The sequence below is a fragment of the Thalassospira tepidiphila MCCC 1A03514 genome, assembly GCF_001662875.1.
Classification (GTDB): domain Bacteria; phylum Pseudomonadota; class Alphaproteobacteria; order Rhodospirillales; family Thalassospiraceae; genus Thalassospira; species Thalassospira tepidiphila.
Genome location: NZ_JPVZ01000002.1, coordinates 287,040 through 401,107, shown reverse-complemented (window position 1 = coordinate 401,107; position 114,068 = coordinate 287,040). Strand labels below are relative to the sequence as shown.

General features: G+C 55.5%; 122 protein-coding genes (2 of these 122 cut by a window edge). 59 read left to right on the top strand and 63 right to left on the bottom strand.

The features are described 5' to 3' along the window. The 3 genes from TH4_RS05910 to TH4_RS05900 form a co-directional block, all read left to right on the top strand. On the top strand, window positions 1-577 hold the final stretch of the coding sequence (locus TH4_RS05910) for an alpha/beta fold hydrolase (RefSeq protein WP_064780288.1). The gene continues 1,775 nt to the left of window position 1, outside the view; the window shows 577 of its 2,352 coding nt (coding positions 1,776-2,352); the start codon falls outside the window, past its left edge; its stop codon occupies window positions 575-577. 66 nt (window positions 578-643) lie between these two features. Further along, window positions 644-1,252, top strand: coding sequence for a GntR family transcriptional regulator (locus tag TH4_RS05905; protein ID WP_245227753.1), 609 nt, complete (start codon window positions 644-646; stop codon window positions 1,250-1,252). A 17-nt stretch (window positions 1,253-1,269) separates the two neighbouring features. Next, entirely contained in the window at window positions 1,270-1,746 is a 477-nt protein-coding gene (locus tag TH4_RS05900; RefSeq protein WP_064780286.1) for an OsmC family protein, read from the top strand. A 5-nt stretch (window positions 1,747-1,751) separates the two neighbouring features. Here TH4_RS05900 and TH4_RS05895 read toward each other — a convergent pair whose 3' ends face one another. Then, a complete protein-coding gene (locus tag TH4_RS05895) occupies window positions 1,752-2,546 on the bottom strand; it encodes a class I SAM-dependent methyltransferase (RefSeq protein WP_064780285.1) in 795 nt (264 codons plus the stop codon). Window positions 2,547-2,724: 178 nt separating this feature from the next. Here TH4_RS05895 and TH4_RS05890 point away from each other — a divergent pair, with 178 nt between their 5' ends. The 5 genes from TH4_RS05890 to eutC all read left to right on the top strand — a co-directional run bounded on the left by TH4_RS05890 (window position 2,725) and on the right by eutC (window position 8,068). Beyond that, on the top strand, window positions 2,725-3,855 hold the full coding sequence (locus tag TH4_RS05890; protein WP_008888885.1) for an ABC transporter substrate-binding protein: 1,131 nt from the start codon (window positions 2,725-2,727) through the stop codon (window positions 3,853-3,855). Continuing rightward, on the top strand, window positions 3,855-4,916 hold the full coding sequence (locus TH4_RS05885; RefSeq protein ID WP_064780284.1) for a FecCD family ABC transporter permease: 1,062 nt from the start codon (window positions 3,855-3,857) through the stop codon (window positions 4,914-4,916). The genes TH4_RS05890 and TH4_RS05885 overlap by 1 nt, the downstream gene beginning before the upstream one ends. Beyond that, a complete protein-coding gene (locus TH4_RS05880) occupies window positions 4,910-5,734 on the top strand; it encodes an ABC transporter ATP-binding protein (RefSeq protein ID WP_008888883.1) in 825 nt (274 codons plus the stop codon). The genes TH4_RS05885 and TH4_RS05880 overlap by 7 nt, the downstream gene beginning before the upstream one ends. Before the next feature lie 168 nt (window positions 5,735-5,902). Then, on the top strand, window positions 5,903-7,294 hold the full coding sequence (locus TH4_RS05875) for an ethanolamine ammonia-lyase subunit EutB (protein WP_064780283.1): 1,392 nt from the start codon (window positions 5,903-5,905) through the stop codon (window positions 7,292-7,294). Next, complete coding sequence (eutC, locus tag TH4_RS05870) at window positions 7,295-8,068, top strand: ethanolamine ammonia-lyase subunit EutC (protein ID WP_064780282.1); 774 nt, start codon at window positions 7,295-7,297, stop codon at window positions 8,066-8,068. A 38-nt stretch (window positions 8,069-8,106) separates the two neighbouring features. On the opposite strand, the gene TH4_RS05865 is transcribed toward eutC, so the two are convergent. The 23 genes from TH4_RS05865 to TH4_RS05750 all read right to left on the bottom strand — a co-directional run bounded on the left by TH4_RS05865 (window position 8,107) and on the right by TH4_RS05750 (window position 32,220). Then, window positions 8,107-8,391, bottom strand: coding sequence for a YciI family protein (locus TH4_RS05865; RefSeq protein WP_062957147.1), 285 nt, complete (start codon window positions 8,389-8,391; stop codon window positions 8,107-8,109). Between the two features lie 95 nt (window positions 8,392-8,486). Further along, a complete protein-coding gene (locus tag TH4_RS05860) occupies window positions 8,487-8,921 on the bottom strand; it encodes a rubrerythrin family protein (protein WP_064780281.1) in 435 nt (144 codons plus the stop codon). A gap of 217 nt (window positions 8,922-9,138) precedes the next feature. Next, a complete protein-coding gene (gene irrA, locus TH4_RS05855; RefSeq protein WP_063086087.1) occupies window positions 9,139-9,579 on the bottom strand; it encodes an iron response transcriptional regulator IrrA in 441 nt (146 codons plus the stop codon). Between the two features lie 189 nt (window positions 9,580-9,768). Then, complete coding sequence (locus tag TH4_RS05850) at window positions 9,769-11,163, bottom strand: NAD(P)H-dependent flavin oxidoreductase (RefSeq protein WP_008888877.1); 1,395 nt, start codon at window positions 11,161-11,163, stop codon at window positions 9,769-9,771. Between the two features lie 99 nt (window positions 11,164-11,262). Then, entirely contained in the window at window positions 11,263-13,386 is a 2,124-nt protein-coding gene (gene pnp / locus TH4_RS05845; protein ID WP_064780280.1) for a polyribonucleotide nucleotidyltransferase, read from the bottom strand. Window positions 13,387-13,596: 210 nt separating this feature from the next. Then, entirely contained in the window at window positions 13,597-13,866 is a 270-nt protein-coding gene (gene rpsO, locus TH4_RS05840; protein ID WP_008888875.1) for a 30S ribosomal protein S15, read from the bottom strand. 17 nt (window positions 13,867-13,883) lie between these two features. Next, window positions 13,884-14,810, bottom strand: a complete 927-nt coding sequence (gene truB / locus TH4_RS05835) for a tRNA pseudouridine(55) synthase TruB (protein ID WP_064780279.1) — start codon at window positions 14,808-14,810, stop codon at window positions 13,884-13,886. After that, a complete protein-coding gene (gene rbfA / locus TH4_RS05830; protein WP_064780278.1) occupies window positions 14,810-15,229 on the bottom strand; it encodes a 30S ribosome-binding factor RbfA in 420 nt (139 codons plus the stop codon). Before rbfA ends, truB begins: the two co-directional genes overlap by 1 nt. A gap of 17 nt (window positions 15,230-15,246) precedes the next feature. Continuing rightward, on the bottom strand, window positions 15,247-17,913 hold the full coding sequence (gene infB, locus TH4_RS05825; protein ID WP_064780277.1) for a translation initiation factor IF-2: 2,667 nt from the start codon (window positions 17,911-17,913) through the stop codon (window positions 15,247-15,249). 80 nt (window positions 17,914-17,993) lie between these two features. Further along, window positions 17,994-18,584, bottom strand: a complete 591-nt coding sequence (locus tag TH4_RS05820) for an RNA-binding protein (RefSeq protein ID WP_064780276.1) — start codon at window positions 18,582-18,584, stop codon at window positions 17,994-17,996. Window positions 18,585-18,602: 18 nt separating this feature from the next. Further along, the gene (gene nusA, locus TH4_RS05815; RefSeq protein WP_063086093.1) at window positions 18,603-20,159 is read right to left on the bottom strand and encodes a transcription termination factor NusA; all 1,557 of its coding nucleotides are present in this window, start codon (window positions 20,157-20,159) and stop codon (window positions 18,603-18,605) included. A gap of 9 nt (window positions 20,160-20,168) precedes the next feature. Further along, window positions 20,169-20,708, bottom strand: coding sequence for a ribosome maturation factor RimP (gene rimP, locus TH4_RS05810; RefSeq protein ID WP_120223817.1), 540 nt, complete (start codon window positions 20,706-20,708; stop codon window positions 20,169-20,171). A gap of 444 nt (window positions 20,709-21,152) precedes the next feature. Beyond that, entirely contained in the window at window positions 21,153-21,899 is a 747-nt protein-coding gene (gene trmB, locus TH4_RS05800; protein WP_064780274.1) for a tRNA (guanine(46)-N(7))-methyltransferase TrmB, read from the bottom strand. A 144-nt stretch (window positions 21,900-22,043) separates the two neighbouring features. Further along, window positions 22,044-23,216, bottom strand: coding sequence for a methionine adenosyltransferase (gene metK, locus TH4_RS05795; protein WP_064780273.1), 1,173 nt, complete (start codon window positions 23,214-23,216; stop codon window positions 22,044-22,046). 306 nt (window positions 23,217-23,522) lie between these two features. Beyond that, on the bottom strand, window positions 23,523-23,993 hold the full coding sequence (locus TH4_RS05790) for a helix-turn-helix domain-containing protein (RefSeq protein WP_008888859.1): 471 nt from the start codon (window positions 23,991-23,993) through the stop codon (window positions 23,523-23,525). Between the two features lie 111 nt (window positions 23,994-24,104). Next, window positions 24,105-25,682, bottom strand: a complete 1,578-nt coding sequence (gene lnt, locus TH4_RS05785) for an apolipoprotein N-acyltransferase (protein ID WP_064780272.1) — start codon at window positions 25,680-25,682, stop codon at window positions 24,105-24,107. Next, on the bottom strand, window positions 25,675-26,616 hold the full coding sequence (locus tag TH4_RS05780; protein WP_063086104.1) for a hemolysin family protein: 942 nt from the start codon (window positions 26,614-26,616) through the stop codon (window positions 25,675-25,677). The genes lnt and TH4_RS05780 overlap by 8 nt, the downstream gene beginning before the upstream one ends. An 87-nt stretch (window positions 26,617-26,703) precedes the next feature. Then, window positions 26,704-27,294 carry an rRNA maturation RNase YbeY gene (gene ybeY / locus TH4_RS05775; protein WP_064780271.1) on the bottom strand — a complete coding sequence of 197 codons (591 nt, stop codon included), beginning with the start codon at window positions 27,292-27,294 and terminating at the stop codon, window positions 26,704-26,706. After that, window positions 27,278-28,381, bottom strand: a complete 1,104-nt coding sequence (locus TH4_RS05770; RefSeq protein WP_083996988.1) for a PhoH family protein — start codon at window positions 28,379-28,381, stop codon at window positions 27,278-27,280. The genes ybeY and TH4_RS05770 overlap by 17 nt, the downstream gene beginning before the upstream one ends. Next, window positions 28,378-29,769 carry a tRNA (N6-isopentenyl adenosine(37)-C2)-methylthiotransferase MiaB gene (miaB, locus tag TH4_RS05765; protein WP_083996987.1) on the bottom strand — a complete coding sequence of 464 codons (1,392 nt, stop codon included), beginning with the start codon at window positions 29,767-29,769 and terminating at the stop codon, window positions 28,378-28,380. Before miaB ends, TH4_RS05770 begins: the two co-directional genes overlap by 4 nt. A 169-nt stretch (window positions 29,770-29,938) precedes the next feature. Then, window positions 29,939-30,844: a lysophospholipid acyltransferase family protein gene (locus TH4_RS05760; RefSeq protein WP_064780270.1), complete on the bottom strand. Its 906-nt coding sequence runs from the start codon at window positions 30,842-30,844 to the stop codon at window positions 29,939-29,941. After that, entirely contained in the window at window positions 30,841-31,635 is a 795-nt protein-coding gene (gene olsB, locus TH4_RS05755) for a l-ornithine N(alpha)-acyltransferase (RefSeq protein ID WP_040822534.1), read from the bottom strand. Before olsB ends, TH4_RS05760 begins: the two co-directional genes overlap by 4 nt. Window positions 31,636-31,797: 162 nt before the next feature. Next, window positions 31,798-32,220 carry a Fur family transcriptional regulator gene (locus TH4_RS05750; protein WP_063086109.1) on the bottom strand — a complete coding sequence of 141 codons (423 nt, stop codon included), beginning with the start codon at window positions 32,218-32,220 and terminating at the stop codon, window positions 31,798-31,800. A gap of 253 nt (window positions 32,221-32,473) precedes the next feature. Between TH4_RS05750 and TH4_RS05745 the strand changes: the two genes are divergently transcribed. Then, the gene (locus TH4_RS05745; RefSeq protein WP_063086111.1) at window positions 32,474-32,722 is read left to right on the top strand and encodes a sulfurtransferase TusA family protein; all 249 of its coding nucleotides are present in this window, start codon (window positions 32,474-32,476) and stop codon (window positions 32,720-32,722) included. A gap of 166 nt (window positions 32,723-32,888) precedes the next feature. Here the strand turns inward: TH4_RS05745 and rimI are convergent, their stop codons facing one another. Both rimI and tsaB read right to left on the bottom strand, forming a co-directional pair. After that, window positions 32,889-33,407, bottom strand: a complete 519-nt coding sequence (gene rimI / locus TH4_RS05740) for a ribosomal protein S18-alanine N-acetyltransferase (protein ID WP_064780269.1) — start codon at window positions 33,405-33,407, stop codon at window positions 32,889-32,891. Next, window positions 33,404-34,177, bottom strand: coding sequence for a tRNA (adenosine(37)-N6)-threonylcarbamoyltransferase complex dimerization subunit type 1 TsaB (gene tsaB / locus TH4_RS05735; RefSeq protein WP_245227751.1), 774 nt, complete (start codon window positions 34,175-34,177; stop codon window positions 33,404-33,406). Before tsaB ends, rimI begins: the two co-directional genes overlap by 4 nt. 46 nt (window positions 34,178-34,223) lie before the next feature. On the opposite strand from tsaB, the gene ddpX reads away from it, so the two are divergent. Next, window positions 34,224-34,784, top strand: coding sequence for a D-alanyl-D-alanine dipeptidase (gene ddpX / locus TH4_RS05730; protein WP_063086120.1), 561 nt, complete (start codon window positions 34,224-34,226; stop codon window positions 34,782-34,784). A 63-nt stretch (window positions 34,785-34,847) separates the two neighbouring features. Here the strand turns inward: ddpX and TH4_RS05725 are convergent, their stop codons facing one another. From TH4_RS05725 to TH4_RS05710, 4 genes are all read right to left on the bottom strand, one after another. Further along, a complete protein-coding gene (locus TH4_RS05725) occupies window positions 34,848-35,927 on the bottom strand; it encodes an ABC transporter ATP-binding protein (RefSeq protein WP_064780268.1) in 1,080 nt (359 codons plus the stop codon). Between the two features lie 5 nt (window positions 35,928-35,932). Next, window positions 35,933-36,730, bottom strand: a complete 798-nt coding sequence (locus TH4_RS05720; protein WP_245227749.1) for a carbohydrate ABC transporter permease — start codon at window positions 36,728-36,730, stop codon at window positions 35,933-35,935. A 59-nt stretch (window positions 36,731-36,789) separates the two neighbouring features. Continuing rightward, window positions 36,790-37,641: a carbohydrate ABC transporter permease gene (locus TH4_RS05715; protein WP_040822274.1), complete on the bottom strand. Its 852-nt coding sequence runs from the start codon at window positions 37,639-37,641 to the stop codon at window positions 36,790-36,792. A gap of 189 nt (window positions 37,642-37,830) precedes the next feature. Next, window positions 37,831-39,075 carry an ABC transporter substrate-binding protein gene (locus TH4_RS05710; RefSeq protein ID WP_064780267.1) on the bottom strand — a complete coding sequence of 415 codons (1,245 nt, stop codon included), beginning with the start codon at window positions 39,073-39,075 and terminating at the stop codon, window positions 37,831-37,833. 242 nt (window positions 39,076-39,317) lie between these two features. Between TH4_RS05710 and TH4_RS05705 the strand changes: the two genes are divergently transcribed. Both TH4_RS05705 and TH4_RS05700 read left to right on the top strand, forming a co-directional pair. Further along, window positions 39,318-40,649, top strand: a complete 1,332-nt coding sequence (locus TH4_RS05705; RefSeq protein WP_064780266.1) for a GH1 family beta-glucosidase — start codon at window positions 39,318-39,320, stop codon at window positions 40,647-40,649. A gap of 50 nt (window positions 40,650-40,699) precedes the next feature. After that, the gene (locus TH4_RS05700; protein WP_063086132.1) at window positions 40,700-41,740 is read left to right on the top strand and encodes a LacI family DNA-binding transcriptional regulator; all 1,041 of its coding nucleotides are present in this window, start codon (window positions 40,700-40,702) and stop codon (window positions 41,738-41,740) included. A gap of 37 nt (window positions 41,741-41,777) precedes the next feature. Here TH4_RS05700 and TH4_RS05695 read toward each other — a convergent pair whose 3' ends face one another. Next, window positions 41,778-42,323 (bottom strand): MgtC/SapB family protein, encoded by a 546-nt coding sequence (locus tag TH4_RS05695; protein ID WP_008888840.1) that lies wholly within the window; start codon window positions 42,321-42,323, stop codon window positions 41,778-41,780. 76 nt (window positions 42,324-42,399) lie between these two features. Continuing rightward, entirely contained in the window at window positions 42,400-43,314 is a 915-nt protein-coding gene (locus TH4_RS05690; RefSeq protein ID WP_064780479.1) for a LysR substrate-binding domain-containing protein, read from the bottom strand. Between the two features lie 100 nt (window positions 43,315-43,414). Between TH4_RS05690 and TH4_RS05685 the strand changes: the two genes are divergently transcribed. Then, a complete protein-coding gene (locus TH4_RS05685; RefSeq protein ID WP_064780478.1) occupies window positions 43,415-44,104 on the top strand; it encodes a LysE family translocator in 690 nt (229 codons plus the stop codon). Window positions 44,105-44,125: 21 nt separating this feature from the next. Here TH4_RS05685 and TH4_RS05680 read toward each other — a convergent pair whose 3' ends face one another. From TH4_RS05680 to TH4_RS05650, 7 genes are all read right to left on the bottom strand, one after another. Further along, a complete protein-coding gene (locus TH4_RS05680) occupies window positions 44,126-44,557 on the bottom strand; it encodes a DsrE family protein (RefSeq protein ID WP_008888837.1) in 432 nt (143 codons plus the stop codon). Beyond that, window positions 44,547-45,350, bottom strand: a complete 804-nt coding sequence (locus TH4_RS05675) for a HesA/MoeB/ThiF family protein (RefSeq protein ID WP_064780265.1) — start codon at window positions 45,348-45,350, stop codon at window positions 44,547-44,549. The genes TH4_RS05680 and TH4_RS05675 overlap by 11 nt, the downstream gene beginning before the upstream one ends. Before the next feature lie 226 nt (window positions 45,351-45,576). Then, on the bottom strand, window positions 45,577-46,527 hold the full coding sequence (gene cysK / locus TH4_RS05670) for a cysteine synthase A (RefSeq protein WP_064780477.1): 951 nt from the start codon (window positions 46,525-46,527) through the stop codon (window positions 45,577-45,579). Between the two features lie 203 nt (window positions 46,528-46,730). Further along, window positions 46,731-47,186: an RrF2 family transcriptional regulator gene (locus tag TH4_RS05665; RefSeq protein WP_008888834.1), complete on the bottom strand. Its 456-nt coding sequence runs from the start codon at window positions 47,184-47,186 to the stop codon at window positions 46,731-46,733. A gap of 93 nt (window positions 47,187-47,279) precedes the next feature. After that, window positions 47,280-47,744: a dUTP diphosphatase gene (dut, locus tag TH4_RS05660; RefSeq protein WP_064780264.1), complete on the bottom strand. Its 465-nt coding sequence runs from the start codon at window positions 47,742-47,744 to the stop codon at window positions 47,280-47,282. Window positions 47,745-47,818: 74 nt separating this feature from the next. Continuing rightward, on the bottom strand, window positions 47,819-49,045 hold the full coding sequence (gene coaBC / locus TH4_RS05655; protein WP_064780263.1) for a bifunctional phosphopantothenoylcysteine decarboxylase/phosphopantothenate--cysteine ligase CoaBC: 1,227 nt from the start codon (window positions 49,043-49,045) through the stop codon (window positions 47,819-47,821). 203 nt (window positions 49,046-49,248) lie between these two features. Beyond that, the gene (locus TH4_RS05650) at window positions 49,249-50,514 is read right to left on the bottom strand and encodes a polysaccharide deacetylase family protein (RefSeq protein ID WP_064780476.1); all 1,266 of its coding nucleotides are present in this window, start codon (window positions 50,512-50,514) and stop codon (window positions 49,249-49,251) included. Window positions 50,515-50,767: 253 nt separating this feature from the next. On the opposite strand from TH4_RS05650, the gene TH4_RS05645 reads away from it, so the two are divergent. Both TH4_RS05645 and TH4_RS05640 read left to right on the top strand, forming a co-directional pair. Next, a complete protein-coding gene (locus TH4_RS05645; RefSeq protein WP_064780262.1) occupies window positions 50,768-51,349 on the top strand; it encodes a malonic semialdehyde reductase in 582 nt (193 codons plus the stop codon). A 284-nt stretch (window positions 51,350-51,633) separates the two neighbouring features. Further along, window positions 51,634-53,043 carry an ATP-binding protein gene (locus tag TH4_RS05640; RefSeq protein WP_008888829.1) on the top strand — a complete coding sequence of 470 codons (1,410 nt, stop codon included), beginning with the start codon at window positions 51,634-51,636 and terminating at the stop codon, window positions 53,041-53,043. A gap of 82 nt (window positions 53,044-53,125) precedes the next feature. On the opposite strand, the gene hslU is transcribed toward TH4_RS05640, so the two are convergent. Both hslU and hslV read right to left on the bottom strand, forming a co-directional pair. After that, window positions 53,126-54,436, bottom strand: coding sequence for an ATP-dependent protease ATPase subunit HslU (gene hslU, locus TH4_RS05635; protein ID WP_064780261.1), 1,311 nt, complete (start codon window positions 54,434-54,436; stop codon window positions 53,126-53,128). A gap of 180 nt (window positions 54,437-54,616) precedes the next feature. Further along, a complete protein-coding gene (hslV, locus tag TH4_RS05630) occupies window positions 54,617-55,177 on the bottom strand; it encodes an ATP-dependent protease subunit HslV (RefSeq protein ID WP_064780260.1) in 561 nt (186 codons plus the stop codon). Window positions 55,178-55,423: 246 nt separating this feature from the next. Between hslV and ade the strand changes: the two genes are divergently transcribed. The 11 genes from ade to TH4_RS20450 all read left to right on the top strand — a co-directional run bounded on the left by ade (window position 55,424) and on the right by TH4_RS20450 (window position 65,559). Continuing rightward, the gene (gene ade / locus TH4_RS05625; RefSeq protein ID WP_064780259.1) at window positions 55,424-57,151 is read left to right on the top strand and encodes an adenine deaminase; all 1,728 of its coding nucleotides are present in this window, start codon (window positions 55,424-55,426) and stop codon (window positions 57,149-57,151) included. A gap of 143 nt (window positions 57,152-57,294) precedes the next feature. Beyond that, window positions 57,295-59,430 (top strand): adenylate/guanylate cyclase domain-containing protein, encoded by a 2,136-nt coding sequence (locus TH4_RS05620; protein WP_064780258.1) that lies wholly within the window; start codon window positions 57,295-57,297, stop codon window positions 59,428-59,430. A 157-nt stretch (window positions 59,431-59,587) separates the two neighbouring features. Further along, on the top strand, window positions 59,588-60,187 hold the full coding sequence (gene hisB, locus TH4_RS05615; RefSeq protein WP_008888824.1) for an imidazoleglycerol-phosphate dehydratase HisB: 600 nt from the start codon (window positions 59,588-59,590) through the stop codon (window positions 60,185-60,187). A gap of 82 nt (window positions 60,188-60,269) precedes the next feature. Then, window positions 60,270-60,713, top strand: a complete 444-nt coding sequence (locus tag TH4_RS05610; protein ID WP_064780257.1) for a DUF2628 domain-containing protein — start codon at window positions 60,270-60,272, stop codon at window positions 60,711-60,713. Further along, the gene (hisH, locus tag TH4_RS05605) at window positions 60,710-61,360 is read left to right on the top strand and encodes an imidazole glycerol phosphate synthase subunit HisH (protein WP_064780256.1); all 651 of its coding nucleotides are present in this window, start codon (window positions 60,710-60,712) and stop codon (window positions 61,358-61,360) included. Before TH4_RS05610 ends, hisH begins: the two co-directional genes overlap by 4 nt. Then, a complete protein-coding gene (locus TH4_RS05600; RefSeq protein ID WP_040822270.1) occupies window positions 61,357-61,911 on the top strand; it encodes a GNAT family N-acetyltransferase in 555 nt (184 codons plus the stop codon). The genes hisH and TH4_RS05600 overlap by 4 nt, the downstream gene beginning before the upstream one ends. Then, entirely contained in the window at window positions 61,908-62,636 is a 729-nt protein-coding gene (gene hisA, locus TH4_RS05595) for a 1-(5-phosphoribosyl)-5-[(5-phosphoribosylamino)methylideneamino]imidazole-4-carboxamide isomerase (protein ID WP_064780255.1), read from the top strand. Before TH4_RS05600 ends, hisA begins: the two co-directional genes overlap by 4 nt. A gap of 22 nt (window positions 62,637-62,658) precedes the next feature. Further along, the gene (gene hisF / locus TH4_RS05590; protein ID WP_064780254.1) at window positions 62,659-63,420 is read left to right on the top strand and encodes an imidazole glycerol phosphate synthase subunit HisF; all 762 of its coding nucleotides are present in this window, start codon (window positions 62,659-62,661) and stop codon (window positions 63,418-63,420) included. Between the two features lie 4 nt (window positions 63,421-63,424). Continuing rightward, complete coding sequence (locus tag TH4_RS05585; RefSeq protein WP_064780253.1) at window positions 63,425-63,763, top strand: phosphoribosyl-ATP diphosphatase; 339 nt, start codon at window positions 63,425-63,427, stop codon at window positions 63,761-63,763. A 56-nt stretch (window positions 63,764-63,819) separates the two neighbouring features. Further along, the gene (locus tag TH4_RS05580; RefSeq protein WP_044830002.1) at window positions 63,820-64,191 is read left to right on the top strand and encodes a histidine triad nucleotide-binding protein; all 372 of its coding nucleotides are present in this window, start codon (window positions 63,820-63,822) and stop codon (window positions 64,189-64,191) included. Window positions 64,192-64,332: 141 nt separating this feature from the next. After that, window positions 64,333-65,559 carry a DUF6314 family protein gene (locus tag TH4_RS20450; RefSeq protein WP_083996983.1) on the top strand — a complete coding sequence of 409 codons (1,227 nt, stop codon included), beginning with the start codon at window positions 64,333-64,335 and terminating at the stop codon, window positions 65,557-65,559. Window positions 65,560-65,607: 48 nt separating this feature from the next. Here the strand turns inward: TH4_RS20450 and TH4_RS05570 are convergent, their stop codons facing one another. Further along, a complete protein-coding gene (locus TH4_RS05570; protein WP_083996982.1) occupies window positions 65,608-66,555 on the bottom strand; it encodes a LysR substrate-binding domain-containing protein in 948 nt (315 codons plus the stop codon). A 109-nt stretch (window positions 66,556-66,664) separates the two neighbouring features. Between TH4_RS05570 and TH4_RS05565 the strand changes: the two genes are divergently transcribed. From TH4_RS05565 to TH4_RS05555, 3 genes are all read left to right on the top strand, one after another. After that, window positions 66,665-67,084, top strand: a complete 420-nt coding sequence (locus tag TH4_RS05565; protein ID WP_064780252.1) for a VOC family protein — start codon at window positions 66,665-66,667, stop codon at window positions 67,082-67,084. 169 nt (window positions 67,085-67,253) lie between these two features. Continuing rightward, on the top strand, window positions 67,254-68,201 hold the full coding sequence (locus tag TH4_RS05560) for a 2-hydroxyacid dehydrogenase (RefSeq protein WP_064780251.1): 948 nt from the start codon (window positions 67,254-67,256) through the stop codon (window positions 68,199-68,201). Between the two features lie 150 nt (window positions 68,202-68,351). After that, window positions 68,352-68,858, top strand: coding sequence for an SRPBCC domain-containing protein (locus TH4_RS05555; RefSeq protein WP_064780250.1), 507 nt, complete (start codon window positions 68,352-68,354; stop codon window positions 68,856-68,858). Here the strand turns inward: TH4_RS05555 and TH4_RS05550 are convergent. Further along, a complete protein-coding gene (locus tag TH4_RS05550) occupies window positions 68,844-69,761 on the bottom strand; it encodes a LysR family transcriptional regulator (protein ID WP_064780249.1) in 918 nt (305 codons plus the stop codon). The two genes, TH4_RS05555 and TH4_RS05550, sit on opposite strands and share 15 nt — an antisense overlap. A 126-nt stretch (window positions 69,762-69,887) precedes the next feature. Between TH4_RS05550 and TH4_RS05545 the strand changes: the two genes are divergently transcribed. From TH4_RS05545 to TH4_RS05525, 5 genes are all read left to right on the top strand, one after another. Continuing rightward, window positions 69,888-70,628: an SDR family oxidoreductase gene (locus tag TH4_RS05545; protein ID WP_064780248.1), complete on the top strand. Its 741-nt coding sequence runs from the start codon at window positions 69,888-69,890 to the stop codon at window positions 70,626-70,628. 198 nt (window positions 70,629-70,826) lie between these two features. Next, window positions 70,827-71,333 (top strand): GNAT family N-acetyltransferase, encoded by a 507-nt coding sequence (locus TH4_RS05540; protein WP_083997002.1) that lies wholly within the window; start codon window positions 70,827-70,829, stop codon window positions 71,331-71,333. A gap of 109 nt (window positions 71,334-71,442) precedes the next feature. Further along, the gene (locus tag TH4_RS05535; RefSeq protein WP_064780472.1) at window positions 71,443-71,736 is read left to right on the top strand and encodes a hypothetical protein; all 294 of its coding nucleotides are present in this window, start codon (window positions 71,443-71,445) and stop codon (window positions 71,734-71,736) included. Window positions 71,737-71,804: 68 nt separating this feature from the next. Further along, window positions 71,805-72,101 (top strand): hypothetical protein, encoded by a 297-nt coding sequence (locus TH4_RS05530; protein WP_008888804.1) that lies wholly within the window; start codon window positions 71,805-71,807, stop codon window positions 72,099-72,101. Window positions 72,102-72,259: 158 nt separating this feature from the next. Beyond that, window positions 72,260-72,859 carry a class I SAM-dependent methyltransferase gene (locus TH4_RS05525; protein ID WP_064780247.1) on the top strand — a complete coding sequence of 200 codons (600 nt, stop codon included), beginning with the start codon at window positions 72,260-72,262 and terminating at the stop codon, window positions 72,857-72,859. An 80-nt stretch (window positions 72,860-72,939) separates the two neighbouring features. Here TH4_RS05525 and TH4_RS05520 read toward each other — a convergent pair whose 3' ends face one another. Next, a complete protein-coding gene (locus TH4_RS05520) occupies window positions 72,940-73,926 on the bottom strand; it encodes an aldo/keto reductase (RefSeq protein ID WP_063086190.1) in 987 nt (328 codons plus the stop codon). A 12-nt stretch (window positions 73,927-73,938) separates the two neighbouring features. Then, a complete protein-coding gene (locus tag TH4_RS05515) occupies window positions 73,939-74,715 on the bottom strand; it encodes an SDR family NAD(P)-dependent oxidoreductase (RefSeq protein WP_064780246.1) in 777 nt (258 codons plus the stop codon). Between the two features lie 112 nt (window positions 74,716-74,827). Between TH4_RS05515 and TH4_RS05510 the strand changes: the two genes are divergently transcribed. After that, a complete protein-coding gene (locus TH4_RS05510; protein ID WP_064780245.1) occupies window positions 74,828-75,742 on the top strand; it encodes a LysR family transcriptional regulator in 915 nt (304 codons plus the stop codon). Window positions 75,743-75,771: 29 nt separating this feature from the next. Here TH4_RS05510 and TH4_RS05505 read toward each other — a convergent pair whose 3' ends face one another. Beyond that, the gene (locus TH4_RS05505; protein WP_064780244.1) at window positions 75,772-77,283 is read right to left on the bottom strand and encodes a YifB family Mg chelatase-like AAA ATPase; all 1,512 of its coding nucleotides are present in this window, start codon (window positions 77,281-77,283) and stop codon (window positions 75,772-75,774) included. A gap of 218 nt (window positions 77,284-77,501) precedes the next feature. Next, window positions 77,502-78,416 (bottom strand): AraC family transcriptional regulator, encoded by a 915-nt coding sequence (locus TH4_RS05500; RefSeq protein ID WP_245227748.1) that lies wholly within the window; start codon window positions 78,414-78,416, stop codon window positions 77,502-77,504. A gap of 169 nt (window positions 78,417-78,585) precedes the next feature. Here TH4_RS05500 and TH4_RS05495 point away from each other — a divergent pair, with 169 nt between their 5' ends. Next, on the top strand, window positions 78,586-79,341 hold the full coding sequence (locus tag TH4_RS05495; RefSeq protein ID WP_064780243.1) for an SDR family NAD(P)-dependent oxidoreductase: 756 nt from the start codon (window positions 78,586-78,588) through the stop codon (window positions 79,339-79,341). A gap of 138 nt (window positions 79,342-79,479) precedes the next feature. Here the strand turns inward: TH4_RS05495 and TH4_RS05490 are convergent, their stop codons facing one another. The 3 genes from TH4_RS05490 to TH4_RS05480 form a co-directional block, all read right to left on the bottom strand. Then, window positions 79,480-79,962 (bottom strand): GNAT family N-acetyltransferase, encoded by a 483-nt coding sequence (locus TH4_RS05490; protein WP_064780242.1) that lies wholly within the window; start codon window positions 79,960-79,962, stop codon window positions 79,480-79,482. A gap of 120 nt (window positions 79,963-80,082) precedes the next feature. Then, window positions 80,083-80,319, bottom strand: a complete 237-nt coding sequence (locus tag TH4_RS05485; protein ID WP_008888791.1) for a hypothetical protein — start codon at window positions 80,317-80,319, stop codon at window positions 80,083-80,085. Window positions 80,320-80,401: 82 nt separating this feature from the next. Continuing rightward, complete coding sequence (locus TH4_RS05480) at window positions 80,402-81,028, bottom strand: glutathione S-transferase (RefSeq protein WP_064780241.1); 627 nt, start codon at window positions 81,026-81,028, stop codon at window positions 80,402-80,404. Window positions 81,029-81,042: 14 nt separating this feature from the next. Here TH4_RS05480 and TH4_RS20760 point away from each other — a divergent pair, with 14 nt between their 5' ends. Both TH4_RS20760 and TH4_RS05475 read left to right on the top strand, forming a co-directional pair. Further along, window positions 81,043-81,537, top strand: coding sequence for a hypothetical protein (locus TH4_RS20760; protein WP_167351195.1), 495 nt, complete (start codon window positions 81,043-81,045; stop codon window positions 81,535-81,537). After that, window positions 81,509-82,414, top strand: a complete 906-nt coding sequence (locus TH4_RS05475; RefSeq protein WP_064780240.1) for an SDH family Clp fold serine proteinase — start codon at window positions 81,509-81,511, stop codon at window positions 82,412-82,414. The genes TH4_RS20760 and TH4_RS05475 overlap by 29 nt, the downstream gene beginning before the upstream one ends. A 19-nt stretch (window positions 82,415-82,433) precedes the next feature. On the opposite strand, the gene TH4_RS05470 is transcribed toward TH4_RS05475, so the two are convergent. Next, window positions 82,434-83,891, bottom strand: coding sequence for an alkaline phosphatase D family protein (locus TH4_RS05470; RefSeq protein ID WP_064780239.1), 1,458 nt, complete (start codon window positions 83,889-83,891; stop codon window positions 82,434-82,436). 199 nt (window positions 83,892-84,090) lie between these two features. Between TH4_RS05470 and TH4_RS05465 the strand changes: the two genes are divergently transcribed. Next, a complete protein-coding gene (locus TH4_RS05465) occupies window positions 84,091-84,390 on the top strand; it encodes a cupin domain-containing protein (RefSeq protein WP_008888786.1) in 300 nt (99 codons plus the stop codon). A gap of 104 nt (window positions 84,391-84,494) precedes the next feature. Here TH4_RS05465 and gshB read toward each other — a convergent pair whose 3' ends face one another. Next, window positions 84,495-85,439 (bottom strand): glutathione synthase, encoded by a 945-nt coding sequence (gene gshB, locus TH4_RS05460; RefSeq protein ID WP_008888785.1) that lies wholly within the window; start codon window positions 85,437-85,439, stop codon window positions 84,495-84,497. Between the two features lie 234 nt (window positions 85,440-85,673). Here gshB and TH4_RS05455 point away from each other — a divergent pair, with 234 nt between their 5' ends. The 6 genes from TH4_RS05455 to rlmN all read left to right on the top strand — a co-directional run bounded on the left by TH4_RS05455 (window position 85,674) and on the right by rlmN (window position 91,208). Further along, the gene (locus TH4_RS05455; protein ID WP_064780238.1) at window positions 85,674-86,372 is read left to right on the top strand and encodes a LolA family protein; all 699 of its coding nucleotides are present in this window, start codon (window positions 85,674-85,676) and stop codon (window positions 86,370-86,372) included. A 512-nt stretch (window positions 86,373-86,884) separates the two neighbouring features. Further along, window positions 86,885-87,562 (top strand): EI24 domain-containing protein, encoded by a 678-nt coding sequence (locus TH4_RS05450; protein WP_064780237.1) that lies wholly within the window; start codon window positions 86,885-86,887, stop codon window positions 87,560-87,562. Between the two features lie 284 nt (window positions 87,563-87,846). Further along, window positions 87,847-88,347 carry a bactofilin family protein gene (locus tag TH4_RS05445; protein ID WP_231959646.1) on the top strand — a complete coding sequence of 167 codons (501 nt, stop codon included), beginning with the start codon at window positions 87,847-87,849 and terminating at the stop codon, window positions 88,345-88,347. 12 nt (window positions 88,348-88,359) lie between these two features. Continuing rightward, window positions 88,360-88,878 (top strand): hypothetical protein, encoded by a 519-nt coding sequence (locus TH4_RS05440; protein WP_008888781.1) that lies wholly within the window; start codon window positions 88,360-88,362, stop codon window positions 88,876-88,878. 279 nt (window positions 88,879-89,157) lie between these two features. Beyond that, the gene (locus TH4_RS05435; protein ID WP_008888780.1) at window positions 89,158-89,721 is read left to right on the top strand and encodes an invasion associated locus B family protein; all 564 of its coding nucleotides are present in this window, start codon (window positions 89,158-89,160) and stop codon (window positions 89,719-89,721) included. A 230-nt stretch (window positions 89,722-89,951) separates the two neighbouring features. Continuing rightward, window positions 89,952-91,208: a dual-specificity RNA methyltransferase RlmN gene (gene rlmN, locus TH4_RS05430; protein ID WP_064780235.1), complete on the top strand. Its 1,257-nt coding sequence runs from the start codon at window positions 89,952-89,954 to the stop codon at window positions 91,206-91,208. Between the two features lie 155 nt (window positions 91,209-91,363). Here rlmN and TH4_RS05425 read toward each other — a convergent pair whose 3' ends face one another. From TH4_RS05425 to TH4_RS05415, 3 genes are all read right to left on the bottom strand, one after another. Then, window positions 91,364-91,729 (bottom strand): Dabb family protein, encoded by a 366-nt coding sequence (locus TH4_RS05425; RefSeq protein WP_008888778.1) that lies wholly within the window; start codon window positions 91,727-91,729, stop codon window positions 91,364-91,366. Then, the gene (gene mltA / locus TH4_RS05420) at window positions 91,726-93,006 is read right to left on the bottom strand and encodes a murein transglycosylase A (protein WP_064780234.1); all 1,281 of its coding nucleotides are present in this window, start codon (window positions 93,004-93,006) and stop codon (window positions 91,726-91,728) included. Before mltA ends, TH4_RS05425 begins: the two co-directional genes overlap by 4 nt. Before the next feature lie 187 nt (window positions 93,007-93,193). Continuing rightward, on the bottom strand, window positions 93,194-93,889 hold the full coding sequence (locus TH4_RS05415) for a Tim44/TimA family putative adaptor protein (RefSeq protein WP_008888776.1): 696 nt from the start codon (window positions 93,887-93,889) through the stop codon (window positions 93,194-93,196). A 380-nt stretch (window positions 93,890-94,269) separates the two neighbouring features. Between TH4_RS05415 and TH4_RS05410 the strand changes: the two genes are divergently transcribed. Together TH4_RS05410 and secB are read left to right on the top strand one after the other, a co-directional pair. Next, entirely contained in the window at window positions 94,270-94,890 is a 621-nt protein-coding gene (locus TH4_RS05410) for an FxsA family protein (RefSeq protein WP_064780233.1), read from the top strand. Between the two features lie 300 nt (window positions 94,891-95,190). Continuing rightward, window positions 95,191-95,688, top strand: a complete 498-nt coding sequence (secB, locus tag TH4_RS05405; RefSeq protein WP_008888774.1) for a protein-export chaperone SecB — start codon at window positions 95,191-95,193, stop codon at window positions 95,686-95,688. A 124-nt stretch (window positions 95,689-95,812) separates the two neighbouring features. Here the strand turns inward: secB and hemJ are convergent, their stop codons facing one another. The 3 genes from hemJ to hemE all read right to left on the bottom strand — a co-directional run bounded on the left by hemJ (window position 95,813) and on the right by hemE (window position 98,764). Further along, window positions 95,813-96,241, bottom strand: a complete 429-nt coding sequence (gene hemJ, locus TH4_RS05400) for a protoporphyrinogen oxidase HemJ (protein WP_008888773.1) — start codon at window positions 96,239-96,241, stop codon at window positions 95,813-95,815. 167 nt (window positions 96,242-96,408) lie between these two features. Then, a complete protein-coding gene (gene hemH, locus TH4_RS05395) occupies window positions 96,409-97,524 on the bottom strand; it encodes a ferrochelatase (RefSeq protein ID WP_064780470.1) in 1,116 nt (371 codons plus the stop codon). Between the two features lie 199 nt (window positions 97,525-97,723). After that, window positions 97,724-98,764: a uroporphyrinogen decarboxylase gene (hemE, locus tag TH4_RS05390; protein ID WP_064780232.1), complete on the bottom strand. Its 1,041-nt coding sequence runs from the start codon at window positions 98,762-98,764 to the stop codon at window positions 97,724-97,726. A 688-nt stretch (window positions 98,765-99,452) separates the two neighbouring features. On the opposite strand from hemE, the gene TH4_RS05385 reads away from it, so the two are divergent. The 10 genes from TH4_RS05385 (at window position 99,453) to rho (ending at window position 109,251) form a co-directional block, all read left to right on the top strand. Continuing rightward, on the top strand, window positions 99,453-100,277 hold the full coding sequence (locus TH4_RS05385) for a pyruvate, water dikinase regulatory protein (RefSeq protein ID WP_008888770.1): 825 nt from the start codon (window positions 99,453-99,455) through the stop codon (window positions 100,275-100,277). Between the two features lie 22 nt (window positions 100,278-100,299). Next, window positions 100,300-100,905: a Maf family protein gene (locus TH4_RS05380; protein WP_063086279.1), complete on the top strand. Its 606-nt coding sequence runs from the start codon at window positions 100,300-100,302 to the stop codon at window positions 100,903-100,905. Window positions 100,906-100,950: 45 nt separating this feature from the next. Further along, a complete protein-coding gene (locus tag TH4_RS05375; RefSeq protein WP_064780231.1) occupies window positions 100,951-101,817 on the top strand; it encodes a shikimate dehydrogenase in 867 nt (288 codons plus the stop codon). Window positions 101,818-101,838: 21 nt separating this feature from the next. Next, entirely contained in the window at window positions 101,839-102,423 is a 585-nt protein-coding gene (coaE, locus tag TH4_RS05370) for a dephospho-CoA kinase (protein WP_064780230.1), read from the top strand. Between the two features lie 18 nt (window positions 102,424-102,441). Further along, window positions 102,442-103,155: a DNA polymerase III subunit epsilon gene (dnaQ, locus tag TH4_RS05365; RefSeq protein WP_064780229.1), complete on the top strand. Its 714-nt coding sequence runs from the start codon at window positions 102,442-102,444 to the stop codon at window positions 103,153-103,155. Window position 103,156: 1 nt separating this feature from the next. Next, the gene (locus tag TH4_RS05360; protein WP_064780228.1) at window positions 103,157-104,098 is read left to right on the top strand and encodes a substrate-binding periplasmic protein; all 942 of its coding nucleotides are present in this window, start codon (window positions 103,157-103,159) and stop codon (window positions 104,096-104,098) included. Between the two features lie 228 nt (window positions 104,099-104,326). Further along, on the top strand, window positions 104,327-104,974 hold the full coding sequence (locus TH4_RS05355; RefSeq protein ID WP_064780227.1) for a Smr/MutS family protein: 648 nt from the start codon (window positions 104,327-104,329) through the stop codon (window positions 104,972-104,974). After that, the gene (locus tag TH4_RS05350; RefSeq protein ID WP_008888763.1) at window positions 104,971-105,336 is read left to right on the top strand and encodes a helix-turn-helix domain-containing protein; all 366 of its coding nucleotides are present in this window, start codon (window positions 104,971-104,973) and stop codon (window positions 105,334-105,336) included. Before TH4_RS05355 ends, TH4_RS05350 begins: the two co-directional genes overlap by 4 nt. Before the next feature lie 238 nt (window positions 105,337-105,574). Further along, window positions 105,575-107,632 carry a methyl-accepting chemotaxis protein gene (locus TH4_RS05345; protein ID WP_064780226.1) on the top strand — a complete coding sequence of 686 codons (2,058 nt, stop codon included), beginning with the start codon at window positions 105,575-105,577 and terminating at the stop codon, window positions 107,630-107,632. A 353-nt stretch (window positions 107,633-107,985) separates the two neighbouring features. Beyond that, window positions 107,986-109,251, top strand: a complete 1,266-nt coding sequence (rho, locus tag TH4_RS05335; RefSeq protein WP_008888761.1) for a transcription termination factor Rho — start codon at window positions 107,986-107,988, stop codon at window positions 109,249-109,251. 106 nt (window positions 109,252-109,357) lie between these two features. Here rho and TH4_RS05330 read toward each other — a convergent pair whose 3' ends face one another. Beyond that, window positions 109,358-109,663: a hypothetical protein gene (locus tag TH4_RS05330; RefSeq protein WP_064780224.1), complete on the bottom strand. Its 306-nt coding sequence runs from the start codon at window positions 109,661-109,663 to the stop codon at window positions 109,358-109,360. Window positions 109,664-109,824: 161 nt separating this feature from the next. On the opposite strand from TH4_RS05330, the gene TH4_RS05325 reads away from it, so the two are divergent. Beyond that, complete coding sequence (locus TH4_RS05325; protein ID WP_064780223.1) at window positions 109,825-110,358, top strand: HD domain-containing protein; 534 nt, start codon at window positions 109,825-109,827, stop codon at window positions 110,356-110,358. 59 nt (window positions 110,359-110,417) lie between these two features. On the opposite strand, the gene TH4_RS05320 is transcribed toward TH4_RS05325, so the two are convergent. Both TH4_RS05320 and TH4_RS05315 read right to left on the bottom strand, forming a co-directional pair. After that, a complete protein-coding gene (locus tag TH4_RS05320) occupies window positions 110,418-111,074 on the bottom strand; it encodes a 2OG-Fe(II) oxygenase (RefSeq protein WP_064780222.1) in 657 nt (218 codons plus the stop codon). 104 nt (window positions 111,075-111,178) lie between these two features. Then, on the bottom strand, window positions 111,179-112,153 hold the full coding sequence (locus TH4_RS05315; RefSeq protein WP_064780221.1) for a quinone oxidoreductase family protein: 975 nt from the start codon (window positions 112,151-112,153) through the stop codon (window positions 111,179-111,181). A 219-nt stretch (window positions 112,154-112,372) separates the two neighbouring features. Between TH4_RS05315 and TH4_RS05310 the strand changes: the two genes are divergently transcribed. After that, on the top strand, window positions 112,373-112,765 hold the full coding sequence (locus tag TH4_RS05310) for a VOC family protein (RefSeq protein ID WP_064780469.1): 393 nt from the start codon (window positions 112,373-112,375) through the stop codon (window positions 112,763-112,765). Between the two features lie 23 nt (window positions 112,766-112,788). Here the strand turns inward: TH4_RS05310 and TH4_RS05305 are convergent, their stop codons facing one another. Together TH4_RS05305 and TH4_RS05300 are read right to left on the bottom strand one after the other, a co-directional pair. Beyond that, on the bottom strand, window positions 112,789-113,277 hold the full coding sequence (locus TH4_RS05305) for a methylated-DNA--[protein]-cysteine S-methyltransferase (protein ID WP_064780220.1): 489 nt from the start codon (window positions 113,275-113,277) through the stop codon (window positions 112,789-112,791). Between the two features lie 5 nt (window positions 113,278-113,282). Beyond that, window positions 113,283-114,068, bottom strand: the final stretch of a protein-coding gene (locus tag TH4_RS05300) for a thioredoxin domain-containing protein (RefSeq protein WP_064780468.1). Its footprint extends 1,254 nt past the window's final position; the window shows 786 of its 2,040 coding nt (coding positions 1,255-2,040); its start codon lies beyond the right edge, outside the window; the stop codon is at window positions 113,283-113,285.

Here is a 114,068-nt window from a genome sequence, read left to right as displayed (position 1 = left end):
CTATGAAATCCTGGCCCCGTTTTGCGATCAGGTGATCATTGTCGGATTTTCAACCGGCGGGGCGCTATCAGTCATTCATGCCGCTGATCATCCTGAAAAATTGCGGGCACTTGTCCTTGCCGGAACGCCTCTTAAATTCCGCAATCGCAATTTGATGTTTGTGCCACTGCTTTATGGTGCGAACAAACTGATGGGATGGATGCCATCCGCGCAGGAACTGCTCAGTTTCCGGCCCAACGAGTCCGAGCATCCCGAGATCAATTATCGCAACATTCCGATCGGCGGACTGCATCAATTGCGCCAAACCGTGGCCGAGATGCAGCGGCGCCTGCCGGACCTCGATTGCCCAACACTGATCCTGCAAGGTGACGGCGACAAGGTCGTCGATCCGGCCAGTGCGACCATGATCCGGCGTCTGGCAACCAATGCCGGCGACATTGATGTCCAGATGCTGAAATCTGATCGTCACGGCATTGTTAACGAAGACATCGACGGCGCGCATGACCGGATTATCGCCTTTGTGCAAAGCCACTGCGATCTGCAGGACACTCAAACAGAAGCCATCCCCGCAGAGTGATACTGCGCTCTAGTTTTTCTTGACGAAAAATCTGACGCATCATAGTTTGGATCCATGGATACAAACTTGATCACAACGACACTTCGCGAAGAGATCGAAGCTGGCAGCTTGCCCCCCGGTACGGTGCTTAAGCAGGAAAATCTCGCCGCGCGCTTTGGCGTAAGTCGCCAGCCGATTCGCCACGCCCTTGAACGGCTTCACGAATCCGGTTTGCTCGAAAAACGCCCGGATAGAAGTCTTGCCGTCACTGGCCTGCGCAGCAAAGACGTGCAGGAGCTTTGTCAGATTCGCATTTCGCTTGAGGTCAGTGCACTTGAGCTGTCTGCACCTAACCTGAGCCCATCAGCACTGCGTAAGGCGCGTCGCCTGAACGAAGATCTGTTTGAAGAAGAAGATCCCGACATGCTGGCAGCGCTTGATCAGGAATTCCACGCGACCCTGTATGGCGCATGCGGCAATCAAAGGTTGCTGTCGATGATCGATGGATTTCGTCGAGAGGCCAAACGTGCCTACGCCCTGCAGCCCAAGGGGTCACGACCGCGAAGCGCGTTCTATGAAGAACATCAAAATATCCTCGCCGCGCTTGAGACCGGGGAGATTGCGACCGCGCGCAAGGTTTTGACCACCCATATCGGCGTCACCGCCGGAACCCTGATCCCGATTGATAGGTCCTGAAGACCAAGGAGCCCACCATGAGCAGTTTTGGCGCAGAAGTGATCTGGAAGCGCAAGGAAAGCGAGGTTTTCACCGATCGCCGATACTCGCGTGGTCATGTCTGGCGCTTTGATGGCGGGGTCGAAGTCCCTGCATCCTCATCCCCTCATGTGGTGCCCGTGCCATATTCGTTAGCAGAAAATGTCGACCCGGAAGAAGCCTTTGTCGCAGCCCTTTCAAGCTGCCACATGCTGTTTTTCCTGCATTTCGCATCCGATGCAGGGCTTTTGATTGATGCCTATTTCGATGACGCCACCGGCATCATGGAAACGGTCGATGGCAAGACCATGATCACCAAGGTCACCTTGAAGCCGAAGGTCACCTATGGTGGCACCGCACCAGATGTTGCGCTTGAGGATGAGCTGCATCACCGCGCCCACGAAGCTTGTTTTTTGGCCAATTCGGTCAAGACCGAAGTCGTGACCGAGCCGGTCCGCCAAACCCAAGTTTTGTAAACAGCCTAAGCTTCCAACGGTTTCTGCGCGCAGATGGCATAGCGATGCTGTGCACCGCGCTCCAAGCCCTTGGCGAAGCTGATGTGTTTTTTCTGCGCGCTGTGAATGCGTTTCAGATCGAAATCCACCGCAATCGGATCGAACCCGGTTTGGCGCAGCATTGCCTCAACTGCATCTGCCCGTGCCCCGTTTGAAAAATGCACGCGGGCCAGAATATCTTGATGGGTCTGCATCTGTGGAATTGTCTCGACCGGTTTTCTCAAACCAAGGGTTTCAAGGAACCCCGCCATCGCCTTGTTGAATTTCGTCGCCCAGGTCGGGGAGACAAAATCACCATCAACCACCAAAAGCTTCCCACCGGGTTTAAGAACCCTAAACCATTCAGCAAACGCCGCAGCCGGATCAACAAGCGTCCAGACAAGATGACGAGTGACGATCACGTCGTAGCTGTTGTCTGCTTCAAGCGTGTTTTCCGCATCACCAAGCAGAAAAGTGATTTTTGATCCGCGCTGCCTTGATTTGGCGCGCGCCTTTTCAAGCATCGCTTCGGACCAGTCCATGCCGGTCACGTTAAATCCAAGATCATGCATCAGATGGCTGATAACCCCGGTGCCACTTGCCAGATCAAGCGCCTTGCGCCCGTCGCCCTTGCCGAAATGACGTTCAAACAAGGTATGCCACGCGCTGCGTTCGGCTTCTGAGAAAATCTCGTGGCCGGGCTGCTCGTCAAATGTGGCTGCACGCATTGACCAATATTCCTTGATCTCTTCGCGCAGGTTGAAGTTGCTGGCCTGATTCATGGTCTTGATGCTCTCTTGGCGGAATACCCGGATTTATGCGGGCTAGTTAAATCTCACAGCGATAATTGCGCAATCACTAAAAACAAATGATTTGCATTATCATTGCGAAAAAGATTGATTTTCATTCTTAATAACTGATAAATCGCTCGACAGGCAATCCTAATCTGAGGGAACGGGAATGAAATTTTTGGGTGTATTTGCTGCTCTGACCATGCTGGTCACGGGCACCGCACAGGCAGCAGAATCGGTCACGGTGACCGACGTTACCGGACGTGAAGTTACAGTCGAAGTACCAGTTCAGAAGGTCATTCTGGGTGAAGGCCGCCTGATCTATGGTCTGGCGACGCTCGACAGTGAAGACCCGTTCCAGCGTGTTGTTGGCTGGCGCGATGATCTGAAAAAGGCTGATCCGCAGACCTACGACATCTACGCTGCGAAATACCCGCGCATTGACGACATTCCGACCTTCGGCGGCATTAAGGACGGCACGTTCGACATCGAACAGGCCATTTCGGTTAATCCGGACGTCGTTATCATGAACCTTGAAGCCAAGGCTGCGACCGAAGACGGCGGTTTTGACGAAAAACTGGCTGCTGTTGGCATTCCGCTGGTTTATATCGACTTCCGCGAAGCGCCGATGAAAAACACCGACACCAGCATGAAGATCCTTGGCCAACTGACCGGCAAGGAAGATCGTGCGGCCGAATTCATCAAATTCCGTTCTGACAGCATCAAGAACGTGACCGATCGCATTGCCAAGGCAAATCCGGAAAAACCGCAGGTCTTCATTGAACGTGCTGCTGGTTATTCCGATGAATGCTGCATGTCGTTTGGCAATGAGAACTTCGGCACGATGGTCGAAATGGCTGGCGGCGTGAACATCGCAGCATCCATCATTCCGGGCACCTTTGGCACGATCAACCCGGAACAGGTTGTGGCCTCCAACCCCGATCAGTTCGTTGGTACCGGTGCCAGCTGGGAAGCCTATTCTCCGGGCGGTGCATGGGTCGGTCTTGGCCCGGATGCCGATATGGTTGAAGCACGCCGCAAACTGGTTGGCTTGATGGAACGCCCGGCCTTCACCGGCATCAAGGCGGTCGAAAACGGCGAAATTCACGCTGTCTGGCACCAGTTCTATAACAGTCCGTACCAGTTCGTAGTGATCGAACAGATGGCAAAATGGTTCCACCCGGACCTGTTTGCCGATATCGATCCGGAAGCAACCTTCAAGGAACTGCACGAACGCTTCCTGCCGCTGGATTACCAGCCGGGCTACTTCATCTCGATCAGCGATACAGCCACAAACTAATGACGACCAACCAACTCAGTATCGAAGCCGGGAGCGTGCATTACAAGGCACGCTCCCTGCGTCGTTTCATGCTCCTGCTTGCAATGGCGGGCGCATTGTTTCTTTCATTTGCCATCGATCTGGCAACGGGCCCGGCGAACTATCCTTTATCCGACGTGATCGCCACCCTGCTTGATCCTTCGTCGGCGACTGATCAGTTGCGCGTGGTGATCTGGGATATCCGCATGCCGGTCGCCCTCATGGCGTTGACCGTGGGCGCGGCGCTGTCGACCGCTGGCGCACAGATGCAGACCATCCTTGCCAATCCGCTGGCAAGCCCGTTTACGTTGGGCATCTCGGCGGCGGCCGGGTTTGGCGCGGCACTGGCGCTTGTACTGGGGGTCGCCCTTCTACCGGCCTTTGTGGAATTCATCATTCCGCTCAATGCTTTCATCATGGCGATGGGCACGGCCCTGATCATTCATTTCTTCAGCCGCATGCGTGGCGTAACGGTTGAAACCATCGTGTTGCTTGGCATTGCGCTGGTCTTTACCTTCAATGCGCTTCTGGCCCTTTTGCAGTATCTGGCAAGTGAACAGGCCCTTGCGGCTGTTGTCTTCTGGACCATGGGGTCACTGGTCAAGGCGACCTGGACCAAGGTGGCTGTGACCGCCATTGCCGTCGTTGTCGCCATTCCGCTGTTTGCCCGTCAGGCATGGGCACTGACCGCCCTTCGTCTGGGCGATTCCAAGGCGGAAAGCTTTGGGGTGAATGTGCAGGGGCTTCGCCTGCGCACCATGCTGATTGTCAGCCTTCTGGCTGCCATTCCGGTTTCCTTTGTCGGCACCATCGGCTTCATCGGACTTGTCGGGCCACATATTGCCCGCATGCTGGTGGGTGAAGATCAACGCTTCTTCCTGCCGGCATCGATCCTGTGCGGTGCCCTGATCCTGTCGGCAACGTCCGTGTTGTCAAAGCTGCTGATCCCGGGCGCCATCCTGCCCATCGGGGTGATTACCGCCCTTGTCGGTGTACCCTTCTTCTTCTCGCTGATTTTCGCAAGTCGGAGGAAATCATGGTAACGCTGCGTCTCGAAAATATCGGAACCCGTTATGGCAAGGTGCAGGTGGTATCTGATGTTACCACCCCGACCATCCAGCCAGGCACCGTAACTGCCGTCATCGGCCCGAATGCAGCCGGCAAATCCAGCCTGTTTCGCCGCGTGGCCGGCCTTGCAAAGGGCGATGGTATTGTTGACCTCGGATCACACCGCAAGGAACGCAATACGATTTGTTATATGCCCCAGGATACCGGCTCAACCGCGGTGTTGTCGGTCTATGAATCGATCATTCTGGCTGCCAAGCAGGGATCTAGCCTGCGCGTGCGGGCAGATGAATTGGCACGGATTGACGATATTCTGGCCGCCCTTCGTATTGGCGATCTCGCGGCGCGTAACTTGGGCGAGCTAAGCGGCGGGCAACGCCAGTTAGTCGCGATTGCCCAAACGTTGGTGCGTGATCCGAAAATCCTTTTGATGGATGAACCGACATCAGCCCTTGATCTGCATCGCCAGATGGAAGTCCTGTCCTTTATGCGCGATGTCGCCAAGGGCCAGAACATCATCGTCCTGATCGCCATTCACGACCTCAACCACGCCCTGCAATATTGTGATCAGGCCATGGCCATCCGCAATGGCAAGATGGTCGCATTCGGTCCGTGTTCTGATGTCATCGATAGCGACCTTCTGCGCGATGTGTATCAGGTTGATGGGCATGTCGAACTCAATTCGCTTGGCCATCCGCATATCGTCCTGCGCGGGCCAAGCGATGAAACCAACAGTCGGCACAATACGGCCACGGCGCGCAAGACCCTGACGGAGGTCGCACAGGCTGCACAATAGAAAGGCGCACCTTTCCCTGTGATTAAAAACTTTGCATTTGAAGCATTTTCTGGTTCCATGGACAAATGATGATCATGCATCGCAACAGCGTCATGTTTGGCGCTGTTTTCCTTTGCGGACAGGGGCAAAAACTCCTGGCGATGTCTTTCATGCTTCAGGAGGCAGAACTTGCAGACCGGCGCGCCATTCAGTTTTGAACGCTTTACCTTTTCCGACCTGAAAACCCTGTTGGCAAAGGCAAGCCCGCTTCGGTCAGGCGATTTGCTGGCGGGGCTGGCGGCAAGCTCGGATGAAGAACGGGTGGCGGCGCGCTTTGCGCTGGCCGATGTACCGCTCAAACGGTTTCTGAGCGAGGCACTGGTCCCCTACGAGGATGACGACGTCACGCGCATGATCATTGATGATCATGATCCAGATGCCTTTACACCGGTTTCCTCGATGACGGTCGGTGATTTTCGTAACTGGCTTCTGACCGATGAAGCCACCCCCGAAGCACTTAAACATCTGGCCCCCGGCCTGACGCCCGAAATGGTCGCGGCGGTATCAAAACTGATGCGCAATCAGGATCTGATCGCGGTTGCCAAAAAATGCCATGTGGTGACGGCCTTTCGCAATACGATCGGGCTGCCCGGTCATCTTTCGGTACGCCTGCAGCCCAACCATCCCACTGATGATCCTGCCGGTGTTGCGGCCTCGATCCTTGATGGTTTGATGCATGGCAGCGGCGATGCGGTGATTGGCATCAACCCGGCGACTGACAGCCCCGAAGCCATGATTGAGCTTCTAAAACTCATCGACGAGGTCCGCGAACGTATTGATATCCCGACCCAGTCGTGCGTTTTGGCCCATGTCACCACGGCAATTGATGTGATGGCGCGCAATGCCCCGGTCGATCTGGTGTTCCAGTCGATTGCCGGAACACAAAAGGCCAATGAAAGCTTTGGCATAAATTTGGCCATGCTGGCCGAGGCCGAAGACGCCGCCAAGGGGCTTAAGCGCGGCACGGTCGGCCACAATGTGATGTATTTTGAAACCGGGCAGGGTGCTGCGCTTTCGGCCGATGCCCATGAATGCATTGATCAGCAAACTGTCGAGGCGCGTGCCTATGCAGTGGCGCGCAAATATTCTCCGCTTCTGGTCAATACGGTGGTCGGCTTTATCGGCCCGGAATATCTGTTTGATGGCAAACAGATCACGCGTGCCGGACTTGAGGACCATTTTTGTGGCAAGTTGCTTGGCGTGCCGATGGGTTGTGATGTTTGCTATACCAACCATGCCGAGGCCGATCAGGATGACATGGACAATCTGCTGACCCTGCTCGGCGTTGCTGGTTGTAACTTCGTCATCGGCGTCCCCGGTGCGGATGACATCATGCTCAATTACCAAAGCACAAGCTTCCATGATGCGATGTATCTGCGCTCGGTGCTGGGTCTGCAACCGGCCCCGGAATTCGCCGCCTGGCTGCGCAAGATGGAAATCCTTGATCAGCATGGCCGTACCCGCCCGCAACTTGACGGGCAGGCAGCGCAAAACCTTTTGGCATGGTCGGGGGCCGCTTAAATGAGCAATCTGACCAACAAGAAAATCCCGAGCGGCCTTGATCCCTGGAATACGCTTCGTGCCCATACAGATGCCCGCATCGGCCTTGGCCGGGTCGGTGACGGGTTGCCGACCGAACGGCTGCTTGAATTCCAGATGGCGCATGCACGCGCCCGGGATTCGGTGCATATGGCGTTTGAACCCAACTCCGTGCGCAATCAGCTTGATGGGCTGGATCACGCAATCCTTGATGTCCATTCCGCCGCACCGGATCGCCCGACCTATTTGCAGCGACCCGATCTTGGCCGATCACTGGACGAAGACTCTGTTGCAGCACTTGGCAAGCATGCCGGGGACTATGACGTTGCCTTCATTCTGGCCGATGGTCTTTCAGCCCGCGCCACTCATGACCATGCAGCCAATACATTAAAGCTGATCCTTGATCACTTGGGGGAAAGCTGGACGGTCGCCCCGATCACACTGGCCACCCAGTCACGTGTTGGACTGGGTGATGAAATCGGTGCAGCACTGGGGGCGAAGCTGACCGTGATGCTGATCGGCGAACGCCCGGGGCTTTCGAGCGCGGATTCGCTTGGCTGCTATCTGACCTGGGGGCCAAGGCGCGGGCGCTCAAACGCCGATCGCAATTGCGTTTCCAACATCCGTCCGGCGGGACTAAACCCGGAAAAGGCTGCGAAAAAGATCGCTTATCTGATGGTTGAATCGCGCAAGATGGGTCTGTCGGGTGTGGCGCTTAAGGACAACTCATCCAACCCGGAACTGATTGAAGGCTAGGCACGCGGGGCGCGCAGGCAGCCCTTTGTTTGCCCTCATCAGCCCTGAAGGGCCTCAAGACCGTCTGCCACCATCACCGGATCAAATTCGGTGATATGGTAATCGGCCAGATCATGTTGATGGAACGGATCGCGGGTCAGTTCATCTTCCAGTGCGGCCCGATCCCCCTTGGCAAGGATAACCCCGCCATCGCGCGGCACCTTGCGCCCGGATGCCAGAAACATACCCTTGGCATAGGCCTGCTTTAGCCACGCGATATGGTCTTCGATATGCGCATCGACCTGTTCAAGCGGAACCTTGTAGTTCAGCGAGACAACAAACATTGCTGATTTTCCCTGTTAGATTCGAAGGGTTGGGGTTGCGCACAATCCGGCGTTTCGTCGCTGATCACAAATCACATTTTGGCGATCAAGCAGCTTTATACACCGTCCGTTTTGCTCCCCATCCGGGTAAGAAGACGTTCGATACGATCTGCATGGGCGGCTTCCACGCGGGCCAGGCTTTCAAACCATGCAGCGATATCTTCCAAGCCCTCTTCGCGCGCGATGCGGGCCATTTCGGGATAAGCCGTTTCAGCCTCGTCCTTTTCCTGCGCGACAGCCGCTTCAAGGTTCAGGCGGGTGGTGCCCAGTTCTTTGCCAGTCAACGGATCGCCCGCCGTTTCAAGAAATTCCAGATGGCCGAATGCATGGCCGGTTTCGGCCTCGGCCGCGGTGCGAAACAGCTCGGCTGCATCGGTGTAGCCTTCGATGTCGGCCTGCTGGGCAAAGTAAAGATAACGACGATTGGTTTGTGCCTCGGCGGCAAAGGCCGCGCGCAGGTTTGCCTCGGTACGTGTTCCCTTAAGCGCCATGTGCGCTGTTCCTTGTTATTGTTCGCCCAATACAGCGTTGTTGTATGAGCCAAAGTCGCAAAAATTAAGGCGGCAAAACCAAGTGGTCTTGCCGCCCTTTATGTGTCGTGAAATCCGCCACCGTCAAGCAGAGCAGGGGCAATTGCACTGATCAGGTGTCAGATTTCATCTGCCTGTCACCTGCGCAAGACTGCGCAAATAACGGCTGCGCGATGTCTTAGGCTGCGTCCTTCGCCGCCTGGTTGCGACGCAGTCGGAATACCAGATCAACCGATGCCAGTTCCGTGCCGTTGGGCATGTTCGGAATGTTGGCGATCTTGACGTCACCTGCCGGAATGTCAGACAGCATGCCGTCTTCTTCACAATAGAAATGGTAATGCGGTTCGGTGTTGGTGTCGAAATAGGACCGACCCGAATCAATCACGATTTCATTGAGAAGGCGCGCATCGGTGAACTGGTGCAGCGTGTTGTAAACCGTTGCCAGCGATACCTTGATATTGTTGCTCATGGCTTCGGAATGCAGCTGTTCTGCTGTGACATGACGGTGGCCGTCATCAAACAGCAAACGTGCCAGTGCCAGACGCTGGCGCGTCGGACGCAGATTGGCATCCTTGAGCCGGTTAAGCGCGTTGGTATATGGACGCGATGTATGTCCCATAGCTTTGCCCCTTTGTCGTGGTCGGGCCAAAATCATAATGGCCCTAATGAATGCTGGGGACAGACTAAAGAACCCGGACGCGTTGTTCTTTGATTTTGATCAACTATAATCGCGTGATGAAATACTGTGAAAAACAAACAAAAAGGGCCGGTAAAAACCGGCCCTTTTTTATTTGGTCTGATGTCAGGATCAGTCGCCCGTCATGATGCGGTCGACCAGTTCCTTCACAGTCGGAATATTGCCGTTGGCGTAGAACGGGTCTTCGCCAAACTTGTAGGCATTGTGACCGGCAAACATCAGTTCATTTTCAACTTTGGCGCCGTGGGCAATGCTCTGGAGCGTCTTCTGGATACAGAAGGAACGCGGGTCAGCACGTTTGCCAGTGGTGCCTTCATGCTGTTCCCAGTTGGAGAACTGGCACTGTGACAGGCAACCCATGCAGTCGATCTGGTCTTTCTTGATCGTCAGTGCGCTTTCCGGGGTAACAAACACCATGGTGTCATCCGGGGTCGGCATGCCTTCGGTATAACCAGCTTCAAGCCAAGCCTTGACCTTGTCGGCATCGTCTTCACGCACATAGATCGGGCGGCCGCGACGGCCCAGCGGAATACCGACATGCAGATCCGCCTCGGCGGTACGCGAATAGCGTACCTGACGGTCAGAACGTTGATGCAGATCTTCGAGGAACGCATTGCGCACAGCCGAGCTATAGAAACCAGTCGGGCTGAATTTATGCAGCGATACGTCACCATTCTTAAGACTGGTCAGGCGCTGTTTCCATTCGTCGGAAATCTCGCTTTCCTGTGTCAGAAGCGGACGAGTCCCGAACTGGAAGGCCACCGGGGCCACTTCGGGGTTGTCGATCCAGTCTTCGAAATCACGCAGGAACCAGACACCGCCTGCCATGATGATCGGAACATCATTCAGGCCAACGGAATTCATGAATTCACGAAGGGCAGCAACACGCGGGAACGGATCCTCGGGCACCAGCGGATCTTCGGAATTCGACAGACCATTATGGCCGCCAGCGCGCCACGGATCTTCGTAAACCACGCCACCCAGCCATTCCGGGGTCTTTTTATAGGCCCGCAGCCACAATGCACGGAAAGCACGGGCTGACGAGACAATCGGATAATAGTGAACGCCGTATTGCGCAGAAATCTGAGCAATCTTGTAGGGCATACCGGCACCACAGGTTACCCCGTGGATCAGGCCTTTGGCTCCTTCAAGAACGCCGTGAAGGATCGGTTCGGCACCGCCCATTTCCCACAATACGTTCATGTGCAGACGGCCTTCGCCGTTCCGCATTTCATGTGCGATCTGTGCTTGTGCAATACCACCACGAATGCCGTAGGCAATCAGTTCCTGATGGCGGTCACTGCGGGTTTTTCCTGCATATTCGATCGGGACCAGATTGCCATTCTCATCATAAGAATCGGCATTCACAGCGGAAAAAGTCCCGATACCACCGGCAGCAGCCCATGCGCCGGAACTTTTACCCGTCGATACAGCAACGCCTTTGCCACCTTCGATAACTGGCAAGACTTCTTTACCCGACATGACGAGCGGTTTAAGGGCTTTCAAATTCGTCTCTCCCATTCGGCCTTTGCCCGCGATGCTATGGCATCGCGCAGAGTGCCGGACGACGTCGCGTTTTTATCGTCGTCCGGCATCCCGTTTGCTTTATTCGGCGTCGCCTGCGTCGAGGTCGGCACCGGTTTCCTGGTCAACACGTTTCATCGACAGTTTGATTTTGCCGCGATCATCGAAACCGATGACTTTGACCTTAACCTGGTCGCCTTCTTTCACGATGTCCGAAACCTGTTTGACACGCTCAGGTGCCAGTTCGGAAATGTGAACCAGACCGTCACGCGCACCAAAGAAGTTCACGAATGCGCCGAAATCGACAGCCTTAACGACCTTACCATCATAGATATGATTCAATTCAGGTTCCGCAACGATGGATTTGATCCAATCCACGGCCTGCTTGCCTTTTGCACCGTCGGTATGTGCGACAGTGATCGAACCATCATCTTCAATATCAACCTTTGCACCGGTCTCTTCGCAGATTTCGCGAATGACCTTACCGCCCGAACCGATGACATCACGAATTTTGTCTTTCGGGATCGAGAACTGGGTGATGGTCGGGGCGTTACCCGAAACTTCACCACGTGCTTCCGGAAGGGCTTTGGCCATTTCACCGAGAATGTGCAGACGACCATCGCGGGCCTGCTTCAGGGCGATCTGCATGATGTCCGGGGTTACCGAGGTGATCTTGATGTCCATCTGCAGCGAGGTAATGCCGTTTTCGGTACCAGCAACCTTGAAGTCCATGTCACCAAGGTGATCTTCATCACCCATGATGTCGGACAGAACTGCGAAATCTTCGGCTTCCTTGATCAGGCCCATGGCGATACCCGCAACCGGGCGTGCCAACGGAACACCGGCATCCATCATCGCAAGCGAGCTTGCGCAAACGGTTGCCATCGAAGAAGAACCGTTTGATTCGGTCACTTCGGAAACGATACGGGTGGTGTACGGGAAGGCATCCTTGCCCGGCATCAGCGGGTGCAGGGCACGCCATGCCAGTTTACCGTGACCAATCTCACGACGACCCGGCGAACCCATGCGGCCAGCTTCACCAACCGAGTAGGGCGGGAAGTTGTAATGCAGCATGAAGCTTTCACGGTATTCGCCGTCCAGCGCGTCAACGATCTGCTCGTCCTGACCGGTACCAAGGGTAACAACAGCAAGTGCCTGGGTTTCACCACGGGTGAAGATCGAGGAGCCGTGCGAGCGCGGCAGAACCGAAACTTCGCCCATGATCGGACGAACGTCAGCACCGGTACGACCATCGATACGCTTGCCGGTTTTCAGGATCGCACCGCGAACGATGTCTTTTTCCAGATCTTTGATGATCGAGGAAACTTTGCCTTTCAGCGCATCCGGAACTTCATCGCCAAGTTTCTCGACGATGTCTGCCTTAGCAGCAGAAACAGCAGCCGAACGCTCCTGTTTGACAACATGTGCATAAGCAGCGGTCAGTCTTTCGGTGCCAAGCGCAGCGATCTTTTCGACCAGTGCGTCGTAGCCTTCCGGAAGTTCTGCAACGTCACGCGGCTCTTTGGCTGCTTCTTCGGCCAGATCAATGATCAGGTCGAGAACGCCCTGGAACTGTTCGTGACCGAACTTCACGGCGCCAAGCATGATTTCTTCGGACAGCTCGGATGCTTCGGATTCAACCATCATCACGCCATCACGGGTACCGGCAACAACCAGATCCAGATCGCTTTCCTTGACCGCTTCGGTCGACGGGTTGAGAAGGTATTCACCATCCTTGTAACCAACGCGGGCAGCACCAATCGGGCCAAGGAACGGCAGACCGGAAATGGTCAGGGCCGCCGAGGTACCGATCATGGCAACCACGTCTGGATCGTTTTCCATGTCGTGCGACAGAACGGTACACACGATCTGGGTGTCGTTCCGGTACTGCGGGTGGAACAACGGACGGATCGGACGGTCGATCAGACGCGAAACAAGGGTTTCTTTTTCAGACGGGCGGCCTTCACGTTTGAAGAAGCCACCCGGGATTTTGCCAGCGGCAAATGCTTTTTCCTGGTAGTTAACCGTCAGCGGGAAAAAGTCGACATCCGGGCGCGGCTGTTTGGCGCCAACAGCAGTACACAGGACAACGGTTTCACCGTAGGTAACCTTGACGGCACCATCTGCCTGACGGGCGATTTTACCGGTTTCGAGAACCAGTTTGGCATTGCCCCACTGCATTTCCTTACGGACGACATTAAACATTATTTTCTCTTCCTCTTACAAACCTCTGGCGGACCCGAAAGTGTACACGAGTTCCGAACACATTACTCATGAGGCTTACATGACAGCGCCATGAGTAATGGGTCCGGCGTAAGCATCGGGTCGGCCCATCCGACCCTGCTTCTCGTGTTCCGATCCGCCGGAACAATAAAAAAAACGACGGCGGAGGTCACCCTCCGCCGCAGTTCGATATCAGCGGCGAATACCGAGGCGCTCAATGACGCTCTCGTAACGCGACTGGTCTTTGCGCTGCAGATACTTCAGCAGACGACGACGCTGACCAACCATCATGAGAAGACCACGACGGCTGTGGAAGTCGTGGTTATGTTCTTTCATGTGCTCGGTGAGGTTCTTGATCCGTTCAGTCAGGATAGCAACCTGGACTTCGGGGGAACCGGTGTCACCGTCTTTCTGACCGTATTCCTTGATCAGCTCAGCTTTGCGTTCAGCAGTAATCGACATCAGGCATCCTTTCGCCTTTAGAGATTAAAAACACGCACAGGTCGAATTTCGCCACCAGTGATCTCAGCCAACGCAACAGCGCGGTCATGGAGCATGGCACAGACGATTTCGTCCTGCACGACGGGGTTTTCAAGGGCATTGCGCTTTGCCACCGGCAACAGCCCGACAGGCTGGCCAGAGGAAAGGCGTTGCGCCTCGACTTCGGTCAGGGCCAGCGCCGGGATGTCGTCCAGCGCGGTCTCAACCGGAAGCAGTTTCTTCATCACCTCGTCCGGGTCCATATCCAGCAGTTCCTGCAGGGGAATGGCGTTCCCTTCCGAAAACGGCCCCGCCGAAGTCCGGCGAAGCGCGGCGATGTAGCCGACGGTACCAAGGCGCAGCGCGATATCGCGCGCCAAAGATCGCATATACGCACCTTTGCCTGACACAACGTCAAACACGGCGTGATCGCGATCTGGCATGTCGACCAGTCGAAGATCCTTGATCAGAATCGGACGTGGCTGCAACACCACATCTTCATCGCGGCGCGCAAGGTCATAGGCACGCTTGCCATTGACCTTGATCGCCGAAAACTTTGGCGGCACCTGCTGGATTTCACCGATGAATTCACCCAGCACAGCCTTGATTTCGTCTTCCGTCGGACGATGGTCGGAGGTTTCGATAACCTCGCCTTCGGCATCGTCCGTACTGCGCGCTTCGCCGAATTTCAACGTCACGCGATAACTTTTGCTGCCATCCATGACATAAGCAACCGTTTTGGTTGCTTCGCCAAAGGCAATTGGCAGAACGCCAGACGCGAGTGGATCAAGTGTCCCGCCATGTCCGGCCTTGTTGGCATCAAGCAGACGGCGCACCTGATTGACCACGGTTGATGACGTGATCTCCAGGGGCTTGTCCACCGCCAGCCAGCCATTAATGCTTTTACCGCGACGGCGACGCGCCATCAGTCGTCCTCATCTTCCGGGTCGCCCGACCGGTCATCCACAAGATCCTGCGCAACATGCGGGTCGCGCAGCAGGGCACCAATATGGTCAGCGACATCAAAACTCTTGTCTTCGACAAATCGCAATGCAGGCACGTATTTCATGTGCACCGTGTTGGCCACATGACTGCGCAGGTGACCTTTCTGACGCATCAACGCCTTCATCGACGTTTCTGCCTCTCCGCCGCCAAGCGGGGTGAAAGATACCATGGCATTGCGCATATCCGGTGAAAGATTGACACCCGTAATGGTTACCGGGCGCCGTGTCAGATCCGGATCGTAAATGTCTCCACGCTCCAATGCCTGCGACAGCGCCTGACGGATTTCTTCCGCCACGCGGAGCTGTCGCTGACTTGGTGCTTTGGCTGGTTGCTTCGCCATTTCAGTTCCTCACCGTCTTACAGTTCGACGGCAATTTCCTCGTTTTCGAAGCACTCGATCACATCGCCCGACTGGATATCGTTATATTTGGCGAACGACATGCCGCATTCATAGCCCTCGCGGACTTCCTTGACTTCGTCCTTGAAGCGACGGAGCGTCGAAAGTTCGCCAGAGTGAATGACAACGTTGTCGCGCAGCAGGCGGACGCCTGCGCCACGTTTGACGATACCCTCGGTGACCATGCAACCGGCGATCTTGTTGCCGGAAATCGTAAAGACGTCGCGGATTTCCGCATAGCCCAGGAACTTCTCGCGAACTTCCGGAGACAGCATGCCCGACAGCATCTTTTTGATGTCATCTGCAACATCGTAAATGATTGAATAGTAACGAATATCAACGTTGTCACGGCGCGACTGTTCACGGGCCTGCTGGTTTGCACGCACGTTAAAGCCGATGATCAGTGCATTGGATGCACGCGCCAGTGTGACGTCGGATTCGTTGATGCCACCAACACCGCTATGCAGAACGCGGACCGAGACTTCCTCGTTACCAAGTTTCTGCAAGGTGCCGATAAGTGCTTCGACAGAACCCTGCACGTCACCCTTGATGACGATCGGCAGTTCTTTGAGGTCACCGCTCTGCGAGAACATGTTCTCAAGCGCGGATTTCTTCATTGCAGCGGCCTGGGTTTCACGAATACGGCGCTGGCGGAAGTCAGAAACTTCACGTGCCTTGGCTTCGTTTTCAACAACCACAAAGTCGTCACCGGCAGACGGTACACCGTTCAGACCGTTCACCTCGACCGGCATACCCGGAATGGCTTCTGCGACACGGTTGCCGTGATCATCGATCAGGGCACGAACGCGACCCCATTCCGGACCCGTGACAAAGATGTCACCGGTACGCAGGGTGCCGCGCTGGACCAGAACGGTCGCAACCGGACCGCGGCCTTTTTCCATACGGGCTTCAACAACAACACCATCTGCAACGCGTTCCGGGTTGGCTTTAAGGTCAAGGACCTCGGACTGCAGCAGAATGGCTTCTTCAAGTTCGGTCAGACCGGTGCGCTGTTTGGCCGATACTTCAACGGCCTGAACGTCACCACCCATTTCCTCGACCACAACTTCGTGCTGAAGAAGTTCAGTTTTCACCTTGCTCGGATTTGCACCCGGCTTGTCGATTTTGTTGATGGCAACAATCATCGGAACGCCAGCCGCTTTCGCGTGGCTGATTGCCTCGATGGTCTGCGGCATGACCGAGTCATCGGCCGCAACAACCAGAACCACGATATCGGTAACTTTCGCACCGCGCGAACGCATTTCGGTAAATGCGGCGTGGCCCGGAGTATCGATGAAGGTGATCTTGGAGCCGGTTGCCATGGTGACCTGATAGGCACCGATATGCTGGGTAATACCGCCAGCCTCGCCACCGGCAACATCGGTGGAGCGCAGGGCATCAAGCAACGAGGTTTTACCATGGTCAACGTGACCCATGACGGTCACGACCGGCGGACGACCCACGAGCTTCGCGTCATTGTCATCTACACTGACCAGCGACTCTTCAACGTCGGCATCAGATACACGTTTGACGTTGTGACCGAATTCTTCGACCACGAGCTGTGCGGTATCGGGATCAAGCGACTGGTTAATCGTTGCCATGACGCCAAGACTCATCAGGGTCTTGATCACGTCTGCAGCACGTTCAGCCATACGGTTGGCCAGTTCCTGGACAGTAATAACGTCCGGGATTACCACATCACGCACGACTTTTTCCTTCGGTTTTTGCGGGCCCTGGGCACGCGCTTTGGCTTTGGCCTGCTGGCGTTTGATCGATGCCATGGAACGACGGCGACCACCTTCGTCACCGCTCATTGCATTATTGATCGAAAGTTTGCCACGACGACGGCCTTCGTCACCCTTGGTGCGCGCTGCACGGCCGGCTTCTTCTTCGGCACGTTTGCGGGCTGCCACACGGGCATTTTCCTCGTCAATTTCCTTGCGGCTTTTGGATTTGCCATCTGCCGGTGCGGAACGACGACGCTCTTCTGGGACCAGCGGCTCTGCCGGTTCGCCCTGAATAACGGTTTCTTCGGCCTTCGGTTTGGCAGCCGGTTTCGGCTTGGAAGTCTTGCCTTTTGCCGTCGAAGCGGCAAGGCGCTGTTCGACTTCTTCCACAGACGGAGAGTCGTTTTCAGACGCAGCAGGTGCTTCTTCCTGTTTGGCTTCGGCAGCAGCCTTGGCTTCTTCTGCCTTGCGTGCTTCTTCCTCGGCCTTGCGCGCAGCTTCTTCGCGGGCGCGGATTTCCGCATCCGCCTCGTCCTGCTTGCGGCGCTCTTCAGCAGCCTTCAAAGCAGCCATACGGGCAGCGCGTTCGCTGTCGGTCAGATTGCCATGATCATCAACCGCCGGACGCGGTTTCGGCTCTTCAACCGGCTCTTTTTTTGCTTCCGGTGCCGGCTTTTCTGCTGCCGGGGACTGTTCTTCAACGAGATCCTTCTTCACCTCACGGAAGCGACCGGATTCGTTCTTTTCGAATGTACGCTTCTTGCGCACTTCGACGGTCACAGATTTTGACCGTCCATGCGAGAAGTTTTGACGAACCTGCCCTGCCTCGACCGTCTTGCTCAATTCAAGCTTCGATCTGTTGAGGCTCAGCGGTTTCTTCTCCTGATCGCGATCACTCATAATCCGTTCAACTTCCTCATTTCCTGCGGGATCGGGCACATACGCCGATCCTGTCCTGTCCGTCTGGCGCTCGTCTGATCTCAGACAGCGCGAAATCCTTCAAGCCGTTTGCACGAACGCCCCAACCGATTGGCAAGGCCTCCTGGCGCAACGGCCACATGTACTGCTTTTTCGCGACCAAAGGCCGCGCCGATTTCAGCAGCATCCAGAACGGAATAAATCGGCAGATCCCGGGCCTTGGCCTCGATCTTTGATTTTCCGTCTGCGGCACCATCGCGTGCCGCCAATACTAAGGCTGCGCCCTCGGCAATCTGGGCACGGGCCTTTTCAAATCCTGCAACAGCCTGTCCTGCACGCCGCGCCAGCGACAACAGATCGATGCATTTGCGCGTCAGCAGCTCTTCGATCCGGTCTGCAAGTGCGGTGTCGACCACGACTTTTTGTCGGGCCGCCCGGGCAAAGGCGTTCTTTGCACAGGCGGTATTTACCACATCCCGCGACGGGCACAACCATAATCCCCGTCCCGGCAGCCGTTCCTCAAGGTCGGGAACAACCGAACCATCTGGCCCGATCACAACCCTGAGAAGATCTTCCTTGTGCCGGACTTCGCCGGTGACAACGCACCGGCGTTCCGGAACCTCGGCTACCTTGCCGCCTTTACGATGCGACATGGCATCCTCCGATCGGCCTTAGGCCTCTTCGCTTTCCGCGGATTCTTCGGTCTCTTCTTCAAGACCTTCGAACCAGCCAAGCTTGCGACGGGCTTCCATGATCATGTCGTTGGCCTGATCCATGGTAATGGAATCGGCATCCCCGACATATTCGATCAGCTCGTCACTGGCGAGATCCGCGAAATCTTCAAGGTTTTTGACGTCGTTTTCACCAAGGCGAACAACAACAGCCAGCGACAGACCCGGGAATTCAACCAGATCATCGGCAACCTTAAGCTCTTCGCGACGTTTCTGAAGACGCTCGGCCTCTTCGGCAAGGAAGGTGCGTGCGCGGTTGCGCAGCTCTTCGGCGATTTCTTCTTCGAAACCTTCGATCTCGGCCAGTTCTGCCAGCGGCACGTAACCGACTTCCTCGATCGAGGTAAAGCCTTCGGCGACCAGGAGATGGGCGATAACTTCGTCAACATCAAGCGCCTTGATGAACATTTCCGCGCGCTTGCGTGCTTCTTCCTGACGACGTTCGCTTTCGTCTTCCTCGGTCAGAATATCGATATCCCAACCGGTCAGCTGGGACGCCAGACGCACATTCTGACCACGACGGCCAATGGCAAGGCTCAGTTGATCGTCCGGAACGACGACTTCGATACGGTTGGTTTCTTCATCAATCACAACCTTGGTGACTTCGGCCGGGGCCAAAGCATTCACAACAAAGGTCGCCGGGTCTTCCGACCACTGGATGATGTCGATTTTTTCGCCCTGAAGTTCGGCAACAACCGCCTGGACGCGCGAACCGCGCATACCGACGCAGGCACCGACCGGGTCAATCGAGCTGTCCGAAGACAGAACCGAAATTTTCGCGCGCGAACCCGGGTCACGGGCAACCGATTTGATTTCGATGATGCCGTCGTAGATTTCCGGTACTTCCTGGGCAAACAGTTTTGCCATGAAGGTCGGGTGCGTACGCGACAGGAAGATCTGCGGGCCACGCTGTTCACGACGGACATCAAGGATCAGGGCACGTACCCGATCACCCTGACGAACTGTCTCACGCGGGATCAGTTCTTCACGGCGCAGGATGGCTTCGGCACGACCGATATCGACAAGAACGTTGCCAAACTCGACACGCTTGACGACGCCGTTGATAACTTCGTCGGCACGGTCCTTGTATTCCTCGTACTGGCGTTCGCGTTCCGCGTCGCGCACTTTCTGCACGATGACCTGTTTCGCGGTCTGGGCAGCAATACGACCAAAATCAATCGGCGGCAGCGGATCAATCAGGAATTCACCAAGATTGATGTTCTCGTCACGAATACGTGCCTGTTCGAGCGACATCTGGGTGAAATCGTTTTCGATTTCATCGGTGACTTCGATGTAACGAGCGAGTTTGATCTCGCCGGTTTTGCGGTCGATATGGGCACGAATGTCATGCTCGTGACCATATCTGGAACGGCCTGCCTTCTGGATGGCCTGCTCCATAGCACCGAGAACCTCGTCACGATCAATGCCCTTTTCACGGGCAACGGCATCTGCGACCTGCAAAAGTTCCGGCCGCGGCATTCCCGAAGTTGCTTCCATATCCAACCTCTATTCTGCGTTATCGTCATTCCGGCGGTCGCCGGTGACGTGCGCGATCAATTCATCTGTCAGGACCAATTTCGCTTTTGCGATATCGGCCAACGGCAACAAGACACGTTCGCCATCTACAATCAGGGCGACCGCATTATCTTCAATCCCATCCAGCACACCGCTGAAACGGCGACGACCATCCTTGGCCATCACCAGTTCGACCTTTGCCTCAAATCCCTTCCACACGTCAAAATGCGCGGCACGGGTCAGCGGGCGGTCGATACCCGGGGAACTGACTTCAAGGTGATAGGCACCTGAAATCGGGTCCTCGACATCCATCAGGGCAGAAACCGTACGGCTGATTTGGGCGCAATCTTCAACGTTGATGCTGCCTTTCGCACCCGGGCGATCTGCCATGATCTGCAGGATGTTATGGTCCTGACCTGTCATCGAAACCCGAACCAGCTCAAAGCCCAGCGCGTTGATTGACGGCTCGATAATCTCAACGATTTTCGCCATCAACGGGTCTTTTAACTGTTGTCCAATCAGCTCAGCCATAAAGCGATGCCATACCCCAAAAAGCACAAAAGAGCGGGCGCAGGGCCCACTCTTTGTCAGAATTTACAAAAAGCTTGGCGGCCTTATACAGCCGGTTTACGCAAAAATCAAGTCAGGATACCGGCTGCCGATGCCATTCAACCTAAGGATTCCGCCCGTGACAGCAAACCGCGGACATGCATCACAGACGACATCAAAGCACCCGCCCCCGATAGCCCGGCGAACACTGTGCGCTGCCAACCCGGCAAACGCCTGCACAGCCTGACTTTTGTCTCATTCGAGGACGCCGGAAAAGACATGTTTGGGGCAAATAGATACCTCATCCACATCCAAACCGTCGGGACGAACATGCTTTGCCTATCTTCATGAAACAGTAAAGTCAGGACGCCGTGATCACCCCGTCATGCCGGAATCGCAGCGCTGCCCTGAACCTGCCGACTCCCGTCAGACAGAATCCAACGGAAGCAATGATCGGGACTGACGTGGCTTGCGGCGGAACCGGAGATAGTTGCACTTCTTGCCCTGACGCAGCGCCTTTTGCTCATAGCGGGTTTTGACCCAATCGCTTGGCGGCGTGCGCCAATCATCCGGGCCTTCGGCCAGCCATTCGAAATCCGGATGGTTATGCATGTGCTGCAACGTCCAGGAAATATACTGCATATCGTCACTGGCGACCCGGAACTCCGCGCCGTCTTTCAGAAGACGGGCAAGCAGCGCCAGATTCTTGGGTCCGATAAAGCGGCGCTCGGCATGGCGCTTCTTTGGCCAGGGATCGGGAAACAGCAAAAAGGCCCGATCAAAGCAGGCATCAATCAGCTTATAAAGCAGCGGGCGCGAATCATCGGCCACCACGCGCACATTGGCCAGATTACGCTCATCAAGATGGCGCAGAAGGCTGCCCACCCCGTCCATAAACGGCTCAGCACCAATAATCCCCACCGTCGGATTGGCCTCGGCCTGACCGGCCAGATGCTCCCCGCCGCCAAAGCCGATTTCAAGCCACAGCTGTTCGGGCGTGCCATCGAAATAGCTGTTGGGATCGACCCCGGCTGCGTCGGGATAGGTAATCCCGATCTTTGGCAGCATGGCATCCACAAGAGCCTTGCGAGAATCCTTAAGAGGCCGGCTGCCGCGACGGCCATAGAAATTCGGGCGATCAGGGGTCGGAAGCGGACGGTCTTTGTTGCGCATGGTCGTTTCTGTCGATCAGGGTCGGAATTTGTGGATCAGGCGGACTGAAAATCAAAACGGACGGCCCGAAATATCCGGGCCGCCCGCCTCTTATCACGTCATGCGATTTTGGCAAATCGCACTTTTTAACGCGCTTTCTGTCAATCAGGCACCAAATGCCGATTTCAGGTCGCTGACCAGATCGGTGCGCTCCCAGGAGAAGCCACCATCTTCGGTCGGCTGACGGCCAAAGTGACCATAAGCAGAAGACGGCGTGTAGATCGGACGGCACAGCGACAGATGCTCGCGAATGCCACGCGGGCTGAGATCCATAAGCTGACGCAGAACATCACCAAGCTTCAATTCGTCAACATTGCCGGTGTCATGGTTGTTAACGTACAGCGCCAGCGGCTTGGAAACGCCAATTGCATAGGCGAGCTGAATGGTGCATTTCTCGGCCAGACCAGCCGCAACGACGTTTTTCGCAAGATAACGCGCAGCATAGGCAGCCGAACGGTCAACCTTGGTCGGATCCTTACCCGAAAACGCGCCGCCGCCATGCGGGGCCGCACCACCATAGGTATCGACGATGATCTTACGACCGGTAAGGCCGGCATCACCATCAGGACCACCAATCACGAAACGGCCTGTCGGGTTGATGTAGATTTCATCAGCCGGCGGCATCCAACCTTGCGGAAGGGCTGCTTCGATATACGGCAGAACCAGCTCATGAACATCGCGCTGCGAAAGGCCGTCGGCATGCTGGGTTGATACAACAACCGATGTTGCCGCAACCGGCTTGCCCGCAGCATAGCGCAGGGTTACCTGGCTTTTGGCATCCGGACCGAACTGCGGCACCTTACCGGAGTGGCGGTCAGCGGCCATGGCGCGCAGGATACGATGCGAAAACTGGATCGGGGCCGGCATCAGTTCATCGGTTTCGTTACAAGCGTAACCAAACATGATGCCCTGGTCACCAGCGCCAAGGTCTTTTTCACCAGCGGAGTCAACGCCCTGCGCGATATCAGAAGACTGTTCATGCACATGGCATTCGATCTCGGCCGTCTTCCAATGGAAGCCATCCTGCTCGTAACCGATTTCACGGATTGCCTGACGGGCCTTTTCGATCATGACCTCTTTGGTCACGCTTTCAGGACCGCGAACTTCGCCTGCCAGAACCACACGGTTGGTGGTGGCAAGGGTTTCGACGGCAACACGCGAATCTTCATCCGCGGCAAGAAAAGCATCAACGATGGAATCGGAAATGCGGTCACAGACTTTGTCCGGATGACCTTCCGAGACGGACTCACTGGTAAATAGATAATCGGAAAGAGACATATAAGACCTTCTCCGGTAATGGGTTTCCAAAACTGGACCGGAGGGCTCCCGATACGAGGCCGTATCGATAGCGCCCACTTAGCCTTTTTTTGTGTGGTGGCAAGCGGTCCAAATCCGTCCACAATGGTCAGTCCGGGTCGAACTGTTTCGTCGGTTGTGCCCGATCCCTATTTGAAGGTCAAGCATCATTGACGCAAAACCGCAATCCCGATGGCAGTGCATCCGGGGCTGCCGTGCTCAAAAGACAAAGACGTAATTCACGGTCTGTGAAATACGTCTTTTGCCCAAAACCATCGGTCGAACCGACTATTTCTGATCGGAATCAGTGCCCTGCAATGCACCCATCGATTTGACGAGTTCAAAGATTTTCTTGCGCTGGTTCGGATCGGTAATCCGGTAGTAGGCACGCACCAGTTCAAGCGTCTCGCGACGGTTCATCGGATCGTTGTCAAACGGGTCCGGACTTTCCGACATTTCCCGACGTTCATGCACCGATTTCGACGAAATCTCGTCGGGCATGTCGTCAAAGAAGAATGATACAGGCACTTCAAGAACCCGCGACAGATCGTACAGACGCGATGCACCAACGCGGTTGGCACCACGCTCATACTTCTGTACTTGCTGGAATGTCAGGCCGATCGCTTCACCAAGCTTCTCCTGGCTCATGCCAAGAAGAGTCCTGCGCAAGCGAACACGCGCACCAACGTGAATATCGACAGGATTTGGAGCACCACTTGCGGTCCGGCCACGGCCCCGACCGCGTGTGTTCTTTACCATCTTAGTTTCATCCTTAGGCGACATTTTATGGCAGTTCCTTCTCTCACTCCGGCCTATCCGTCCTTGTTTTGAGGGACAATTTCTGGACGGTTTGGCAAAATTTTCAGCCGCCTAGAGGGATTTTGCGTTGCGTTTATATCCCATAGCGAGAACGGCAAAGAAGGTAACAATACCGTAAAATAGCAAGTCACGCCACAAATAATATACTGTTGTATGGTTTTTGTTACTCGAAAGGGGGTGCACCAAGCTTCCCCTCTCTCCTAAACCCAACTCTGTAAGCTTGCGCCCGTAGGCATCAAAGACAACCGATACCCCGGTATAGGCTGCCCTTACGAGGGGGCGACCCTCCTCGATGGTGCGAAAACGGGCTGCGGCCATATGTTGATATGGGCCTGCGCTGCGCCCAAACCACCCGTCATTGGTGACATTTAAGAGCCAGTCGGGCTGGTTACCGTCGTCAATCACTGCTCCCGGGAAAATAACCTCATAGCAAATCAGCGGAGAGAAACTCGGCATCCCGTCGACAGACAAGGTCTGCGGCCCCGGTCCGGCAGAGAAATCTGTTCGCCCTGCTGTCAGTTTCGGGAATGGCAGGATGGATCGGAACGGTACATATTCACCAAACGGCACCAGATGAAACTTGTCAAAGCTGGCGACAATATGACCAGTGGCATCAATCACCTGAATGGCATTCCAGACCTTGTATTCAGCCGTGTCACGCGGATAGGTCCTTGGTGCCCCGGTAATCAGGATGTCATCACGCCCCAACACACCGGCCATTTGCATGCGGGCCTCTGTCTGGGTCTCAACAAAAAAGGTCGCGGCCGTTTCCGGCCAGATCACGATGCGTTTTTGATCCGGACGCAGGGTTTCCGGTCGGCGCGACATATCAAGCAGCAGTGAGAAATGCTGGCTTTGCAGTTCGGGCAGCCATTTTTCCCGCTGTGGGATATTGGGCTGAACAATTTGCACAATCGGCACGTCGGCAGGCAGCTCTGAAAGGGCAACCTCTGCCTCTGCGGGCCCGACCATCATCAGGCGCACCGCACCGCCACCCCATAGGGTCACCGCAATCATGACCCCGCTAAGGGCTGCTATCTTGCCGGATTTTCCGGCGACAAAGGCCGCAGGCAAGGTTGCAAAAAGGGCCGTGACAAAGGAAAGGCCATAAACCCCGACAACCGAGGCAAATTGCATGGGTGCCGCATCAATGGCCCAAACATGGCCCAAAAGGTTCCATGGAAAACCGGTCAGGATATGACCACGCAGATATTCCACCACCACCCAGAAAACGGCCAGCAAAACTGCGCGCCTAATCAGGCCATTGCCCAAACGCCAGCTCGCCCAAACGGCCAGCATCGGAAAGATCGCCAATCCGCCGCCAAGCCCCAAAAGGGCAAACGGAATCATCCAGCCATAGATTTCGGGCTGTACCAGAAAGGCATGACTGACCCAGTAAAAGCCTGCGGCAAAATGGCCGGTGCCAAACCACCAGCCAGCAGAAAGCGCCCCCTTGTTGCAACGGACCCCCTCAAGGCTCCAGAGCAAAACCGCAAAGCAGATCGGCAAAACAGGAATGATAAAGAAAGGCGGCAGCGCCAAAACCGCCACCGCACCGGACAACAACCACACAAAACGCCTGCGCCAGCCTGAAAGACCGGCAAGTCGGCGCGCCATGGCCTCAATCATCCGCTTTTTCCTGCTTTTCGATGGCAGCGGCGGGATCCTCATCCTCCCGGCGTATCATATGAATACGCAGGCGACGGATGCGCCTTGGATCGGCATCAAGGACTTCGAACTGAATACCGCTTGGATGTTCAATCAATTCCCCGCGCGCCGGAACGCGCCCGGCCAACGAGAAGACAAGCCCGCCAAGCGTGTCGATGTCTTCGTCTTCATCCTCGTCAAGCAATCCGAAGGACAGCTTTTCTTCAAGGTCTTCGACCTCGAACCGGGCATCAGCGATGTAACAACCATCCGAGAGGCGGATCAGTTTGGGAGTCTGGTCGATATCGTGCTCGTCATCAATCTCGCCGACGATTTCTTCCACCAGATCCTCGATGGTAATCAGACCATCAATCCCGCCAAATTCATCAACGACAAGCGCCATGTGCGTACGCGACAGCCGCATTTCCGACAGAAGATCAAGAACGCGAATGGCAGGGGATACGAACAAAACCCGACGCAGCAGTGACTGCAGACTGAATTCCCGACCAGCAGCAACACAGCCAAGCACGTCCTTGATGTGCACCATGCCGGCAATGTCATCAAGGGTATCGCCATACACCGGAAGCCGTGAATGGGCCTTCTTGACCATCACCTCGACCAGTTCTTCAAGTGCGATGGTCTTGGCAACCGCCACAATATCGGCGCGCGGGATCATGACGTCTTCTGCCGTCATGTCGCGAAGTGCAATGATGTTTTCAAACAGGGAACGTTCGTGAAGCGAGACCGGCTCTTCATCCTGTTCGGTCCGCTCGGCGAGTTCTTCAAGCGTATCGCTCAGCGAAGCTTCGCCGTTGCGGGATTTGCCACGCTTGAACCCCAGGGCCGAGGCCACGTTATCCCATAAGGAGCCGTTTTCAGCGTCCTGAATTGTATCCTCGCCTGTGCGAGGGCGCATACTCTCGTGGTCGTCGTCGCGTTGACTAGAGTCGTTCATGGGTCGGTTTCGACATCCTATAATTCAAACAAACCGTGTGCAGGCCTACTAAACCGGTTCATCTTCGATCGGTTCGTAGGGATCATCAATCCCAAGTCCGGCAAGAATTTGACGTTCAAGTTCTTCCATCTCTTCAGCTTCATCATCAACCATATGATCGTAGCCGACAAGATGTAGCGTGCCATGAACGGCAAGATGAACAAGATGATTTTTCAATGGCTTTTGCTGTTCGATGGCCTCGCGGTCACATGTTTCGCGCGCAATCACGATATCACCCAGCATCAAGGGCATATCTGGCGCCATCATAAATGCATCGGCATCCTCGGCACTTTCAAGAGCGGCAAAGGACAACACATTGGTTGGTTTGTCCTTGTCGCGATAATCACGGTTGAGGATCTGAACCGATGCATCATCTGACAAACGCACCCCGATCTCGATCACAGGGGCAACCGACAAAAGCGATGCACCATCGCCTTCATCTTCGGTCCCGTCGGTCGGCACCGCGTTGTCATCCCAAAGGGCACCATCGCTAAGCGCACCATCAAGGGCCGCGATCACGGCGGCTTCGATGGCCGCGATCTCGTCCTGATGCCAGTCGCCCGCTTCGACCTCAAGGTCCAGTTCAAGCGGTGCCGTCATCACCCGTATCCTTGGCTGCGCTGTCCTTGTCACCGCGATAGCCCTTTTTCAGGCGATCACGCAGGGCATCCGCCGCGTCATAGGCCTGGACAATCTTGGTCACAAGGTGATGGCGCACAACATCGCGCTGATCGAACTTGATCGTGGCAACGCCTTTGACATCGCCAATGGTTTCAAGTGCATCGCGCAAACCGGATTTCGTGCCATCGGGCAAATCGATCTGGGTCATGTCGCCGGTCACCACCATGCGCGATCCTTCGCCCAGACGGGTCAGGAACATTTTCATCTGCATCGGGGTGGTGTTTTGCGCCTCGTCCAGAATGACAAAGGCGTGCGAAAGCGTACGACCACGCATGAAGGCCAGCGGGGCGACTTCGATCTCGCCACTTTCCATGCGTTTGATCACGACATCCCCCGGAAGCGTGTCATGCAGCGCGTCATAAAGCGGGCGCAGATACGGATCGACCTTGTCTTTCAGATCACCCGGCAAGAAGCCAAGGCGTTCGCCGGCTTCGACTGCGGGGCGCGACAGGATGATACGATCCACCTGACCCAGAATAAACGCCTGCACCGCCATCGCGACCGCAAGATAGGTCTTACCAGTACCGGCCGGGCCGATGCCAAAGATCAGCTCGTTATCAAGGATCGCCTCGACATAGTCCTTCTGGCGTTTGGAGCGCGGCGAAATCCGGCGTTTTTTGGTCTGGATCGTAAGACGCGATCCACCAAACATGTCCTTGGTCTGGCCGCTCCAGGGATCGGTGTCGTCCGGTTCGGAAAGACGCACCGCACCTTCTACCGTTTCGACATCGATATGATCGATTTCCTTATCACGCAGGCGCGCATAAAGTTGCGCAAGAACCTTTTTGGCCTGTGCAACCTTGGCCGGATCACCGGCCAGCATCACCACAAGCCCGCGGCTTGAAACCTGAACACCGGTCCGTTCAGACAAACGCGTCAGGTTTTCGGCCTGCGGGCCGTACAAAACCTGGGCAAGCGCGTTGTCCTGAAACTCGATCTGATCGGAATCCTTGGGGGCGTGTTTGGTTTTGGTGTTGGTCTTGCTTTTCGTGGGGGTGCCGCTCACGCAACGTTCCTTTCAGATTTCTGGTCGTTTCGGGTGGCGTCGACCAGTTCGCCGCCAAGGGAATTAGGCAGCGCTTCGGTGATTTTCAAGCGAACGATCTGTCCAAGGGCTGATTCAGGCAAACCGCTGACATGAACCGGCTGCATATAGGGGCTTTTGCCCACCAATTGGCCTTCATACTTGCCCCGGCGTTCCAGAAGGACATCCATCTCCTTGCCGATACTTTTCTGGTTGAACACCAACTGCTGCTCCGCCAGAAGTGCCTGCAGGCGCATGATCCGTTCGGTTTTGACTTTTTCAGGCACCTGCAGCTCCATCGCCGATGCCGGGGTTCCCGGGCGCGGGCTGTATTTGAAACTAAACGCCTGGATGAAGGTGATGTCGCGCACGATTTCCATCGTGTCTTCGAAATCCTTGTCGGATTCACCGGGGAAGCCGACGATAAAGTCCGAAGACAGCGCAAGATCAGGACAGGCATCCTTAAGCCGTGCTGCGATATCACGATAGTCCGCATTCGTATGTTTGCGGTTCATCGCCTGCAAAACGCGGTCGCCACCGGCCTGAACCGGCAAATGCAGGAACGGCATCAGCTTTTTAAGATCGCGATGCGCCGAAATCAGATCCTCGTCCACATCACGTGGATGCGACGTGGTGTAACGGATACGATCAAGCCCGTCGATTTCGGCCAGTTCACGCAGTAACCGGCCAAGCGTCCATTCGCCGCCATTCGGTGCCTCGCCGTGATAGGCATTCACATTCTGCCCCAAAAGGGTCAGTTCGCGCGTGCCATGGGCGACAAGTTGCTTGGCTTCGCGGATGACATCGGCACCGGGGCGCGAATATTCCGCCCCGCGGGTATAAGGCACAACACAGAACGTGCAGAACTTGTCACAGCCTTCCTGAATGGCCAGAAATGCTGAATAGCCCTGTTTTGAAACCTGTTCTGGCAGATGATCAAACTTTTCTTCGGCCGGGAAATCAGTATCGACGATGCGATTGCGGCCAACTGCGCGATTGGCGCGCGCAACCATTTCCGGCAGGCGATGATAGGTCTGCGGACCAAACACCATATCGACCATCGGTTCGCGCTTCATCAATTCGGCCCCTTCGGCCTGCGCGACGCATCCGGCAACGGCGACAATCATCTTGTCGCCGCCATTGGCTTCTTTGGCTTCCTTGTGCTTGCGCACGCGGCCCAAATCGGAAAACACCTTTTCGGCGGCCTTTTCGCGGATATGGCAGGTATTGAGGATGACCATATCGGCCCCCTCGGCACTGTCGACAGGCTGGTAACCCAGCGGCGCCAGAACATCCTGCATGCGCTGGCTGTCATAGACATTCATCTGACAGCCATATGTTTTTACAAAAAGTTTCTTCGGTTCAGTCACGCCAGATCCGTTTCGCTCTCTCAAAACGCCGAAAAGCGGTGTGATCACTCACACCGCGCCTGAGTTCCGAACAATCGGTGATCGGAACTCCTCGGACATCTCGTTATCTGAAATCCCGGTCAGGTGAAACCGAATTTCACATCAACCGGGGCATTATACGGCAAAACGGTCAGGAGCCGAACTGTCGATCCGGACCAAACAGTCGAAAATCTTCCGAAATGATCGCAAGCGGCGAAAAACCGATCAGCTCGCCCGACAGATCGCTGTCAATCAACTGAACCGGCACACCCTGATGCAGGCCACGCAACGCTGCCTGATGTCCCTGGGCAACACGGGCTTCACACATCCGGGCAAGTTCCTTGCGTGATCCGGCTGCATCTGCCAGCGTCACAGGCGGATGGACAACAATCTCAACCGTCACCTTGCCGAGCGCGAGAAACTGCCACAAATGCGGGGCCAAGTCCATATCCCCGTACCAGGAATAAAATGCCCGCAAGTCGCGACCAATCGGTGCACCATCAAGACGGGTGGCGGCAATCGAAATCGGCTGGAATTTGACCGGCGACCCATCCGGCATCACCCGCTCTGCTGCGGCAAACAGGGTCGACTTGAATGGCAACACACGGTTACCGTCGTTGCTTGTCCCTTCCGGGAACAGGATCAGCTTGTCACCATCGCGCAAACGCTGGCTTAGTTGATCGTTCTGTTCGCGGGATCGGGCCGCACGGCGTTCGATAAAGGTGGTGCGTGAAAGTTTGGCAAGCAAACCAAACACCGGCCAGTCGGCGACTTCGGTCTTGGCGATAAAGCTGCCACGGGTCAAGGCGCCCAGCACCGGGATATCAAGATAGGATGCATGATTGGCCACAATCACACCCGGCCCATCCATCATATCAACGCCCGAAACCCGAACTTCGATATGCAGGATGCGCAGGCAAAGGGCGTGATAGAACCGCGGCAATTCTTCAGCCAGCCTCAATCGTGCGGCAATTGCCACCATCTGCACCGGCAACAATACCAGTGTCAGAAGCACATAGGCCATCAGGCGGATGGCAGCGCACACATAGCAGTTCACGATACCCTCGCGGTGCGTTCGTAATGCTTGTAATAGCGATCGGTTACCTTTTCGGTCGGCAACACGATGCAAATGTCGGTGGTGTTGAACTGATGGTCGACCACTGCCCCGTCACCGACAAAACCACCCAGACGCAGATAGCCCTTGATCAGCGGCGGCAAATCACGAAGTGCTTGGCGCTGATCAATGCCATCGATCTCGGCACGCATCATCGGCTCGTAACGATCGGCAATCGCACGCGGACGCATGTCTTCGGGGGCAAGGTGATTGTGATGCAGATAAGTCAGGACATCCTTGAAGGCATCCGGATCGGTGCCGTGGAAGGATGCGCAGCCAAACATCAGTTTGATGTCGTATTTGAAAACGTAGGCCGCGATCCCCTGCCACAAAAGCTGCAAGGTCGGCATGGTGCGGTATTCGGCTTCGACACAGGAACGACCCAGTTCCATGATCTCGCCGGTATCTTTCACCGCATTAAGCATGCTTTCGATATGGTATTCATCAGCACTGTAAAAGCCGCCATGCTCGTTGGCTACTGACTGGCGCAGCAGGCGATAGGTGCCAACAACCGCATCTGCACCGGCACCGCGATTGTGATCAAGAACAAGCAGATGATCGCAGAGCGGATCATAGTGATCGAAGTCGCGCTTTTCGGCTGCCATTTCCTCGGTCGGTTTGGCGCCGCGTTCTTCATAGAACACTTTGTAGCGAAGCTTCTGGCTGGCGAGAATTTCGTTTTCATTCTCGGCAAGGCGAACCTCAAGCCTCTGAAGCTGTTTTTCGTCACGCATGACAACACCCTTTCGTTCAACTGCACGGATTTTGCGCAAGAACGGCGTGAAGAGCGAGTGAAGGCTTTGTGAAGAACAGGTAACAAAATTATGAAGGCCACTTGCCTGTTTCAGCAAGTGGCCTTGAAAACTGTAAGTTCAGTGCGCGATTGAACGCTGGAATTACTTGCCGTCTTTCAAAGGAACACCGTAAAGCTCAAGACGATGCCCCACCAGACGGAAGCCCAGTTCCTTCGCAATCTCTTCCTGAAGGTTTTCGATTTTTTCGTTCGAAAACTCAATCACCTCGCCCGAGCGCATGTCGATCAGGTGATCGTGATGTTCTTCGGTCAGTTCCTCGTAACGCGCACGGCCATCGCCGAAATCGTGTTTCTCAAGGATGTCCGCCTCTTCGAACAGGCGCACGGTACGATATACGGTCGCAATCGAAATCTTCGGATCAATGTCGGTCGCCCGACGATAGACCAGTTCAACGTCCGGGTGGTCTTCGGACTCAGAGAGCACACGGGCAATCACCCGGCGTTGGCCCGTCATTTTCAGGCCCGCGTCGATGCATTTCTGCTCGATAGTTGATTCTGCAAGCATTGTCTTGTTTCTCGTTTCCGTTTCCGGTTCCACCTGTCCCCAGCCGAGACGTGTCTCTGGCGTCGATCTCTTGTGGCTCAATATTGAAAAATCCGCCACATATCGCAAGGTTGAATTCGCGATAAATTCCGCTTCCTGTAGATCGCCGGTACTAACACCCTGCAATCACAATCATATCGGCATTCTTCTGGCCACTTGCTACCTGCGATGAAGGGCGCTACTTCAAAGTTACGCATCAAGGCAGGAGACCAACATGGCCACCGCAACCCCCGACCATAAAATAGACATCACAAACGACGTCTGCCCGATGACATTTGTGCGCACCCGCCTCAAACTCGAAACCATGACACCGGGTCAGGTTCTGGAGGTTACCCTCGGCGCTGGTGAACCGTTAAAAAACGTTCCGCGCTCGGTAACCGAGATGGGCGACGAAGTCGTCGAACTGGCCGAAATCACTGATACACCGGGAACCTACCGACTCATAATCCGCAAGGGATCATAAAACCGCCAGTTCCGATGCAGGCTTACACTACAACAGGTTGGCGCTCAAAACCACACTCATTATGTGGGTATAATCGATTAAAATTGTTCCAGATTGCCTAACACCCTATTGGCAAACAAAAATTCCTGCCATGGATCGAAAAGGTCACCGACATCGAAAAAATTATCTAGATCAGTCGTTCGAGGACCAAGGCATCAACTTTTCGGCCATTGGGCCGGGCATAGTAGCCTTTGCGACGCCCAATTTCGGCAAAGCCGTTCTGACGATAAAGCGCAATCGCGCCATCATTATCGACTGCGACTTCCAGCAAGATACGGGTAACACCCGCCGCCAAGAGGCGATCCTTGACCGCATCAAGCAATGCCCGTCCAACCCCCATGCGCCGGGCATCCGGGGCAACCGTGATGGTATTGATTTCCGCCTCATCGAGAACAGTCTGCATCAGAACAAAGCCAAGTGGCTGATCTTTTGCATTTTTGGCCTGATCGCCGGGTCGATAAGCCAAAATGCCAAACGCACCGGGCACATCAAGCAACCGGATAATCGCATCCTCGTCCCAGGCATCATCAAACCCCTCGGCATGTAGCGCGCTTGCCACCGTCGCAAAGGCCGTCGTCAAAGGCACCAGCACAATCTGCGAGGCGTCATAACCAGAACTGCCATCGTTGGATTTGGCCGGGCTCATTTCTTTTTCTGCGGTCCCTGATCTTCGATGCGTCTTGCATCGGGGGCGCGCAGGTAAAGCGGCACCGGCGCCAGGTTTTCACCGGTTTCCCAACGCGCGGCCGCGATCCTTGCCACATTTCCCGCCCGCGGAAGGCCCGGTGCGGTGCAATCATAAAAGGCGTCCGGCGCATGGGCGGCGGCCGTCAGAAGGCGCGGGGTGGCATCCCCGGCAAGCAAGGTATCACCGGGTGGCGCCATCATCAGGGCCTGACGCGGGGCGACACATTCAGCATTGCTAAGCGGGCGTTTTTTGCCATCAAAAGCCTGGGCAAAGATCTCGTTTCGTTTGCTATCAAGCGCGACCAGGATATTGCGGCCCTGATGATCGCGCTCCGTCACGCCATAGGCGACGGCTTCAAGCGAACTGACGCCGACCACCGGGATCTTGCGCGCCAGACCAAGCGCACGCGCCGTCGAAAGGCCGATCCGCATGCCGGTAAACGCCCCCGGACCAACCGTCACCGCAATCCCGTCAAGATCGGCAAGTTCGACTTTCGCGATCTCAAGCGTCTTGGCAATGAAACCCATCAGGTGCTCGGCCTGACCGCGTTCCATATCTTCATAAAGTTCGCCTTTGACCTCGCCATTTATCAAGACGGCCGTCGACAGAGACGTTGATGCCGTATCAATCGCCAAAAGTGTCGGACCTGACTTTTCCGCCTTTGTCTTTGCGGCGTCTGATGCGCTATGGTCGGCGCGATCTGATATGCGCGACTGTCCAGTCAGCATCTTCTTTATGTAATCGGTGAACGACAAGAACAGGGAGCCTCCGGCAATGGCGCTGGTCGAAATTACGCCTTACGAATATGATGTCGAAATTGATATCGTCTATGCCACGGATCGCAATTTCACCGGGGCACCGATTTATACACGACCTGCCTGCTATCTTCACGCGGATGCCGCTGCCTGTCTGAAAAAGGCCGCTGCTATGGCGCGTCGTCAGGGGGTGAAATTGCGCATTCTTGATGCGTTTCGTCCCCAGGAAGCCCAACGGGCCCTTTGGAACCATTCGCCCAACCCCGATTTCGTCGCCAATCCGGATTTCGGATCGCCACATGGCCGTGGTGTGGCCATTGATCTAACGCTGATTGATCAAAACGGCAAGGAACTGGATATGGGAGCAGGGTTTGATGAAATGCATATCCGGTCCTATCACGGCTCTGATTTGATCTCCAAAGAGGCCGAAGCCAACCGCTTCCTGCTCCTTGGCATCATGGTCAGTGCCGGCTTCGAATATTACGATCATGAATGGTGGCACTATCAGTTGCCCAATGCCCGCGCGCGCTATCCGCTGTTTTCCGACAGTTCGCTGCCCGAACCAATGATGGTCAAATAAACAAAATGGCGGTGCATTCCGGCACCGCCATTTTTCAATTCCACGGCCTGCAAATACATAAACTCAGCCGTGCAAAAGCGCCTTGCCGTTTTGCAGATCAAAAAGCGACATCCGCGCACCATCAATCACGACCCTGATGTCTGATCCCGGCTTGAAGGCCTGTTCCGGCCCACTTCGGGCAGTCATTTCCGCACCAGCCACCGCAAGTCGGACATATTGATCAGGGCCGGTCGGCTCCGCCAGCACGACGCGCGCCGAAATCCCGGCATCATCAAACATCAAATGTTCCGGCCGTGCGCCCAGCGTCATCGGACGCCCGACCAGATCGCTGGCCTCGGCGGGGACATCAACCAGCGGCAATTTCCCGTTACCGGTATCGAAAAAGACCTGATCACCATCGCGAACAAGAGTGCCATCGACGAAATTCATCGTCGGTGCACCGACAAAACTGGCAACAAACCGGTTTGCCGGGCGGCGATACACATTTTCCGGGGTGTCGGCCTGCTGGATGCTGCCGCGATCAAGCACGACAACCTTGGTTGCCAGTGTCATTGCCTCGATCTGATCATGGGTGACATAGACAATCGTGCGGCCAAGACGTTCATGCAGACGCTTAAGCTCGATCCGCATATCTGCACGCAGTTTGGCATCCAGGTTCGATAGCGGCTCATCAAACAGGAAGACCGCGGGTTCGCGCACCAGCGCCCGGCCAATCGCAACGCGTTGCTGTTGCCCGCCTGAAAGCTGGGATGGCTTGCGATCCAGAAGGGGCGTGATTTGCAAAAGTTCGGCGACTTCGTTCACCCGTTCTTCGATCTCGGGCTTGGGCATGCCCGCCATCTTAAGGCCAAAGCCGATATTCTTGCGCACCGACATCGTCGGATAGAGGGCGTAGGATTGAAACACCATCGCGATATCGCGCTCGTCGGGCTCAAGTGCTGTTACGTCGCGCCCGTTAATATCAATCGCGCCCCCCGTCACCGGTTCCAGACCGGCAATCATGTTCAGCAATGTTGATTTGCCGCACCCCGATGGCCCCAATAGCACCAGAAAATCCCCGTCGGCAATTTCCAGATTGATGTTTTCCATCACCGTGATCCCGGCATAGGCCTTGGTCACATTGCGCAGTTCGACGCCATTCATTCCCGTTATCCTTTCACTGCACCTGCGGCAATGCCGCGCACAAACAACCGCCCGGACAGCAGATAAACCGCCAGTGTGGGCAAGGCCGTCAGCATGGTTGCAGCCATATCAACATTGTATTCCTTCTCGCCGAACTGGGATCCGACAAGGTTGTTCAGTGCCACCGTCATCGGCTGGCCAGATCGCCCGCCAAATGTCAGCCCCAACAGGAAGTCGTTCCAGATGTAGGTGAACTGCAAAATCATCGCGACACCCAAGATCGGCAGCGACAATGGCAACATCACATGCCAGAACAATCGCCAGAACCCGGCCCCGTCAATGCGGGCCGCCTTTAAAAGATCCTGCGGAACGGTTTTGAAAAAGTTTCTGAACATCATCGTGGTAAATGCGACACCCCAGATGACATGCACCAGAATAAGACCCGGAATGGATCCGAAAATCCCCAACTCGCGGATCATGATGATCAGGGGATAAAGCGTTACTTGCGGGGGAATGAACATGCCCACCAGAAGGGCTGCAAACATCACATTCGCCCCCTTCATCTTCCACACCGCCAGCGAATAGCCCGTCACCGCCCCAAGCCCGACCGACAGGAACAAGGCGGGGATGACGATCTGTACCGAGGTCATGAACGAAGATGACAACCCACCGCATTTTTCGCCAAGTGTCTGGGTGCAGTCACCAAACCAGGCTTTGCTCCAGGCGGCAAAGCTTGGATCAGTTGGCAGGGTAAAGATGCTGCCATTCCTGATTTCATCCATTGATTTCAGCGATGTCGAAATCATGATGAAAACAGGGGCCATGATCATAACGGCCGCCAGGCAAAGCAATCCGTAAAGGGCCCATCGATTATATCGCATGATCAATGCCCCCGCCCGCCGCGCTCTTTTTTGAGCTCGAAATAGATATAAGGGGAAATCACGGCAATCACGGTGCACAGCAAGACAAACGCACCGGCCGCCCCCAGACCAAGTTCCTGACGGTTCAGGATATGATCAACAACAAACCGGGCCGGCAGATCCGATGAGAAGCCCGGTCCGCCGCCGGTAAGAGCGACCACCAGATCAAACGCCTTCATCACAATCGCGCTCATCAGAATAAAGACGGTGAAGAAAACCGTGCGCATCATCGGCGTGATGATGTGCAAATAAACCCGCCATACCGGGATGCCATCGACGCGCGATGCTTTCCAGATATTGGGATCAATATTGCGAAGACCGGCCAGAAACAGCGCCATGCACAGCCCGACCTGCTGCCAGATTCCGGCAATCGCCAGCGTATAAATCGACCTGTCGGGGCGCACGATCCAGTTGAATTCAAACCCAGTCCAGCCAAGGGCACGCACGGCCTCTTGCAGGCCGAGCCCCGGATTCATTACCCATTGCCAGATCACACCGGTGACAATGAACGACATCGAAAGCGGCAGCATGAAGAGCGTTCGAAACATCCCCTCTGCCTTGACACCGCGATCAATCAGAATCGCCAGAAAATAGCCAAAAACTACGCAGCCGCCGATAAACAGGAACCCGTGAATTGCCAGGTTTTGCATTGCCGTCCACCAGCGCTCATTGGCAAACAGCCGGACATACTGTTCAAAGCCGGTGAATTTATAGACGGGCAAAAGCCGTGACCGGGTCAGTGAAATGACGAAAGTCCAGATGATGAACCCGTAAAAGCAGACAATCGTGATTGTCATCGCCGGGATAAGCGCCATCCCCGCACTCCATTGCGGCCGCCAACACTTTTTTCCAGACTTGAGTGTGAATTTTCGATCTTCGGAACGCTGCAACACGTCCGGTGCCGGTTCGGCCATGACATTCTCGCCTATTTATGGAGGCGCCGCTGCACCCACATCCATGGTTTCAGCGGCGCTTTTCCGCAATATCCGGAACTCGCAAAATTGTTATTTTGCGTAGGAAATCGCTTGCTGGAATTGTGCCTGACCCTCTTCGGGGCTCATATCTGCACTGTTCCAGAAATTGGAGATGGTGTCATCAATCGCACCCGAAACCGCACTTGGCACACCAAACAAACCGGTGCTGACAAGGTGGGTTTTCTTGTCCTGAAGGGTTTTGATGGCGGTTTGGGCACAGACATCAAAACTGTCAGCAGGCACATCAAGACGGGCCGGGATTGATCCCTTTTTCTTGTTAAAGGCAATCTGCACGTCCGGCTCAAGCATCACCTGTGCCATCAAGGTCTGTGCAGGCGTTGCGTGTTCACCATCCATGGCCGAGAAGGCAAAGGCATCGACCGTCATGATATAGGCGGTATCAATCGCCGGGGCGAAGGCACATCCGACTGTCGTGCCGGGCTCAATCCCGGCTGCGATGATTTCACCCTTGGCCCAGTCACCCATGAACTGGAAGGCGGCCTCGCCCTTGGCGACCATGTTGGTCGCTTCGTTCCAGTTACGTCCCGGGCTTGCTTCGTCGACAAACGGTTTGAGCGCGGCAAAGGTTTCAAACACCTTGCGCATCGTGTCGGATTTCAGAAGGTCATCATCAAGCGTGCTGTAAAGCTCGGCATAAAACTCACGACCGGCGACACCCAAAAGGACGCTGTTGAACATGATGCGTTCCTGCCAGGGCTGACCGCCCAGGCCAATCGGGGTAACACCGGCGGCCTTGAGCTTTTCTGCCGCAGCAATGAAATCATCCCAGGTTTTCGGAACCTCGATCCCGGCCTCTTCAAGAACCGCCGTGTTATAGAACATCCAGTTTTCGCCATGGATGTTGATCGGTGCGGCAATGTAGTTGCCATCATATTTCGCGGCCTTAACGATCAGCGGCGGCAGCTTTTCATCCCAGTTTTCTGCCGTGGCAACGTCGCCGACATTGGCCAGAAGCCCCTGATCAGCCAGTTCACGAAGTTGCTGACCAATGGAAAACTGGAATACGGCGGCCGGGTCACCACCCAGCATACGGTTCACGGCCGCGGCACGTGCGTTGCCGCCACCGGCAATCGGGGTATCGACCCAGGTGCCGCCTTTGGCCTCGAACGCCTTGCGGATTTCGCCAAGGGCCGCCTGTTCACTTCCCGAAGTCCACCAGTGCAGGACTTCGGCAGTCTGGGCATGAAGTGCACCGGCAGATACACCGACGCTCAGAAATGCCACGCTTGCGGCAATCTTTGAAAATTTCATCATAACGGATGTTCCTCCCTAATGGACACGATCACGCCCGGTTTCTTATTAAGTGATATGACCGGAAAATCGTAACGTTACGATTTTTTTGATAAGCGCTTTATTCACCCTTGTCAATCACGAAAACCTTACCATAATAGGCCAGTATAAAAGTACGGAAGCTTTTTTGCTGTGCTTTTCGAAACGTTACGATTTTGGATGCGTTCAATATTAAAGACATCCAAAGCTAGGGCAAGGAAGCGAACATGACCAAATCATTTCCTGACGGTTTCCGCTGGGGAGTCTCGACATCAAGTTACCAGATTGAAGGCGGCGCAAAAGATGACGGACGCGGTGCCAGCATCTGGGACACATATTGCGCAACACCGGGCCGCGTTGCCAATGGCGATGATGGCAGTGTCGCGTGCGACCATTACCATCGCTGGGCCGAAGACCTTGATCTGATCAAAGGATTGGGCGCAACCCATTACCGGTTTTCGGTGATGTGGCCGCGCGTGATGCCCGAGGGCACCGGCAAGGTCAACGAAACCGGCATCGATTTTTACAGCCGGCTGATTGACGGCATGCTTGAACGTGGCCTGGATCCGTGGCTGTGCCTCTATCACTGGGATCTGCCACAGGCGCTTCAGGATCGTGGTGGCTGGACCAACCGTGACATCGTTGACTGGTTTGGCGACTATACCGAACTTCTGGTCACCCGACTTGGTGACCGGGTGAAATCATGGGTCACCTTCAACGAGCCGAATGTCGTTGCCTGGGTCGGCCACGAAGAAGGCCGCCACGCACCGGGAATTACCGATCCGCGTGCGGCAATGCGCGTTGCCCACCACCTTAACCTGTGTCATGCGCGTGCAACCCGGGTGATCAAGAACCATTATCCCGATGTGCCGGTCGGTTTCGTGTTGCCGATGCACAAGGGCTATACGCTTCCGCACCGTCGTGAACAGGATGCGCATCTGATTGACCTGTTCGAAGCCAAATGGAACGGCATCTTCTTGGACCCGGTATATTACGGCCGCTATCCGGAACTGATTATCGACCGGATGGAGCCCCATATTCAGGATGGCGATCTTGAAGCCATCAAGACCAAGGTCGATTTCCAGGGGCTAAACCAGTATTTCCCGAGCTACATTCAGGCGGCCGAAGGCGCTGCTTGGCCGTTCAAACATGCCCAGCCGCCAAACTATTTCCGCCGGACCGAAATGGGTTGGGCAATTGACGGGGATTGCTTCTATCAGACCATGAAGATCCTTCAGGATGATTACGGCAACCCGCCTGTTTTCATTACCGAAAACGGTGGCGCCTTTACCGATATCCCTAAGGCAAACGGCCAGATCGATGATCAGGACCGCATCGCCTATTACACCGAATATCTCGAAGCCCTGCTTCGCGCGAAGTCCGAGGGTGCCGACATTCGGGGCTACATGCCCTGGTCGCTTCTGGATAATTTCGAGTGGGCATATGGCTATGAAAAGCGTTTCGGTCTGGTGCATGTTGACTACACCACCCAGAAGCGTACCCCCAAGGCATCCTATGATTTCATGCGCAAGGTGATTTCACAGAACGCATTGCCTTAGGCCAACCGGGCGCTTAGATTGTCCGAAATTTGAATGGAACGGACCTGTATATGCCTGCTGCTCGCCCCAATTTGCGTACGATTGCCGATCGCCTTGGTCTATCGATCACGACGGTATCGCGTGCGCTTAAAGACGGGCCGGAAGTCAAACCCGACACCGTCGCCCGCGTAAAGGCAGCCGCAGCAGAAATCGGTTATCAGCCAGATGCCCGTGGTGTCATGCTTCGAACCGGCAAAACCATGCAGGTCTGTTCCATTCTTTATTCCCCCGAAGTCGGTGATTACGGCGACCCGGGATTTCTGGCACAGGTTGAAAGCCTGACCCAGGGTCTTGAAGCCGATAACTATTCCCTGTTGGTGCTGGCCCAGACGCGCGGCGAAGATCCGCTTGATCCGGTGCGCAAGGTCCATACCCAACGCCTTGCCGATGCCGTGGTATTTTCACGCACCACCTTGCAAGACAGTCGCGCGAAATACTGTCTGCAACATGACTTTCCATTTGTCAGCTTTGGCCGTACCGAACTTCTGACCCCGCACGCCTTTGTCGATCATGATGACGAGCAGGCCGCCTATGACGCGGTAAAACGGTTGCTTGATGATGGTCACCGCAATATCGGCATGATCGACCCGCCCGAAGCCCTGACCTTTTTCGGATATCGCAAACAGGGGGCCCGCCGGGCCATGGTTGATGCGGGGCTTGATCCCGATAGCCTGATCTGGATGCCGTCGGAAATTTCCGTGCGGGCTGCGCGCGAATCAACAACACGGCTTTTTGCCAATCAGCGCGATGTCACGGCTGTCGTCTGCGCAAGTCAGATGACCATGATCGGCGCGCTTGAGGCATTGATGGAACTTGGCATGGACACCATCCGCGACGGGATTGGTGTTGTCGGTTTTGGCGGCATGCCGTTTCGCATGCTTTCGAAACAAAAACTTGCCTATTACTACCAACCGCAGCGCCATGTCGGCGAAGTTCTTGCCCGCCACCTGCATGACCTGATGAACGGCACACCGCCCGAAAATCTTCAGACGCTTCTGCCCTATCACCGCATTGACGACCTTGCCGCTTTTCGCGAGGGCGAGGATTTTTAAGCGCAAACCCGCCAAGGCGGATTACCCCAACTGCCCGCTAGCTCTCCTTGGCGTCCTTGGCGGCCTCTGAATTACCGACCCAGCGCACCAGCATGAGCTCGACCGGTTTCAGCGCGACCAGGATAATAAAGGTCAAGACGGTTGCAATAATCACGATATGCCAGGCCGCAAGCGCACAGGCGATGCCAAGCGCTGCCGTCATCCAGACGGTCGCAGCAGTGGTAAGCCCCGTGACCGACATGTTTTTTGGCTCGCGCAAAATAACACCGGCACCAATGAAACCGATCCCGGTCAGAACACCTTGCAAAATCCCCTGAACCACACGTGAAAGCGCATCAGGATGATCAATCAGATCCTGAAAATGGACCGCCACGACCGACACCACCGCCGCACCAAGTGACACAAGGGCAAGGGTGCGCATGCCGGTTGGCTTGCCATTCACATCACGGTTCAACCCGATCAGCATGCCAATGACTGTTGCCGCCACCAGACGCGCAATCATATCGATCACGCCAATATCGAAGTACTTTTCCGCCGTGGCGAAATAGGGAAGGTCGGTCAGCATGCGATAAACCCTTGCCATTCAAACAATCCCCAAACGCTTGGCACGCAATCAATGTTCCGAGGTGATGCACAGCCGACCAGTTCGTTGATCACAGTCAGGCTGGTGATATCGCATGCTCCATGTCAGTTGCCTTGGCCATCAACCAGTCAAAGAACAGCGCAACCCGCGGATCACGCTTGGGCGGATCAAGCGTAATCAGGACATAATCAAAGCCCGTCGGGGCCATGCCATGCGGCGCGATCAGCCGTCCGGACACCAGATCATCAGCCACAAGCGGCAAGGGACCAATCGCCGTGCCAAGCCGGTTCACGGCTGCCTGCAGGGCGAAAAAGAAATGATCGAAATACTGCTCGCTTGCCGGGGTTGCCGTGCTGCCGCTTCTCCGTTTCCAGTCATCCCAGGCATCGGGGCGCGTTCGCGTATGAAGCCACCGGGCGTTGGACAAATCGCTTGAAAGAATGGTTTCCCAGCATTCCGGGTCGCAAACCGGCCCCGCATATTCCGGCCAAAGTCGGGTGGTGATGTAATGCTCGGAAATGCCGTAATCCGCACGCCGAATGGCAACATCGCAGCCATCCGCCAACAAATCCACCGGCCCGCCCGCCAGCCTCAGATCGATATTCAGATCCGGGTTGGCCTCGCGAAAATCACCAAGACGCGGCATCAACCAACGCATCGCAAGGCTGGGCTCGCACGATACGGTCAATATCGGGGATGACTTGTCATGGCGATGGATATCCTCAATCGCCTGATCAAGCCCATCAAGTGCACCCGTTGTTGCCTTCAACAACCGCTCGCCTGCGGCAGTCAGCCAGACACGCCGATTGCGCCGAACAAACAGCTTAACGCCCAGACGTTCCTCGATTTGTGCAACCGCGCGACTGATCGCACCGTGTGTCAGATTAAGCTCATCCGCCGCACGCGAAAAGCTTTGATGGCGGGCTGCGGCCTCAAAGGCGGGCAGGGCCGCCAAGGGTGGCAAACTGCGTTTTCTGTGAACATTACTCACAATAAATACCAGTATTTTTCGATTTTCCGGCGATCTGAACAGTTTGATACTGAATTCACTCACACATCAAATGAATTCATCATTCACAAGGGATCACATCATGCCGGAATGGACAGGCGATATCTTATCGATGGAAATCATTGCCGTTGGCATCATCACCATTCTCGCCGTGATCAGCCCCGGCCCGGACTTTGCGATGGTGACCCGGATCGCCCTTGCACGCGGACGGCGGGCAGGCGTGCTCTGCGCCATTGGGATCGGTACTGGCGTTTCGGTGCATCTCGGCTACACGCTGATCGGGCTTGGCGTTGTTTTTGCCAGCAATATCTGGGTTTTATCGGCTTTGCGCTACCTTGGGGCGGCTTATCTGATTTGGCTTGGCGTATCGGCGCTTTGGCCGGACATTCAACGCCTGCTGGGCAGGCCGAATCACAGCAAAAGTGCTTCGAACGTCACAAACTCTGATCAGCCGAACCAAAACCAAACCCGTCGGGCACAAAACAGCGGGTCGGCGTTTTGGATCGGTTTTGCCTGCAATGCGTTAAACCCCAAAACAATGCTGTTTATCGTATCGCTGTTCAGTCAGGTGATTTCACCAGACACCGCGATCATTCAGGAAGTCGCGTATGGGGTTTATATCGCGGCCTGCCACATGATCTGGTTTGCGCTTGTCGCAACAGCCCTGACCCTGCCATCGGTGCAGGCGCGCATTGCTGCAATCAAATCATGGATCGAACGCGGTGTTGGCATCTGCCTTGCCGGCCTGGGTGTCAAACTTCTGGCAAGCTAGGGTGAACACCGACCTCAAAGATCAGATGAACAGCATCTCGCCGTTCTGTTTGGCATCGTTCAGGAACGTAACAACACCGCCGGTCTCGATTGCCAGTTCTTCACGCTTTGCCTGATTTTCAAGGCCAAGGGCGCGCAGACCCATCTCGCAGATCATGAACTTGGCATTGAGGCTGGCACAGGCCGACAACAATTCTTCGAAAGTGCCGATGCCACGCGTCGAGTAACTAAGATCAATCGATGTCGCCGTCGCCCCGTCAACCTCGGTGCGCAGATGACGCCAACCCGACGGCGCAAACAGCGCCCGGCTGGCATCCATTGTGAAGAACAGCGTCACTTCACGGCCCGATGCCAAGGCGGCTGATGCCATTACGAGGGCGTAATGAACCTTTTCATAGGTCCCGGAAAACACCACCAGGGAAAGCTTTTTGGGCGTATCAGACTCAGTGCTCATGAATAGACAGGTCCTTGATTGTGGCGTTTTCTGAACAGGTCGGGCAGCCCGGATCGCGGGGCACCTTGATCTTGCGGAACGAAGCGGACAGCGCATCAATAATCAAAAGCTGCCCGGAAAGGCCATCGCCAATGCCCATCAGCTCCTTGAGCACCTCTGTCGCCTGAATGCCGCCGATCATACCGACAACCGATCCCAAAACGCCGCCCTGCGCACAGGACGGAATGGCGTCTTCGGGTGGCGGGGCATGATAAATGCAGCGATAACAGGGATGCGGGGCACCCAGATGGGCCTTGAAGGTCGATACCTGCCCGTCAAAGCGAAGAGCGGCACCCGAAACCAGCGTCTTGCCCGCGTGGTAGCAGGCATCGTTGAGTAAAAAGCGCGTATCGAAATTATCCGACCCGTCGGCAATCACATCATAATCGGCAATCAGATCCATGACGTTACTGGCATCAAGCCGGGTGTTATGGGCCTGCACGGTGACTTCGGGGTTCATATCCGCCATGGTCGCCTTGGCACTGTCGACCTTGGGCGTTCCGATATCCTTCATGCCATGTGCGATCTGGCGTTGCAGGTTTGAAAGTTCGACCGTGTCGGCATCAACGATCCCGATCGTGCCAACCCCGGCAGCGGCCAGATACATCGCAAGCGGCGATCCAAGTCCCCCCGCCCCAACGATCAGAACCCGACCGTGTTTGAGCTTCATCTGCCCCGTGCCGCCAACCTCCTTAAGGACGATATGGCGGGCATAGCGTTGCACTTCATTTTCGCTGAAATCGAAATCACTCACGCGGGTGGGCTTCCTGTCAGAACGTCGGTCATCAAATCAGATGGTAATCCACTAGGCTTTTGCATATAGCCCATGGAACAGTGGCCTCAAGCAAAGATTTCATATCCATATCGCAACGAAATGCTTTACGTGCTCTGTCAACCAAGCCAGAGCCCCGCATTCCGCCAATGAAAAAGGCCCGGCACATCGTGCCGGACCCTTTGAAATCTTTGGTCTTTCAGGCTGCTTATTGCAGACCTTCGAACAACGGGGTCGAAAGATACCGTTCGGCAAAGCTCGGTATGATCACAACAATGCGCTTGCCTTCGTTTTCCGGCAGCTGGCCAAGCTCGATCCCGGCCGCAACCGCTGCACCGGACGAAATACCGGTCGGAAGGCCTTCGATGCTGGCGAGCTTGCGGGCGGTGGCAAAGGCGGTCTCGTTGCCGATGGTCATGACCTTGTCGATGACATCGATATTGAGGTTGCCCGGAATAAAACCGGCACCAATGCCCTGAATTTTATGCGGGCCCGGTGCACCACCGGAAATAACCGGGCTGTCTTCGGGCTCAACAGCAACGATCTGGATGTTCGGGTTATGCTTTTTAATCACTTCACCCACCCCTGTCAGGGTCCCGCCGGTACCGACACCGGCAACAAAGATATCTACCTTGCCGGCAGTATCCTTGATGATTTCCTCGGCCGTGGTGTTGCGGTGGATTTCCGGGTTGGCCGGGTTGTCAAACTGCTGAAGCATGACGGCACCGTCAATTTCCGAAACCAGTTCTTCGGCACGGGCAACCGCACCCTTCATGCCCTTGGCCGCCGGGGTCAGATCAATCTGCGCACCCAGAAGCATCAGCATCTTGCGACGTTCCAGCGACATGCTTTCGGGCATGGTCAGGATCAGCTTGTAACCCTTGGCCGCCGCCACAAAGGCCAGCGCAATACCGGTATTGCCCGATGTCGGCTCCACCAGGGTTGCGCCCGGCTTGATCTTGCCGGATTTCTCGGCATTTTCGATCATCGCCAGACCAATACGGTCCTTGACCGAGGCCAGCGGGTTAAAGAATTCAAGCTTGCCGATCAGGTCGGCTTTGACACCTTCGGCCTCTGCCAGTCGCGAAAGGCGCACCAGCGGCGTTGCGCCAATGGTGTCGATGATGCTGTCGTAAATCTTGCCGCGAAACTCAGTCATGTTTTCCTCGCACGTTTCTGTATTTTTGCCATCAAGCACATCTTTGATCTGTATTTATCTCGCTATTTATCCGGGTCAAACGGATTGAAAGATTTTTTACAGATCCTGTGCCGGGCAACGTTCCATAAACTTGTAGTTTTACCTTCAATAGCAGCAGTTTCTTGTGCAATGACGATACACCAAACCGCTGCACCCCGATAAGATCAAATGATGAAATCCGGGGACTCTTCGATCCCGCTGCGCAGGCCCGCATCACGCGCCCGGTTGCACAGGTCTTCGACCGTGATTTTTTCAAGCTGCTTCATCATTTCGTCCTGCAATTCCCGCCACAGCGGACGGACGACTTCCTTGCCCAGTGGCGATCCTGCGGGATCCTCGATCGGGTCATCAGATGTTTCCATCGACCGGATCACCGAAACGATATCGGCAAGCGTAATGCGACGGCGTTCACGCGCCAGCCGATACCCCCCGCGTGGGCCACGCACGCCGACCAGAATGTCGGCACGCACCAACTGCTGCAACGTCTGTTCAAGGTAACGTTTCGGAATGCCCTGACGCGCGGTGATATCCCGGCTCTGGACCGGCTCACCCGCCGCGTTATAGGCAATGTCCACAACCGCCTCGATCGCAAACAGCATCTTCTTAGAAAGCTTCAGCATCTTTTCACTCAACTCCCCTTGCGGTTCAGCCATCCCCCCAGACGGCATAACCAGATAGCGTCAAACCGGATCGACCAGCATGCTTTCCCGAACCTATCGGGCCGGGCTGGCTGTTCCGGTCGAACCGAAACCACCCGCACCACGCGCGGTTTCATTCAAGTCTTCTACGGCGTTCCATGTCACTTGCGTCACCGGTGCGACCACCAGCTGGGCAATGCGCATGCCGCGCTCGATTTCAAAGGCTTCGTCACCATGATTAATCAGGATGACTTTGATCTCGCCGCGATAATCGGCATCAATCGTGCCCGGACTGTTAAGGACCGTGACCCCGTTTTTCGCCGCCAAGCCTGACCGCGGACGCACCTGCGCTTCAAACCCGGCGGGCAATGCGATGGCGATACCGGTTTCGACCATGGCACGTTTGCCCGGTGCCAGAACCAGCGTCCCGTCAATCGCAGCCTGCAAATCAACCGCGGCTGACTGCGCGGTTACGTATTCCGGCAACGGCAAGTCCGCCCCGTGCGGAAGCTGTTTTAAATCAACGCTTAAAAGCGACATCGTCTATCCTTGTCTTGTCCCGGCAGGATCATCTGCCGGTCTAATCGTTCGGTCTGCCTTCCGGGATACGCCCGTCAGGAAAAATGTTTGATGATGCGCGCACTTAACGCGCGGGCTACCCCGGTCTTGCTTTGGCGTTCCCATCGTTCGTCACTGGTTTCGTCATCGCCTGAAATCAGGTAAATCTCGTTATCATCCCCGCCAAAGGTCCCGGTCGCGGGCGCCACATCATTGGCCAGGATCCAGTCACACCCCTTGCGTACCCTTTTGGCGCGGGCATGGTCGGTGACATTCTCTGTCTCGGCGGCAAAACCGATGACGAGCCCCGGGCGCATTGGCCCGAACTTGCTGATGGTTGCCAGAATGTCGGGATTTTCCGAAAGCTTCAGGTCGGGGATCACCCCCGATCCATCTTTCTTAAGCTTCTGACCGGCTTCATCAGCCGTGCGCCAATCGGCGACCGCCGCGGCACAAACGGCAATATCAGCGGGAAGGGCGGCCTGCACGGCCCCCAGCATCTCGCGTGCGGTTTCGATGCGCACGACCTTCACTCCTGCGGGATCAGGCAGGGTTACCGGACCCGTCACCAGTGTCACATCTGCACCAGCCTGTGCCAGCGCCTCGGCAATCGCGTGGCCCTGCTTGCCCGAGGACCGGTTGGCGATATAACGCACCGGATCAATCGGCTCATGGGTCGGGCCGCTGGTGACCACCGCCTTTTTACCGGCAAGGGGTTTGGGCGCGTCTTGCTGTTCCAGGAAATCAACAACACTTGCGATAATCTCGGCCGGTTCGGCCAAACGGCCCGATCCGAATTCGCCACAGGCCAGGTCGCCAGACGCTGGGCCAACGCGGAGCACGCCATGGCTTTCAAGGGTGGCAATATTGGCTTGGGTTGCCGGATGGTTCCACATCTCGACATTCATTGCGGGTGCAATCATCACTGGCTTGTTGGTCGCAAGTAACGCAGTTGTCGCCAGATCACCGGCCTGTCCGGTCGCCATCTTGGCCAGAATATCGGCACTTGCCGGGGCGACCAGAACAAGGTCCGCCTCACGCGACAGGCGGATATGACCCATTTCCGCTTCATCGGTCAGGGAAAACAGATCCTGATAGACCTTGTTTTCGGTCAGTGCCGCAACCGAAAGCGGTGTCACGAACTCGGCCCCGCCCTTGGTCAGGATGGCGCGGATATGGATCCCGCGATCACGCAACCGACGGATCACCTCAAGCACCTTATAGGCGGCAATGCCCCCCGAGATGATCAGAAGGACACTCTTTCGATTTAAGTCACCTGGCACTGTGATTACCAATTAATTACGGTTAAGAAGTGTGGTTAACCTACATTGTCCCCTAATCTGGCGCAAGAACCCAATCAAGAACACGATAAAAGCCACAGGCTAGTTTGAAAAACGCCATGCCCGGTATCTGGACATGGCGTTGATTTTATTTGGATTTCAGATCCCGACGCTGAATATCGGGTTTTGCGCCATCAACCGGTTGCTTATGGAACGGTATAAAGCATTCCGAACCAGCGCCAGCGTGAATCTGGTCCCATGGCGGTGCAGTTGATCCGCCAGCGCCCGCTTGAAACCGGACCATCGAGGCGGATTTCAACCCGTTCTTCGCCAAGGCGCGACATGGTCGGCTCCCCTTCGGACGGATAACAGTTCATCGACGGGGCCGGTTCTGCCAGCGTAAAGCCAAAGGCCGGCGGATTGCGGGTCAGCCTATAATCAGCCGGTGTGACATCGCTGACCACAAGTGGCAGGGAATTCGCCGCCAGATTAAACCGATCCATCGCGCCGTAATGTTCGTTCAGGGCATAACGCGGCAGATACATAAAATCGGATTCGGTGTGCATCGCACCGCTTTGCTGGCCAAAGGCCGCGCGATAACCGGCTTCCTTGACCGCGGCGATGACCTCGCCATTGGCTTCCCCATAGGGATAAGCAAAGATTTCCGGCACATAGCCGAGTTCTTCCTCGAAGCGGGCGGCAGAATTGGCAAGCTCTGCCTTAACGCGATCGATGTCGAAATCAGGCAAATGGGCGTGGTTCTGGCTGTGACCACCAATCGTTACACCCGCTTTGGACAATTCGCGCACCATGTCCCAGGTCATGTAGTTGGCATAGCCCGAATCAAGTTGTTCGGTGGAAACAAACACGGTGAAGGGCAGGTTGTGTTCACGAAATACCGGCCAGGCCTTTTCGTAAACTGAACGATAGGCATCATCGACCGTAATGCCGATGGTGCGATCCGGAAGCCCCTTGCCATCGGCAAGCGCGCTCACAATCTGCGGAACGCCCATCACGGTATAGGGACCGCTGGTCAGTTCTTTGACGTGCTGGTCGAACTGTTCCATCGTGATGTTGGTCGAAGGATATTCGCCCTCGCCAAAGCGATGATACATAAACACCACGGCCGAGGTCGCGTCTCCGCTTTGCGCAACCATTTCCTGATCCGCACTTTGCGGCGCATCGGACTGGGCTGCGTCCTGTGGTGCTGTTGCCTCGGTCGTCGGGACTTCCGGGGTTTCCGGGGTTTCGGCACCATCCGCACCCGTTACCGCAGGCTCAGCCGTCGTCGCCTCAACCGTTTCATCTGTTGCAGGTGCGCTATCCGACGCGATCTGGGCAAAGCCCGCCGTAGCACCAAAAGTAAGCCCAACCGCGAAGGAGACACCGACAATAAGGCCGTGCATCCTGCGCGGCGGTTTCACCCGCATCACTGCCGAAATTGCGCTGTGCCCTTTGGTCTCAACTGCCATATCTGTTTCCAGTATCTTGCGATCCACCCACGCCGGGGCGCAACTCATTCGCGCCCTCGGATCTCCCCCCAGTAGAAAACCCGTCTCCTGCCCCACGCATTGCGTTTTGCAGGGTCATTTTGACTTCGAAAATACCAGTGAACCGATTGTTTTTCCACAGTTCATATCAGCTCTTGCCAGTTGTCCGCCACATTACAAATCTAATGGTAACCATATCGAACTTTTGGCAACCACTTCTGATTGACGAGGATGCATGCTTAATTCTGATGGACTTGACCTTCTTTTTCACAATGGCCGCACCCACAATGTCTGGCACGACAAACCGGTCGACCCGGCACTTCTCAAAAAGGCCTGGGACCTGACCGTACTGGGCCCGACAAGTGCCAATTGCGAACCGATGCGCATTACATTCGTCACCACCGATGAAGCCCGTGCACGCCTCAAACCCTGCCTGGCAGAGGGCAATATCGAAAAAACCATGACGGCACCGGTGACCGCCATCATCGCCCATGACATGGAATTTTACGAAAAATTGCCCGACCTGTTCCCGCATACCGATGCCCGGTCGTGGTTTGCCGGCAAGGAAGAAGCCATCAAAACCAGCGCATTCCGTAATGGCACGCTGCAGGCAGGCTATTTCATCCTCGCCCTTCGGGCCGTTGGCCTTGATTGTGGCGGGATGTCGGGCTTCGATAACGCCAAGGTCGATGCCGAATTCTTTGCTGGCACCGCGTATAAAAGCAACTTCCTGCTCAATATCGGCTATGGCGATGGCAGCAAGCTGTTTGAACGCCAGCCGCGCCTGAGCTTCGACCAGGGTGCTGAAATCATCTGATCAGGCTTCTGATCACACCAAGCAAGAACCTGACCGGCGGGCGTTAAAACATCCGCCCGCCGGTTGGCGCAAACCGATACACTCCCCACATGAGCATCTTGCCCAAAGGCGTTGGGCAGTGGATGGCATCACCACGCGCCCGACAGATATTTTCAATCACTTCAGTGCTTAGAAAACTGTCATCAAAGTTTTATTTGATCTTTACTGGCCCATAACCATTTTAGGTCCACTTTTGATCACACGCGTGATAAACCGCCGTCACCCCGTTTAAACAGGAGCGTTAATTGGGTTTCCGCCAATTGATACTTACGGCTTTGGCCGTTGCCTTTCCGGCAGGTGTTGTCTTTGTCGTCCTTGCGGCGATGGAGCAGCTTGGCTGGGGCACAGCGATCCTGTCTGCGACCGCCGCGTGGCTCGGGGCTGCGGCGATCTTGCGCATCTATTTTGGCGATCTGCGCCGGGTGGCACGCTACGCGACCGATCTGCGCGACCGCTATAAAGGCACCCCGCCGCAACATATCAGCTTTGCCGCCGCCTCCGAGCTTTCATCGCTCTATACCCAGATTGCCGCGGCATTTCGTGATCGCATCGCCCTGCTTGAGGCACAAACCAGCACCGATGCCGAAATCCTTGATCACCTGCCAAACCCGGTGGTGATGGTCAATCGCCATCGCGTGGTCACGGGGTTTAACCGGGCGGCCAAGGGCCTGTTTCACAACCTCGAAACCGGCCGTGATCTGACGCGTTTTATCCGTGACCCGATCCTGCTGGATGCCTTTGACGATGTCGCAAGCGCGCGCGAAACCATGAAGCATGCGGAATTCGTGCTGGCGGCGGACGCGCACCGTCACTTCGACGTACTGACCGCGCGCCTGCCTGCTGCTGCCGGCGACCGGAACTTCGTTCTGACATTCTCCGATCTGACCGAGCTTCGCAAACTCGAACAGATGCGCGCCGACTTCGCAACCGATGCCGGGCACGAACTGCGTACGCCTCTTTCGGTGCTGCTGGGCTTTATCGAAACGCTTGAAGGCCCGGCCAAGGACGATCCTGACGCGCTCAACCAGTTCCTGCCGGTGATGCGCGATCAGGCCCAGCGCATGCAGCATCTGATCGAAGACCTGCTGTCTCTTGCCCGGATCGAGCTTAATGAACATACCCCGCCCTCCGAAGATTGCGATGTTGGCAAGATCATTGGCAAGGTCGCCAAAAGCCTTGCCCTGAAGGCCGAAGCCAAGGGCATGAACATCCGTGTCACCAGCACGCTTGATGACACGGAAATGGTTGGCGAGGAAAAGGAACTGACCCAGGTCTTTGTCAATCTGGTCGAAAACGCCATCAAATACGGACACGCCAATACCGATGTCGAAGTTTCGATCAGTCTGGCCAAAAACCCGCCGGGTGCACTGGCGCGTTTCCGCCACGACCGCATCATGGCTGTTGCCATCCGCGATCATTCCGATGGCATCGCCCGTGAACACCTGCCGCGCCTGACGGAGCGTTTCTACCGCGTTGATACTGCACGCTCCCGCGCGGTTGGCGGTACTGGCCTTGGGCTGGCCATCGTCAAACATCTGGTGCAACGCCACCGCGGCACCATGCAGATCGAAAGTGAACAGGGTGTCGGCTCGGTCTTTACGGTCTATCTCCCGGCCAAAACCGGCGACAATGTCCGGAAACTGCATTCCGCCTAAGCGTCTGGAAGACATGCAAAAACAAAAAGGCCAGCAACAATGTGCTGGCCTTTTGCATATCTGGTCTGATCGAACGTTTCGATTACAGAATAAACTTCGAAAGATCGGTATCCTTGGCAAGGTCTTCGACCTGTTCGCGGACATAATTGGCATCGACCTTGAAAGTCTCGCCCCCACGGTCGGTGGCGGTAAAGCTGATATCATCGAGCAGCTTTTCCAGCACCGTATGCAGGCGACGCGCCCCGATATTTTCGACTGATTCGTTCACATTTGCCGAAATACGGGCAATTTCATCGACCGCATCTTCGGTAAAGTCGAGTGTGACATCCTCGGTCTTCATCAGCGCGATATACTGTTTAATCAGGGATGCTTCCGGCTCCATCAGGATGCGGCGGAAGTCGCCCTCCGTCAGCGCCTTAAGCTCTACACGGATCGGCAGACGACCCTGCAATTCCGGCAGAAGATCAGACGGCTTTGCAAGGTGGAACGCACCAGAACAGATGAACAGGATATGGTCGGTTTTGACCGTGCCATGCTTGGTTGAAACGTTGGTCCCCTCGATCAACGGCAACAGATCGCGCTGAACACCTTCGCGCGACACATCGCCACCACGTTCGGAACGCGCGGTGATCTTGTCGATTTCATCCAGGAACACGATGCCGTTCTGTTCGACATTTTCAATCGCCTCGGCAGTGACCTTGTCATTATCGAGAAGCTTGTCACCTTCTTCATCGATCAGGCGCTCAAAGGCTTCTTCGACCGTCATGCGCTTGGGCTTGGTATTGCCACCAAACGCCTTGCCGAACATGTCATTGAGGTTCAGCATCCCCATCTGTGCACCGGGCATGCCCGGAATATCGATGGTCGGCATCGAAGCAGCACTGCTTTCCTGCACGTTAATCTCGATTTCTTTGTGCTGAAGTTCGCCTTCGCGCAGCATCTTGCGGAACTTCTGGCGGGTCTCGGACGATGCATTTTCACCGACCAAACCATCCAGAATGCGTTCCTCGGCCTGCATTTCGGCCTTGGCGCGGACTTTCTTGCGCATGCTTTCGCGGGTCAGATCAATCGACACTTCCACCAGATCACGCACGATCTGTTCAACGTCGCGCCCGACATAACCAACCTCGGTGAATTTGGTCGCTTCGATCTTGATGAACGGGGCCTCGGCCAGTTTGGCAAGGCGACGCGCGATTTCGGTTTTACCGACACCGGTCGGGCCGATCATCAGGATGTTTTTCGGAAGAACCTCATTGCGCATGGTTTCGTCAAGCTGCTGACGGCGCCAGCGGTTACGCAGCGCAATGGCGACCGCGCGCTTGGCATCCTTCTGACCGATGATATGACGGTCCAGTTCGGAAACAATTTCGCGCGGGCTGTAATGTTGGGTCATGATTTATTCCGTATCTTTTTGCGACGAATGCAGAAGCGGCCCATTCAACTTAAACGTCGATTTTCGTGGCGAAAATGACGGAGCCCGAGAACCGGAGCGCAGCGCACTTTGATGTGCGTGAGCACCGGAAGCGCAGGTCTTCGTTATTTGCAGCCCGAAAGGCGACGTTTGCTGGCACCGTTATTTCGCATCCTCGATATCGATTTTCTCAAGCAAGACATTGCCGTTAGTGTAGACGCAAATCTCACCGGCAATCGCCATGGCCTTGCGGGCAATTTCCTCGGCACTGAGGTCCTGATCAAGCAGGGCCCGAGCCGCAGCAAGCGCATAGTTACCACCCGAACCAATGGCAATGATGCCATCTTCGGGTTCAAGAACATCACCCTGGCCGGTCAGAACCAGTGACACGTCCTTATCGGCCACCGCCATCATGGCTTCGAGCTTGCGAAGGTAACGATCTGTCCGCCAGTCCTTGGCCAACTCTACACAGGCGCGCATGGTCTGGCCCGGATGACGATCAAGCTTGGCTTCAAGCCGTTCCAGCAGGGTAAAGGCATCTGCCGTTGCCCCGGCAAAGCCCACCATGATCTCGCCCTTCTGGCCGATCCGGCGCACCTTGCGGGCATTGCCCTTGATCACCGTCGGACCAAGCGAGACCTGACCATCACCGGCCACCACGACTTCATTGCCCTTGCGCACGGACAGAATTGTCGTGCCATGCCAGCTTTGTTGTTCGCTCATGAATTATCCTTGAATCTCATCGATTGCTTCGCCCAAGAGTTAGCACGGCAGACGCCCCGGTCAAGGGCAGAAGCCACCCGCAACTGCCGCTTCCGCTGACCGCGCGACCTTCATGTTGACCAAAACACAGTTTCAACGCTGAGATACCCAAAAAATTCAAGGCATACCCGCGCCACATGCTTTACCCTTGGAGATGGTAAAAGAATTTGATGGTAAAAGAATTTCAAGAAGACAGGACCAGAGCCCATGAGCAGCGATCTTACCCAAACCCAGCTTGGCAAATGCATTCTTGCCGGTCAGGGCAAAATCAAGGCCGATCTGGTGCTGCGGAATATCGGCTTGCTGGACGTCATCACCGGCACGGTCACCGAAACCGATATCGCCATTGTCGGCGACCGGATTGTCGGCACCCATGACAGCTATACTGGCGAGACCGAGATTGACTGCACCGGCAAATTTGCCGTGCCGGGCTTTATCGATACCCACCTGCATATTGAAAGTTCGCTGGTGACCCCGCTCGAGTTTGATCGCTGTGTGCTGCCCCATGGCGTCACCACAGTCCTGTGCGACCCGCACGAAATCGCCAATGTGCTGGGGTCTGAGGGCATCAAATACTTCCTGGATTGCGCGGAACAGACCGTGATGGATGTGCGGGTTAATCTGTCCTCCTGCGTACCGGCCACCGCATTTGAAACCGCAGGTGCGCGGCTTGAGATCGAAGACCTTTTGCCGTTCCGGTCGCACGAAAAGGTCGTCGGGCTGGCGGAAATGATGAACTATCCCGGCGTGCTCAACCTTGATCCGGGCATCATGGCCAAGCTTGAAGCCTTTCAGGATGGTCATATCGACGGGCATGCGCCGCTGGTGCGCGGATTGGATCTTAATGGCTATATGGCTGCCGGCATTCGCACCGATCACGAGGCCACCTCGGCCGACGAAGCCCGCGAAAAGCTTGCCAAGGGCATGGCGATCCTGATCCGCGAAGGATCGGTGTCCAAGGATCTGGAGGCACTGGCCGAAATTCTCGATGAAAACAGCTCAAGCTTCGTGGCCTTGTGCACCGATGACCGCAATCCGCTTGATATCGGCGAAGAAGGTCATCTTGATAGTCTTGTTTCGCGATTAATTGGTCATTTGAAGGCACGTAATTGCCCGATCCATCATGCCTATCGCGCAGCATCGCACTCGGCGGCCCGCATTTTCGGCCTGCGTGATCGCGGTTTGATCGGGCCGGGCTGGCGCGCGGATATCGCCATCCTTGATGATCTCGACGCCTGCCACGTCACCGACGTCATTGCAGGTGGCCGCCTTGTCACCAAGGATCTGTTTGCCAAACGCAAAACCATCGACCCGGTCGGTTTGACGTCAATGAAGGCCACCCCGGTCACGGCAGAGGCCTTTGCCTGCGATCCCAAACCGGGTCAGAACCAGACCCCGGTGATCAAGGTCAAGCCGGGACTTATCCTGACCTTCCGCGATGAAGCAACGCTTGAAATTGGTGACAATGGCCTCAAACCCGATCTGGATAACGACGTGATCAAGGTCGCGGTCGTCGAGCGCCACGGCATCAATGGCAATATCGGGCGCAGCTTCGTGCGCGGCTTTGGCCTGAAACGCGGGGCGATTGCCTCATCCGTCGGGCATGACAGCCACAACATCACCGTGGTCGGGGCAAGCGATGCCGACATGGCCGCTGCGGTTAATCGCCTGATTGAAATGGGCGGCGGCTTTGCGGTGGCTGACGGCGGCAAGATCACCGCTGAACTGGCGCTTCCGGTCGCAGGCCTCATGAGCCTTGAGCCGTTTGAAACCGTCGAGGAACACCTGATTGATCTGCGCAAGGCGGCCAAGGATCTGGGTTGTGTCTTGCCCGAACCGTTCCTGCAGGTCGCCTTCCTGGCCCTGCCGGTGATCCCGCACCTGAAAATGACCGATCGCGGCCTGTTTGACGTCGATAAGTTCGACTTCGTTTAGAATAACTCCGAGTAACCATTGCGATTTTTTTCACCTGATCACTCAACGTATTGTTGTTTTTCATCAGCCGCGACTTAATCTTTCAAGTATCGCTCTGTGAACAGGCGGCACTCTGTCGCCTGGCATGATGGATATACGATCAGGTGAAAATCAGGCTTCAGATTGGCGTTACCGCTGCGTTTACAACGATTGCGGTCGTGATGCTGGGGGTGACGGTTGCGTTTCTGTATAACAGCAACCGCAATCTTGCCTTGCAAACCGCCCGTGCCGAAATGGAAAGCGCCCGGCAGAAATCGGTCGATGGCCTGATCAACGTGATCCTGCCGGTCGGACAGGTCGTGACCACCACAGCCGACATGATCAACTCTTTCCCCGGTGCGATATCCGAACCCACCGGTGGATCAGTCATGGCAAGCCAGATCAAGGGTCTGTCACAGATTTACGGCCTGTTTTTCGGGTTCGAAGAGGATGGCCGGTTCTTTCAGGTCGTTCAGATCCCCGAAGGCCTGAAAACCTTTGGTCCCAATAACAGCCCGATCCCCGATCAAAGCAGGATCATCTATCGTACGATTGATTACGCAATGTCGGGCAGCAAGCTTGATACCTACCTTTATCAATCGGACTGGGGCACGGTGACCGGCACGGAATATAGCGAGGTCACCTATGACCCGAGAAGCCGCACCTGGTACGAAGGCGCAAAACAAAAGGACGGCGTTTTCGTAAGCCCGTTTTATACCTTCAACAGCACCAATAAACCCGGCGTGACCTTTGCCAAGCGGGTCATGAACCCGGATGGCAGCCTGATGGGCGTTGTCGGTGTCGATCTGACACTCGAAAGCGTCACGAGGATTCTTGGTGATATCCGCATCGGTGAAGAAGGGCGCGTTTTCATGCTTGATCGTGAAAATCGGGTGCTGGCCTATAACGGCCCTTATGGCAGCAACAGGAACGAGACGCTGTTCAAGATCGGCAATCGCGAAATCAAAGATCCGATTGTCAGTCGCGCCATCACACATTGGAGCAACCATCCCGACACCTTCTTTGAATTTGTCGATGAAACCGATGGCAAAAAGCACCTCGCCTCTGCGGCGGCGATCCCGGAAACATTCGGCGTATCACCGGTTCTGGGCCTGATCGTGCCCGAGGATGAGTTTGTCGGCGATATCAAGGCAACCACGCAAAACGTCCTTAAGATCGCAACTGCGATTCTTGTCTTCACCATCATTCTGATCGCCATCATTTCGCGCATGCTGAGTCGGCAAATCAATGCCGTCGCCGAAGAAGCCGAAAAGATCGGCCAGTTTGATCTGGGCGGCGATTTCAATATGGAATCACATATCTACGAGGTCGATGCCCTGTCCAAGGCCGTGGCAAACATGAAGCTCAGCCTGAAAAGCTTTGGCGCCTATGTCCCGGCGGATGTGGTGAAATCAATCATGTCGGACGGCAATCCGGTGGAAATCGGTGGCGAATCGCGTGAACTGTCGATCATGTTTACCGACATCGAAGGCTTTACCGCCAAAACCGAAAACTATTCGCCGACCGATCTGGCCCATGAGCTTTCGAATTATTTTGCCGCAATGGAACAGCAGATCACCATCAACGGCAATGGCACCATCGACAAATATATCGGCGATGCCATCATGGCATTCTGGAACGCGCCAACCAGCGACCCCGACCATGTCGACCATGCTTGCAAGGCGGCACTGGCCTGCCGTCTGGCGGGAAGGCGGCTTAATTCCATCTCGCAGGATTCAAGCCTGTTTCCGCTTTACACCCGCTTTGGCCTGCACACCGATCAGGTGGTTGTCGGCAATGTCGGCTCCGAACATCGCCTGCAATACACCGCCCTTGGCGAGGCGGTGAACCTTGCCTCGCGGATCGAGGGGCTTAACAAGATTTATGGCACCCGCATCCTTGTCAGTGATGCCGTCGCCAAACGCGCATCCGATAACTTCCTGCTCAGATATGTCGACCGGGTCGTTCCCCTTGGTACAAGTGTGCCGATTGATATTTTTGAGCTGATCGGGGATCGCGACGATACCACCAACGCCCTTGTTGATATCGCCGCACAGGAAATCGAGATCGCGGCATGGGATGCTTGCATGGAGCTCTATCACGACCAGAAATGGGCAGAAGCACATGACGCCTTCAAGACGCATCTGGAAGCTGCAACCACACCAAAGCTGGTTGAAATCTATATCGAAAGATGCCGGGAATTTGTCGATCATCCGCCCGAAAAAAACTGGGATGAAGTCAATCATCTGACCCGGAAATAACCCCGAGATCACCGCACAGCCCGATGAGCTGTCCGATGCAGGCGGAAAAACCGATGATTGCGGCCAATACGTAGGCACCTAAAACTGGCTTTTGCGCGGCTTTATTGCTACATACGACCCGTCATATGCATCAATATCTGCAGGAAAGGAGCTTTGCATGCGCAAGGCCCGCGTTGAGCGTAACACAAACGAAACCCAGATCATGGTTGAACTGAACCTTGACGGGACCGGCGTTTATGACGTCGAGACCGGGGTCGGGTTCCTTGATCACATGCTCGAACAGCTTTCGCGTCACAGCCTGATGGACCTTAAAGTCCGGGCCAAGGGCGACCTGCATATTGATTTCCACCACACCACCGAAGATAGCGGCATCGCAATCGGCGAGGCCTTTGCCAAGGCGCTTGGCGACAAGAAGGGCATCACGCGTTATGGCAGCTGCCTGCTGCCGATGGACGAGGCGCTGACCCGTGTCGCACTGGATATTTCAAGCCGTCCCTATCTGATCTGGAATGTCGAATTCACCCGCGACAAGCTGGGCGATATGGATACCGAGCTGTTCCGGGAATGGTTCCAGGGCTTTGCCCAGGCGGCCGGCATCACGCTGCATGTCGAAAACCTGTATGGTGAGAACAACCACCATATCATCGAAAGTGCCTTTAAGGCGCTTGCACGGTCGCTGCGCGTGGCAATCGAAATTGATCCACGCAAGTCCGATGCCATTCCCTCAACCAAGGGCACGCTTGGCGGCTCCTTGTAAGCAGGTCAGTTCGATCTGATCGAAAATACACCGGTGGCACAGCAGACAAAACTCTGCCACCGGTCCAGAAAACCGGTTTTCGATGAAGGTTTACACAGTCCATACCCATCCCGGCGATGCCGACCCGATGGAAAACGCCATCCTGATCCGTGAAGGCTTCAATTTCTGGGCCTTTCTGCTCTCGGGCCTTTGGGCGTTGTACCATCGCCTTTGGCTGGGCTTTTTCGGCCTTGTCGCGGTTTCATTTCTTTGCACCTTTGCCGTCGAGCTGTTTGACGGCGGGCCTGAAATGGACTTTGCGCTCGCCCTTGTGACCGGCATCGGTTTTGGCCTGATTGCCAATGACCTGCGTCGGCGCAAACTGGCAGCATCTGGCTGGAAGATGGTCGATATCGTCGCGGGCCATGATGAGACTGACGCCGAACATCGCTGCTTTGAGCGTTCGAAAAATTCCCGGCTGCGCGTCCCACACTCCGCAGCTGCCCTTACCTCCACCCCCTCAACCGGGAGCCCATCCTACCCATGAGTGTTGCGATTATTGATTACGGTTCCGGCAATCTGCGTTCGTGCGCCAAGGCGTTCGAGCGTGCTGCACGTGAAACCGGCTTTTCTGACGAGATCATTGTCACCGATGACCCGGAAAAGGTCCGCAACGCCAGCCATATCGTGCTTCCGGGCGTTGGTGCCTATGCCGATTGCCGTGCGGGCCTCGATGCGGTCACCGGCATGGTTGATGTCCTCACCGAACAGGTGATCAAAGGCGGCAAGCCGTTCTTTGGCATCTGTGTCGGCATGCAGTTGATGTCGACCGTCGGTCGCGAATTTGTCGTCACTGACGGCCTTGACTGGATTTCCGGCGAAGTCGTGGCCATCGAGCCCAGTGACCCGAGCCTTAAAATCCCGCATATGGGCTGGAACGAGCTGGTTCTTGATCCGGCGGGCAAGGCGCACCCGGTCCTTAAAGGCATCTCGGATGGCGATCACGCCTATTTCGTGCACAGCTATCACATGCATGTCACCAACCCCGATCAGCGACTGGCGTCGGTTTCCTATGGCGGGAACATCACGGCCATGATCGGACGTGACAACATGATCGGCACCCAGTTCCACCCGGAAAAAAGCCAGAAAACCGGGCTTACCATCATCGGGAACTTCCTGGGGTGGAAGCCATGATCGCACCATCTGATACCATTCAGCCGGGCGTGATTGCCGAACGCGTGACCGAACTGACCGCAGGCGACATTTCCGATATCGTCGATGCCTGTACGCAGGCAATTGTCGAGGGTGGCGGCTTTGGCTGGCTGACACCACCGGACCGTCCGGACATGGAAAAATACTGGCGCGGTGTGTTGCTGATGCCCGGGCGTCATCTGTTTGTGTCGCGCGTTGACGGCATCATTTCCGGTGCCGCCCAGTTGATCGAAACACCGGCCAACCTCGAAGCACAGCGTCATTCCGCCCAGATTTCCGGCCATTTCGTCGCCCCTTGGGCACGCGGGCGCGGCAACGGCAAAGCGATCGTGCGTTCGATTGAATATTTCGCCCGTGAAGCGGGCTACAGCGTTTTGAAACTCGACCTTCGCGAAACCCAGGAAGCCGCCATCGCACTGTATAACGGGCTTGGATATGTCCGTTGGGGCATCAATCCCTATTACGCGATGGTCGATGGCAAGATGGTCGAAGGCTATTACTACACCAAGAAAATACAGGACACCGATCAGTGAACCTTTATCCCGCAATTGACCTGAAAGACGGCGCCTGTGTGCGCTTGCTGCGCGGCGACATGGACAAGGCAACCGTGTTTAACGACGATCCGGGCGCACAGGCTGGTGAATTTGTGCAAGCCGGCTGCCATTGGGTACATATCGTGGACCTGAACGGCGCCTTTGCCGGTGAACCGGTCAATGGTGCGGCTGTGGATTCCATCCTTGCCACCGTGTCGGGCAAGGCCCAGACGCAGCTGGGTGGCGGCATCCGCACCATGGAAACGGTTGATTATTGGCTCAATAAAGGCATCACGCGCGTAATCCTGGGTACCGTGGCGCTTCGCAACCCGGACTTCGTCAAGGAAGCCTGTGCCAAATGGCCGGGCCGGGTGGCTGTCGGCATTGATGCCCGCGATGGTTATGTCGCGGTTGAAGGCTGGGCGGAAACGTCTGAGGTCACCGCACTGGAACTGGCCAAGAAGTTTGAAGATTGCGGAGTGGCGGCAATCATCTTTACCGATATCGACCGTGATGGCGCGATGGGTGGCCCGAATATCGAGTCCACCGTGGCACTGGCATCGGAAATCTCGACCCCGGTGATCGTATCGGGCGGGGTTTCATCGCTGGATGATCTGATCGCGGTCAAGAAACACACAGATGCTGGCATCGATGGCGCGATTTCCGGTCGTGCGCTTTATGATGGCCGCATCGATCTGGCAGAGGCCATCGCGGCCCTTTCGTAACCGACCCAACAGGAAACAGACCATGCTGAAAACCCGTGTCATTCCCTGTCTTGACGTCAAGGACGGCCGCGTCGTCAAAGGGGTCAATTTCGTTGATCTGGTCGATGCCGGCGATCCGGTCGAACAGGCGCGCATCTACGATGCCGAGGGGGCGGACGAGCTCTGCTTCCTTGATATCACGGCATCAAGTGATAACCGCGATACCATCTTTGATGTGGTTGCCCGCACGGCTGAGGCCTGCTTTATGCCGGTCACGGTGGGTGGCGGCGTGCGCACCCTTGAAGACATCCGCAAACTGCTTCTGGCTGGCGCGGACAAGGTTTCGATCAACACCGCAGCGGTGAAAAACCCCGATTTCGTGCGCGAAGCCGCGCGCAAGTTCGGATCGCAATGCATTGTGGTCTCGATCGACGCCAAATCAACCGGCCCGGACAAGTTCGAAATCTTCACCCATGGCGGGCGTGAACCCACCGGAATTGATGCCGTTTCGTTTGCAAAACAAATGGTCGAATATGGTGCGGGCGAGCTTCTTGTTACCTCGATGGACCGTGATGGCACCCAGTCGGGCTTTAACATTCCGCTGACCCGCACCATTGCCGATGCCGTCCATGTGCCCGTCATTGCTTCGGGCGGTGTTGGCACGCTCGACCATATGGTTGAAGGCGTGCGTGATGCGCATGCATCGGCGGTTCTGGCCGCCTCGATCTTCCATTTCGGCACCTATCGCATTCGCGAGGTCAAGGAACACATGAAAGCCGCCGGCATTCCGGTACGTGAGGACTGAGATCATGGCCAATGCTGATAAAAGCCAACATATCCTTGATGCGCTTTACACGACCGTTTCTGCCCGCAAGGGTGCAGACCCGGAAAGCAGCTATACCGCCAAGCTGTTTACCAAGGGTACCGCCAAAATTGCCCAGAAAGTCGGCGAAGAAGGCGTTGAAACCGTGATTGCCGCCCTTGCCGAAACCCCGGAAAAGGTCGCATCGGAAAGTGCCGACCTGCTTTATCACCTGACCGTGCTTTGGGCCGATCAGGGTGTGAAGCCGGAAGACGTCTGGAAGATCCTGGCCGAGCGTCAGGGCATTTCAGGTATTGCCGAAAAGGCATCGCGCAGCAAAGATTAAGGCATAAAGCCTCAACTATCCGGGCAATGTCCCGACAAGGTATCAGGAGCATCACCATGGCCGTTCAGCCCTACGATCCGGAAAACATCTTTGCCAAAATCCTGCGCGGCGAAATCCCGTGCACCAAGGTCTATGAAGATGACCATGTGCTGGCGTTTAACGATATCGCGCCGCAGGCCCCGACCCATGTTCTGGTCATCCCAAAGGGCGCCTATACCAGCTATGACGACTTTGCACTCAATGCCTCGGACGCCGAAATCATCGCCTATACCCGCGCAATCGGCAAAATCTCCAAGGAGGCTGGCGTGGTTGAAGACGGCTACCGCCTGATCGCCAACACCCGCGAACACGGCCGCCAGGACGTCCCGCACCTGCATGTGCATATCCTTGGCGGTGAGAAACTGCCGCGGATGCTGCCCGGGGCGTAAAAGACTGTGTTCGCAATAGCTGTAACCGATCCCAGATGGTTCCATTACCTGCGAGACAAACCGCAACGGCAAACTGTTAACTTCTGGACACCGACCCCTTGGGCACTAACTGGGATTCCAAAGGGAACACGTTTCTATTTTATGCTGAAATCACCTATCAGAAAGGTAGGTGGATATGGCTATTTTTCGGGTTATTTAGACCGGACAGTCTCATCAGCTTGGGATACTTATGGAACCCAGAACGGCGTCCACTCAAAGGATGCACTTGCTCAACGAATCAAACAGTACGCGCGGAAAAATTCGAAGTACTTCGATCAGACAGATAACCCAAAAATTGGCTGCATAGAATTAGACAACGTTGTGCTTCTGGACGACGACAACTTTGTCGACCTCGAAGAGTGTGGTCACAGCTTCTCTAGACACATAGTCAAAATTAAGTATTTCACTGAAAGTGATAACATACACCCCAAGATAGAGAGCGCTTACTCGACGCCCTCATTTGTGCCGATAACAGGTCTTCCAGGGTTTACTAAAGTTAACCAAAAAGATCGTTTGGGGCAGGCATCCTTCAGAGAACTTATACTCAAAAACTACGACTATCGATGCTGCATTAGCGGTGAACGCCTTCCCGAACTCTTAGAGGCGGCGCATATCCAGCCATACATAAATGAAGACAGCAATCATCCACAAAACGGGCTTTGCTTAAGAGTTGATCTCCACAGGTTGTTTGACCAAAGGCTCATTTCAGTTTCTGAAGATTACTCAGTGAAAATAGGCCCTGAGCTTGAAGGAAGCTCCTACGCCCAGTTTGACAAACAAAAATTGTTTCTTCCAAAAGATATCTGGAATTGGCCGTCCGCAACTGCCCTGAAACTGATAACAATGAATAGCTTGTCGGATGACTCAAACCGAACCATTGATGCAGGCAGAATTTTTGCAGCCCTCGCTGGCAACTGGACGATTGTGCGCGATCTGGGCGAGGCCGGGCAGTTTACCGGCGATGTCACGTTTCATGCCGCCGATCCGACCCAACCCAATGTGCTGCGCTATCGCGAGGAGGGGTTTTTGACCCGTCCGGACGGCAAGCGGTTTGATGGCTATCGGGAATATGATTTTGTCCTGCACGAGGACCCGGCGGCAATCGAGCTTCTGTTTCGCGACCCTTTGAGTTTCGGCAATCGCTATGTGCTGCTGCAATTTGGCGAAGAGGGTCAAGAGGGGATTTGTGCGCGCGACATTCACCCCTGTGGGGATGACTTTTATCACCATTGCATGATCTGGAACGGGCCAGATCATTTCGAAACAAAAATAAAAATCACCGGTCCGAAGAAAGATCACCTGCTACACAGCATCTATCGCCGCGCCTAGCATCCCCAGAGACGAGACACCCGTCCATAATTTCAAATACTTGCCGCTTTATTCTGACAAACTGGATTCACTTGCCAAACCGAGTACCCAGTCGCGAAAGGCGCGCACTTCCGGCACCTCCTGACGGCTTTCCGGCGTAATCAGATAGTATGCACCGCTGGATTTCAGCCACGCATCACTGACGATTTCAAGACGGCCCTCAGCCAGAGGTCCTTCGATCAAAACCCTTGGTAACAGGGCGATTCCCATGCCGACTTTGGCGGCTTCGATCAGCATGAAGAAGTGCTCGAACGCCGGTCCGGGCGCACCGGTGATGGCAATCCCGTTGGCCTGCGCCCAGTCATGCCATGCCTTGGGCCGGGTGGTGTGGACCAGTCGCGGATAGCGTCCGATCAGTTCTGCTGGGGCAACAGGGTGGTTTTCGCCCATCACATCACCTGAGGCAACATATCCGGGTTTGCCGACAACCACTTGAATTTCATCAAAAAGCTTGTCGCATATCATCCCGGGCCAGCGACCATCACCGAAATAGAGCCCGACATCCATCTGGCGTGCGCCAAGGTCCGGGCTGCGTTCCGGGGTGGCGAAATTAAGCGCCAGGGTTTCGATCACCGGGCGGACATCAGGATATTCGTTTTGAAATCGATTTAATCTTGGAATAAGCCAGCTGCTGGCCAGGGTATGCAGCGCACCGATGACCAGTTTCCGCTCCCCCGCGCCATGGGTCACCAGATCAAGGGTGGCGGCCTCGATCTCGTCCAGCGCCCGGCGCAGACTGGGCAAATAGGCCCGGCCAGCCTCGCGCAATGTCAGTTTCGGGCCATTTCGCTCGAACAAAGGCATGCCAAGGCTGGCTTCCAGATTGGCGACCTGTTGACTGATAGCGCCCGAGGTGACGGAGAGTTCCGTAGCCGCACGGGCAAAACTGCCAAGCCGGGCGGCGGCTTCGAAAGCACGCAGGGCATTGAGCGACGGGGTGGTTGGGCGCAGTGCCATATCGATAGTTTTCCTGACCCTAAATTCAGAACTTCTGATTTTACGCCCGGTATTATGCTGATTTAGACTGTCTCTAACAATACAGCATTAGATTATCTAGGAGACACCCATGTCGCTGCCCCCGTTCCATCTGGCCTTCCCTATCAAATCGATATCTGACACCCGCGCGTTCTATATCGATATTCTCGGTTGTGATGAGGGTCGCTCGACCGAGGCCTGGATTGATTTTGATTTCTTTGGGCATCAGCTTTCTGCCCATGTCCGCCCGGAAGCAGGCCAAAACAGCGGCGCCGGGAATGTCGATGGCGATGCAGTGCCGATCCCGCATTTCGGGGCGGTTCTGGAATGGGAAAAATGGCACGCACTGGCCGACAAGCTTAAGGCGGCCAATGTCAAATTCCTGCTCGAACCCAAGATCCGCTTTAAGGGTGAGCCGGGCGAACAGGGCACCTTCTTTGTCGAAGACCCGGCGGGAAATGGCCTTGAATTCAAGACCTTCCGCGATCCGGCGATGATCTTTGCCCACTAAGTCTGCACAAACCCAGTGCCGACCCGGCCTTGTGAAAGCAGGCCGGTCCGTGACAGACTGTAATTGACGCGCCAACTGACGCGCCGGAACGCTTTGCGCTCTGGCGCGTTTGATATGTGCAAACCTTTTTCATCGCCCCAACTTTCGACGTTTTGACCAGGAGACCCCGATGGCAACCACCAACGCCCCGCTCAATATTCTGATTTCCGCTGCCGGCGACGATCAAAAGTGGAAAAGCGTGATGGTTGACCGCCTGCCGGACGCCAATATCGTGACCGAGGAAGACGATTACGACCCTGAAACGATTGACTATGCCCTGTTCTGGAAACAGCCACAGGGCCTGATCAAGACGCTGCCGAAGCTCAAGGCCATCTTTTCGCTCGGTGCCGGGGTCGATCACGTTGTTTCATCCCCCAGCCTGCCCAAGGAACTGCCGGTCATTCGTCTGGAAGATGCCGGGATGGCCGATCAGATGGTGCAATATCACCTTTATGCCGCGCTGCATTTCATGCGCGACTTTGATGTCTATAGCGCTCAGCAGGCCAAGGCCGACTGGACCCAGCATGACGTCGCACGCATTTCGCAATGCCGGGTCGGTGTCATGGGGCTTGGCGCGCTGGGCTCGGCCGTTGCCTCGTCGCTTTCCAACCTTGGCTTTACCGTTTCGGGCTGGAGCCGCTCGATGAAGGCGATTGAAGGCATTTCAACCTATGCCGGTAAGGAAACGCTGGCAGAATTCCTCGGTCAGTCCGATATCCTGATCTGCCTTCTACCGCGCACGTCCGAAACCGAAAACGTGCTTAACAGCAGCACGCTTTCCTTCCTGCCCAAGGGCGCTGCGATCATTAATGCCGCCCGTGGGGCCATGATCAACGAGGCCGACTTGCTACGCGCGATTGATACCGGCCATCTGCGCGGCGCGTTTTTGGATGTTGCCGCGACCGAGCCACTGCCCGAAAGCCATCCGTTCTGGGATCACGGGAAAATCCGCATCACCCCGCATATTGCGGCGGCCACCCGGTTTGAAGAATCGGTCGATCAGATTGCCGAAAACCTTGATCGTCTGGCCCGCGGCGAAACCCCGCGCGGTCTGGTCAATCGCGAGGTCGGCTACTAAGTCGCTACACGTCAAACCACACACCCTTCAAACCCGATCCGGCGCATTATGCCTGCCGGATCGGGTTTTGCTTGTCCGCCCACGGGCTTTCTGCAAAACAGGAACAGCCGCACACCAGATCGGCGTCATTGCTGTTAAACGGGATCTTCGATGTCAGCCAAAACCTTTGTTGCGCTTCGCGTTGACTGTAACGCCGCCACCGCCTTTGACCAGTTCACAGGCGACATTGATCACTGGTGGAAACAGGGGCCGCGCAACCGCCTGCTTGGCAATCGTCCGGGCATCATGGAATTTGGGACGGAAAATTGCGTGCGCTATTTGCAGGAAGTCGACAAACGCCGCCCGGATTTCATCGTCCGTGCCGGTAAGGTCACCAAATGGGAGCCCGCCAAGCACCTGAGTTTTGAGTGGAACTGGCCGATGGCCGATCCCAAGGAACCGGCGACATTGGTCGATATCCGATTTAGCGGGCAGGGCGATTACACCCGTATCACGTTGGAACATCTTGGTCTTGAAAAGCTGTCCATGGCCCATCCCGGGCGCAATGGCCTGAATGACAACCGCTTCAAGCCGATGATGACCCATTACTGGCAGGCGCATCTGGTATCATTACGAAACCGTATCAAACTTCTTTCAAGCCGCTCAAGCCCGGCCTGACCCGGCAAAATCAAGCCCGGCCAGCAATTCTGTCAGCCAGTCGACAAATACCCGCACACGCGCCGAAAGCTGCCGGTTTTGCGGATACAGCACCGAAACCGGCATCGGATCGGGCGGGCAATCAGGCAGGATTTCAATCAGTTTGCCGGATTTAAGGTCATCGGCAACGCGATAGCGCGGCACCTGGACAATCCCCAATCCGGCGGCGGCACAGGCGGCATAGCTGTCCGCGCCGGTCACTGAAATACTGGCCGGCAGCATGATCTCGCACAGCTTGCCATCTACCCTGAAATCAAGCGGGATCGGCTTGTCATCGGCACCGGATAAAAAACAAACCATCTGGTGCCCCTGGCCTTTCAGGTCGGCAAGGGTTTCGGGCATGCCAATGCGGGCAATGTAATCGGGGCTGGCAACGGTGGCCTCGTGCAAAAGCGCCAAGCGCCGCCCGATCATCGATGAACTGGCCAGATCGCCACTGCGCAGCACGCAATCAAAGCCCTCATGCACCAGATCGACAAAACGATCACCATCGGCCAGAACCAGATCGATCCCCGGATAGCGACCCCGAAAATCGCCAAGGGCCGGGATGATAAAGGTCCGGGCCAGCGTGCCTTGCAGATTAACCCTAAGCAACCCTTTGGGATCGGCATTGGTAAAGCTGCCATCGGCTTCTTCCAGATCGGCCAGAATCCTTACACAGCGTTGGTAGTAGGCATCCCCGTCACGGGTCGGGTTCACGGTGCGCGTCGTGCGTTCAAGCAACCGGGTGCCCAGCCGTTCTTCCAACCGCTGGATGGAATTGGTCATGGTCGCGCGCGGGATCAAAAGATCGCTCGCCGCCTTGGTAAAGCTTTTGCGCTCTACCACGCGCACGAAATTGCGCATTTCCTCAAACCGGTCCATTCGCCATCCTGATTGTTATTCAATTTCGAATAATGATGTCGAATATAACCTAATTATCCAAAAAGTCATCTTGGGCATAGTGGGCCCATGCCCTTGAGGCCCCCGTAATCACCAAGGAGACTTTTGATGTCTGCCAATCAAAACAAAACCGCCATCATCACCGGCGCATCGCGCGGCATTGGCGTGGCGCTTGCCAAACGTCTGGCGGCGGATGGCTTTAACGTTGTCATCAACTATGCCAGCTCTGCCGGCCCGGCAGAAGAACTGGCTAATTCGCTCAAATCCCAGGGCCACAACGCCATCGCGATCAAGGCGGACATTGCCCGGCCGGATGCGGTTAAGGCCCTGTTTGACAAAACCATCGCCGAGTTTGGCGGCGTTGATGTCATCGTCAATAACGCCGGTGTCATGACGACCACCCCGATTGCCGACATGGATGATGCCACCTATGACGCGATGATGGACATTAATGTACGCGGCACCTTCAACATGCTGCGCGAAGGCGCAAAACACCTTCGTGACCATGGCCGGGTGATCAATTTCTCGACCACCGCCCTGCATCTCAAGCTGCCGGGTTATGCCGTTTATAACGCCACCAAGGCCGCGGTCGAGGCAATGACAGGCGTTTTCGCTAAGGAACTGCGCGGTCGCCAGATCACGGTCAATGCCGTTGCCCCGGGCCCGGTGGCAACCGAACTGTTCCTGAACGGCAAGACCGACGAACAGATTGCCAACTTCGCAAAGATGCCACCGCTTGAACGGCTTGGTGAACCTGATGACATCGCCGGTGTGGTGTCGTTCCTCGCCGGGCCGGATTCCGGTTGGGTCGATGGACAGACCATCCGTGCCAATGGCGGTCTTGCCTGACCTCCACAAACCCTGCTTGCCGGGGTCCCTGGTTTGATATCGGCATGATTTCCCCCATCCCCGTGCCGGTCTTTGGCTTTGGGCCCCGCATTACCGGCAATGACGCCGTCTGCTGTACAAACAGGCGGCGTCATTGCCATATTGCCTTGATCCCCGGCTTTGCCCATGATGGCCCGCCATCAGCAAAGGGATCCCGCAATGTCGAACGCCGCCGCCACCACAAAATCCGATGACATCACATTCCGTTATGCCACCCGCGATGATTTGCCTGCCATCGTTGCCCTTCTGGCCGATGATGAAAAAGGCAAAACCCGCGAGGAACCTGGCGATCCGCTTCCGGATGCCTATTACGCCGCGTTTGATGCCATGGCATCCCAGTCAACCGATGCGCTGCCCAACAAATATCTTCTGGCCATCAAGGGCACGGATATTGTCGGCTGTTTGCAGCTGACCCTGATCGCCGGATTGTCGCGGCGCGGCCAACTGCGCGCCCAGATCGAAGGGGTGCGGGTGGCAAGTACCGCCCGCGGTCAGAAGATCGGCGAAAAACTGATCACCCAATCCATTTCGATTTCGAAATCACTTGGCGCGGCATTGATACAATTCACCACGGATAAAACCCGCAAGGATGCTCATCGCTTCTATGAACGGCTTGGATTTGTCGCCAGCCACGAGGGCATGAAGATGGCTCTTGGTACCCAGTAGGGCCTTGTTTTCTGCCAGATTGCGCACACGCAAATACGTCGGGCGCATTTCGTGATAGGGTCTGATGATTGTTGGCCTTACGGCTGCATCCATCGAACGGAGGACCATCATGAACTTGAGCGAATTACAAGATCTGGCCCGTGAACGCGGCTTTTCGCATGTTTTCAGCGCATCGGAAAACCATGTCACATGCGATGGCAAACAGGCGAAATACAGCGCCGATGATTTGACCATTATCGATTCCCGTTCTGTCGATGCCGGAACCGACCCGGGCGATGACGCCACCCTTTACATGATCGAGGCCAGCGATGGCACGCGCGGTATGCTGATTGTGCCCAACAGCTTTGATACCGACCGCAACAAAGCCGACCTGATCGACAGTCTTCGCCGCAAGCACACCTGATTTCGGAACAAGCAGCCAGGATTTGCGTTTTGCCTTTATCAGACAATTTTTGATCGAGGAGGCCCGCAATGACCTTGGCTGATCTTCAGGCAAACGCCAAAGAACACGGTTTTGAACATCATTTCATGGCCGAGGAAGGCGGTGTACGCAGTGACGGCACCGGCAAGCTTTATACCCCGGACGAGCTGCGCCTTGTCCATTCCAACAGCACCGACCAAGGCACCGATCCGGGTGACGAGGCAACGCTGTTCATGATCGAGGCCAATGACGGCACCAAGGGTGTGATGATCATGGCCGATGCATTTCATGCCGATCCGCACAAGGCCGAAATCATCGATGTTCTGCGCCGTAATCGGGCTGCGTAATCAATTGCGTTGAACGCCACCTCGCACGTTCCCACATTCACAAATGGACACGTTGCCGGGTGGCATTTCGCAAAATGAACACAAATAAGCGCCCGAAGCGACATAAAGGGTAGGCAGTTTATGCGCCATCCACTTTACCAAGTGGGGCATTTCATTCGATGTCGGACTTTTTGCCTTTCATTCGCGCCTGGGTCACCGATCCCAGAAAAATATCCGCCATTTCGCCCTCAAGCCCGGCGCTGGCGCGGCTGATCACATCCGAAATCAACACCCAAAGCACCCCGGTTCTGGAACTTGGACCGGGGACAGGTGTGTTTACCCGTGCACTTCTTGATCGCGGCTTGCGCGAAGATGACCTGACATTGATCGAAGCTGGTCCGGATTTCTCCCGCCTGCTTTCCGAACGCTATCCCAGGGCCCGCATCCTGCAAATGGATGCTTGCCGTTTGGGTAAAAAGGGCCTGTTTGGCGCCGGTGAACTGGCAAGCGCGATTAGCGGCCTGCCGCTTTTGTCGATGTCACCGCGCCAGATCATGGGCATCTTGTCGGGCAGTTTTGAATATCTGCGCGAAGACGGCGCATTTTACCAGTTCACCTATGGCCCGCGCTGTCCGGTGCCAGACGCCATCCTGGCCCGGCTTGATTTGCAGGCAACGCGCATCGGCACCACGGTACGCAATGTCCCGCCCTCGTCGGTCTATAAGATCGAACGCAAAAGCCGCCCGGAAATGCTCAGCGAAGTCCGCAAATCCGCCTGAAACGCACAAAGGGGCACCAACGGTATGGTGCCCCTTTTTCTGTATCATCGCCGTTTAAGGCCGATGGATGCGTTTGTTGATCACCACAAATGATGAACGTGCGGGGCGATGCGTTGCTCATAGATGTTGCGCAACTCACCGATCACCTCTGAGGGCAGGGGTGCCACATCACTTGCCGCTGCGTTCGCCGCGGCCTGGGCTGCATTCTTTGCCCCCGGGATCACAACACCAACGGCTTCTTCCATCAAAATCCAGCGCAGGGCGAACTGCGCCATGGTGATATTGTCGGGAACCAGCCGGCGGATTTCCTCAACAGCTTCAAGCGCAACGTCAAACGGCACACCGGCGAATGTTTCGCCTTTGTCAAACGCCTCGCCGTTGCGGTTAAACGCACGGTGGTCGTCTGCGGCAAAGGCGGTGTCCTTGGTCATCTTGCCGGTCAAAAGGCCCGATGCCAGCGGCACACGGACGATCACCCCGACATTTTTTGCCTTTGCCTCGCGGAAGAAAAGTCCCGACGGGCGTTGGCGGAAGATGTTGTAAATGATCTGAACCGAGGCCACACCGGGATATTCGATGGCTTTGAGGCCTTCTTCGACCTTCTCGACCGAAACACCGTAATTGCGGATTTTCCCGGCGGTGACCATCTCCTCCATCACCTCGAACACATCGGGGCGATAGAAAACCTCTGTCGGCGGGCAATGAAGCTGCACCAGATCAAGACAATCCGTCGCAAGGTTCTTAAGGCTGCGTTCAACAAAGGCTGTCAGGTTCTGCTTGTTGTATCCCTCGGACACATGCGGATCGAGCCGACGTCCGGCCTTGGTTGCGATGAACGGACGTTCGCCACCGCGTTCTTTCATGACATCGGCGATGATTTTTTCCGACCGGCCATCACCGTAAACGTCGGCGGTATCGATAAAAGTCGTGCCGTTATCAAGGGCGGCATGCAGGGCCGCGCGCGCGTCAGCCTCTGAAACATCGCCCCAGGCGCCACCAATGGCCCATGCTCCGAAACCGACTTCCGAAACCGTGCGGCCCGTCTTCCCAAATTTTCTGTAGTTCATATATCTTTGCTCCTAAGGCATTAACTGGCCGCCATTGACCTCGATGATCTGGCCTGTGATGTAGCCGGCCATGGCGTTCGAGGCGAGAAACAGGAACGCCCCGACACATTCATCCGGGCGGCCCACGCGGCCCATCGGTACTGTTGCGCTTTGCGCGGCCAAAACATCGGCCGGTGTATAGCGGTCATGAAACGGCGTCTGGATAAGACCCGGCGAAACGGCGTTCACGCGAATGCCGTCTGCGACAAATTCCTTTGCCTGTCCGCGTGTCAGGCTGCTGACAAAGGACTTTGCCGCCGCATACAGCACAGCACCACCCCCGCCACCATTGCGCGCGGCAATCGATGTCGTGTTGACCACAAAGCCGTTTTCCGACGCTTTGAGGTAAGGATACGCCGCCACCGTGGCTTCCCAGACCGATTTGCCATTGAGCGCAAAGACACGGTCAAGATGCTCGGGCTCCACCTCGGTGGTCGGCACCCGGCCCAGCATGCCACCGGCATTGTTGATCAGGCCATCCAGCCCGCCAAGCATCCGGGCAGCTTCCCTGACAACTTTCGTCGGTGTACCCGTTTCACTCATATCGCCCTGAACAGCTACGACATGCTCGGGAAACTCTGCCTGAACGGCGCGTGCTGCATCACGGCTTTCATTATAGTGAAGCGCAACCTTGGCACCCTGCGCGGCAAACCCCCTGACAATCTCGGCCCCGATCCCGGTCGAGCCCCCGGTTACCAAAACACGCCGCGACATCAGGTCTGGAATCCTGACTGCCTGAATATCACTCATCGCATTCCTCCGGCTGAATTGTCTGACTTTTGGCCAGATTACTTGTTGCACCGCCCCGTGTGGTGTGGTTTTTCATGAACTGAAATCATCCACAAAGTGAATAGAGCTCAACTTGGCTGGAATCGACCGCGCAGAGTTTGCTGATCTACGCCTGTTTCTGGCAATTGTCCGCCGCCAGAGCTTCAAGGCTGCGGCCATTGAATTCGGGCTTTCGCCCTCGGCTGCAAGTCACGCGATCCGGCGCCTCGAAAGCCGCCTTGGCGTAAAGCTGATCAATCGAACCACCCGATCGATCGTGGCAACCGAACTGGGTCAGGACCTTGCAACCAAGCTTGCCGAGGGCTTTGATAAACTTGATGAGGCCCTTCAGACGCTGGATGCCCCCGGTGCCGCCAGCTTTGGCGAGGTCCGCATCAACGCCTTTTCCGATGCCGCACACCTTCTGATCGCCCCGGCACTGCCGGAATTTGCCAAAACCTTCCCCGACGTCAGTCTCAGCATAATCGTTGAAAACCGGCCGATTGACATTGTCGCAGAGGGATATGATGCCGGCATCCGGTTCGGCCATCTGGTCCCCGAAGACATGGTTGCCGTCGCACTCAGTGGACCGCAGCGCTGGGTCGTGGCCGGCGCGCCGGATTACCTTGCACGCCGCGGAAAACCTGAAACCCCCGAAGATCTGCGCAATCACGCATGCCTGCAGCTTCTTCTGGGCGACAATTCGCCGTTTCCCTGGGAACTTGGCATTGGCCCCGATCAGAAAAGCTACCGCGTGCCGGGCCATATCACCATTCAGGACACGGCAACCACAATCTCGGCCGCCAAGGCCGGGCTTGGACTGGCCTATTTGCTGGAATCGCGCATTGCTGATGACCTTGCCAGCGGACAGCTTGAAATCGTGCTGGAAGACCATGCATCATCTGATGATCCCTTCCATATGTATTACAGCAGCCGCCACAACAATCATCCGGGCTTGCGCGGCCTGATCAATATCATCCGCAAACAGAACGGCCTGTCGCGCATATGATCAAACCCGGGTCGCCCAGTGACGGGGGATTAGCGCCGATAGACCATCTGGCGGTAATTCAGCGCCTCGGCAATATGGCCGCGCTTGACGGCCGCACTTCCGGCCAGATCGGCAATCGTGCGGGCCACCCGCAAGATCCGGTGATATCCGCGGGCTGACAACTTCATCTGGCGGGCTGCATCCTGCAATAATCCACGGCCCTCGGCATCAAGCGCGGCGGCATCCTGCAGGACTTCACCATCGGCCAGTGCATTGGTCGATATGTTTTCGTTTTTATATCGCAACATTTGCAATTCACGGGCCAGAAATACGCGTTCGCGCACTGCCTGACTGGTTTCGCCTTTGGCCGGTAAATCAAGGTCTTCGGGCTTGACGGCGGGTACTTCGATCTGAATATCAAACCGGTCCAGAAGCGGCCCTGAAAGCCTGGCCTGATATTCCTCGCCACAGCGTGGCGCACGCGTGCAGGCCAGTTCATTATCCCCAAGATAACCACACCGGCACGGGTTCATCGCCGCAACCAATTGCACACGTGCCGGATAGGTCACATGTGCATTGGCGCGTGCAACCGATACCTGCCCGGTTTCAAGCGGCTGACGCAGCGCATCCAATACATTGCGCTGAAATTCCGGCAATTCATCCAAAAACAGAACGCCATTATGGGCCAGTGAAATCTCGCCCGGCTTGACCCGATGCCCCCCACCGACGAGGGCGGGCATCGAGGCAGAGTGATGAGGCTGGCGGAACGGTCGGGTTCGGATCAAGCCACCTTCAGGTAACATTCCGGATACGGAATGGATGACCGTGGTTTCCAGTGCCTGTCTGGCATCAAGGTCGGGCAAAATGCCCGGCAAGCGGGCCGCCAGCATTGATTTCCCCGACCCCGGCGGTCCCGACATCAAAAGGTTATGGCCCCCGGCTGCTGCGATCTCAAGCGCACGTTTCGCACTTTCCTGTCCCTTAATATCGCGCAGATCACCATGGAAATCATTGATCTCGTCTGCGTCACGCCGGATCGGGCGGGGCAGAATTTGCGTGCCTTTGAAATGATTGATCAGGGCCACAAGGCTTGCGGGCGCCAGAATCTCAAGATCACCGGCCCAAAGGGCCTCCGCCCCGTTGGCGTTCGGACAAATGATGCCGCATTCCTGCATCCCGGCTTCCATGGCGGCGGGCAAGACACCGCCAACCTTGGTGATGCTGCCATCAAGCCCCAATTCACCCAGTACCAAGAACCGTTCGATATCGTCATGGCCGATGACATCCATCTCGGCCAGAATGCCCAGCGCAATCGGCAGATCGAAATGCGACCCTTCCTTCAGCAAATCAGCCGGGGCCAGATTAATCGTGATGCGTTTGGGCGGCAGGGCCAATCCCATGGCCGAAAGCGCGGATCGCACCCGTTCACGGGCCTCGGACACCGCCTTGTCGGGCAGGCCAACGACCGTAAAGGCCGGAAGGCCACTTGCCATTTGCACCTGCACGTCAACAGGGATCGTTTCAATCCCGGCAAAGGCAACTGTGGTAACCCGCGCTGTCAATTTGCCTGACCCCCATAACCCCAAGTTGCATTACTTTGACGGGAAACCGGGGGCAAGGCAACATATCGTTTACGGGCAATCACTTGGCGTTCCGTTTAAGCCCGTAAATACCATGCTGCTATGTCAGGGTCCGTTCATTAAGAGAACACAATGATACCAAACGCTGGCAACGCCAACCCCTGTCAGGTCGGCAGATTGATCGCATGGCTCAAATTGGCTTATGCCGGTTGTAGGCCGGATGTTCCCACCCGGGTCTGACGCAGGTCGCGCCCCGGTGACACATTGAAAAGGCGGCTATATTCACGGGTAAACTGCGGCACGCTTTCATAACCGACTGCATAAGCAGCATCGGCGATTGCCGTGCCTTCGGCCATCATTCTTCGCCGTGCCTCGATCAGGCGAAGCTGCTTTTGGAATTGCAGGGGCGAAAGCGTCGTTGCCGCACGGAAATGCTGGTGAAATGACGAAATACTCATGCCTGCGGCCTCGGCAAGGTCATTCACCCGAAGGGTCTCGGCAAATTGCGCACGAATCAGCGCCACCGCGCGACTGATACGCTGGGCATGGCTGTCTGCGGTTCCCAGCCTGCGGATCGCAGTGCCATGTGACCCTGACAGCATCCAGTAATGCATTTCACGAAGCAGGCCGTCGCCAAGGACCGAAATCGCCCCCGACCGGTTCAGAAACTGCATCAATCGGGTTGCCACATCTTCGACATGGGGATCAAACCGCTCGACAGAGATCGGCCCGCCTTGCCCGTGCGGAAGGCCGATTGCCGCCGCAATATCGGCAATCATCGACAGATCAAGTTCAAGAATCAGCGCGTAATAGGGCGCCGCAACGCTTGCCTTGGAAATCTGGCTGACGGTCGGCACGTCTGCAGAAATCAAAAGCGCATCGCCCGGACCAAGATCAAATGTCTCCGCCCCCATTGTCACCAGTTTGCGTCCCTGAAGCACCATCGCGACAAGTGGCCGGTTGATCGCCACCTGAAGCGCACCGGGATAGAGAACCCGCACCATCGAAAGGCCGGGCACCGGTGTTTGGGCCACACCGGACTGGTCTGCATGCGCATCGGCATAGCGCCGAACAAGATCAAACAGGGTTTGCACTATCAGCCTTTCATTGCTCACACAGGTCTTTTGGACAAGTCGATTGGATTAATAGGTAAGCATATGACCCAATATTGCAATTCCTTTTCCATCATTTGGATAAACAGGCAAAATTCATAGACAGACAGGCAACAACTGCCTTCAAGACAGGCGTAGGTTTGCGGCATCGATAAACCTGAAAGGAAACATCATGTCGAAAATTTCCATGATCACCGGTGCCAACCGTGGACTTGGCCGCAACGCCGCCATCAGCATTGCCAAGGCGGGTAATGATGTCATCGTCACCTACCGTGGCAACGAAGCGCAGGCCCAGGAAGTCGTCGAAGAAATCCGCGCCCTTGGCCGAAAGGCCGTTGCGCTGCAACTTGATGTCACCAAAATCTCGACCTTCCCGGCCTTTGTTGCCACCCTGAAAAAGGCCCTGTCCGAAATCTTCGGACGCGACAGTTTTGATCATCTGATCAACAATGCCGGCCACGGCGAAATGACACCGTTCGCCGAAACCACTGAACAACAGTTCGACTCCCTGTTTGATGTCCATGTCAAAGGCGTGTTCTTCCTGGTCCAGGCGGTTTTGCCGATACTTGCCGATAACGGACGCATCATTACCTATTCTTCGGGGCTGACACGCGTGTCCTTCCCGGGCTTTTCCGCCTATTCCGCGGCAAAGGGTGCGATTGAAATTCTGACGGTCTATCTGGCCAAGGAACTCGGCGAACGTGGCATCACGGCCAATTGCGTTGCCCCGGGCGCGATCGAGACCGACTTCCTTGGCGGTGCAGTCCGCGATACCCCCGCCTATAACGAGGCCTTTGCCAGCATGACCGCCCTTGGCCGGGTCGGTTTGCCCGATGATATCGGTCCGATGGTTGCAAGCCTGCTGCGCGATGACAATCGCTGGGTCACAGCCCAGCGTATCGAGGTTTCAGGCGGTCAAACGATCTGATCCCACTCACGTATCCAGCTCTTAATTCCCCTGAACCGGGGCGATTAAAACAAACAACCCGGCACATCAGTCTGCGTGCCGGGTTGTTCCTATGGTTTTAAATTCAACGGAATCCGGTCCGGATCACTTTCTAGTCTGTCAGGATATCAAAAGGCGAAAGCGTGAAAACATTTCGTTTTCGTAATCGACTGATTTCTCAAATTCCGCCCCGATCCGCCTAAGCGCCGCAAGCTTTGTGCGGCTGGGTGGCAACAGGAATGTCACCGACGAAATACGCGGATCGGATCGGGCAAATTCAAGCGCCTTGTGCGTGATTGCCATGCCAAACCCGAAGCATTCGGGCCGCAGCACCAGCCCATAATCCCAGTCATCGCCTTCTTTCTGAAACCCGCCCCAGCCGACATAGGTGCCATCATAAAAGATCGCCCAATGCCCCAGACCATCGCGTTGCCAATAGGCTTTCTTGGCCGCCATGAACCGGGCGACGTCATCCTGATCCCACCGACCGTTTAGCAACGGCATATGCTCCGCCATTCGCGGATCGGACATATGGGCAATCAGGGTTGCGGGCGGGATATCGTCAAGCGAACCAAACGAAATCGCATCGGATCGGGTTGTCATCGGGCAAGACCAAACTCAGGCAAAGAAAAAGGCGCAAGAACCATCGGTTCATAGCGCCCTTCATCGGCCACTTTGTCAATCAGGCCCAACGGCATCGGCCATCACATTTGCGATAGCAGCTTAGTCCGAGGTTTCGTCATCCGTTTCGCGCGGCGGAAGGAATTCCTTGCGGCACGGCACGGCAACCTCATCAACCACGGTCCAGCCGAAATTGCGGAACTTGCCGAAACTGGCCTTTTTCATGGTGATGCCGCTTTCCTTGTGTTTGCGCACTTCCTTGGGGTCTTCGCCCTCAATCCGTTCAGCACGGACCCAGGCGCGTTCACGCATGGCTTTGGTAATGGTCGGTTCGGTCATCGGCTTTTCGCAATTCAATCTTCAAAAGGCGGCGATAGCATGTCTGGCGGCGTTTGTCGCAGGTAATCGTTGGATTTTCTGATCAATCACCGTCATGGGGCAGGTGGAAGGTGGTCTCGGTGAAGGATTCACGTTCCGACATGATCGCCATCCAGTCGCGCACCCGCACCGGGATATCAAACCGCCGGTCCGGCCAGCGGAAATCAATGTAATAAAGCGCAATCAGCACCGACCAGGTGCCAAGATGCGGCTCCTCGGTGCGAAGCGCAGGAAGGCCATCGAGGATCGCCTCAATACCGGATGTAATCGCCTGCGCCTGTCTCTCCATTACGATTTCGGAACGATCACCGTCTTCGCGTTGGGAATCGGCATAAAGCCGGGCGGTTGCTGCCATCATGCCATCGGCCAAACCCTGCCATTTCAATGCACTGAGGCGGGTCGGGCCGCTTTCGGGGATAACACCCTTTGAAATGCCCTGGGATTTGGCAAGTTGGTCAAGATAATCACAGATCACGGCCGATTCAAAAACCGCCATGCCATCCTCAAGGATCAGGGTCGGCACTTTGGCAAGCGGGTTATGGGCACGCAGCGCCTCATCCGTCCACGGATCAATCAGGATCTCGCTGATCTGTTTTTCCAGACCCAACTCACGCAAGACAACGCGCACCTTGCGCGAGAAGGGTGAAGTCGGCGCGTAATAAAGCTGCATCTTGACTTCCAGTTGTGACGTTAGCTGAAAAACTCGGTCCTTTGTGTGCCGTTCGATGTTCACACATTCTATCGTATATCGTCGATGAACTGTTTTGCAATGCGATACGAAATCTTGGCAGCCACAGCCTTAACTATTTTGCTGATATTCTGTGTTATAAGAAATCCGAAGACTATGAGATTACTTGCTTTAAAAAATACATTCAGCAAACCTTTTCCTTACTAAATATTGACAAAATACACAGATTCGCACATAATGAAGATTCAAAAACTTCTAGTGGGGAATTAGGAGGTCAAATGCTTGATAGACTTAAAGAACTAGCGCGACTCGACATAGCGATTGGTTCGTCTGATCCTAGCGTGACCGATGCGACTGATCCCGTCAGCCCGTCCGCACAACTTAATAATTTTGTTCCAATATCAGGTTTTGCTGATTACACTCCGATAACAGTGAGCTCTAAAACTCAACCATTGGGTGTGCATGCCAACTTGGAACGAGATAAACGATGAGATTGATGCATCAGAAGATGCAAACGCGCACGATACCGTGCGGCAAAAATACATCGTTAAACTAGCTAAGCTTACAAATCGCGAAACGATAGGCTACTACTCAGGCTTCCTTCAGAAACGTGATGGAAGCGGAAGAATTCATCCTGAGTGCGCAATCAACGACCACGACATGAACGGCTTTATGGCCGTCATTCATGGTCTGGAGCGTGATCGCGGATTAGACCTCATTTTGCATACACCTGGTGGTGATATCGAAGCTACACGATCATTAGTTTCGTATCTGCATCGAATGTTTGGTTACGATATCCGGGTAATTGTCCCGCATATCGCGCAATCTGCTGGCACGATGATTTCTTGCGCTGCAAAAGAAATCATCCTTGGTAAGCATTCGTTTCTTGGTCCGACTGACCCTCAGATCAATGGTGTGCCCGCGATGGGCATTCTGACAGAAATTGACCGAGCAATTACCGAAATCAAAGAGAACAACCTGAAAAAGCTTGTCTGGGATCACGTATTTTCAAAATTTCATCCCTCATTCATTATGAACTGCGAACGCGCAGTTGAGGGCACAAAGGTGATGGTTAAAGAATGGCTTGAAAACAACATGTTTTCAGCTGAGAAAGATAGTGAAAACCTTGCAAAAAATGCTGTAGAGCAATTAATGAACTACAGCGGAACATCCGGTCATAACCAACACTTCTCAGTAGAAGATGCTCAAAAAATGGGCTTGAAAATAATTGAACTAGAAGATGATCAAGACCTTCAAGAGAATGTTTTGAGTGTTCACCATAGCTACATGGCATCTTTTGCAAGAAGTACAGCCATTAAAATTATAGACAACTCGATCGGTAACAGTTGGACTATTGGGAATCAGTGATTTCTGGTCAATAGTGGCACTAAATATGCAACTTTGGCGTCCAGCCAATTCCTTCGAGATGCCAGTTGGCATGCCAGTTGGTGTCGTTGCGTGACAGTGTAAGGTAATTTCGCGCCGCACAATAGGTACCTTTGCGTTCCGGCAGCGGTTTTAACTCTGTCGGCCGCCCCGGAAGCGGGTTCTCCCCGATCCATGCCAGAAGGCCCAAAACCCTGGCAAAGGTTGCGGGTGGTGCGGTGTGCGAAATGCCCGATGCCACCAGTTGATGGATGGTTTTGCCCTTGGTTTCAAAGGTGCCCCGGGTTGCGACATGGATTTCCCCCGAAAGCAGGGTGATCTCATGGTCGTGCTCGTTGGCGATTTCTTCGATCAGCTCAAGGAAACGGCACCATTCGCGCCGGTGCCAGCGGCTTTGCCACTGATCGCGCAGGTCATCCTCGTATTTCTGGGCACGGGGGGAAAGATGCAACACCATCTCGATCAACGATAGTCGCGGCCCTATCACCGGTACACTCGACATCAGAAGAATACGATTGCCATCCGGCACGGTTTTGAGCATCTCGGGCAAATCGCGCCAGCCATGCGCCCCCATCACGTCATTTGGTGTCCGTTCGGATCGCAAATCGGGCGCAACAATACTGACCCCCGGAAAATCGGTGCGCCAGCCAAGGCTTATGCCCTCACGATCCTTGACCATGTCAGGCAAATCATCGGGTGTGCAGCCAAGCTGCATCAGGCAAAAGGCCTGGCGTGCGCAGTCAAACATGCCCTTGGCAACGGCACTGCCCTGAAACCACTTCTTGTGACTGCCCCAGCCATCAAAAATGTCATGGTCATCCCACATCATCAGCGACGGCACGCGCGCCAGCATGTGGCGGATCTGCGGTTGGCCATAAATCGCCAGATAATGATCAAGGTAGAATTTCAAAACGGCATCGCGCATGATATCGGAAAAGGCGGTCGCCAGCCGTTCACTGCGCCCGGCCTTGTCCCAGGCAATGATATCCTCGTGGCATTCCCAGACGCCGTCGGCGTAAATCTGATCGCCGCCATGCAGCAAAAGCGAGAAGGGCTGCTTTGCGTGCTCTTTGCCCAAATCCGTCCAGAGCGCATTGCGGTCTTCAAGCGGCCGGTCCAGATCGCCGTCTTCCTGACCGTTGCACGACACAAACCCGATGCGAAGATCACCCCCAAGATCGGTGCAAACTTCATATGTTTCGTTTCCGAAACTATATGTCGCAACCCGGTTTGACGGCAGTTCAAAATCAAACCGCCAATAGCTTCGGCCAAACAGGCTGGCAAGCTTTGACGGCGCAATGACATCACGGCCATTAGCCCGAAATTCCGGGATTTCTGCATCATCATCGGCAACCACAAGGGCGGCGAGCTTTGCCGTCTTGGCATCAGCACCCCGGGCAAACAGGAACGGCCCATAAAGATCCTGATCGGTGATTTTTGTCGCCTCGGAGCTGGTCATGCGCTGTTACTACCTGCCAAAATGATGTGAACTTGACCCTTGAAACATACGTTTGATCGCCGCGTTAGTTCCAGCTTAGCGGAACCGGACGGCGACGGCATCGTCAAAGTCACACATCAGGCGGACTTAAAAAAGGCAAGCAGCATGAGGGACTTGTCGCTATCATCAACGGGTTAACCGCAAAAATTGGAGAAACCCAGTGACTGCACAGCGCCCCAAAGCCATTCCCACCGTTCAGGTTGATGACGATGCCGTCAAGGTGACCGAATGGCACTTCCCGCCCGGCTCCGAAACCGGTGATCATGTTCACGGCATGGATTATGTCGTCGTCCCGATGACGACTGGCACCCTGACCATTGTTAACGACGACGGCACAACGTTTCCGTCCGACATGACCGCCGGGAAATCCTATGCCCGCAAGACCGGCGTGTCCCATAACGTCATTAACAACAATGACTTTGCCATCACCTTTGTCGAGGTCGAGGTCAAGGCGCGCTGATCAAAGCGCTGATCAAGGCCGGGCTCAAGCCCCACAAAATCACCCAACAAAAAGGGCAGGTGATGATCACCTGCCCGATTTCGTTTTAGTGATATGAGGATGGCCTAGCCAAGTCGCGTCTCAATCGCATCCCAGATCAGGCTTTCCAGCTTGGAGCCGTCAAAGCGGTTGATCTCCTGAAGACCGGTCGGCGAGGTGACGTTGATTTCCGTCATGTAATCGCCGATCACGTCAATCCCGACAAAGATCAGATCGCGTTTCTTAAGCTCCGGCCCGATGCGATCGCAAATCTCGCGTTCGCGCGGTGTCAGCATCGATTTCTCGGCCACACCGCCGACATGCATGTTTGAACGTGCTTCACCCTCGGCCGGCACGCGGTTGATCGCGCCCACCGGTTCGCCATCAACCAGAATGATGCGTTTGTCGCCCTTGCGCACATCGGGCAAATAGGCCTGCACCATCAGCGGTTCGCGCGACTGTGCAGCAAACAGTTCCAGCAGCGAATTCAGGTTCTCGTCACCGGGTTTGAGGTGGAACACGCCCGCCCCGCCATTGCCAAACAGCGGCTTGACGATGATGTCCTTGAATTCTTCGCGGAATTCCTTGATGCGGGCTGCCGACCGCGTGATCAGGGTCGGCGGCATCAGATCAGGGAACTCGGTGACAAAGATCTTTTCCGGCGCATTGCGGACATGGCCCGGATGGTTGACCACAAAGGTTTCCGGGTGGATCGCCTCAAGCAGATGGCTCGCGGTGATATAGTTCATGTCAAACGGCGGATCCTGACGCATCAGGATCACATCTGTTTCGCGCGCCAGATCAATCACCCGTGCTTCGCCCAGATCATGGTGGTTGCCATGTTCGTAGCGCAACGTCATCGGGCGGACTTCCGCCTTGATCCGGCCCCGGTCATAGAACATGTCATCGGGATGATAATGCAAAAGGTCATATCCCCGCGCCTGGGCTTCAAGGCCCATGACAAAGGTCGAATCCCCCTTGATGTCGATGCTCTCGATCGGGTCCATCTGGATGGCGACGATACGGCTCATTAAACGTGTTCTCCTGCTTGCCGGTGGTCAAATGACCTGCAATTAAGGCTCAAAACGGCCAATTAAGGTCATTTGCGGGCATGGCTTGACCCGGCTGGCCTTCCCGGCCAAATGATGCGATATGTTACTCGCAGTGAGTGGTTACTATTTGGCACGATTTTTATCATCCGCCATTCACCTTCTGCAATCGCCATGATTGCGATCAACGAATTGTTACGAACACCGGTAAGACACATGACCCGTTTGAACCAAGAACCGAAGACTCGCTGGAAATTGTTTGGCAAGAAAGGCCGCGCCGTTCTTGCGGCAAGTGTCATTGCATCCGCCATCGGTCTTGGTGCCGTCACCAGTCTGACCCTGTTGCCAAGTACAGCCCATGCGCAAGCAAGCGATCAGATCACGCCTGAGATGATCGAAAAGATCGAAAACTATCTGGCCGGGATCACGACGCTCAAGGCCGAGTTCGTTCAGATTTCATCGGATGGCGGTGCGGCCGAAGGCGATCTTTATATGGAACGCCCCGGCAAGATGCGGTTTGAATATAACCCGCCGGCCCAGATCCTGCTGGTCTCGACCGGTCATGATTTCATCTATTATGACAAGGAAATCAACGCACCGACCTATTTCGACATTGATGAAACCCCGGCCGGGATCATCCTGGCGGAAAACATCTCGCTGACCGACAAGGTCAAGATTGTCGATTATCGTCGCACGGCCGAAACTGTCCGCGTTGAACTGGTGCGCAAATCCGATCCGGGTGCTGGAAGTGTAACCCTGGTGTTCACCGAAAAGCCGATGCAGCTGCGTCAGTGGAGCGTCAAGGACCCGACCGGGGTCGAGACCACGGTCACCCTGTTCAATACCGAAGAGGGCATGCAGCTTGACCCGGAACTGTTCAAATTTGAACGCATCTGGCCAAATCAGCGCAACTAGGCCAAAAATTTTTCCCATCCGATTTTGATGTCTTTGAACCGCCCGTAAACCGGTGCCGGATCAAGAATATTTTCTGATTCAACTGCTTGGCCAAGTGGTGAATGTAATTGTGATTTCGTAACGAAATCACCGCAGATTGGAATCAGCGAAAAGTTTCAAAATTTGTCGGCTTTTTCGGGCCCAAACCCATGGCACGGACGCCCTGTGCTTCCTATATGTGAGTCTGTCACAAGGTTCCCCTAAACGACGGGAACCCGGTGTGAGGAAAAGGTCTCCCCTACCTTTCCTCACGCTCCAGATTATCGGAGCGCTGGCGTCCGGTTCTCCCCCCTGGCCGGACGCCTTTTTTTTGCCTGATGCCTGCGATAGATGTCGCATTCTTGGGAAATCTGCAAAGCCACCCCCTGATTTCACAGGCTGTTAATTTTAATTGCCTACTAAACTAATGCATGATTCCCTTGCGGATATATTCCGCACACTCGACATATGACAGGACAGGACCGACATCTTCCATGATCAATGACTTTCTGAAATCCGTTGCGCAGTTTTCCGACCCGCGTTTTCGCAAAGTTGTGCTGATCGGTGTTGCCGGTGCGCTGGCAACCATTGTCGGGTTGTGGGTCCTGATCTGGTTTGGCCTGAATTCCGTCACCTTCTTCACTGATGGTGGCTGGCTTGAAACCGCCGTGGACTGGCTTCTGGGCATTGGTCTGACGCTTCTTGTGCTGTTGCTGTTTCCCGCGGCCACGGTCCTGATCTCGAGCCTTCTGCTCGATCAGATTGCCGACGCGGTCGAAGACAAGCACTATCCGACCCTGCCCGATACCCGTCCACAGCCGATCATTGATGCGCTGATCAGCGGTCTTAAATTCGCCCTGACGGCTTTGGCGCTTAACATTCTGATTTTGCCGCTTCTTCTGGCCGGGCCGCTCTATGTAATCGCGTTTTACGGGATGAATGGCTATCTTTTGTCGCGTGAATATTTTGAACTGGTTGCCGCACGCCGCTATGATGCGCGGACGGTTGAGGCCATTCGCAAAAGCCGCCAGAAAAAGCTTTGGATTGCCGGGGTCGGTTTGACCTTCCTGATGACCATTCCCTTGGTCAATCTGGTCGCACCGATCATCGCCACCGCCTTTATGGTCCACTATTCTGTGCGCCTTGGCACCTATGTGCCCGAGACCGCCTGACCGGTAACCGCAAGGCCGATACACCTAGACCAACATCGAAACTGCAACTCTAAGGATCTGGTCATCCCATGTTTGGAAAGAAAAAAGCCAACAAAACAGTCGACAGAAGTGCGACTTCGTCAGATACATCTCGCCTGGATGGATCAGACAAGCTTTCCGGGACGATGACCTCGGCCTCTGATGCTGCATCTGACAAAGCCAGCGAAACCCGCACGTTCGAAAAAACAGAAAAACGAACAGAGCCGCGGCTCTTCACCCAACCGCGCACAAAGGATGAACCGCAAATGTCCAGCAAACCGCACTCCACCAACTTCCGCCCGGAAATCCCGAAGCGCCCGCTTGAAATCCCGACCCGCGGCAGTTCCGGTCGCCCGGGAGGATCGGGTAGCCACTCTTCCGAGGGCAAGAAACTGACAGTTGGTCGTGACATCACGCTCAAAGGTGAAATCGGTTCCTGTGACGTTCTGGTCGTCGAAGGCGTTGTCGAAGCCCAGATCAAGGAATGCTCGCGCCTCGAAGTTTCCGAAGGTGGCAGCTTCATCGGTTCTGCCCAGGTGGATGAGGCCGAAATCAGCGGCAAGTTCGAAGGTGAACTGACGGCTGGCCGTGTGGTTGTCGTCCACTCGGCTGAAATCAGCGGCAAGATCACCTATGGTGCGCTTCAGATCGAAAATGGTGCCCGCATCAAGGGCGAGCTGGAATATGTCGAAGGCGCTGACACCGGTATAAGCCGCGGCGGCAGCACCGGCGCAATCACCATCCCGCGCAAATCTGACGATTCCTGATTTTTAGCGCGCATGATTGCCCTGACCCAAACCTCACCCCGAACAGACGTCACCCGTCCATTCGGGGTGATTTTGCTTCTGGCGCTCATTGCCATGGGTCTTTCGGCCTGTGGCGGCGGGTCTTCAGTGCCACCGGGTTCGACAAACACCAATTACGGCGAGCTTAATACCAAGGGCAACGTCACCACGACCCAGCCCGAAGCCCGCAGGCGGCCGGAAAATTCTAAATCACGCACCACAACGGCCGCCATACCGTTCAAGCCGGTGCCCAACGCATCGCTCAAGGGTCTGTCAGAACCGGAAGTCGAAGCCAAAATCGGCGAACCGGAAATGATCCGCGGTGAAGGTGACATCCGCGTCTGGCAATACAGATCCGATCAATGTTCGTTTGATGCCTTCTTTGCCCCGGCAACCGAAGGCGCGCCTCGTGAACTCCGTCACATGCTGGCGCGCATGCGGCGCGGAAATCAGCCGATCACGGTTCAGGATTGCCTCGATCAGGTGGTCAAAAAGAATCTCGCTCGCGGCTGACATCTGCCGATCAATTTTAGTGTTGTGACAACGGTTTACCGGCAATCCCGTCAAGAAGCGCAACACCACCCATGGCGGGCGTCCGGCGTCATCCACAGAATAATTTGTAAAATTTGCCTGTATGCGCCCGGTTGGACGCATTCCTTGGTTTAATCTTTACCTTTTGGCGGCAATCTCGGAAAACGAGCCTCATAAATTTGCCATATCCTTTGGATTTTATGCGTCCTAACGTGGTCCGGTCGGACCGATCCCGAAACTTCAGACACGATACGCGACCTCATGAAAAAACACGCCCATCGTCTCGTCAGAAATTCGTTTGCCGCCGCTTTTGGCGCGGTTGCCTGTCTGCTTGCGCTTGGTTTTGCGACCAATGTGGCACAGGCCCAGAACTCCCCGCAGCTGATTGATGTTTACGGCAAGTGGGAAGCCTACACCTATTCCGAGGATGGCCAGAAAGTCTGCTATATGGGCAGCCAGCCGACCTCGGCCAAAGGCGACTACACCCAGCGTGGCAAAATCTATGTCATGGTCACCCATCGCCCGGCACTCAAGCTGCTTAATGAAGTCAGCTTCATTACCGGCTATACCTACAAATCGGGCAGCGAGGTTGATCTTCGAATCGATTCCAAAAGTTTCAAGCTGTTCACCCATGATGACTCCGCCTGGGCGGTAAACAGCGAAGAAGACCGCAAACTGGTCAGCGCGATGAAAGCCGGATCGACCATGGTTGTGGTTGGCTATTCGTCACGCGATACCAAGACCACCGATACCTATTCGCTGTCGGGCTTTACCAACGCCTATAACGCGATTTCAAAGGCTTGCAACACCAAGCCGGTCAACTGATCCTAGCTGATCAAACCGGTTGGTGGGGCCGTCACAGCCTGCTTTGCAACCGTGATTGCAATGCTGTGATAGCTGCAATGTGAAATTTATCGTTTCTAAATCGACCCGGCCCCGCTATATGCGGGGCCAAGCATTTTTGCATCATTTCTGGTATAGTCCCGCTGACGCCAGAACAAGACGGCCAAAAAGCTGTCTGGCAAACCCACACTACGCAAAAGAGAGAGCCCGGGATGACCGACGTCCTGACCGAAAACGCACCCCTGACCGATGCCCCTGCCAAGCAGGATGGGCCGTCGCTGTCCGACTTCGTTTCGCGCGCCGCCAATGGGCAGGCTGCCGACGGGCGTCGTGATCTGGTCGGCATCACCCGCGAAGAACTGACCGAACTCATGGCTGGCATGGGCGAAAGCAAGTTCCGCGTCAAACAGCTTTGGAACTGGATCTATAACCGCGGTGTTACCGACATCGAGGACATGACCAACATTTCCAAAAAGCTGCGCGATCGCCTGGCGCAGGATTTCTATGTCGGGCGTCCGGTTTTGACAGCCGATCAGAAAAGTACTGACGACACCCACAAATGGCTGATGAAGTTCCATGACGGCAACGAGGCCGAGACGGTCTATATCCCTGATCGCAACGAAGATCGCGGTGCTGTCTGCATTTCATCGCAGGTGGGTTGCACGCTGACCTGCAAATTCTGCCACACCGGTACCCAGCTTCTGGTGCGTAACCTGACCCCGGGCGAAATCGTCAGCCAGTTCATGGTCGCGCGCGACAGCTACGGCGAATGGCCGACCCCGGCCAATGGCATCCGTCGCCTGTCAAACATCGTCATGATGGGCATGGGCGAGCCGCTGTTTAACTATGAAAACGTTCGCGATGCCCTGCGCATTGCCATGGACGGCGAAGGTATTTCGATCTCGCGCCGCCGCATTACGCTTTCGACCTCGGGCGTGGTGCCGGAAATCGTGCGCTGTGGCGAAGACCTTGGCGTTGGTCTGGCGATCTCGCTGCATGCGCCTGATGATGATCTGCGCAACGAAATCATGCCGATCAACAAGAAATACCCGCTAAAAGAACTGATGGATGCGTGCCGGAACTATCCGGGCATGTCGAACGCCCGTCCGATCACCATGGAATATGTCATGCTGAAAGGCGTGAACGACAAACCCGAACATGCGCGTGCGCTGGCCAAACTGGTCAAAGGCGTTCACTGCAAGTTCAACCTGATCCCGTTCAACAAATGGCCGGGTTCGGATTACGAATGCACGCCGACCAACGATATCAAGAAATTCGCGCAAATCCTGCTTGATAACGGCTACGAAGCGCCGATCCGCTGGCCGCGCGGCCGTGATATTCTGGCCGCCTGTGGACAGCTCAAATCCGAAAGCCAGCGCCAGCGCAAATCACGCGTTGGCAGCACCGGTGACGCAGGTGGTTGCGGCAAATCGGATGCCGACAATGAAGGCATCGTTGCCGCCCAGTAAGTCTGGCACCATTGCAATTCAGATCAACACCGGATGGCCTTGCTGTCCGGTGTTTTTCTTTGCGCTGTCCCTGTTTCAGGTCCCTGCGCCGAAATGTCCAAAAAACGCGATTTAGATCGTCTGTTTGATCTTGTTCGGTATTTTTGTCGTAATTATCAGATCCAACGCAATTCCGGCTTCTTGTCTGATCCCTTGTCGGGCGTATGGATGTCATCAACATTGACGCTTATGGCAAGAATACCGCCAAGGCCGCCTTCGGTCATTTCCGACAATCGAATGCCAATCCAGTCCTGATCAAGGCCGCGCACATAGGTGTCGCGCGCCGCCAGATCGGTGAAATCAATGGTGATGGCGTGGGTAAATCCCTGGCTAAGGCCGCTTCCGGTCATCTTTGCCCCGCCGCAAAAGGCCAACGCGCCCGGCACTGAAAAGGCGACCTTTTCAAGTTCGCCGATCATGGTGTCGATGTCGCTTTGCGCGATGTGGCTTGGGATCTGCAGCAACACAATATGACGGATCATGAAGTGCCCCCTGTCTGAGTATCCGCATCCTGCCAGCTTGCCGGATCGATGCTGTTGGGCAACAGGACATATTTCCGGCCCTGCCGGTTCATGTGGCCAGCATAAAGGGCCGCGTCCTCGCCCGGGCCAAAGAAGATGTCACCGCGCACCGGCCCGCGAATGGCCCCACCGGTATCCTGGGCCACCATCAGGCGGCGGAATGTGCGGTCCGCATTCATCGGATCGCTGGTTTCAAGCCAGACCGGGACCCCCATGGCATGGAACCTGCGATCCACCGCCAATGACCGGCCGGGCTCCAACGGCACCCCTTGCGATCCCAGCGGACCCGCTTCGGGGTCATTCGGATCAACCTTAAGCGGCTGGAAAAACACGTAGGATGCGTTGGTATTCATCACCGCATCGGCTTCGCCCGGATTGTCATGCAGCCATTTGCGGATCGATTGCAGCGATACGGTTTCGCGCGTCAGCACCCCGCGCGCGATCAGTTCCCGCCCGATGGCAAAGTAAGGATGGCCGTTGGTCGCGGCATAGCCCACCCGAAGCACGCTGTCATCAGGCAGAACCACCCGACCAGACCCCTGAATTTGCAGGAAAAAAGCATCCACCGCATCATCGACCCAGACCAGTTCAAGATCGCGGTCTGATAACGCCCCTTCCTCGATCGCTTCGCGGTCGTAATAGGGTTTGATTGCATCACCCGCGATCCGCCCGACCAGTTTGGTGCCTTTCAGATCCTCGCGAAAATCGCCAAGATCGATCGAGACCATGTCATTGGGCTTCAGATAAAGCGGCGTCTGATACGCGCCGCCACGGGTCAGCTGGCCTTGCAATTCCGGCTCGTAATAGCCGGTAAAAAGGCCCTCGGCCGTATCGCGATTGCCACTGAGATAGGGTCTGAAACCGCTTTCAAAGAATGCACGCGCGTCTTCCTTGCGAAGGCTTTCAACATCAAGCGAAACCGCGGTTTCGCAACGATCGCGCCACTGGCCAATCGTACCCATGCGCGGGTCAGGCCCGACGGGTTTGTCATCACTGCGTCTTAGCATCGCCTGGCACGACCGGGCAAAGGCCCGCACGGTGCCGCGCATATCATCGGTCTGCCAGCCATCAAGATCGGCAAACGTCGCCGGGCGCAGGGTCAGTTTGTCTTCCACCTCGGCCGGGGGTTCGATCTGTCCGGTGATTTGTGGCCAAAACATCCAGATCAGGGCGGCAGCCGCACCGACCAGCACAGAAACAAGGGACAGGCTGCGCGATAAAACCAGTCGTCTTTTCAAGATGGAAACCCGTAATTAGCCAATTCGAACGTCACCGTTTTTGTAACGGTTCTACGAAAACCCGATTTTGCCCCTGACATGCTTAACAAGCCGATAATTGCGCATGCTCGTTACCATGCGGACATGAAAAAAGGCGACCCGGTTTATCGGATCGCCTTTGATATGTTTGGTCTTTGCGAAACCCGCGTTAATCGGCGGTTTCTTCTTCCGGGGTTTCGGTCGCAACCAGCTGCCAGTTCGGATCGCGGCTTTCGATATTGCGCGCGAATGTCCAAAGATCTTCAGCCTCGACCACTTTGTTGGGGTCACCATCGACAACATCACCCTCGGCATTGCGAATGACCGAGACTTCCTCGGACACGAACTTGACCGTGACATAGGCGGTGCGGCCTTCAAGGCTGGCGTCATGGATCGACGCGCTCTTGATACCGACCAGGGTGGTTTCCTCGTGCTCGCCCTTTTCAGCGCGGGCATCGATGGCAGCGGCGAAGTTCTTGTAAACCTCGGCCGAAAGCAACGGGTTCAGGCCATCCTTGTCACCCTTGGCAAAGTATTCGACGATCATTTCGAACGCCATGCGCGCGCCATTGAGGAAGTCCTGCTGGGTAAAGTTCGGATCGTGCTTCTGGATCTCCTGCAGGGTTGCAAACGTGCCCGAAGGAACATCTGCCGCATCCTGATCGTTACCGGAGTCCGGCAGGCGATAAACATTATCGGTCTGAGCTGCGGCGTCTTTCTGGCCTTCATTGTCATGAGTCTGACGGCCAAAGATATCGGACGGCCCCTGCTTTTCATTGCCGGTGCGACGGCCAAGCACGCCACGCAAACGCAGCACAAGGAAAACCGCAATCAGAGCGAATAAGAATATATCGAAATACTGCAAGACGGTCTCGTGATCCTAATGGTTTCAAACTGGTTGTCTGTATATCACAACCGTGGTGGAGAGATGGTATGAACTTAACCAAATGCAAGGGCAACTGCCGATTACCCAGCAAGATGTGATCATCTTCACCCTTCACCGGTGCGATATGCGCCGGGGCAAGGCCAAGATGACGATCTGCCGCATTTTTGTCGCGTTGTCACATTAGCGTTCCCACCAACTAACCAACGAACTTAAGTGTGCAGATTAATGAGAAATCGCTGAAAACCAAGTTGTTTTCTGCAATAGTTTCAGCAAGACGTCAGCTTTGGCCGTAAAATGCATGTGATAATACGACATTTGCGGCGCATACAGGCAATCCATCGCCAGTAAACGGAGAAACAATGGGCTTTTACTTTCTCGCGATATTCGTCGCCATGCCAATCATCGAAATCGCGGTCTTCATTCAGGCCGGCGAACTGATCGGGCTATGGCCGACCATTGGCGTGGTTGTTCTGACAGCCATCATCGGCACGTCGCTGATGCGTGCCCAGGGGTTGCAAACCCTGGCCAAGGCGCAAAGCCAGATGGATCAGGGCGAAATGCCCATTGGTGCCCTGTTTGACGGCATCTGCATTCTGATTGCCGGTGTCTTGTTGCTGACCCCGGGCTTTGTCACCGACACCTTTGGCTTCCTGTTGCTTGTCCCGCCGCTGCGCCAGCTGATCGGGGCCAAGGTCATCATGAAGCTGGTCCAGTCGGGCAATATCCGGACAAACTTCCGCGGTGCGACCTATTCCAGCGGCGGGCAAGGCGGGCCAAACGGGCGCGGACCGAATGGTGCGGGCGGACATGGCGCCGGTGGACCTGGCGGAGCACGGCCGCGCGGTGCCGGGCCGATCATTGATGGCGATTTCGAAGATGTCAGCCCGAACGATCCGTCAAACGACACCGATAACAGCAACGATCCGGGCGACAATCCCGAAACACCGCGCAATCTGCCCCCGCGTGACGAGACGCGCTGAATTCATACGAAAATCACAAAATCAGAAGGTTGACCGACACCCCCGGTCAGCCTTCTTTGAGTCAAAGGCCTTTGGCAAGAATCAGGACAACCAAACCCCCGGAAACACGGGCTTTGATAAGGGCTTTGACCCGCTCTGATTGGCTTGCCCGTGCACGCCAGACGTGCTAGGCCAACAAGTCCAATTTATCTGCCGCAACGGGGCGGCGTCAGTAATAAGCATTTCAGCCGAGGCAAAGCCTTCAAGCCGAAAGCTTTTTTCTGATCAAGACGAAATGACCTCTAAGGGAGCTAGACTTTAATGGCCGAGAATACCACCGGTGCAGAAGGCGCAGCAGAACAGAAGCAGCAGCCGGCCGCAAATCCGATCACGATCCACACCCAGTACATCAAGGATCTGTCGTTCGAAAACCCGAACGCACCGGAAAGCGTTGCCCTGCAGCAGCAGCCGAAAATCAATATCGATGTTGATGTTGAAGCCCGCACCACCCAAGACCAGAAACTTCACGAAGTCACCATCAAGATCAACGTCAAAGCCGACGTTGGCGACAAGGTGGCCTTCATTGCCGAACTGCAGTATGGCTGCGTTGTGACGCTGAATGTTTCTGACGAACACCGCCTGCCGGTTCTGATGATCGAAGTTCCGCGCCTGCTGTTCCCGTATGTCCGCAAGATCGTCGCAGACCTGACCGCAGACGGTGGCTTCCCGCCGCTGATGATGCAGCAGATTGATTTTGCTGATCTTTTCCGCAAGAAATTCGCATCCAAGATGGAAGGTCAGCCGGCTGGCAACGCCTGATTGACCTCATCCATCGGCTTTTGGTTCGATACCAAAACGATGACACAACAAAGGCCGCCAGTTTGGCGGCCTTTTTATTTTAAAATCGAAATGTTTTTGCTGATGGGTCGTCAAACAGATCCGATCAGAAGGGACGGGCGATCACCATGAAGACGACAATGATCATCAGGATCGTCGGTACTTCATTGAAAATACGATAGAATTTCTGCGATTTCGTATTGGCATCCGCCTCGAACGCCCGGCGGTAACGCGCCATCATCATGTGCGCGATGGTCATCAGAACCACACACAGCAGTTTGACGTGGAACCAGCCTTCGGTCATGACACCGGCCGCATGGATCAGATAGCCGCCAAAAATCCAGGTCGCGATCATTGCCGGGTTCATGATGGCCCGCAAAAGACGGCGTTCCATCACCTTGAATTTCTCGCTGGCTTCCGAGCCCGGCGCGACTTCGCAGTGATAGACATAAAGCCTTGGCAGATAAAGAAGACCCGCCATCCAGGCGATCACGCTGATGACATGCAGGGATTTGATAATGCTGTAGCTATCCATCTCTCTCTTCTCTGGATGTGACGGTCAGGGTCGGCAGGATTAAGCCCGCACAAGCGGGAATTTTTTGAATTTTTCCGACCATAACAGCAATCAGGCCGATCCAAAAACAGAACCGGCCCGATTGACGTTATAACTGTGATTTAAAACGCGACGCGCTTTTGGCCAATTCAGGCCCCGGCAGGTTTCAGTGATGGCTGCTTGGCCACTGCACAGGAATGTTCATCCGGGCACCACCAGCCGCGCGTTTCGACCGTGTAGTCATCCGGGCCTTTTTCATCAAGCTCGTCCTGGGTTTGTTTTACAACCGAAACAAGTCCGGCAATAAACTTCGGATGGGAACAGACCGTGCGCACGCGCTCATAGATCGGCACGTGTTTTTCATGCGCCAGTTCGCCATATTCGATATCAAGCTCGACCAGGGTTTCCGAATGCTCGGTGACAAAGGCAATCGGCACCACGACGATGCCCTTGTTTTCCTTGCCAGCACGCGCGATCTCGTCCTCGGTCGATGGGCCAATCCATTCCATCGGACCGACCCGGCTTTGATAACAAACGTTCCAGTCCAATCCTTCGATCGCCATTTTCTCGACCACGGCGGCCGAGGTTTTTTCGATCTGCGACTGATAGGGATCACCACGCTTGGTAATCACGGCTTTGGGCACACCATGGGCGGAAAACAGGATGCGTGGCTTATCAATGCCAAGTTCAGTGGCCTTGGCCAGGGCACGATCATAGCCCGCCTTGATCATTTCGGCCGATGCTTCGACAAAGCCCGGATTGGTCGGATAGCAGCACGCGGTTTTGATCGGGGAGGTCAGGCCAACCTTGGCACAGGCCCGTTTCCAGTCCTTGACCGACGATCCGCTGGTGGTGGTTGAAAACTGCGGATAAAGCGGCAGCAGGATCTGTTCGTCCGCGCCCCATGCCTTGACCTCAGCCGCGGTATCATCGGCAAACGGTTTCCAATAACGCATGGCAATAAAGCAACGGTTTTCATAGCCGTCATCTTCGCCATTAAGCGCCGTTTGCAAGGCATCGGCCTGCTCCTGGGTCAGTTCCAGAAGCGGCGATTTGCCGCCGATATGATCATAAATCTCGCGCGCAATCGGTGCACGGCGACGTGAAATCAGCTTGGCCAGCAAAAAGCGGAACGGATTGGGCAGACTGATGATCGCCGGATCATTAAACAGGTTGAACAGAAACGGCTCAACAGCTGCCGGACTGTCCGGCCCCCCCAGATTGAAAAGAACAATGGCGCGTTTCTTGCGCGTCGTCTCGGACATTTGGCTATCCTTCATGTCAGATCGTGTCTGGACCGGTTCCCGACAAACCGGGAATGATGTAAACCCGTCGCGCTCCGGCGCCTATTTTGGTCAAACCGGACCTAAGCGCAACAGGCAACGCCCATCATACGCATTGAATTTTTCAATCGATTTGATTGATTTCAAAAATCACAAAATAAAATGCAGCAATTGCCGACATTTACCCTTTGTAATCCCGAATGAAGTCCACCAGCTGGCCAACATGTTCCGGCGGCGTTTCCGGCGTGATGCCATGGCCAAGGTTAAAGATGAACGGCCCTTTGCCCAGCGTATCAAGGATGCGCTTGGTTTCATCAAACATCGGATCACCACCGGTGATCAGCAGCATCGGATCCAGATTGCCCTGCACGGGCCCCAGTTTCTGAAGGTTTTCCGCCACCCAGTCGAGTTTCACCCCGCTATCAAGGCCAACCGCGGTCACACCGGTTTTCTGTTTGAAATCAACCAGATGCAAGCCACAGCCACGCGGGAAGCCGATAATCGGCAGATCCGGGTGGACGGCGCGCAAGTTTGCAACGATCTGTTTGGTCGGCTCGATCACCCAGCGATTAAAGCCGGTCTCGGACAGAACCCCGCCCCAGGTTTCAAACAGCTGAATGCATTCTGCACCGGCCTCAACCTGCTTCAGAAGGTACTGCGTGGTTGCCTCGACCAGAATGTCGATCAGTTTGGCAAAACCATCGGGATCGCCATAGGCAAAGCGGCGGATATTCGGGAAGTCCTTCGATCCCTTGCCCTCGACCATGTAGGTCGCAACGGTCCAGGGCGCACCGGCAAAGCCGATCAGTGCTGTGCTCGATGGAATGGCGTGTGAAAGCTTCGAAACCGTCTCATAGATCGGACCAAGCGTGTCATGAATGCCTTCAACTGAAAGCTTGCCCAGGCCTGAAGCATCGCGGATGGCCTCAAGCTGCGGGCCTTCTCCCTGCTTGAAGGCCAAATGCTGTCCAAGTGCCTGCGGTATAACGAGGATATCGGAGAACAATATTGCCGCATCGAAGTCAAAGCGCCGCAGGGGCTGCAACGTAACTTCGCAAGCAAGATCAGGATTATAGCAAAGATCAAGGAAAGAGCCTGCTTCTGCGCGGGTTGCGCGGTATTCTGGCAAATAGCGACCAGCTTGGCGCATCAGCCAGATCGGCGGTACCGGCAAGGTTTCACCGGCAAGGGCACGCAAGAAGGTCTTTTGGGTGTTAGGCATCTGGTTTCCTGTTTCTCTTCCCGATCGCTTTTTTGATCTTTGGCCTGACACGTGGCGTTCGGCCACCTGTCAGAACCGGTTTTGTTATTTCGTGAAATGTGCCCTGGGGCCTTTGCCAAGACGTTTTCCACGTTCTGCCTAACAAAACCTTATTTAATAAAAAAGGATGTTGTTTGTGAGTGGTTCCCTGTGGATAACAGGGATTAAATTTCACGCACAGTTTATTCACATTCCGACTCGGGAAAAATGATTCATCTCAACCGGCCTTGGGGAAAACTGTGTACGACTCCGAACGACTCCCGGACTCTGCCTTGGGAAAAGACGTTTTTGAATAATGGGGATAAGGTGAATAAGTCTGGTTTTTGCAGTCTTATCCCTGTTATTACGGGAAAAATTTGGCACTTATCCCGCTCGGGACAGAGCACTTGAGAAACTTTGTATGGGTGGGAGGATAATTCCTGTGGAAAAAATCAGGCCGGAGTCGCACCCGTTATCCACATTTATCCACAGGGCCGACTCCGATCCGCTAACTTCGGGTTGCGATAAAACTCTTATCCATCCGGTTAGTGATCGGTATTTTGAACAGCCGTAACGTTGTTTGAATAAAGTTAGAAAAATCGTTTGGTCGGCAAAAAGTGGATAAGATTTCGCTTGGGTCGCCAAAAATTGACCAAAGAAACGGACAGGCATGGTCGGGACGGACAAAATTTTCCATCTTCATCTGGTCTCGGACTCAACCGGCGAGACGGTCGATGGCATCGCGCGCGCCTGTGTCGCGCAGTTTCCCGATGTGCGTGCCCATGAACATGTCTGGTCACTGATCCGAACCGACGCGCAGCTGGCGCGTGTCTTGGCCGATATCGAACGCAATCCCGGCATCGTTCTTTATACCGTCTTTGACAGCGACATCCGCCGCAAGCTCGAAGAAGGCTGTCGCCGTCTGCAGGTGCCCCACAGCCACGTGCTTGATAATACGGTGACGATGATGGCCGGGTATCTGGGGCAGCAATCGCACGGCCGGACCGGTGCGCTCCATAAAATGGACGAGGAATATTTCAACCGGATCGAGGCGATTGATTACACCCTGACCCATGATGACGGCCAATCGGGCTGGGATCTGGAAGATGCCGATGTGGTGATTGTTGGTGTCTCGCGCACGTCCAAAACCCCGACATCGGTTTATCTGGCCAATCGCGGCATCAAGACTGCCAATATTCCCTTTGTGCCGGGCTGCCCATTGCCGCCGGAACTTGATCAGCTCAAAAAACCGCTGGTGGTTGGCTTGATCAAGGATGTTGATCAGCTGGTCTCGATCCGTAAAAACCGCCTGCGTCAGATCGAACGCGGCGAGGGTGGTGATTACGTTGACCCGGTTGCAGTCCGCGACGAAGTCCACCAGGCACGGCGGTACTTTACCGAACGCGGCTGGAAGATCATTAATGTCACCCGCCGGTCCATCGAAGAAACCGCCGCCATCATTTTATCGACCATGTATGACCGCCGCGGTCATTAAGCTGCACCAACAGGATAAACACATGCCCAGCACCCATCGTCTTATTCTCGCATCCAGCAGCAAGGCCCGCCATGCCATGTTGACCAATGCTGGTGTCAATTGCGAAGCCGTCGCCTCGATGATTGACGAGGACGGCTATAAACAGGCGATGAAGGCCGAGGGTGCGACGGCGGCCGAGGCCGCGGAAACCTTGGCCGAAATGAAGGCGCTGCGCATGTATCGCCAACAACCAGATGCGATTGTGATTGCCGCTGATCAGATGTTGGAATGCAATGGCATCTGGTTTGACAAGCCGATGGACCGTGACAATACCCGCGCGCAACTTCTGGCCCTGCGGGGCAAAAGTCACAAGCTGGTCTCGGCCGCTGTTATATATAAGGAAGGCTCGCGCATCTGGGGCACGATTGATACCGCCCATCTGACCGTGCGCAACTTCACCGATGAATGGCTCGAAGAATATCTCGATGCCGCCGGCGAAGAGATTTATCACTGTGTCGGTGGCTATCAGCTTGAAGGCCTCGGCGCGCAGCTGTTTACCGAGGTGCGCGGCGATTACTTCACCGTGCTGGGCATGCCGCTTTTGCCGCTGATTGGCTTCTTGCGCGATCACGGTGTTCTCAAGGCATAATCACAAAAACGCATCAAAAACCCATCTGGCAGGAAACAGCACGCAATGACTTCGCGAAATCCTTATCGCACCCTATCGGGCACATCGCGCCTTGCCGGCGTGATGGGCTGGCCGGTATCGCATTCGAAATCGCCGCGCCTGCATGGCTATTGGCTGGCGAAATACGGCATTGATGGCTGTTATATGCCACTGCCCGTGGAGCCGGAAAACTTCCAGGCAGCTTTGATTTCCTTGCGCAATCTGGGCTTTTCCGGGGTCAATGTCACCATTCCGCAAAAGGAAATGGCGATGCCCGAATGTGATGAACTGTCTGATCGTGCGCGCCGCATCGGGGCGGTCAATACCGTGACCTTCGCCAAGGATGGGCGTCTTTTGGGCGATAATACCGACGGGTTTGGCTTCCTTGAAAACCTCCGCCAGGAAGCCCCCGATATCGCCTTTGCCAGTGGTCCGGCGGTGGTGCTGGGGGCAGGCGGGGCGTGCCGTGCGGTGCTGGTCGCCTTGCTGGATGAAGGCTGCCCGGAAATTCGTCTGGCCAACCGGACCCGCAAACGCGCGGAAGACGTCGCGGCCGAAATCAAGGACCCGCGGATCAAGGTGATTGACTGGCCGGTTGCACCTGATGCCCTTGATGGCGCATCGCTTGTCGTTAATACCACAAGCCTTGGCATGGTCGGCCAGCCCAAGCTTGAGATCGATCTGTCCGGTTTGCCGCAAACCGCCCTTGTCACCGATATTGTCTATGCGCCGCTGATGACTGACCTTTTGGTGCAGGCCAAAGCCCGCGGCAATCCGGTTGTTGATGGGCTTGGCATGTTGCTCCATCAGGCGCGACCGGGTTTCCATCGCTGGTTCGGGATCGATCCCGAAGTCACCCAGGAACTGCGCGATTTCGTTCTTTCGCCGGATTAAGATCCGAAGGGTAATCTTATTATGAAAATTCTTGGGTTAACCGGCTCCATCGGCATGGGCAAATCAACCGCGGCGGCGATGTTTCGTCACCTTGGTGTGCCGGTCCATGATGCCGATGCCACGACCCATGAATTGATGGCACCAGATGGCCTTGCCTTTGACCCGATCGCCAGGGTCTTTCCCGATGTGATCGTTAATGGCCGGATTGATCGGCAGGCATTGGGCAAGATCGCCTTTTCCAATCCGGATGTTCTAAAAACGCTTGAAACCATCCTGCATCCGCTGGTGCGCGCAGCCGAAAACCGGTTTCTTGCCGCTCAGCGTCGTTTGGGGCGCAAGCTGGTTGTTCTCGACATCCCGCTTTTATATGAAACATCCGGTGAAAAGCGCTGTGATCATGTTGCGGTTGTATCGGCTCCGGGGTTCATACAACGCCAGCGTGTTCTTTCGCGAGAAGGGATGACGGAGACAAAATTTTCCGCCATTCTGTCCAAACAGATGCCAGATATCGAAAAGCGAAAGCGCGCTGATTTCATTATCCCGACCGGGTTGGGACGTGCCGTCACTTTTCAATATATTCAGGGTATTATCGACCAACTCAGTTGATGACTGGATAACGACTACATGCGTGAGATTGTTCTTGATACCGAGACCACCGGCCTTGATCCCTATGCTGACCACAGACTGGTTGAAATCGGCTGTATCGAACTGATCAATCACATGCCCACCGGGCGGCAGTATCACCAATATATCAATCCCCAGCGCCCGATGCCCAAGGAAGCATTCGACGTTCACGGTTTGGGCGATGAGTTCCTCAAAGACCAGCCGGTCTTTGCCGAGGTCGCTGATGAGTTCATCGAATTCATTGGCGAGGATTCGGTTCTGGTCATTCACAATGCCAGCTTTGATATGAAGTTCCTCAATGCGGAGCTTGAATGGCTCAATAAGCCGCGCATTGCCATGGAACGCGCCCTTGATACCGTTCAGATGGCGCGCAAGAAATTCCCCGGATCCCCGGTCAGCCTCGATGCGCTGTGTCGCCGGTTCAAGATTGATAACTCCAACCGTACCCTTCACGGCGCACTGCTTGACTCCGATCTTCTTGCCCAGGTCTATCTGGAACTTCTGGGCGGCCGTCAGCACGGCCTGTCGCTTGATCCCAATGCGCTAAACGGTGATCAGGAGGGTGATAACGGCGGGCGTCGGGTTCTGGGCCCGCGGGGCAACCGGCTGGAACCAAGGCCGCATGTGATCAGCGACGAAGAACTTGCCGCTCATCGCGCCTATATCGAGGCCAAAGTCAAAGATGCGCTCTGGCTTATAAAGCAAGAGGCATAAGATGGGAAAACAGCGGTGTCCATCATTGCGGTTTTCCGAACTTACAGTTTCTCAATACGCCAATCGCCTCCTTGCGATGCTGGTTTTGGTCTGTGCGCTGATCACGGCTTTAGGTAATCTTCGCGCCCAGACACTCACTGACGAAAAAGCTCCAGAAAACTCCACGTTTGATGGCACCTACATCATCCATCTGTCTGAAAGTACGCGGGTTCAGTCATCGGGCCGGCCGGAGCCAGGCTACTTCGATACGCTTGCCATCGAACTGTTTACCAAGGCCGGTCTGGCTGTTGAAATCGTGCCGCAGATGCCCTGGAAACGGCAGATGGAGCTGGCCGGACGTGAAGTCGGGCATGTGATTTACCCCACCACCCGGATTGATCACCGCGAAGATGTTTTCCAATGGGTGGGGCCGGTCAGCCGGACCTTCTGGAACCTGTTTGGCTTTGTCGATACCGGTTGGTCGGACATGGCGTTTGACACACTTTTGCGCGATGCCCGCATCGGGGTTTTGATGGGATCGGCGCGGGAGGGGTATCTTCGTGATCGCGGCGCCAAACAACTGGTTATGGTGCCGCGTGAAGAACTTCTGTTGCCGATGATGATGGCTGATCGCGTTGATCTGATCGCCATTGGTGGCAATATCCTGCGCCATTATCTTGATAAGGTCCGTGCCGAATATCCGGAAGTCAGCATTCCTGATGTGACTGGTTTCAAGCCCTATCGCACCTGTTATCTCTATATCGCGATCAGTGGTGATGTGCCGCAAAGCGACATCACAAGGCTGCAATCCCAGCTTGATCGCTTCAAAACCGACGGCTTTTTTGTTGAAAACCGCCGGATGCACGGGCTTTCGACCAATCTCGACAGTGCGTTTCTCAAGGCGATGCTTGATCTTGATAATAACGGGGTTACCTGTGTCGATCTGACCGACATCGATACCTGAAACCCAACCCCGTCGGGCCACCTTTCCCGGTCTGGCCTGTTTTTCCTGCAAACATATTGTTGCCGTGACGGCGAAATGCGCGACGGGCGCGGTTGCGCGAAAAGCAATGACACGGCAATATGCCGCGAACATTCCTTTGGGTGACCGGGCTGTTGCAAACAGGTGATATCGAATGGACGATAAAGCCTTGCGTATATGGACCGCGCCGCTTGCATATTGTCTTGGTCGATGAGTCAGAAGAAACCAAATAAGCGACGCCGCACCGTCACGGATGACGAAAAGACCCTGTGGGAGGTCTTTACCCGTGACGTCAAACCTTTGCGCAAGAAAAGGCGCAAGGCTGGCGATGACGTGGTCGCGTCTGATGATGACATCCACACCAGTGACACCGCAATTACCCTGCCTGACAATCTTGGCGAAAAACTTGAACAGTCCGAACAAAGCCGGGCTGCGCGCAATCTGCCCTCGGCCCGCCATGCCGACCGTGGCCCAAAGATCAAAAAACAGAACCTTTCCGAACTGAAACCCGGTGTCACCGACGGGATTGATCGATCAACCGCCAATAAATTCCAAAAGGGCAAGATGTCGATCGACGGGCGCATTGACCTGCATGGCATGACCCAGGAAGTCGCCCATAATGCGCTCAATGCCTTTATCGAGGATAGCTGGCGGGCCGGAAAACGTTGCGTTCTCGTAATCACCGGCAAGGGATCGCGCGCTGATGAATATGGCCGTACCGGTCTTTTGCGCGAACGCACCCCGCAATGGCTGAGCGCGCCAAGCCTGCGCAATCGCATCCTTGCCATTCATCAGGCCCAGATCCAGCACGGTGGCGCCGGGGCCTTTTATGTCTTGTTGAAACGGAGACGCCCGTGACACCTTTTGGCAATCGCATCCGGGAACTCCGTGCGCGCAATAACGTGACGCTGACCGATATGGCAACCGCACTGCAGCTGTCACCGGCCTATCTGTCCGCGCTTGAACACGGTCATCGCGGGCGGCCCAGCCCCGGTCTGGTGCAGCAAATCTGCGGTTACTTCAATCTGGTCTGGGACGAGGTTGATGACGTCAAACGTCTGGCCCAGCTCTCGCACCCGAAAATCACCGTCGATACCGCCGGACTGGAACCGCAGGCTACCGAACTGGCCAACCTGCTGTCGGAACGCATCGCCGGCCTGAGCGAGGATCAGCTCAACCGGATGCTTGAAATTGTGCGCGAACAGCATCGCTCTTCGTGAAACAGGATTTCCTGAACGCCTTTTAAGTTGAAACGTAACCATTGAATTTAATCCAAGGGTTACAATATCCAAATGTGCCGTGCAGATTATTTTGCGCCGCACAAAGTCCAGGCGCGTCACCACACCAACAATAAAAGGCAATTGATACGATATCGTATCAATATAAAACCTGCGCGCCCCGGGAGTTGGAAGAACGCATATTTGGCGGCCTCGCATTTCACAATGTACGGGGCTTTACATGTTTGCGAATATTCAGATTGGCAAGAAGCTTGCGATTTCTCTGATCCCACCTTTGTTGGGACTTGTTGTTCTGTCCGGCGTCATTATTTCCGACCGCTATCGGGAAATGGATGAACTTGGCAAAATTGGCGGCTTGACCGAACTTGCAGTTCAGATCGGCGCAACCGTACACGAATTGCAAAAGGAACGGGGCGCATCGGCGGGCTTTATCGGCTCCAAAGGTGAACAGTTCGGACCGCAACTTGCCGATCAGCGCAACTTGTCGGATGCGCGCATTCAGTCTTTGCGCAATGCGTTAAACGATTTTGATCTTTCCACCTATGACCCGGGTCTGGCAGAGCAGGTCGGCGTCTTTGTCGGGCTGCTTGATACCGTGCCCCAGACACGCGCCAAGGTCTATGCGCTCGATATCGAACTTGGCGAGGCGGTTCGGTTCTATACCTCGATCATTTCCAGCATGCTCTCGACCGTCAATGTCATGAGCACAATCAGCAACGATCCCGAACTGGTCCGCTCGATCGCGGCCTTTAATGATTTCATGCAGGCCAAGGAACGTGGCGGGCTTGAGCGCGCCACAGGTGCGGCCGGGTTTGGCATGGGCAAGTTTGAACCCAACCTTTATCGCCGATTTGTCGAGCTGATCACCCTTCAAAACGCTTATCTCTCTGTGTTCGAGGAAATGGCCGCACCAGAGATCAGGGAATTTTACGACCGCGCGATGCAGGACCCGGCGGTTGCGGCGGTCAACAAGCTGCGTGATGTGGCGCTCAGTTACCCGGTAACCGGAACCACCAATGGCATTGCGGGGACGGACTGGTTTGCGACCATCACGGTAAAGATTAATATTTACAAGATGATAGAAGACCATATTGCCCAAAGCCTGGTCACCCTCTCGGCGCAAAAACTCTCTGAAGCGCAGCTTTATTTTTATGGCACATTGGCCGGTTTGCTGATCATTATCGCACTTGCATGTACATTGGTTGTCATCGTTGGTCGCGATATTTCTGCGCCGATCCGCGCCATGACCAAAACCATGAGCGATCTGACCGCAGGTGACCTGTCGGTCAAGGTTCTGGGGGCCTCGCGCGGGGATGAGGTCGGGGCCATGGCCCGTTCGGTGCAGTTTTTCCGCGACAGCCTTGTCGAGAACAGGGAAATGGCAGCCCAAAGTGAAAAGGAACAGGCCGCCCGATTTGCCCGTGCTGAAAAAGTCAGCCGGCTGGCCGAACGGTTTGAGGCCAGGATCAACGACTTGCTGGGTGATATCGGCCAGTCGACTGATGGTTTGCGCACCACGTCTTCAAACATGACATCGGCCATCGACGAGACCCGCGACAAGGCCCGCCTGGTGGCAGATGATGCCAAATCAGCGTCCGAAAATGTGTCCGCGGTTTCATCGGCAACCGAACAGCTGGCCAATTCGATCCTTGAGATTTCCCGGCAGATCTCTGCGTCGTCGGATAATGCGACCGCAGCGGCCGACGAGGCCCGGGAGGCCGAAGTCATTGCAACGGCGCTGAAAGAAGGCGCTGAAAAGATCGGCGAGGTGATCGGTCTGATCCGCGATATTGCCGAACAGACCAATCTTTTGGCGCTTAATGCGACAATCGAAGCCGCCCGCGCCGGCGAGGCCGGCAAAGGATTTGCCGTTGTCGCCAACGAGGTCAAAAACCTTGCAACCCAGACATCGCGTGCAACCGACGAAATTTCCGAACAGATGGGCAATCTGCAGGACGCGACAGAACGCGCGGTTGATGCGTTTTCGCGGATTGGCGAGAAAATTGGCCAGATTGATGCGACCTCATCCTCGTTGGCAGCCGCGGTCAATGAACAGGAAGCCGCAACCTCGGAAATTGCCAATAATATTGATCGTGCCTCGCAAGGCACGACCGAGGTTTCGGGCAATGTTGCCGGTATCCGCGAGGCAACCGACAATGCCGGCGAGGCCGCCGATCACGTTATTGTCGCCTGTGATCAGGTTGCCAATGTCGCGACCAGTCTGCGCAAGGAAGTGGCCGATTTCCTTGCGTCCGTGCGCGAGGCCCAGACAGTTTGATGCAAAATTACCGATGAAAAAGAACACGGAATTTTGGCTCAAACCCGGCTTCGACCAGTGGAATGCGGTCGGTTGCCGGGGGCGAGATGTGATATTTTCGTATCAATGGCTGCAAAATTGCCCGGTTCTTTCGAATCACGGTTTGACTATTGCGATTTTCAAGGGTATCAATCGGGGGTGTTTCGATCCAGAAACATGAAAAGACCTGCCTTTCTTGCAACTCCAAGGTTTCGAACCGTCCGCACGCCCCAGCAAAAGCCTGAGCGCCTTGCCTGACGGTCAACCGCACATTCTCTTTTCTATCTCCATAAAATCTTCGCCCTTTCGGCAACCACAGATCATTAAACGCACATATGCATCTTCAGGACCTTAAAAAGAAATCTCCGACCGAGCTGCTTGCTCTGTCTGATGAACTCGAAATCGAAAACGCCAGCACGCTCCGCAAGCAGGAGCTGATGTTCGCGATCCTCAAGCAGTTGGCCGAGAACGACCACGCCATCTTTGGCGAAGGCGTTCTTGAAGTTCTGCCCGATGGTTTCGGCTTCCTGCGCAGCCCAGAGGCAAACTACCTTGCCGGCCCTGACGACATTTATGTCAGTCCGAGCCAGGTGCGGCGTTTTAGCTTGCGAACTGGCGACACCGTTGAAGGCCAGATCCGCTCGCCGAAAGAAGGCGAACGGTATTTCGCCCTGCTCAAGGTTGACAAGGTCAATTTCGATGCGCCGGAAAAAGTCCGTCAGCGCGTTAATTTCGATAACCTGACCCCGCTCTATCCTGATGAGCCGCTCAAGATGGAGCGTCAATCCGATCAGGAAGGGGCGAACAAGGACACCACCAACCGCGTGATCGAACTGGTTTCGCCGCTTGGTAAAGGTCAGCGCGCCCTGATCGTCGCACCGCCGCGTACCGGTAAAACCGTGATGCTGCAAAACATTGCGCACGCGATCGAGGAAAACCACCCTGAAGCCTATCTGATCGTTCTTCTGATTGACGAACGTCCGGAAGAAGTGACCGACATGGACCGTTCGGTAAAAGGCGAAGTCATTTCGTCCACCTTCGATGAACCGGCACAGCGTCACGTTCAGGTCACCGAAATGGTTCTGGAAAAGGCCAAACGTCTGGTCGAACACAAGCATGATGTTGTCATCCTGCTGGACTCGATCACCCGTCTGGCGCGTGCTTACAACACCGTGGTTCCGAGCTCGGGCAAGGTCCTGACCGGTGGTGTTGATGCCAACGCGCTGCAGCGTCCGAAACGTTTCTTCGGTGCGGCCCGTAACATCGAAGAGGGTGGCTCTCTGACCATCATCGCGACCGCCCTGATCGATACCGGTTCGCGTATGGACGAGGTCATCTTTGAAGAATTCAAGGGTACCGGTAACTCCGAGCTTATCCTGGATCGCAAACTGTCTGACAAACGTATCTTCCCGGCGATTGATATCCTTAAATCGGGTACCCGTAAGGAAGAGCTTCTGGTCGACAAGAGCGTTCTGTCCAAAATGTGGGTGCTGCGTCGTATCCTCAACCCGATGGGTCCGCAGGACGCGATGGAATTCCTGCTTGGCAAGCTCAAGGGTACGAAGAACAACGACGACTTCTTCGATTCCATGAACGGCTAATGCCGCGCGGGCCGGATGGGCCCGGTCTACTGGATCGTAAAAACAAACGGGACCCTCTGTGGTCCCGTTTTTTATTTCAATATCGAAATAACCGTTAAAAAGACCTCTATCCAAGGGCCAGAGTCACCTCTGCCAGGCCGCTCCCCAGTTTCTGCCGATCCACACGGGCATCACCTGGCTCGATGGAAAAACTGTCAGCGTCAAGATGAATGCCGATATGATGCGTGCCGTAATTGAGCGTAATCGCCAATGTGCTGGCAGCCGTGATCTCGCACACCACCGATTCACCGGCCTCGATCCGGTTGGGTGGGGCGCTTTGCCAGCCATCCTTGGGGGCAAGGGCACTCAGATGCAGCGGGGTCTCAGCGTTTTCATTCCACAAGGTCAGTTTCAGGCGCATTTCCTGTGACATTTTCGGCGTCTCCCGCTTGATGGTAGAGAAATCAGTCTATCCTGTTTTCCGCTGTTTTTCATGCCTTGCGCAATTTTCACAGGCGTTGGCTGCATGAAGGCTTGAAACCATGCAAAAGCCGTGGGACTCTGGGCAACCCGTTCACGATCATATCGCGCTTTATGCAGCTTCTACTCAAATCCGTTGATTTCGCCGCCCGTGCCCATCGCGACCAGCGTCGCAAAGGTGCTGCACAGGAACCCTATATCAATCACCCGATCGAGGTTTCCCGCCTGATTGTCGAATGCGAACCGGGGACGGACGAGGATATTCTCTGTGCCGCCGTTCTGCATGACGTGATCGAGGATTGCGGCGCGACCCGCGATGAAATTGCCGCCTGTTTTAACGACATCATCGCCGATATCGTGCTCGAAGTCAGTGATGACAAGGCCCTGCCAAGGGACGAGCGCAAGGCAAAGCAGATCGAAACCGCGCCCAACCTCACCGACGGTGCCAAGCTTGTGCGACTGGCCGACAAGGTCGCCAATGTCGGTGCCATGCTGACCGACACGCCGGTTGGCTGGGATGAAAGGCAGATACTGGCCTATGTCGACTGGGCCGAAGCCGTCATCGCACCATGCCGCGAAGTTAGCGAAGGCCTGTCAGAGCGCTTTGACGCCATTGCGCGTGATGTGCGGATGACCCACGGCAACTAAAAACCCGGTAAATGTTGAATTACCGGGTTTCCAAGGCTGATTTGAAGTCGCTTTGAACGTTATTTGACGTAGCTATCTGGGAAGGGCAGCTGTTCAACAGCCCGCCAGTCCGGCGTGACATAGTTGATAATCAGCGACTTCCGGATGCCCGGAATGGTCCGTTTTTCAAAGCCGTGCCAGGTATTGTTGGATGGCACAAAGATCAGGGCCGAGTTCGGCTTGAACGGTGATGCGCCGACATGGGTATCGGCGTCCTTGTAGATATCGGTACCCAGCTTTTCGTGACCCGGCTCGTCAGAAAGATAGAGCAACATGGTAAAGCGCTTTACGCCGATATCGGTATGCGGCTGCAGCCAGAAACCATCGCGATCCTGGGCAAATTCCAGTCGAATGCGGGAATCACTCAGATCGGCACCAAACACTTCCTCGACAGTGTCGACAACTTCGCGGGAATGGAAGGCCTGCGCGATATCATTGGCGGCCTCGAATTTCGCAATGTTTTCCTGATCGAAGTAACGGCGGCTTGAATTGTTGGCTTCACGCGTGCCGGCATCATCGACTTCAAGAAACGGCGCATCAATCGGAAGGGCGCAAACGGCCTCTGCCATGCCTTCTGGCAAGACGTCTTCAAGGAACCAGTGCTGATAAGGGTCCTGATAGGTTTTTGCCGATTTGAAGGCGGCGATGACAGATTGTTGTACTTTTGAAACAGACATTGCAGAGGTTCCGATATGCGAAGGCACAAGAAAAAAGCCGATCGCGCAATGTATCGGCTTTTTATCAAGTGTCCTATACTTTTCGCGTCAGGATTGATGCCTTATCAGACGGTAAAGACGATCGAACCGTTGGTTTTGCGGCTTTCAAGGTCGTCATGCGCCTTGGCAGCATCGGCAAGCGGGTAGGTCGCGGTGATATCAATCGTGACGATGCCTGATTTCAAAACCTCAAACAGCTCATTCGCACTGGCCAGAAGCTCTTCGCGGGTGGCGTTGTACTGGAAGATGCTCGGTCGGGTCAGGAAATAGGCCCCCGGGGCAAGCTGCGCCAGCGATACCGGCGGCACCGCACCCGATGACTGACCAAAACTCACCATCATGCCAAGCCGTTTGAGGCATTTAAGCGAATCCTCGAACGTGTCCTTACCGACCGAATCGTAAACAACTTCAACGCCTTGGCCATTGGTGATTTCCTTGACCCGCTCGGAGACGACCTCGTCGCGATAAAGGATCGGATAATCACAGCCCTTGGCCTTGGCGATCTCGGCCTTTTCCTTGGACCCGACCGTTCCAATCACCGTGGCCCCCAGATGCTTGGCCCACTGGCACACAATCTGGCCAACCCCGCCAGCGGCGGCATGGATCAGGATGGTGTCGCCCTTTTTGACCTGATAGGTCCGGCGCAAAAGATATTGTGCGGTCATGCCCTGAAGCATGGCGGCCGCGGCCAGTTCGAAACTGACATCATCGGGGATCTTGACCAGTCCCTTGGCCGGCATCACGCGCGCCTCGGCATAGGCACCAAGTGGCTGTGCGGCATACGCCACGCGATCGCCGACCGCCAGATCGGTCACACCCGGACCGACTTCCTCAATGATGCCAGAACCTTCAAGCCCAAGGCCCGACGGCATGCTCGGTGCCGGATATACGCCGGAGCGGAAATAGATATCGATATAGTTGAGGCCAACGGCCTTTTGCGCCAGGCGGACTTCGCCTTCGCCCGGGCTGCCGACGTCGACATCTTCAAATTTCAGGACATCACTGCCGCCGGTCTCGTAAAATCGGAATGCTTTGGTCATGGAAGACCTCCCTTTCTGCGTTTTGGAACGCACGTTTTGTCAATGAGGGCAGTGTAGGGCAGAAGCCTGTGATTTGCAGCAGGGGAAATACCGAAAATATCCTTGCGACAGGCCACGTTTGATCGCAGCCATCCTGCTCCTGACATATCCTGTCATGGCAATCTGCTAGACTTGTTTGGTCGCAACAAGCTTGACCCGTTCATAAGGAAGGAAACAGCATTGACGGTTATCAGCCACATCACCCTCGGAACCAATGACAAGGCCCGTTCCGCGCGTTTCTACGATGCCGTACTGGGTGCGCTGGGCTTTGATCGCTTGCCAAAACCGCCGGAAAAGCCGCTGGCCTATGAGCGGGATGGACAAATGCCGACCATTTACATCTACACCCCGGCAGACGGCCGCCCTGCGACCTGGGGCAATGGTACTCATATCGCGTTTCAGGCAGACCAACGTGACATGGTGGACGCCTTTCACGCAGCGGCGCTCAAATATGGTGGCATGGATGAAGGCCAGCCGGGCCTGCGCGCGCATTATGGGCCAAACTATTATGCCGCCTATGTCCGTGATCCGGATGGCAACAAGCTGCAAGCCGTGTGCTACGCCGAAGAATAATTCTAAGCCATTGAAAAATAGTACTAAAGCGGAAGATTTCCCTGATCACTCGGCAGCGGCAAATCCACACCTTCGATTTTCAAAAGCGCGCGCTTGGTTTCAAGCCCGCCATGGCCGGAATAGCCGCCCGGCTTGTCGCCGGTTGCCAGAACGCGGTGGCAGGGAATAAGGATCGGGATCGGATTAAGGCCGCATGCCGTGCCAACTGATTGAAATGCCTTGGGCGATCCGGCCATGGTGGCCAGTTCCTTATAGGTCGCGGTCTTGCCCATCGGGATCTCGCACATCGCCTGCCAGACGGTTTTCTGGAAATCCGTCCCGTCCGGGGCCAGCGGCAGATCAAAGCGATCCAGCGCGCCGGTGAAATAGGCGCTTAGTTGTCTGGATGCTTCTTCAAGCACCGGGCAGCTTTCAACGTCTTCAACAAATCCCCAGTCAAGCGCAACGATTTGATCTTCAAATGCGAAAACCGTGATTGCGCCGACAGGGCTGTTGAGCGATATTTGCGGCATCTGGGTTAGGCCGCCTTGGCTGGCAAATCTGCCAGCATTTCGGTTAGTTCTTCGACGCCTGTGACGGGCGCCGAACATACCGGCCCCTGACAGATATAGGCGGTTTCCTTGCCGTCAATCGCGGTCTTGCCCTGGGCCGGATGGCCGTCTGGCAGGGGATCACCATCAGACAGGATCGTGATCGCCCGGTTGGGCAGATACGCGCCAAAAATAGCACGGCGCATATCAAGATAGGTCTGGCTGCGCTCCTTGGCGATCAGCACGATCTGCACGGGGTTTTGCAGCATTTCGGCTGCCATCATGAGCCCCGGCATGTTCGGGAATTGCTCGCTGATCCGCCCGCCAAAGGCCGCAAGCGTGATTTCGGCCTGATCGCGGTATTGCGCATCGCCAGTCAGGGCATAAAGCTTGGCCAGGTTCTGTGCCATGATCGCATTGCCCGATGGCACGGCGTTATCCATGAAGGGTTTTTGGCGCACGACAAGGTCGCTGGCATCCGATGCCGACTGGAAATAGCCGCCCTTGGCATCGGCAAACAGCGTTTCGACCGCAGCCGACCACCGGATGGCTTCATTAAGATAGGCGTCCTCGCCAAAGCATTCATAAAGCCTCAAGGCCGCGCGGATCATATGCGCATAATCCTCAAGCATCCCGGCATGCTGTACGCGACTATTACGATAGCTGTGCAGGAAGCGGTCACCCTTCATCAAGGTATTGATGACAAAGCCATAGGCAAGCTTGGCGTAGTCCAGCCAGTCGGCGCGGTGGAAGGTCATCGCGGCCTCGGCAAA

Bases quoted from the DNA above. Each gene is read 5' to 3' on its own strand.
- TH4_RS05900 (WP_064780286.1), top strand. From the start codon at position 1,270: ATGAGCAGTTTTGGCGCAGAAGTGATCTGGAAGCGCAAGGAAAGCGAG.
- TH4_RS05895 (WP_064780285.1), bottom strand. From the start codon at position 2,546: ATGAATCAGGCCAGCAACTTCAACCTGCGCGAAGAGATCAAGGAATAT.
- TH4_RS05890 (WP_008888885.1), top strand. From the start codon at position 2,725: ATGAAATTTTTGGGTGTATTTGCTGCTCTGACCATGCTGGTCACGGGC.
- TH4_RS05885 (WP_064780284.1), top strand. From the start codon at position 3,855: ATGACGACCAACCAACTCAGTATCGAAGCCGGGAGCGTGCATTACAAG.
- TH4_RS05880 (WP_008888883.1), top strand. From the start codon at position 4,910: ATGGTAACGCTGCGTCTCGAAAATATCGGAACCCGTTATGGCAAGGTG.
- eutC (WP_064780282.1), top strand. From the start codon at position 7,295: ATGAGCAATCTGACCAACAAGAAAATCCCGAGCGGCCTTGATCCCTGG.
- TH4_RS05865 (WP_062957147.1), bottom strand. From the start codon at position 8,391: ATGTTTGTTGTCTCGCTGAACTACAAGGTTCCGCTTGAACAGGTCGAT.
- TH4_RS05860 (WP_064780281.1), bottom strand. From the start codon at position 8,921: ATGGCGCTTAAGGGAACACGTACCGAGGCAAACCTGCGCGCGGCCTTT.
- irrA (WP_063086087.1), bottom strand. From the start codon at position 9,579: ATGGGACATACATCGCGTCCATATACCAACGCGCTTAACCGGCTCAAG.
- pnp (WP_064780280.1), bottom strand. From the start codon at position 13,386: ATGTTTAATGTCGTCCGTAAGGAAATGCAGTGGGGCAATGCCAAACTG.
- rpsO (WP_008888875.1), bottom strand. From the start codon at position 13,866: ATGTCGATTACTGCTGAACGCAAAGCTGAGCTGATCAAGGAATACGGT.
- truB (WP_064780279.1), bottom strand. From the start codon at position 14,810: ATGGCGCGTCGCCGTCGCGGTAAAAGCATTAATGGCTGGCTGGCGGTG.
- rbfA (WP_064780278.1), bottom strand. From the start codon at position 15,229: ATGGCGAAGCAACCAGCCAAAGCACCAAGTCAGCGACAGCTCCGCGTG.
- infB (WP_064780277.1), bottom strand. From the start codon at position 17,913: ATGAGTGATCGCGATCAGGAGAAGAAACCGCTGAGCCTCAACAGATCG.
- TH4_RS05820 (WP_064780276.1), bottom strand. From the start codon at position 18,584: ATGTCGCATCGTAAAGGCGGCAAGGTAGCCGAGGTTCCGGAACGCCGG.
- nusA (WP_063086093.1), bottom strand. From the start codon at position 20,159: ATGGAAGCAACTTCGGGAATGCCGCGGCCGGAACTTTTGCAGGTCGCA.
- rimP (WP_120223817.1), bottom strand. From the start codon at position 20,708: ATGGCTGAGCTGATTGGACAACAGTTAAAAGACCCGTTGATGGCGAAA.
- trmB (WP_064780274.1), bottom strand. From the start codon at position 21,899: ATGCGCAACAAAGACCGTCCGCTTCCGACCCCTGATCGCCCGAATTTC.
- metK (WP_064780273.1), bottom strand. From the start codon at position 23,216: ATGTCTCTTTCCGATTATCTATTTACCAGTGAGTCCGTCTCGGAAGGT.
- TH4_RS05790 (WP_008888859.1), bottom strand. From the start codon at position 23,993: ATGGTAAAGAACACACGCGGTCGGGGCCGTGGCCGGACCGCAAGTGGT.
- lnt (WP_064780272.1), bottom strand. From the start codon at position 25,682: ATGATTGAGGCCATGGCGCGCCGACTTGCCGGTCTTTCAGGCTGGCGC.
- TH4_RS05780 (WP_063086104.1), bottom strand. From the start codon at position 26,616: ATGCGCCCTCGCACAGGCGAGGATACAATTCAGGACGCTGAAAACGGC.
- ybeY (WP_064780271.1), bottom strand. From the start codon at position 27,294: ATGACGGCACCGCTTGAACTGGACCTTGAGGTCGAAGCGGGCGACTGG.
- olsB (WP_040822534.1), bottom strand. From the start codon at position 31,635: ATGCGTGACGAAAAACAGCTTCAGAGGCTTGAGGTTCGCCTTGCCGAG.
- TH4_RS05750 (WP_063086109.1), bottom strand. From the start codon at position 32,220: ATGCTTGCAGAATCAACTATCGAGCAGAAATGCATCGACGCGGGCCTG.
- TH4_RS05745 (WP_063086111.1), top strand. From the start codon at position 32,474: ATGGCCACCGCAACCCCCGACCATAAAATAGACATCACAAACGACGTC.
- rimI (WP_064780269.1), bottom strand. From the start codon at position 33,407: ATGAGCCCGGCCAAATCCAACGATGGCAGTTCTGGTTATGACGCCTCG.
- tsaB (WP_245227751.1), bottom strand. From the start codon at position 34,177: ATGCTGACTGGACAGTCGCGCATATCAGATCGCGCCGACCATAGCGCA.
- ddpX (WP_063086120.1), top strand. From the start codon at position 34,224: ATGGCGCTGGTCGAAATTACGCCTTACGAATATGATGTCGAAATTGAT.
- TH4_RS05725 (WP_064780268.1), bottom strand. From the start codon at position 35,927: ATGAATGGCGTCGAACTGCGCAATGTGACCAAGGCCTATGCCGGGATC.
- TH4_RS05720 (WP_245227749.1), bottom strand. From the start codon at position 36,730: ATGGCCCCTGTTTTCATCATGATTTCGACATCGCTGAAATCAATGGAT.
- TH4_RS05715 (WP_040822274.1), bottom strand. From the start codon at position 37,641: ATGGCGCTTATCCCGGCGATGACAATCACGATTGTCTGCTTTTACGGG.
- TH4_RS05710 (WP_064780267.1), bottom strand. From the start codon at position 39,075: ATGATGAAATTTTCAAAGATTGCCGCAAGCGTGGCATTTCTGAGCGTC.
- TH4_RS05705 (WP_064780266.1), top strand. From the start codon at position 39,318: ATGACCAAATCATTTCCTGACGGTTTCCGCTGGGGAGTCTCGACATCA.
- TH4_RS05700 (WP_063086132.1), top strand. From the start codon at position 40,700: ATGCCTGCTGCTCGCCCCAATTTGCGTACGATTGCCGATCGCCTTGGT.
- TH4_RS05695 (WP_008888840.1), bottom strand. From the start codon at position 42,323: ATGGCAAGGGTTTATCGCATGCTGACCGACCTTCCCTATTTCGCCACG.
- TH4_RS05685 (WP_064780478.1), top strand. From the start codon at position 43,415: ATGCCGGAATGGACAGGCGATATCTTATCGATGGAAATCATTGCCGTT.
- TH4_RS05680 (WP_008888837.1), bottom strand. From the start codon at position 44,557: ATGAGCACTGAGTCTGATACGCCCAAAAAGCTTTCCCTGGTGGTGTTT.
- cysK (WP_064780477.1), bottom strand. From the start codon at position 46,527: ATGACTGAGTTTCGCGGCAAGATTTACGACAGCATCATCGACACCATT.
- TH4_RS05665 (WP_008888834.1), bottom strand. From the start codon at position 47,186: ATGCTGAAGCTTTCTAAGAAGATGCTGTTTGCGATCGAGGCGGTTGTG.
- dut (WP_064780264.1), bottom strand. From the start codon at position 47,744: ATGTCGCTTTTAAGCGTTGATTTAAAACAGCTTCCGCACGGGGCGGAC.
- TH4_RS05650 (WP_064780476.1), bottom strand. From the start codon at position 50,514: ATGGCAGTTGAGACCAAAGGGCACAGCGCAATTTCGGCAGTGATGCGG.
- TH4_RS05645 (WP_064780262.1), top strand. From the start codon at position 50,768: ATGCTTAATTCTGATGGACTTGACCTTCTTTTTCACAATGGCCGCACC.
- hslU (WP_064780261.1), bottom strand. From the start codon at position 54,436: ATGACCCAACATTACAGCCCGCGCGAAATTGTTTCCGAACTGGACCGT.
- hslV (WP_064780260.1), bottom strand. From the start codon at position 55,177: ATGAGCGAACAACAAAGCTGGCATGGCACGACAATTCTGTCCGTGCGC.
- ade (WP_064780259.1), top strand. From the start codon at position 55,424: ATGAGCAGCGATCTTACCCAAACCCAGCTTGGCAAATGCATTCTTGCC.
- hisB (WP_008888824.1), top strand. From the start codon at position 59,588: ATGCGCAAGGCCCGCGTTGAGCGTAACACAAACGAAACCCAGATCATG.
- TH4_RS05610 (WP_064780257.1), top strand. From the start codon at position 60,270: ATGAAGGTTTACACAGTCCATACCCATCCCGGCGATGCCGACCCGATG.
- hisH (WP_064780256.1), top strand. From the start codon at position 60,710: ATGAGTGTTGCGATTATTGATTACGGTTCCGGCAATCTGCGTTCGTGC.
- TH4_RS05600 (WP_040822270.1), top strand. From the start codon at position 61,357: ATGATCGCACCATCTGATACCATTCAGCCGGGCGTGATTGCCGAACGC.
- hisF (WP_064780254.1), top strand. From the start codon at position 62,659: ATGCTGAAAACCCGTGTCATTCCCTGTCTTGACGTCAAGGACGGCCGC.
- TH4_RS05585 (WP_064780253.1), top strand. From the start codon at position 63,425: ATGGCCAATGCTGATAAAAGCCAACATATCCTTGATGCGCTTTACACG.
- TH4_RS05580 (WP_044830002.1), top strand. From the start codon at position 63,820: ATGGCCGTTCAGCCCTACGATCCGGAAAACATCTTTGCCAAAATCCTG.
- TH4_RS20450 (WP_083996983.1), top strand. From the start codon at position 64,333: ATGCTGAAATCACCTATCAGAAAGGTAGGTGGATATGGCTATTTTTCG.
- TH4_RS05570 (WP_083996982.1), bottom strand. From the start codon at position 66,555: ATGGCACTGCGCCCAACCACCCCGTCGCTCAATGCCCTGCGTGCTTTC.
- TH4_RS05565 (WP_064780252.1), top strand. From the start codon at position 66,665: ATGTCGCTGCCCCCGTTCCATCTGGCCTTCCCTATCAAATCGATATCT.
- TH4_RS05560 (WP_064780251.1), top strand. From the start codon at position 67,254: ATGGCAACCACCAACGCCCCGCTCAATATTCTGATTTCCGCTGCCGGC.
- TH4_RS05555 (WP_064780250.1), top strand. From the start codon at position 68,352: ATGTCAGCCAAAACCTTTGTTGCGCTTCGCGTTGACTGTAACGCCGCC.
- TH4_RS05550 (WP_064780249.1), bottom strand. From the start codon at position 69,761: ATGGACCGGTTTGAGGAAATGCGCAATTTCGTGCGCGTGGTAGAGCGC.
- TH4_RS05545 (WP_064780248.1), top strand. From the start codon at position 69,888: ATGTCTGCCAATCAAAACAAAACCGCCATCATCACCGGCGCATCGCGC.
- TH4_RS05540 (WP_083997002.1), top strand. From the start codon at position 70,827: ATGTCGAACGCCGCCGCCACCACAAAATCCGATGACATCACATTCCGT.
- TH4_RS05535 (WP_064780472.1), top strand. From the start codon at position 71,443: ATGAACTTGAGCGAATTACAAGATCTGGCCCGTGAACGCGGCTTTTCG.
- TH4_RS05530 (WP_008888804.1), top strand. From the start codon at position 71,805: ATGACCTTGGCTGATCTTCAGGCAAACGCCAAAGAACACGGTTTTGAA.
- TH4_RS05525 (WP_064780247.1), top strand. From the start codon at position 72,260: ATGTCGGACTTTTTGCCTTTCATTCGCGCCTGGGTCACCGATCCCAGA.
- TH4_RS05520 (WP_063086190.1), bottom strand. From the start codon at position 73,926: ATGAACTACAGAAAATTTGGGAAGACGGGCCGCACGGTTTCGGAAGTC.
- TH4_RS05515 (WP_064780246.1), bottom strand. From the start codon at position 74,715: ATGAGTGATATTCAGGCAGTCAGGATTCCAGACCTGATGTCGCGGCGT.
- TH4_RS05495 (WP_064780243.1), top strand. From the start codon at position 78,586: ATGTCGAAAATTTCCATGATCACCGGTGCCAACCGTGGACTTGGCCGC.
- TH4_RS05490 (WP_064780242.1), bottom strand. From the start codon at position 79,962: ATGACAACCCGATCCGATGCGATTTCGTTTGGTTCGCTTGACGATATC.
- TH4_RS05485 (WP_008888791.1), bottom strand. From the start codon at position 80,319: ATGACCGAACCGACCATTACCAAAGCCATGCGTGAACGCGCCTGGGTC.
- TH4_RS05480 (WP_064780241.1), bottom strand. From the start codon at position 81,028: ATGCAGCTTTATTACGCGCCGACTTCACCCTTCTCGCGCAAGGTGCGC.
- TH4_RS05475 (WP_064780240.1), top strand. From the start codon at position 81,509: ATGCCAACTTGGAACGAGATAAACGATGAGATTGATGCATCAGAAGAT.
- TH4_RS05470 (WP_064780239.1), bottom strand. From the start codon at position 83,891: ATGACCAGCTCCGAGGCGACAAAAATCACCGATCAGGATCTTTATGGG.
- gshB (WP_008888785.1), bottom strand. From the start codon at position 85,439: ATGAGCCGTATCGTCGCCATCCAGATGGACCCGATCGAGAGCATCGAC.
- TH4_RS05455 (WP_064780238.1), top strand. From the start codon at position 85,674: ATGACCCGTTTGAACCAAGAACCGAAGACTCGCTGGAAATTGTTTGGC.
- TH4_RS05450 (WP_064780237.1), top strand. From the start codon at position 86,885: ATGATCAATGACTTTCTGAAATCCGTTGCGCAGTTTTCCGACCCGCGT.
- TH4_RS05445 (WP_231959646.1), top strand. From the start codon at position 87,847: ATGTCCAGCAAACCGCACTCCACCAACTTCCGCCCGGAAATCCCGAAG.
- TH4_RS05440 (WP_008888781.1), top strand. From the start codon at position 88,360: ATGATTGCCCTGACCCAAACCTCACCCCGAACAGACGTCACCCGTCCA.
- TH4_RS05435 (WP_008888780.1), top strand. From the start codon at position 89,158: ATGAAAAAACACGCCCATCGTCTCGTCAGAAATTCGTTTGCCGCCGCT.
- rlmN (WP_064780235.1), top strand. From the start codon at position 89,952: ATGACCGACGTCCTGACCGAAAACGCACCCCTGACCGATGCCCCTGCC.
- TH4_RS05425 (WP_008888778.1), bottom strand. From the start codon at position 91,729: ATGATCCGTCATATTGTGTTGCTGCAGATCCCAAGCCACATCGCGCAA.
- TH4_RS05410 (WP_064780233.1), top strand. From the start codon at position 94,270: ATGGGCTTTTACTTTCTCGCGATATTCGTCGCCATGCCAATCATCGAA.
- secB (WP_008888774.1), top strand. From the start codon at position 95,191: ATGGCCGAGAATACCACCGGTGCAGAAGGCGCAGCAGAACAGAAGCAG.
- hemJ (WP_008888773.1), bottom strand. From the start codon at position 96,241: ATGGATAGCTACAGCATTATCAAATCCCTGCATGTCATCAGCGTGATC.
- hemH (WP_064780470.1), bottom strand. From the start codon at position 97,524: ATGTCCGAGACGACGCGCAAGAAACGCGCCATTGTTCTTTTCAATCTG.
- hemE (WP_064780232.1), bottom strand. From the start codon at position 98,764: ATGCCTAACACCCAAAAGACCTTCTTGCGTGCCCTTGCCGGTGAAACC.
- TH4_RS05385 (WP_008888770.1), top strand. From the start codon at position 99,453: ATGGTCGGGACGGACAAAATTTTCCATCTTCATCTGGTCTCGGACTCA.
- TH4_RS05380 (WP_063086279.1), top strand. From the start codon at position 100,300: ATGCCCAGCACCCATCGTCTTATTCTCGCATCCAGCAGCAAGGCCCGC.
- TH4_RS05375 (WP_064780231.1), top strand. From the start codon at position 100,951: ATGACTTCGCGAAATCCTTATCGCACCCTATCGGGCACATCGCGCCTT.
- coaE (WP_064780230.1), top strand. From the start codon at position 101,839: ATGAAAATTCTTGGGTTAACCGGCTCCATCGGCATGGGCAAATCAACC.
- dnaQ (WP_064780229.1), top strand. From the start codon at position 102,442: ATGCGTGAGATTGTTCTTGATACCGAGACCACCGGCCTTGATCCCTAT.
- TH4_RS05360 (WP_064780228.1), top strand. From the start codon at position 103,157: ATGGGAAAACAGCGGTGTCCATCATTGCGGTTTTCCGAACTTACAGTT.
- TH4_RS05355 (WP_064780227.1), top strand. From the start codon at position 104,327: ATGAGTCAGAAGAAACCAAATAAGCGACGCCGCACCGTCACGGATGAC.
- TH4_RS05345 (WP_064780226.1), top strand. From the start codon at position 105,575: ATGTTTGCGAATATTCAGATTGGCAAGAAGCTTGCGATTTCTCTGATC.
- rho (WP_008888761.1), top strand. From the start codon at position 107,986: ATGCATCTTCAGGACCTTAAAAAGAAATCTCCGACCGAGCTGCTTGCT.
- TH4_RS05330 (WP_064780224.1), bottom strand. From the start codon at position 109,663: ATGTCACAGGAAATGCGCCTGAAACTGACCTTGTGGAATGAAAACGCT.
- TH4_RS05325 (WP_064780223.1), top strand. From the start codon at position 109,825: ATGCAGCTTCTACTCAAATCCGTTGATTTCGCCGCCCGTGCCCATCGC.
- TH4_RS05320 (WP_064780222.1), bottom strand. From the start codon at position 111,074: ATGTCTGTTTCAAAAGTACAACAATCTGTCATCGCCGCCTTCAAATCG.
- TH4_RS05315 (WP_064780221.1), bottom strand. From the start codon at position 112,153: ATGACCAAAGCATTCCGATTTTACGAGACCGGCGGCAGTGATGTCCTG.
- TH4_RS05305 (WP_064780220.1), bottom strand. From the start codon at position 113,277: ATGCCGCAAATATCGCTCAACAGCCCTGTCGGCGCAATCACGGTTTTC.